General features: G+C 61.6%; 98 protein-coding genes, 3 tRNA genes, 1 pseudogene and 2 riboswitches (1 of these 104 running past the window's edge). Of the genes and pseudogenes, 55 read left to right on the top strand and 47 right to left on the bottom strand.

Going from position 1 to position 114,128, the window contains the following annotated elements:
* Positions 1-27: the 3' end of a helix-turn-helix transcriptional regulator gene (locus tag MM194_RS10680; RefSeq protein ID WP_042654006.1), read on the top strand. 768 nt of this gene lie to the left of the window's left edge; the window shows 27 of its 795 coding nt (coding positions 769-795); the start codon falls outside the window, past its left edge; its stop codon occupies positions 25-27.
* An 82-nt stretch (positions 28-109) separates the two neighbouring features.
* Here the strand turns inward: MM194_RS10680 and MM194_RS10675 are convergent, their stop codons facing one another.
* Positions 110-1,627, bottom strand: coding sequence for an aldehyde dehydrogenase family protein (locus MM194_RS10675; RefSeq protein ID WP_241343560.1), 1,518 nt, complete (start codon positions 1,625-1,627; stop codon positions 110-112).
* Positions 1,628-1,861: 234 nt separating this feature from the next.
* Here MM194_RS10675 and MM194_RS10670 point away from each other — a divergent pair, with 234 nt between their 5' ends.
* The 14 genes from MM194_RS10670 (at position 1,862) to MM194_RS10605 (ending at position 15,520) form a co-directional block, all read left to right on the top strand.
* The gene (locus tag MM194_RS10670) at positions 1,862-3,523 is read left to right on the top strand and encodes a sigma-54-dependent Fis family transcriptional regulator (RefSeq protein ID WP_241343559.1); all 1,662 of its coding nucleotides are present in this window, start codon (positions 1,862-1,864) and stop codon (positions 3,521-3,523) included.
* 327 nt (positions 3,524-3,850) lie between these two features.
* A complete protein-coding gene (locus MM194_RS10665; RefSeq protein WP_241343558.1) occupies positions 3,851-5,131 on the top strand; it encodes a GGDEF domain-containing protein in 1,281 nt (426 codons plus the stop codon).
* An 86-nt stretch (positions 5,132-5,217) separates the two neighbouring features.
* Positions 5,218-5,628 carry a VOC family protein gene (locus MM194_RS10660; RefSeq protein WP_241343557.1) on the top strand — a complete coding sequence of 137 codons (411 nt, stop codon included), beginning with the start codon at positions 5,218-5,220 and terminating at the stop codon, positions 5,626-5,628.
* Between the two features lie 102 nt (positions 5,629-5,730).
* Positions 5,731-6,420: a phosphate regulon transcriptional regulator PhoB gene (gene phoB, locus MM194_RS10655; protein WP_033128688.1), complete on the top strand. Its 690-nt coding sequence runs from the start codon at positions 5,731-5,733 to the stop codon at positions 6,418-6,420.
* An 8-nt stretch (positions 6,421-6,428) separates the two neighbouring features.
* Complete coding sequence (gene phoR, locus MM194_RS10650; protein ID WP_241343556.1) at positions 6,429-7,724, top strand: phosphate regulon sensor histidine kinase PhoR; 1,296 nt, start codon at positions 6,429-6,431, stop codon at positions 7,722-7,724.
* Positions 7,725-8,064: 340 nt separating this feature from the next.
* On the top strand, positions 8,065-9,039 hold the full coding sequence (locus tag MM194_RS10645) for a phosphate ABC transporter substrate-binding protein PstS family protein (protein ID WP_033128686.1): 975 nt from the start codon (positions 8,065-8,067) through the stop codon (positions 9,037-9,039).
* 157 nt (positions 9,040-9,196) lie between these two features.
* Positions 9,197-10,006, top strand: a complete 810-nt coding sequence (locus MM194_RS10640; RefSeq protein ID WP_152598955.1) for a M48 family metallopeptidase — start codon at positions 9,197-9,199, stop codon at positions 10,004-10,006.
* Positions 9,994-10,500: a GNAT family N-acetyltransferase gene (locus tag MM194_RS10635; RefSeq protein WP_033128684.1), complete on the top strand. Its 507-nt coding sequence runs from the start codon at positions 9,994-9,996 to the stop codon at positions 10,498-10,500. Before MM194_RS10640 ends, MM194_RS10635 begins: the two co-directional genes overlap by 13 nt.
* Before the next feature lie 110 nt (positions 10,501-10,610).
* Complete coding sequence (locus MM194_RS10630; RefSeq protein WP_241343555.1) at positions 10,611-11,513, top strand: ROK family protein; 903 nt, start codon at positions 10,611-10,613, stop codon at positions 11,511-11,513.
* Between the two features lie 41 nt (positions 11,514-11,554).
* Positions 11,555-12,280, top strand: coding sequence for a copper homeostasis protein CutC (locus MM194_RS10625; RefSeq protein WP_033128682.1), 726 nt, complete (start codon positions 11,555-11,557; stop codon positions 12,278-12,280).
* A 297-nt stretch (positions 12,281-12,577) separates the two neighbouring features.
* Positions 12,578-13,189 carry an FKBP-type peptidyl-prolyl cis-trans isomerase gene (locus tag MM194_RS10620; RefSeq protein ID WP_033128681.1) on the top strand — a complete coding sequence of 204 codons (612 nt, stop codon included), beginning with the start codon at positions 12,578-12,580 and terminating at the stop codon, positions 13,187-13,189.
* A 122-nt stretch (positions 13,190-13,311) separates the two neighbouring features.
* On the top strand, positions 13,312-14,193 hold the full coding sequence (locus MM194_RS10615) for an ABC transporter ATP-binding protein (protein WP_033128680.1): 882 nt from the start codon (positions 13,312-13,314) through the stop codon (positions 14,191-14,193).
* Complete coding sequence (locus tag MM194_RS10610; protein ID WP_241343554.1) at positions 14,190-15,224, top strand: ABC transporter permease; 1,035 nt, start codon at positions 14,190-14,192, stop codon at positions 15,222-15,224. The genes MM194_RS10615 and MM194_RS10610 overlap by 4 nt, the downstream gene beginning before the upstream one ends.
* The gene (locus MM194_RS10605; RefSeq protein WP_241343553.1) at positions 15,209-15,520 is read left to right on the top strand and encodes a DUF2845 domain-containing protein; all 312 of its coding nucleotides are present in this window, start codon (positions 15,209-15,211) and stop codon (positions 15,518-15,520) included. Before MM194_RS10610 ends, MM194_RS10605 begins: the two co-directional genes overlap by 16 nt.
* Positions 15,521-15,795: 275 nt before the next feature.
* Here MM194_RS10605 and MM194_RS21950 read toward each other — a convergent pair whose 3' ends face one another.
* Positions 15,796-15,921, bottom strand: a complete 126-nt coding sequence (locus MM194_RS21950) for a hypothetical protein (RefSeq protein WP_277605097.1) — start codon at positions 15,919-15,921, stop codon at positions 15,796-15,798.
* Positions 15,922-15,949: 28 nt separating this feature from the next.
* Between MM194_RS21950 and MM194_RS10600 the strand changes: the two genes are divergently transcribed.
* From MM194_RS10600 to MM194_RS10585, 4 genes are all read left to right on the top strand, one after another.
* Positions 15,950-16,969 carry an amino acid ABC transporter substrate-binding protein gene (locus MM194_RS10600; RefSeq protein ID WP_033128677.1) on the top strand — a complete coding sequence of 340 codons (1,020 nt, stop codon included), beginning with the start codon at positions 15,950-15,952 and terminating at the stop codon, positions 16,967-16,969.
* 68 nt (positions 16,970-17,037) lie between these two features.
* A complete protein-coding gene (locus MM194_RS10595; RefSeq protein WP_238566361.1) occupies positions 17,038-18,225 on the top strand; it encodes an amino acid ABC transporter permease in 1,188 nt (395 codons plus the stop codon).
* A gap of 9 nt (positions 18,226-18,234) precedes the next feature.
* A complete protein-coding gene (locus MM194_RS10590; protein WP_033128675.1) occupies positions 18,235-19,329 on the top strand; it encodes an amino acid ABC transporter permease in 1,095 nt (364 codons plus the stop codon).
* A gap of 125 nt (positions 19,330-19,454) precedes the next feature.
* Positions 19,455-20,198, top strand: a complete 744-nt coding sequence (locus tag MM194_RS10585; RefSeq protein WP_033128674.1) for an amino acid ABC transporter ATP-binding protein — start codon at positions 19,455-19,457, stop codon at positions 20,196-20,198.
* 88 nt (positions 20,199-20,286) lie between these two features.
* Here the strand turns inward: MM194_RS10585 and MM194_RS10580 are convergent, their stop codons facing one another.
* On the bottom strand, positions 20,287-20,502 hold the full coding sequence (locus tag MM194_RS10580) for a DUF1107 family protein (protein WP_241343552.1): 216 nt from the start codon (positions 20,500-20,502) through the stop codon (positions 20,287-20,289).
* Positions 20,503-20,732: 230 nt separating this feature from the next.
* Between MM194_RS10580 and yfcD the strand changes: the two genes are divergently transcribed.
* The 3 genes from yfcD (at position 20,733) to MM194_RS10565 (ending at position 22,932) form a co-directional block, all read left to right on the top strand.
* Positions 20,733-21,239 (top strand): NUDIX hydrolase YfcD, encoded by a 507-nt coding sequence (gene yfcD, locus MM194_RS10575; RefSeq protein ID WP_241343551.1) that lies wholly within the window; start codon positions 20,733-20,735, stop codon positions 21,237-21,239.
* Between the two features lie 127 nt (positions 21,240-21,366).
* Entirely contained in the window at positions 21,367-21,840 is a 474-nt protein-coding gene (locus MM194_RS10570) for a peroxiredoxin (RefSeq protein WP_241343550.1), read from the top strand.
* Positions 21,841-21,963: 123 nt separating this feature from the next.
* Positions 21,964-22,932: a calcium/sodium antiporter gene (locus MM194_RS10565; protein ID WP_241343549.1), complete on the top strand. Its 969-nt coding sequence runs from the start codon at positions 21,964-21,966 to the stop codon at positions 22,930-22,932.
* Between the two features lie 150 nt (positions 22,933-23,082).
* On the opposite strand, the gene MM194_RS10560 is transcribed toward MM194_RS10565, so the two are convergent.
* Entirely contained in the window at positions 23,083-24,231 is a 1,149-nt protein-coding gene (locus MM194_RS10560) for a type III PLP-dependent enzyme (protein WP_241343548.1), read from the bottom strand.
* 508 nt (positions 24,232-24,739) lie between these two features.
* Positions 24,740-24,850: riboswitch (glycine riboswitch) on the top strand.
* Positions 24,851-24,956: 106 nt separating this feature from the next.
* On the opposite strand from MM194_RS10560, the gene MM194_RS10555 reads away from it, so the two are divergent.
* Positions 24,957-26,327, top strand: a complete 1,371-nt coding sequence (locus MM194_RS10555) for a sodium:alanine symporter family protein (protein WP_241343547.1) — start codon at positions 24,957-24,959, stop codon at positions 26,325-26,327.
* A gap of 206 nt (positions 26,328-26,533) precedes the next feature.
* On the opposite strand, the gene MM194_RS10550 is transcribed toward MM194_RS10555, so the two are convergent.
* A complete protein-coding gene (locus MM194_RS10550; RefSeq protein ID WP_241343546.1) occupies positions 26,534-27,229 on the bottom strand; it encodes a protein ligase in 696 nt (231 codons plus the stop codon).
* 90 nt (positions 27,230-27,319) lie between these two features.
* Entirely contained in the window at positions 27,320-28,720 is a 1,401-nt protein-coding gene (locus tag MM194_RS10545) for a nucleobase:cation symporter-2 family protein (protein ID WP_241343545.1), read from the bottom strand.
* Positions 28,721-28,964: 244 nt separating this feature from the next.
* Between MM194_RS10545 and MM194_RS10540 the strand changes: the two genes are divergently transcribed.
* The gene (locus MM194_RS10540) at positions 28,965-30,095 is read left to right on the top strand and encodes a GGDEF domain-containing protein (RefSeq protein ID WP_033128665.1); all 1,131 of its coding nucleotides are present in this window, start codon (positions 28,965-28,967) and stop codon (positions 30,093-30,095) included.
* Between the two features lie 94 nt (positions 30,096-30,189).
* Here MM194_RS10540 and MM194_RS10535 read toward each other — a convergent pair whose 3' ends face one another.
* Together MM194_RS10535 and MM194_RS10530 are read right to left on the bottom strand one after the other, a co-directional pair.
* Complete coding sequence (locus MM194_RS10535; RefSeq protein WP_033128664.1) at positions 30,190-30,438, bottom strand: DUF2498 family protein; 249 nt, start codon at positions 30,436-30,438, stop codon at positions 30,190-30,192.
* A gap of 120 nt (positions 30,439-30,558) precedes the next feature.
* Entirely contained in the window at positions 30,559-31,938 is a 1,380-nt protein-coding gene (locus MM194_RS10530) for an MATE family efflux transporter (RefSeq protein WP_241343544.1), read from the bottom strand.
* 120 nt (positions 31,939-32,058) lie between these two features.
* Between MM194_RS10530 and MM194_RS10525 the strand changes: the two genes are divergently transcribed.
* Positions 32,059-32,916, top strand: a complete 858-nt coding sequence (locus tag MM194_RS10525) for an AraC family transcriptional regulator (RefSeq protein ID WP_241343543.1) — start codon at positions 32,059-32,061, stop codon at positions 32,914-32,916.
* 55 nt (positions 32,917-32,971) lie between these two features.
* Entirely contained in the window at positions 32,972-34,669 is a 1,698-nt protein-coding gene (locus MM194_RS10520; RefSeq protein ID WP_042639741.1) for an NAD-dependent malic enzyme, read from the top strand.
* A gap of 82 nt (positions 34,670-34,751) precedes the next feature.
* On the opposite strand, the gene MM194_RS10515 is transcribed toward MM194_RS10520, so the two are convergent.
* From MM194_RS10515 to MM194_RS10500, 4 genes are all read right to left on the bottom strand, one after another.
* Positions 34,752-35,819, bottom strand: a complete 1,068-nt coding sequence (locus MM194_RS10515; protein ID WP_241343542.1) for an OmpA family protein — start codon at positions 35,817-35,819, stop codon at positions 34,752-34,754.
* 230 nt (positions 35,820-36,049) lie between these two features.
* On the bottom strand, positions 36,050-37,048 hold the full coding sequence (locus MM194_RS10510) for an OmpA family protein (RefSeq protein WP_241343541.1): 999 nt from the start codon (positions 37,046-37,048) through the stop codon (positions 36,050-36,052).
* A 433-nt stretch (positions 37,049-37,481) separates the two neighbouring features.
* Entirely contained in the window at positions 37,482-38,504 is a 1,023-nt protein-coding gene (gene ompA / locus MM194_RS10505; RefSeq protein WP_241343540.1) for a porin OmpA, read from the bottom strand.
* 308 nt (positions 38,505-38,812) lie between these two features.
* Positions 38,813-39,406: a hypothetical protein gene (locus MM194_RS10500; protein ID WP_241343539.1), complete on the bottom strand. Its 594-nt coding sequence runs from the start codon at positions 39,404-39,406 to the stop codon at positions 38,813-38,815.
* 258 nt (positions 39,407-39,664) lie between these two features.
* Between MM194_RS10500 and MM194_RS10495 the strand changes: the two genes are divergently transcribed.
* Together MM194_RS10495 and MM194_RS10490 are read left to right on the top strand one after the other, a co-directional pair.
* Positions 39,665-39,931, top strand: a complete 267-nt coding sequence (locus MM194_RS10495) for a helix-turn-helix transcriptional regulator (RefSeq protein WP_005298604.1) — start codon at positions 39,665-39,667, stop codon at positions 39,929-39,931.
* Positions 39,932-40,133: 202 nt separating this feature from the next.
* Positions 40,134-41,495 (top strand): sodium-dependent transporter, encoded by a 1,362-nt coding sequence (locus MM194_RS10490; protein ID WP_033130068.1) that lies wholly within the window; start codon positions 40,134-40,136, stop codon positions 41,493-41,495.
* Positions 41,496-41,551: 56 nt separating this feature from the next.
* Here the strand turns inward: MM194_RS10490 and rssA are convergent, their stop codons facing one another.
* Complete coding sequence (gene rssA, locus MM194_RS10485) at positions 41,552-42,421, bottom strand: patatin-like phospholipase RssA (RefSeq protein ID WP_241343538.1); 870 nt, start codon at positions 42,419-42,421, stop codon at positions 41,552-41,554.
* A gap of 33 nt (positions 42,422-42,454) precedes the next feature.
* Positions 42,455-44,011 carry a diguanylate cyclase gene (locus MM194_RS10480; RefSeq protein ID WP_241343537.1) on the bottom strand — a complete coding sequence of 519 codons (1,557 nt, stop codon included), beginning with the start codon at positions 44,009-44,011 and terminating at the stop codon, positions 42,455-42,457.
* A gap of 207 nt (positions 44,012-44,218) precedes the next feature.
* On the opposite strand from MM194_RS10480, the gene MM194_RS10475 reads away from it, so the two are divergent.
* The 3 genes from MM194_RS10475 (at position 44,219) to MM194_RS10465 (ending at position 51,081) form a co-directional block, all read left to right on the top strand.
* A complete protein-coding gene (locus MM194_RS10475; protein WP_241343536.1) occupies positions 44,219-45,271 on the top strand; it encodes an efflux RND transporter periplasmic adaptor subunit in 1,053 nt (350 codons plus the stop codon).
* Complete coding sequence (locus MM194_RS10470; protein WP_241343535.1) at positions 45,271-48,390, top strand: efflux RND transporter permease subunit; 3,120 nt, start codon at positions 45,271-45,273, stop codon at positions 48,388-48,390. The genes MM194_RS10475 and MM194_RS10470 overlap by 1 nt, the downstream gene beginning before the upstream one ends.
* 213 nt (positions 48,391-48,603) lie before the next feature.
* Positions 48,604-51,081 carry a YgiQ family radical SAM protein gene (locus tag MM194_RS10465; protein WP_241343534.1) on the top strand — a complete coding sequence of 826 codons (2,478 nt, stop codon included), beginning with the start codon at positions 48,604-48,606 and terminating at the stop codon, positions 51,079-51,081.
* A 280-nt stretch (positions 51,082-51,361) separates the two neighbouring features.
* Here MM194_RS10465 and MM194_RS10460 read toward each other — a convergent pair whose 3' ends face one another.
* Together MM194_RS10460 and MM194_RS10455 are read right to left on the bottom strand one after the other, a co-directional pair.
* Positions 51,362-51,976 (bottom strand): hypothetical protein, encoded by a 615-nt coding sequence (locus tag MM194_RS10460; RefSeq protein WP_241343533.1) that lies wholly within the window; start codon positions 51,974-51,976, stop codon positions 51,362-51,364.
* A 4-nt stretch (positions 51,977-51,980) separates the two neighbouring features.
* Positions 51,981-52,895, bottom strand: coding sequence for a hypothetical protein (locus MM194_RS10455; RefSeq protein ID WP_241343532.1), 915 nt, complete (start codon positions 52,893-52,895; stop codon positions 51,981-51,983).
* Between the two features lie 423 nt (positions 52,896-53,318).
* On the opposite strand from MM194_RS10455, the gene MM194_RS10450 reads away from it, so the two are divergent.
* Complete coding sequence (locus MM194_RS10450; protein WP_241343531.1) at positions 53,319-53,546, top strand: hypothetical protein; 228 nt, start codon at positions 53,319-53,321, stop codon at positions 53,544-53,546.
* Between the two features lie 35 nt (positions 53,547-53,581).
* Here MM194_RS10450 and MM194_RS10445 read toward each other — a convergent pair whose 3' ends face one another.
* On the bottom strand, positions 53,582-54,085 hold the full coding sequence (locus MM194_RS10445; protein ID WP_241343530.1) for a DinB family protein: 504 nt from the start codon (positions 54,083-54,085) through the stop codon (positions 53,582-53,584).
* 175 nt (positions 54,086-54,260) lie between these two features.
* On the opposite strand from MM194_RS10445, the gene MM194_RS10440 reads away from it, so the two are divergent.
* From MM194_RS10440 to aqpZ, 3 genes are all read left to right on the top strand, one after another.
* Positions 54,261-55,169: a Gfo/Idh/MocA family oxidoreductase gene (locus MM194_RS10440; protein WP_241343529.1), complete on the top strand. Its 909-nt coding sequence runs from the start codon at positions 54,261-54,263 to the stop codon at positions 55,167-55,169.
* Between the two features lie 199 nt (positions 55,170-55,368).
* Positions 55,369-55,890 carry a crossover junction endodeoxyribonuclease RuvC gene (gene ruvC / locus MM194_RS10435; protein ID WP_241343528.1) on the top strand — a complete coding sequence of 174 codons (522 nt, stop codon included), beginning with the start codon at positions 55,369-55,371 and terminating at the stop codon, positions 55,888-55,890.
* Positions 55,891-56,188: 298 nt separating this feature from the next.
* Positions 56,189-56,878, top strand: coding sequence for an aquaporin Z (gene aqpZ, locus MM194_RS10430; protein ID WP_241343527.1), 690 nt, complete (start codon positions 56,189-56,191; stop codon positions 56,876-56,878).
* 179 nt (positions 56,879-57,057) lie between these two features.
* On the opposite strand, the gene MM194_RS10425 is transcribed toward aqpZ, so the two are convergent.
* The 3 genes from MM194_RS10425 to MM194_RS10415 all read right to left on the bottom strand — a co-directional run bounded on the left by MM194_RS10425 (position 57,058) and on the right by MM194_RS10415 (position 60,709).
* Complete coding sequence (locus MM194_RS10425; protein ID WP_241343573.1) at positions 57,058-57,819, bottom strand: transglycosylase SLT domain-containing protein; 762 nt, start codon at positions 57,817-57,819, stop codon at positions 57,058-57,060.
* A 154-nt stretch (positions 57,820-57,973) separates the two neighbouring features.
* Positions 57,974-59,371: an alpha-amylase family protein gene (locus MM194_RS10420; protein WP_241343526.1), complete on the bottom strand. Its 1,398-nt coding sequence runs from the start codon at positions 59,369-59,371 to the stop codon at positions 57,974-57,976.
* A 180-nt stretch (positions 59,372-59,551) separates the two neighbouring features.
* The gene (locus MM194_RS10415) at positions 59,552-60,709 is read right to left on the bottom strand and encodes a M23 family metallopeptidase (protein WP_241343525.1); all 1,158 of its coding nucleotides are present in this window, start codon (positions 60,707-60,709) and stop codon (positions 59,552-59,554) included.
* Between the two features lie 471 nt (positions 60,710-61,180).
* On the opposite strand from MM194_RS10415, the gene MM194_RS10410 reads away from it, so the two are divergent.
* Positions 61,181-61,621 carry a GNAT family N-acetyltransferase gene (locus tag MM194_RS10410; RefSeq protein WP_241343572.1) on the top strand — a complete coding sequence of 147 codons (441 nt, stop codon included), beginning with the start codon at positions 61,181-61,183 and terminating at the stop codon, positions 61,619-61,621.
* A 1-nt stretch (position 61,622) separates the two neighbouring features.
* Here the strand turns inward: MM194_RS10410 and MM194_RS10405 are convergent, their stop codons facing one another.
* Positions 61,623-62,165 carry a DUF1439 domain-containing protein gene (locus tag MM194_RS10405; RefSeq protein ID WP_033132592.1) on the bottom strand — a complete coding sequence of 181 codons (543 nt, stop codon included), beginning with the start codon at positions 62,163-62,165 and terminating at the stop codon, positions 61,623-61,625.
* Positions 62,166-62,261: 96 nt separating this feature from the next.
* Between MM194_RS10405 and cls the strand changes: the two genes are divergently transcribed.
* The gene (gene cls / locus MM194_RS10400; protein WP_241343524.1) at positions 62,262-63,743 is read left to right on the top strand and encodes a cardiolipin synthase; all 1,482 of its coding nucleotides are present in this window, start codon (positions 62,262-62,264) and stop codon (positions 63,741-63,743) included.
* 109 nt (positions 63,744-63,852) lie between these two features.
* Entirely contained in the window at positions 63,853-65,121 is a 1,269-nt protein-coding gene (locus tag MM194_RS10395; protein WP_241343523.1) for a DUF945 family protein, read from the top strand.
* A 67-nt stretch (positions 65,122-65,188) separates the two neighbouring features.
* On the opposite strand, the gene purU is transcribed toward MM194_RS10395, so the two are convergent.
* Positions 65,189-66,025 (bottom strand): formyltetrahydrofolate deformylase, encoded by an 837-nt coding sequence (gene purU, locus MM194_RS10390; protein ID WP_033132589.1) that lies wholly within the window; start codon positions 66,023-66,025, stop codon positions 65,189-65,191.
* Between the two features lie 246 nt (positions 66,026-66,271).
* A riboswitch (FMN riboswitch) is annotated at positions 66,272-66,418 on the top strand.
* Positions 66,419-66,522: 104 nt separating this feature from the next.
* On the opposite strand from purU, the gene ribB reads away from it, so the two are divergent.
* Positions 66,523-67,176: a 3,4-dihydroxy-2-butanone-4-phosphate synthase gene (ribB, locus tag MM194_RS10385; RefSeq protein WP_033132588.1), complete on the top strand. Its 654-nt coding sequence runs from the start codon at positions 66,523-66,525 to the stop codon at positions 67,174-67,176.
* A gap of 223 nt (positions 67,177-67,399) precedes the next feature.
* On the top strand, positions 67,400-67,642 hold the full coding sequence (locus MM194_RS10380; RefSeq protein WP_010634682.1) for an Lpp/OprI family alanine-zipper lipoprotein: 243 nt from the start codon (positions 67,400-67,402) through the stop codon (positions 67,640-67,642).
* Between the two features lie 140 nt (positions 67,643-67,782).
* On the opposite strand, the gene MM194_RS10375 is transcribed toward MM194_RS10380, so the two are convergent.
* Both MM194_RS10375 and MM194_RS10370 read right to left on the bottom strand, forming a co-directional pair.
* Positions 67,783-68,631 (bottom strand): tetratricopeptide repeat protein, encoded by an 849-nt coding sequence (locus MM194_RS10375; protein ID WP_033132587.1) that lies wholly within the window; start codon positions 68,629-68,631, stop codon positions 67,783-67,785.
* Positions 68,628-69,350 carry a 4'-phosphopantetheinyl transferase superfamily protein gene (locus tag MM194_RS10370; protein ID WP_033132586.1) on the bottom strand — a complete coding sequence of 241 codons (723 nt, stop codon included), beginning with the start codon at positions 69,348-69,350 and terminating at the stop codon, positions 68,628-68,630. The genes MM194_RS10375 and MM194_RS10370 overlap by 4 nt, the downstream gene beginning before the upstream one ends.
* Positions 69,351-69,625: 275 nt before the next feature.
* Between MM194_RS10370 and MM194_RS10365 the strand changes: the two genes are divergently transcribed.
* The 3 genes from MM194_RS10365 to MM194_RS10355 all read left to right on the top strand — a co-directional run bounded on the left by MM194_RS10365 (position 69,626) and on the right by MM194_RS10355 (position 72,181).
* Positions 69,626-70,114, top strand: coding sequence for an NlpC/P60 family protein (locus MM194_RS10365; protein WP_033132585.1), 489 nt, complete (start codon positions 69,626-69,628; stop codon positions 70,112-70,114).
* A 150-nt stretch (positions 70,115-70,264) separates the two neighbouring features.
* Complete coding sequence (gene rlmF / locus MM194_RS10360; protein ID WP_033130481.1) at positions 70,265-71,206, top strand: 23S rRNA (adenine(1618)-N(6))-methyltransferase RlmF; 942 nt, start codon at positions 70,265-70,267, stop codon at positions 71,204-71,206.
* A gap of 252 nt (positions 71,207-71,458) precedes the next feature.
* Positions 71,459-72,181: a MaoC family dehydratase gene (locus MM194_RS10355; RefSeq protein WP_033130480.1), complete on the top strand. Its 723-nt coding sequence runs from the start codon at positions 71,459-71,461 to the stop codon at positions 72,179-72,181.
* Between the two features lie 79 nt (positions 72,182-72,260).
* On the opposite strand, the gene MM194_RS10350 is transcribed toward MM194_RS10355, so the two are convergent.
* Together MM194_RS10350 and MM194_RS10345 are read right to left on the bottom strand one after the other, a co-directional pair.
* Positions 72,261-73,247, bottom strand: coding sequence for a DUF481 domain-containing protein (locus MM194_RS10350; protein ID WP_241343571.1), 987 nt, complete (start codon positions 73,245-73,247; stop codon positions 72,261-72,263).
* 24 nt (positions 73,248-73,271) lie between these two features.
* Positions 73,272-74,189, bottom strand: a complete 918-nt coding sequence (locus tag MM194_RS10345; protein ID WP_033130479.1) for a L,D-transpeptidase family protein — start codon at positions 74,187-74,189, stop codon at positions 73,272-73,274.
* Between the two features lie 392 nt (positions 74,190-74,581).
* Here MM194_RS10345 and MM194_RS10340 point away from each other — a divergent pair.
* A tRNA-Ser gene (locus MM194_RS10340) sits at positions 74,582-74,671 on the top strand.
* A gap of 332 nt (positions 74,672-75,003) precedes the next feature.
* Here MM194_RS10340 and MM194_RS10335 read toward each other — a convergent pair.
* On the bottom strand, positions 75,004-76,872 hold the full coding sequence (locus MM194_RS10335) for a potassium transporter Kup (protein WP_033130490.1): 1,869 nt from the start codon (positions 76,870-76,872) through the stop codon (positions 75,004-75,006).
* 559 nt (positions 76,873-77,431) lie between these two features.
* On the opposite strand from MM194_RS10335, the gene MM194_RS10330 reads away from it, so the two are divergent.
* Positions 77,432-78,298: an SPOR domain-containing protein gene (locus MM194_RS10330; protein ID WP_241343522.1), complete on the top strand. Its 867-nt coding sequence runs from the start codon at positions 77,432-77,434 to the stop codon at positions 78,296-78,298.
* Positions 78,299-78,598: 300 nt separating this feature from the next.
* Here MM194_RS10330 and MM194_RS10325 read toward each other — a convergent pair whose 3' ends face one another.
* Positions 78,599-82,036, bottom strand: a complete 3,438-nt coding sequence (locus tag MM194_RS10325) for an ATP-binding protein (RefSeq protein ID WP_241343521.1) — start codon at positions 82,034-82,036, stop codon at positions 78,599-78,601.
* Between the two features lie 248 nt (positions 82,037-82,284).
* Between MM194_RS10325 and MM194_RS10320 the strand changes: the two genes are divergently transcribed.
* Together MM194_RS10320 and MM194_RS10315 are read left to right on the top strand one after the other, a co-directional pair.
* A tRNA-Gly gene (locus tag MM194_RS10320) sits at positions 82,285-82,360 on the top strand.
* Positions 82,361-82,417: 57 nt separating this feature from the next.
* Positions 82,418-82,491 (top strand) — tRNA-Cys (locus MM194_RS10315).
* Positions 82,492-82,548: 57 nt separating this feature from the next.
* Here MM194_RS10315 and MM194_RS10310 read toward each other — a convergent pair.
* On the bottom strand, positions 82,549-82,836 hold the full coding sequence (locus MM194_RS10310) for a hypothetical protein (protein WP_241343520.1): 288 nt from the start codon (positions 82,834-82,836) through the stop codon (positions 82,549-82,551).
* Positions 82,837-83,053: 217 nt separating this feature from the next.
* On the opposite strand from MM194_RS10310, the gene MM194_RS10305 reads away from it, so the two are divergent.
* On the top strand, positions 83,054-83,254 hold the full coding sequence (locus tag MM194_RS10305) for a YbfA family protein (RefSeq protein WP_033130475.1): 201 nt from the start codon (positions 83,054-83,056) through the stop codon (positions 83,252-83,254).
* A 233-nt stretch (positions 83,255-83,487) separates the two neighbouring features.
* On the opposite strand, the gene MM194_RS10300 is transcribed toward MM194_RS10305, so the two are convergent.
* The 8 genes from MM194_RS10300 to MM194_RS10265 all read right to left on the bottom strand — a co-directional run bounded on the left by MM194_RS10300 (position 83,488) and on the right by MM194_RS10265 (position 92,977).
* The gene (locus MM194_RS10300; protein ID WP_033130474.1) at positions 83,488-84,255 is read right to left on the bottom strand and encodes a class III extradiol ring-cleavage dioxygenase; all 768 of its coding nucleotides are present in this window, start codon (positions 84,253-84,255) and stop codon (positions 83,488-83,490) included.
* Between the two features lie 306 nt (positions 84,256-84,561).
* Complete coding sequence (locus MM194_RS10295) at positions 84,562-85,032, bottom strand: FKBP-type peptidyl-prolyl cis-trans isomerase (protein WP_033130473.1); 471 nt, start codon at positions 85,030-85,032, stop codon at positions 84,562-84,564.
* A gap of 135 nt (positions 85,033-85,167) precedes the next feature.
* A complete protein-coding gene (locus tag MM194_RS10290) occupies positions 85,168-86,322 on the bottom strand; it encodes a Na/Pi cotransporter family protein (protein WP_241343519.1) in 1,155 nt (384 codons plus the stop codon).
* A gap of 214 nt (positions 86,323-86,536) precedes the next feature.
* On the bottom strand, positions 86,537-87,880 hold the full coding sequence (locus tag MM194_RS10285) for an APC family permease (protein WP_033130471.1): 1,344 nt from the start codon (positions 87,878-87,880) through the stop codon (positions 86,537-86,539).
* 480 nt (positions 87,881-88,360) lie between these two features.
* A complete protein-coding gene (locus MM194_RS10280) occupies positions 88,361-89,704 on the bottom strand; it encodes an APC family permease (RefSeq protein ID WP_033130470.1) in 1,344 nt (447 codons plus the stop codon).
* Positions 89,704-89,841 carry a hypothetical protein gene (locus MM194_RS10275; RefSeq protein ID WP_193354261.1) on the bottom strand — a complete coding sequence of 46 codons (138 nt, stop codon included), beginning with the start codon at positions 89,839-89,841 and terminating at the stop codon, positions 89,704-89,706. The genes MM194_RS10280 and MM194_RS10275 overlap by 1 nt, the downstream gene beginning before the upstream one ends.
* Before the next feature lie 233 nt (positions 89,842-90,074).
* Positions 90,075-91,352 carry a 4-aminobutyrate--2-oxoglutarate transaminase gene (gene gabT, locus MM194_RS10270; protein ID WP_241343518.1) on the bottom strand — a complete coding sequence of 426 codons (1,278 nt, stop codon included), beginning with the start codon at positions 91,350-91,352 and terminating at the stop codon, positions 90,075-90,077.
* A gap of 146 nt (positions 91,353-91,498) precedes the next feature.
* Positions 91,499-92,977, bottom strand: coding sequence for an NAD-dependent succinate-semialdehyde dehydrogenase (locus MM194_RS10265; RefSeq protein WP_241343517.1), 1,479 nt, complete (start codon positions 92,975-92,977; stop codon positions 91,499-91,501).
* Positions 92,978-93,282: 305 nt separating this feature from the next.
* Here MM194_RS10265 and puuR point away from each other — a divergent pair, with 305 nt between their 5' ends.
* Positions 93,283-93,894: an HTH-type transcriptional regulator PuuR gene (puuR, locus tag MM194_RS10260; RefSeq protein ID WP_241343516.1), complete on the top strand. Its 612-nt coding sequence runs from the start codon at positions 93,283-93,285 to the stop codon at positions 93,892-93,894.
* A gap of 49 nt (positions 93,895-93,943) precedes the next feature.
* Positions 93,944-95,221 carry an FAD-binding oxidoreductase gene (locus MM194_RS10255; protein WP_033130466.1) on the top strand — a complete coding sequence of 426 codons (1,278 nt, stop codon included), beginning with the start codon at positions 93,944-93,946 and terminating at the stop codon, positions 95,219-95,221.
* 250 nt (positions 95,222-95,471) lie between these two features.
* On the opposite strand, the gene MM194_RS10250 is transcribed toward MM194_RS10255, so the two are convergent.
* The 5 genes from MM194_RS10250 to MM194_RS10230 all read right to left on the bottom strand — a co-directional run bounded on the left by MM194_RS10250 (position 95,472) and on the right by MM194_RS10230 (position 99,895).
* Positions 95,472-96,677, bottom strand: coding sequence for a transporter (locus MM194_RS10250; protein WP_033130465.1), 1,206 nt, complete (start codon positions 96,675-96,677; stop codon positions 95,472-95,474).
* A gap of 62 nt (positions 96,678-96,739) precedes the next feature.
* The gene (locus MM194_RS10245) at positions 96,740-97,399 is read right to left on the bottom strand and encodes a hypothetical protein (protein ID WP_033130464.1); all 660 of its coding nucleotides are present in this window, start codon (positions 97,397-97,399) and stop codon (positions 96,740-96,742) included.
* Between the two features lie 7 nt (positions 97,400-97,406).
* A complete protein-coding gene (locus MM194_RS10240) occupies positions 97,407-98,084 on the bottom strand; it encodes a C39 family peptidase (RefSeq protein ID WP_033130463.1) in 678 nt (225 codons plus the stop codon).
* A 50-nt stretch (positions 98,085-98,134) separates the two neighbouring features.
* The gene (locus tag MM194_RS10235) at positions 98,135-99,229 is read right to left on the bottom strand and encodes a hypothetical protein (protein WP_241343515.1); all 1,095 of its coding nucleotides are present in this window, start codon (positions 99,227-99,229) and stop codon (positions 98,135-98,137) included.
* 87 nt (positions 99,230-99,316) lie between these two features.
* Complete coding sequence (locus tag MM194_RS10230) at positions 99,317-99,895, bottom strand: hypothetical protein (RefSeq protein ID WP_238566410.1); 579 nt, start codon at positions 99,893-99,895, stop codon at positions 99,317-99,319.
* Between the two features lie 368 nt (positions 99,896-100,263).
* On the opposite strand from MM194_RS10230, the gene MM194_RS10225 reads away from it, so the two are divergent.
* Positions 100,264-101,565, top strand: a complete 1,302-nt coding sequence (locus MM194_RS10225) for a sigma-54 dependent transcriptional regulator (protein ID WP_033130461.1) — start codon at positions 100,264-100,266, stop codon at positions 101,563-101,565.
* Between the two features lie 116 nt (positions 101,566-101,681).
* Here the strand turns inward: MM194_RS10225 and ybaL are convergent, their stop codons facing one another.
* Positions 101,682-103,313 carry a YbaL family putative K(+) efflux transporter gene (ybaL, locus tag MM194_RS10220; RefSeq protein ID WP_241343514.1) on the bottom strand — a complete coding sequence of 544 codons (1,632 nt, stop codon included), beginning with the start codon at positions 103,311-103,313 and terminating at the stop codon, positions 101,682-101,684.
* A gap of 393 nt (positions 103,314-103,706) precedes the next feature.
* Entirely contained in the window at positions 103,707-105,488 is a 1,782-nt protein-coding gene (gene ggt / locus MM194_RS10215) for a gamma-glutamyltransferase (RefSeq protein ID WP_241343513.1), read from the bottom strand.
* Positions 105,489-105,622: 134 nt separating this feature from the next.
* On the opposite strand from ggt, the gene MM194_RS10210 reads away from it, so the two are divergent.
* Positions 105,623-106,219 carry a GDSL-type esterase/lipase family protein gene (locus tag MM194_RS10210; protein ID WP_241343512.1) on the top strand — a complete coding sequence of 199 codons (597 nt, stop codon included), beginning with the start codon at positions 105,623-105,625 and terminating at the stop codon, positions 106,217-106,219.
* 109 nt (positions 106,220-106,328) lie between these two features.
* On the opposite strand, the gene rdgC is transcribed toward MM194_RS10210, so the two are convergent.
* Positions 106,329-107,240 carry a recombination-associated protein RdgC gene (rdgC, locus tag MM194_RS10205; protein ID WP_033130457.1) on the bottom strand — a complete coding sequence of 304 codons (912 nt, stop codon included), beginning with the start codon at positions 107,238-107,240 and terminating at the stop codon, positions 106,329-106,331.
* A gap of 180 nt (positions 107,241-107,420) precedes the next feature.
* On the opposite strand from rdgC, the gene MM194_RS10200 reads away from it, so the two are divergent.
* The 3 genes from MM194_RS10200 to MM194_RS10190 all read left to right on the top strand — a co-directional run bounded on the left by MM194_RS10200 (position 107,421) and on the right by MM194_RS10190 (position 112,927).
* Positions 107,421-107,855 carry a GNAT family N-acetyltransferase gene (locus MM194_RS10200; RefSeq protein ID WP_241343511.1) on the top strand — a complete coding sequence of 145 codons (435 nt, stop codon included), beginning with the start codon at positions 107,421-107,423 and terminating at the stop codon, positions 107,853-107,855.
* A gap of 96 nt (positions 107,856-107,951) precedes the next feature.
* Positions 107,952-109,178: an exonuclease SbcCD subunit D C-terminal domain-containing protein gene (locus MM194_RS10195; protein ID WP_241343510.1), complete on the top strand. Its 1,227-nt coding sequence runs from the start codon at positions 107,952-107,954 to the stop codon at positions 109,176-109,178.
* On the top strand, positions 109,175-112,927 hold the full coding sequence (locus MM194_RS10190) for an AAA family ATPase (protein ID WP_241343509.1): 3,753 nt from the start codon (positions 109,175-109,177) through the stop codon (positions 112,925-112,927). The genes MM194_RS10195 and MM194_RS10190 overlap by 4 nt, the downstream gene beginning before the upstream one ends.
* A gap of 68 nt (positions 112,928-112,995) precedes the next feature.
* Here the strand turns inward: MM194_RS10190 and MM194_RS10185 are convergent, their stop codons facing one another.
* The gene (locus MM194_RS10185; protein ID WP_033130454.1) at positions 112,996-113,541 is read right to left on the bottom strand and encodes a cytochrome b; all 546 of its coding nucleotides are present in this window, start codon (positions 113,539-113,541) and stop codon (positions 112,996-112,998) included.
* Between the two features lie 465 nt (positions 113,542-114,006).
* A pseudogene (locus MM194_RS10180) lies at positions 114,007-114,128 on the bottom strand (IS1595 family transposase); the annotation flags it as partial.

Raw genomic sequence — 114,128 nt, 5'->3', positions numbered from 1 at the left:
CAGCAGCTGGCCCAGCCAGGAGGCTGAGCCAGCTGCCGCAAATGATATCGGAGGGTAAAGAGAGGGCGCCCTAAGGCACCCTTGTCGGTTGGGATGAGCGACTGCCTGGCTAGAAGAAGCCGAGCGGGTTGATGTCGTGGCTCACCAGCAGGTTCTTGGTGTTCTGGTAGTGATCCAGCATCATCTTGTGGGTCTCGCGGCCTATCCCCGACTTCTTGTAACCGCCGAAGGCGGCGTGGGCCGGATAGGCGTGGTAGCAGTTGACCCAGACCCGACCGGCCTGGATGCCGCGGCCCATGCGCCAGGCCAGGTTGCTGTCCCGGGTCCACAGACCCGCCCCCAGCCCGTACTGGGTGTCGTTGGCGATGGCCAGGGCGTCTGCCTCGTTCTTGAAGGTGGTGACCCCGAGCGCCGGGCCGAAGATCTCCTCCTGGAACACCCGCATCTTGTTCTGACCGTGGAAGATGGTGGGCTGGATGTAGAAGCCCCCCTCCAGCCCGCTCACCCTGGCGGCGTTGCCGCCGATCAGCATCCTGGCCCCCTCGCCACGGCCTATCGCCATGTAGCTCAGGATCTTGTCGTACTGCTCGCGGGAGACCTGGGCCCCCACCTGGGTCGCGGTGTCGAGCGGGTTGCCCTGCACTATGGCACGGGTGCGGGCCAGCACCCGCTCCATGAAATCGTCGTAGATCTTCTCGTGCACCAGGGCGCGGGAGGGGCAGGTGCACACCTCGCCCTGGTTGAAGAAGGTCATCAGCATGCCCTCCACCGCCTTGTCGATGTACTGGCTCTCGTGCTGCATCACATCGGCAAAATAGATGTTGGGGGACTTGCCGCCGAGCTCGACGGTGGAGGGGATCATCTTGTCGGCGGCGCAGCGCAGTATATGGGCCCCTATCTCGGTGGAGCCGGTGAAGGCGAGCTTCTGGATACGGTCGCTGGTGGCCAGCGCCTGGCCCGCCTCGGCACCGAAGCCGTTGACCACGTTGACCACGCCGGGGGGCAGTATGTCCTTGATGAGATCCATCAGCAGCATGATGGTGACCGGGGTCTGCTCGGCGGGCTTGAGTACGCTGCAGCAACCGGCCGCCAGCACAGGTGCCAGCTTCCAGGTCGCCATCAGCAGCGGGAAGTTCCAGGGGATGATCTGGCCGACCACCCCGATGGGCTCCTTGAAGTGGTAGCTGACGGTGTTCTGATCCAGCTCGGCGGCCGAGCCCTCCTGGGCGCGGATGCAACCGGCGAAGTAGCGGAAGTGATCCACCACCAGCGGCAAGTCGGCGGCCAGGGTCTCGCGCACCGCCTTGCCGTTCTCCCAGGTCTCGGCGACCGCGAGCCGCTCTATGTTCTGCTCGATGCGATCGGCGATGCGCAGCAGCAGGTTGCTGCGTTCGGTGACGCTGGTCTTGCTCCAGCTGGCAAAGGCCTTGTGGGCGGCATCCAGCGCCAGCTCGATGTCGGCGGCGTCGGAGCGGGCCACCTCGCAGAACACCTTGCCATCCACCGGCGAGATGTTCTCAAAGTAGCGGCCGGCGCGGGGGGCGACCCAGTCGCCACCGATGAAGTTGTCGTAACGGGATTTGAAGCTGACCAGGGCGCCTGCCTGGCCGGGAGCGGTGTAGATCATCTCATTATCCTTATGTGTGTGGTCCTGGCCGGCCCCATCGAGAGGGTCGGTTGCGATCCGTTATCGCAAGGGGCGTGCCAGAGGGTCTGATCAGCGTGCAAAGGTTACAAAAACGTTATCAAAAAGGGCGTGGCGGCGTATCTTGATTAACCAATGACCCCGGTCGTGGCGATGAGACTGTGCCGTTTCTGGACAGTGGCCGCGACACTGTGCCCTTTATGAACAGGAGGCCCGATGAGCGAACTTCCCCAATCCAGCCCCATCCAGCGCTCATGGCAGCGCTGCCTGCATCAGGGGCTCAGCCGCCAGCAGAGCGCCGAGCTGGATTTGCTGCCCCAGGGGGAGCTCAGGGCGAGGCAAGAGGAGCACAGGGATCTCCTCGCCTGTTTCCAGCGCTTCGTGCTGCCGCTGTTCGCCCAGTTGCTGGCCGGGCGGCCCTGCCGGCTGCTGCTGTGCGACGCCGAGGGGGCCATCCTGGCGGCCAGTGGCGACGACGGCTTCGCCCGTCACGCCGAGCGCATCTTCCTGCGCAGTGGCGCCCGCTGGGGGGAGGGGAGCAAGGGCACCAACGCCATCGGCACCGCGCTCGCCGAACAGAGCGAGGTGCAGGTGCTCGGGGCCCAACACTTCTTCGCCCAGCACAGCTTCCTCAGTTGCAGCGCCTGCCCGCTGCTCGGCCCCGATGGCCGTCTGCTCGGGGTGCTCGACATCTCCACCGATGCGGCCCATCACGGCGGTGACATGCTGGGCACGGTGCGGCTGCTGGCCATGACCCTCGAGAACGCGCTGCTGGCGCGCCAGCCGGGCTGGCTGGTGGATCTGGAGCCCCAAAGCCTCTGGTCTGCCCGGCTTCTGCTGGGGGAGTCGGGGGAACTGCTCGGCGCCAACCGGGCCGGACGACTCTGGCTCGACCAATACCCCTTCGATGGTCGGCAATTGCTGCGCGAGCGCCGTGGTCTGAAACTGGAGGCCAGTACGACGCCAACACCCGTCTCAGTGCCGCAAGATCAGGGGGCTGTGCCCCTCAAGATGCTGGAGCGGGGTATCTCATTGCTCATCGAGGGGGAGACCGGCAGCGGCAAGGAGCACCTGGTGCGGGCGCTGCATCGCCAGTCGAGTCGACAAGGGCAACCCCTGATGTGCGTCAACTGCGGCGCCCTGCCGGCGGATCTGGTGGAGGCCGAGCTGTTTGGCTACGTGGGCGGCGCCTTCAGCGGTGCCCGTAGCCAAGGCAGTCAGGGCTATCTGCGCGCCGCCCACGGCGGCATCCTGATGCTGGACGAGATCGGCGAGCTGCCGCTGTCGGCCCAGACCCGCTTGCTGCGGGTGTTGCAGGAGCGCGCCGTCACCCCGGTCGGCAGCCACAGACCCGAGTCGGTGGACTTCTGGCTGGTCAGCGCCAGCCACCGGGATCTGGCCGCCATGGTGCAGGCCGGCACCTTCCGCGAGGATCTCTACTACCGCATCTGCGGCTGGCGTCAGTCGCTTGCGCCGCTGCGGGCGCGACCGCTGGCCGAGCGCAGGGCCCTGATCCTGCACCTGCTGCGCGAGATGGATCCCGCGTTGCGGCTCGATGAGGCCGCCGAGCGCCAGCTGCTGGCCCACCCCCTGCCCGGCAACGTACGCCAGCTCAAGCAGGTGCTGGAGGTGGCCTGCGTGCTGGCGGAAGGGCTGGGCAACATCCTGCCCTCGCACCTGCATCTGCACTCAGCACCGCAGTTGCCCGGGGCCGCACCTGTCTCCATGGCGCCGGAGGAGGAGGCGACGCTGCGCGAGCAGAGCAGGCTGCGGGTGCAGCAGACCCTGGCGGCCTGCGATGGCAACGTGAGCGAGGCGGCGCGTCGGCTCGGCATCAGCCGCACTACCCTCTACCGGACGTTGCGAACGGGCGGCTGAGGGCGCTATCGCTTCCTGCCCGCCTTGTGTACTATGTGGCGCAAGACGATTTCTCTTTATTTTTCCGTAGCATGGAGTGCTCTGTGGTAAAGATATCAAGACGTTGGCCCGCGCCCTCCCACCCCGAGCATGGGCCTGATTCCGAACGGAACTCAAGCAGGGTTATCCCTGCATCTGGGAGCGGCGGCCCCGCATGCCCCTAGGCATGTCACCGGCCCGTTAGCCCCATGGCGCCCGCGGTGGCGCGTGTAATAACCTTCGGATCCGGATCAGGTTAGAGCCGGATCGGAAGGTGTAGAGTAAGAGTCCTGTTTAGGCGTGATACATATGCTTCCTTCCTATTCTCGCGTGACCAACCTGCTGTTCTGGGTGTTGCTGGTATTGAGCCTGCTGGCGATCCTGCTGTTTGAATTCGGGCCGGATCGACGGCTGGAGATGGTGGCGAATGCCGAACTGTCCGTCACCGTGCATGATGATCGCCCGCTGGGGGGGCATTCGGTCACCTCCCTGCTCCCATCACGGGAGCAACCCGCCATCGACTGCCAGTTGCGCGCCGGCTACGAATTTCCCTTCTGTGAGCTGGCATTGACCCTGGCCAAGCCCGAGCAGGGAATCGATCTCTCCCACTTCGACGGGGTGCGCATCAAGTTGCGGGTCGAGGGAGAGGGGGAGCAAGTATGGCGACTCTATCTGCGCAACTATCACCCCGCCTACTCCAAGCCCGGGGATGAGACCTCCCACAAGTTCAACGAGGTGATCTTCCGCCCCGACGATTACGGCCGTGTCCAGGACGTGCCGCTCAAGGTGTTTACCCCGGCCACCTGGTGGGTGCAGCAGTACAAGATCCCGCTCTCCCAGCAGGGGCCGGATTTGCACCATGTCTATGCCATCGAGATCGCCTCCGGTGTCGGCATGAAGCCCGGCCACTACCGGCTGGCGCTGGAGCAGATGGAGTTTTATGGCCGCTGGGGACGGGCTGGCTCCTTCTACCGTCCCCTGCTGCTGAGCTGGCTGGCCTACGGGCTCACGCTGTTTCTGGTGCAGCACTTGCTGATGCGGGACCGGCTGCGCAAGGCCAAGGCGGCCAAGCTGGCGGCCGAGGAGCTCAGTCAGAGCCTGAGCGAGCAGAACAGGCGCACCGAGGAGGAGGCCCGCTACGATCCTCTGACCGGGGCCCTCAACCGGTTCGGCGGCGAGAAGCTGCTCAGCGAGCTCGGCGAGATACCGCTCTCCTTCATCTATATCGACATCGATCACTTCAAGCAGGTCAACGACAACCACGGCCACCCCATGGGGGACGAGGTGCTCAAGCACATGGTGAGTGAGGTGTTGCGTCACTGTGACAGCCTGTGCCGGCTGGTGCGCTGGGGGGGAGAGGAGTTTGTGCTGGTCTGCCTGCACTATGAGCAGGCCAAGGCCCTGGCGCTGGCCGAACGGCTGCGGGCCGCGCTGGTCGCCTATCCGCACTGGCCAAGGGGCCTGAAGATCACCGCCTCCTTCGGGGTGGCGGAGCGACATGGCGATCCGCTGGAAAGAGCGCTCAAGCGGGCCGACGAGGCGCTCTATCAGGCCAAGAAACGGGGCCGCAACCGGGTCGAGGTGGAATAACTCCTGCTGCCGCGCGGGTCGGGCTGGTGACAGGGCCGGGTTGCCGTTATGCTGCGCCCGTGACTCATCTGACTAGGAACCTCTGCATGCCACAACACCTTGGCGCTCTGACTCTGCTGGTGGCCGACTACGACGCGGCCATTCGCTTTTTTACCGAGGGTCTCGGATTTGAGCTGCTGGAAGACATGCCCCTCGACGAGCCGGGCAAACCGGGCAAGCGCTGGGTGCGGGTCGCCCCCCGTGGCGCACCAGGTTCGGCCCTGCTGCTGGCCCGCGCCGCCAATCCCGAGCAAGCAGCCGCCATCGGCCAGCAGGGGGGCGGTCGGGTCTTCCTGTTTCTCGAGACCGACGACTTCTGGGGGGATTACCAGCGGATGCAGGCCTATGGCGTGCATTTTTGTGAACAGCCCCGCCTCGAGTCTTACGGCACCGTGGTGGTGTTCGAGGACCTCAGCGGCAATCGCTGGGACCTGCTGCAACGCACCGCTGCCAACTGAAACTGAAAACGTTTATCATCTCGCCTGTCATAAAGTCATAAAAGTGTCACAGAAAGTTCTAATAATTGGCGCACCCATCTTCACAGAGGAGAGAGAAGGGATATGGCTAAGCGAATTCTGGTGGTCGAGGACGAGGCACCCATCCGCGAAATGCTCTGCTTCGTGCTGGAGCAAAAAGGATATGAAACGGTTGAAGCGGAAGACTATGCCGATGGACTGGCGAAGGTGCGCGAGCCCTACCCCGAGCTCATCGTGCTGGACTGGATGATGCCAGGTGGCAGTGGCATCCAGTTCATCAAGCAGCTCAAGCAGGATGAGCTGACCCGCCAGATCCCGGTGGTGATGCTGACCGCCCGTGGTGAAGAGGAGGACAAGGTCCGTGGTCTGGAGGCGGGTGCCGATGACTACATCACCAAGCCGTTCTCTCCCAAGGAACTGACCGCCCGCCTGCACGCCGTGATGCGCCGGGTTTCCCCCACCTCGGTGGACGAGGTGATCGAGGTGCAGGGGCTCAAGCTGGATCCGGTGTCCCACCGCGTCAGCGCCGAGGACAAGGCGCTGGACATGGGGCCGACCGAGTTCAAGCTGCTGCACTTCTTCATGACTCACCCGGAGCGTGTCTACAGTCGTGAGCAACTGCTCAACAACGTCTGGGGCACCAACGTGTATGTGGAAGACAGAACCGTGGATGTGCACATCCGTCGCCTGCGCAAGGCCATCGAAGAGACGGGGCACGACAAGTTGATCCAGACGGTGCGTGGAGCCGGATACCGCTTCTCAATCCGCCTCTAGGGGACGATATGTTGCAACCTTACGCCTGGCGGCGACAGTTGTGGCGAATGGCGTTCTTCTACGCCCCCTTCGTCCTGGTCGGCTGGCTGGTCGATCACCTCGCCCTCTGCCTGCTGGTGGCGACGCTGCTGCACCTGGGCTGGCACTACCGCTTCCAGAAGCGGCTGTCAGACTGGCTGTGGCACGATCGCAGCCTGGTGCCCCCCAATGGCAGCGGCAGCTGGGAATACATCTTCAACGGTATCTACAAGCTGCAGCAGCGTCACCGGGCCCGTCGCCGTGAGCTGGCGGGCCTCATCCGCCGCTTTCGGGAGGGGGCCGAGGCGCTACCCGATGCGGCCGTGGTGTTTCGCACCGATGGCAGCATCCTCTGGTGCAACCGGCTGGCGGAGCAACTGCTCGGCTTTCGCTGGCCGGAGGATGCCGGTCAGCACATCGGCAACCTCATTCGGCATCCCGCCTTCGTTGCCTACCTGAACAAGGGGCTCTATGACGAGCCCTTCGAGATGAGCTCCCCCATCAACGAGGAGAAGTTTCTCGAGTTTCGGATCATGCCTTACGCCGAGGATCAGGCGATGCTGGTGGTGCGGGACGTGACCCGGCTGCGCAGTCTGGAGAAGACCCGCAAGCACTTCGTCTCCAACGTCTCCCACGAGTTGCGCACCCCGCTCACCGTGCTCAAGGGGTATCTGGAGATGACCGAGGAGCCGCCGCCGCCCGCCATGTGGGCCAAGGCGCACAGGGTGATGATGGAGCAGACCATCCGCATGGATAATCTGGTCAATCAGCTGCTCACCCTGTCGCGCATCGAGGCGGCGCCCTCGGTGGATCTCTCCCATCTGGTGGACATGCCCGCCATGCTGGGACTGCTTGAGCAGGAGGCGCGGGCACTGTCGGGAGAGAGCGCGCATCAGTTTGAGTTCAAGGTGCAGTCCAACCTGTTCGTGCGCGGCGATCGGGATCAGCTGCGCAGCGCCGTCTCCAACCTGGTCTACAACGCCATTCATTACACTCCGGCGGGTCGCAAGATCAGCGTGGAGTGGCGCAAGCAGGGGGCCATGGCGCTGTTCCTGGTGCAGGACGAGGGGGAGGGGATCGCCCCCGAACATCTGACGCGGCTCACCGAGCGCTTCTACCGGGTCGACAAGGCGCGCTCTCGCCACACCGGCGGCTCGGGGCTCGGCCTTGCCATCGTCAAGCACGCCCTGAGCCATCACGACGCCCAGCTCGAGATTGAGAGCCGGGTCGGTGTCGGCAGCCGTTTCAGCTTCCTCATCCCCGGCAGCATGGTGGTGGTTAAATAACCATTTGAGTCAATTGGTTAGTCTCAATATCAGGGCCGCTCACGCGGCCCTTTTTGCATTTGTCATAATCCTGCGCCATGTCATTAAAGTGTCACATTAAATCCATAAATTTGTCACTGCCAGGTCAGATACTGGCGCCGTCTTAAGAACGGACCTTCTGGCACTCTGGAGACGAGAGGGTACGGAATGAAACTTAACAATCTGACTGATGCAGTCGGGTTGACCACAGCAAGATAGTGTTAATCGGCGCCATGTATTGGCAATAGCCTTCTGTCACCTTGGAGAGAGGAGACAGAATGAAACTCAAGGTAATCGCCTTTTGTAACTTTGGAGAGATTGGATGAAACTCAACAAACTGGCTGGTGTAATCGGATTTACCGCAGCAACCCTGTTTTCCGTCAGCGCGCTGGCAGCCGGTGTGGATAAAGATCTGCCGGATTACACCCCGACCAGCGGCATCTCGGGCAACCTGTCCTCTGTCGGCTCGGACACCCTGGCCAACATGATGACCCTGTGGGCCGAAGAATTTAAGCGCATGTACCCCAACGTCAACGTGCAGATCCAGGCCGCCGGTTCTTCAACCGCCCCGACCGCGCTGACCGAAGGTGTCGCCCAGTTTGGCCCCATGAGCCGCGCCATGAAGGCCGGTGAAGAAGAGGCATTTGAGAAGCGCTATGGCTACAAGCCGACCGCCATCCGCGTCGCGGTCGATGCTCTGGCGGTGTTCGTCAACAAGGACAACCCCATCAAGGGGCTGACCATGCCGCAGATTGATGCCATCTTCTCCAGCACCCTCAAGTGCGGCGAAGCCAAGGCGGCCACCAAGTGGTCTGATCTGGGTCTGGATGGCAGCTGGTCCGCCAAGGATCTGCAATTGTTCGGGCGCAACTCGGTATCCGGTACCTATGGCTACTTCAAGGAGCACGCCCTGTGTAACGGCGACTTCAAGAGCGGCGTGAACGAGCAGCCGGGTTCGGCTTCCGTGGTGCAGTCCGTCTCCTCCTCCCTGAACGGCATCGGTTATTCCGGTATCGGTTATGTCACCTCCGGGGTGCGTGCCGTACCGCTCTCCAAGGATGGCAAGACCTTCATCGAGGCCACCTCGGACAACGCCATCACCGGCAAGTACCCGCTGTCGCGCTTCCTGTACGTTTACGTGAACAAGCACCCGAACAAGCCGCTCTCCCCGATGGAGCAAGAGTTTGTGAAGATGATCCTGTCCAAGGCCGGTCAGAACATCGTGGCCAAGGACGGTTATGTACCTGTCCCGGCCAAGGTGGTCCAGGCCGACCTGAAGAAGCTGGGCGTGATGTAATACTCCCGTCTTCTCATGACAGACAAACGAGCCCCATGTGGGCTCGTTTTTATTGGTGTTTCGGGACCTTTTTGGTCGCAGGACATGGCAGCCTGCTTGCACCGGACGGCTGCATTTCCGAGAATAGGGCAATCACCTCATGGTAAAGGATCCCTTCATGCGTGCCTCTTCTCTGTCCAAATTCGGCCTGGCTGCCCTGTGCAGCGCCCTGCTGGCCGGTTGTGCCCAGTCTCCGACCGGCCGCAGCCAGATGCTGCTCTTCTCCCCCCAGCAGATGAACCAGCTGGGGGCCGACTCGTTCGAACAGATGAAGAAGCAGGAGAAGGTAAGCACCGATGCCAAGATAAATGCCTATGTCTCTTGCGTGGCCAAGGCGGTCACCGCCCAGGTGCCGGCGAGCTACGGCATCACCAGCTGGGAGGTGGTGGTGTTCGACTCCAAGGAGGTGAACGCCTTCGCCCTGCCCGGCGGCAAGATCGGGGTCTACAGTGGCCTGCTCAAGGTCGCCAAGAATCAGGATCAGCTCGCCACCGTCATCGGCCACGAGCTGACCCACGTGCTGGCCCAGCACTCCAACGAGCGGCTCTCTCGCGAGCAGCTGACCGGCATCGGGCTGGCGGTGGCCGATGCCGCCATCGGCAGCAGCCAGGGGGGCGGTGCCACCATGGCCGCGCTCGGCCTCGGGGTTCAGGTCGGCATTACCCTGCCCTATGGCCGTGAGCAGGAGAGCGAGGCCGATCGGCTTGGGCTGGATCTGATGGCCCGTGCGGGCTTCGACCCGGCCCAGGCCATTCCTCTGTGGCAGAACATGAGTGCCGCCTCCGGTGGCAAGGCGCCGCCGCAGCTGCTCTCCACCCACCCGAGTGATCAGAACCGCATCGCCGAGCTGCAAGCCCAGCAGGCCGAGGCGCAGCCCCTGTATCAGCAGGCCCGTGCAGCCGGTTTGACTCCTCAGTGCAAGGCATAAGCCTGCGGCTGGCCCGTCCCGCCGATGCCGCTGCCATGACGGTGATGCAGCGGGCCAGCTGGCTGGCGGCCTATGGCGAGATGCTGGGGGAAGATTTGCTGGCCCAGCTGGCCGTCACCGATCATCTGCAGATCTGGCATCGCCGGCTGGCAGAATCTGGCCCCACTCCCATGCTGCTCTGCCTGGATGAGGTCATCATCGGCCTGCTCTACTGGCAGCCGGCGCTGGAGGGCACACTGATGACGGCGCGCATCCGTGCCCTCTATCTGCATCCCGGTCATTGGCGCCAGGGCCATGGCAAGCGGTTGTGGCAGGCGGTGGCGATGCAGATGCGTCGGGCCGGCTGTGAATGTGTCAGGTTGTGGCTGCTCGATGGCAACGAGATCGGCGAGGGGTTCTACCTGCGCCGTGGCTTCGTGTTCGATGGGGAGGAGCGTACCTTGCAGAGCCTGGGGCAACCTTGCCTGCAGCGGCAAATGTTCCGTTTGCTTTGAGCTGGCTCCCATTTTTTCCCCATGGTGACTTTATTTTTTTTGCGAATTAATACAATGTGCCCCTTCTGGACAGACTGAGGTGGACAGGTTCACCGGCAAGGGAGTGTGGCATGTATTACGGCTTTGATATTGGTGGTACCAAGATTGCGTTTGCGGTCTATGACGGCTCCCTGAACCTCTGTCACGAGGAGCGGATGAGCACCCCGGGTGATGATTACTCGGGGTTGCAGCAACTCATTCACAGCCGGGTTGTGGAGGCTGACGCCCGTTTTGGCACCCGGGGAGCTGTCGGTATCGGCTTTCCCGGCATTCTCAATCGCCAGGATCGCAGCATAGTGGCGGCGAACCTGCCCGCCATCCACGGCCGTCATCTTGGGGCCGATCTGGCCACATTGCTCGGTCGCCCCGTCAGCGTCGACAACGATGCGAACTGCTTCCTCTGGTCTGAAGTGCATCAGGGGGCGGCGGCCGGCGCCGAGAGCGCGCTGGGGATGACCATAGGCACCGGCATCGGCGGCGCCGTCTATCTGGCGGGCAAGCTCATTCAGGGGCGCAACTGGCTGGCGGGAGAGATAGGCCATTACCCGCTGCCGGCCACCATCCTGATGATGTATCCCGAGCTGCCTCGTCCCCGTTGCGGTTGTGGCCGCTTAGTCTGTTTTGAAACTTATGCTTCCGGCACCGGCCTGGAGCGGCTCTATCTGCATTTCCACGGCGAGCGTGCCAGCGGCCACCAGATCGTCGCCCGCGTTGAGGCCGGTGAGGCGAGTGCCCTGGTCACCCTCGATTGCTGGCTGGAGATCCTGGCCGCCGGGCTTGCCACCGCCATCTCGATGATCGATCCCGAGGTGGTGGTGCTGGGAGGGGGGCTAAGCGGCCTGCCCGTGTTATACGAAGAGCTGCCCCGGCGTCTGCCCGGCCACCTGCTGCCAGGGGTCGCCCTGCCTGCCGTTCGTCAGGCCCGTTTCGGCGGTGCCGGCGGCGTGCGCGGCGCGGCTCTGCTCAATTTATGAGATCAGACACAGGGTCTGATCTCCCCGGATAAGGAGTCATCATGACCCGTCTTGAAATCTGTATCGACAACCTGGAATCCCTGTTTACCGCCCAACAAGCCGGCGCGGATCGCATCGAGCTCTGCTCTGCGCTGGGACTCGGCGGCCTCACCCCTTCCTATGGCTTCATGCAGCAGGTGGCGCGCCATGCGACCATCCCCGTATACGCCATGATCCGCCCCCGTGCCGGGGATTTCTGTTTCAGTGCCGCCGAATTTGAACTCATGCTGCTGGATATCGCCGCCGCCCGCGCCGCCGGCCTGCAAGGGGTGGTGATAGGCCTGCTGGACGAGACCGGCCGGGTGCCCGCCGGGCAGCTCCGGCAGTTGGTGGAGGCGGCCGGCCCCCTCGGCGTCACCTTCCATCGCGCCATCGATCTCAGCTCCAACTGGCGCGCGGATCTGGAGACCATAGTGGCGGCAGGTTGTGAGCGGATCCTGAGCTCCGGTCATGCCCCGACCGCCCTGGCGGGGCTGGAGACCTTGCAAGCCATGCAGCAGACCCTGGCGGGCCGGGCCAGCCTGATGCCGGGGGCCGGCGTCAATGCCGACAACGTGCGCACCATCCTCGAGTTCACCGGCGTGGACGAGGTGCACATGTCCGGCATGGGCTGGCGTGGTGGCATGGTGCCCCACGGAGTGAACATGGGCACCTCGGACGACGGCCGGGTCAATATCACCGACGGCACCAAGGTGGCCGCGGTTAGGGCTTTGCTGGATCGCGCCTGATAAGACATTGGTGCGGTGGCCGGGTGTCTCTCCTTGTCACGGTGTCAACATGGGGACCATAGGACGATGGCCGGGTCAATATCACCGACGGCACCAAGGTGGCCACGGTGCGAGCCTCGCTGAACAGCACGGTAAACAGATCGCCGTCGATGGGCGGCGTTTATCCCTGACTTGTGTGAACTCTCTCCCACGAGCGGGGAAATCAGGGCGGCCACCCGCAGCACCTCGGGAAAAAGTCTGATATCATCCCGTCTCTTTTTTTAATGCCTCATTACTTGGATCTGGAGCTAACTCTCAATGTCCCAATACGACTCTATCGAACAGAAGGCCAGCTATGGCATCGGCCGCAACATGGGTGATCAGCTGGCGCAGCAAGCCTTCGCCGGTCTGGATATCCCGGCCCTGCAACAAGGCCTGGCAGATGCCCTGAATGGTCTGGAGTTCGCGGTTAGCCGTGATGATATCAACGATGCCTTCCAGGTCATCACCGCCCGCATGCAGGAAGAGCAGGAAACGGTTGCCAAGGCCGCTGCCGCCGATGGCGAAGCCTTCCTGGCCGACAACGCCAAGCGTGCCGACGTGAAAGTGACCGACACCGGTCTGCAATACGAAGTCATGGTCGAAGGCGATGGCGCCGTGCCGGTGGCCGGTCAGTCCGTGCGCGTGCACTACCACGGTACCTTCACCCACGGTGGCGTGTTCGACAGCTCGGTTGCCCGTGGCGAGCCGGCCGAATTCCCGGTGACCGGCGTCATCGCCGGTTGGGTGGAAGCGCTGCAGATGATGCCGGTTGGCTCCAAGTGGAAGCTCTACATCCCCCACGATCTGGCCTACGGTGCCCGTGGTGCCGGCTCCATCCCGCCGTACTCCGCGCTGGTCTTCGAAGTGGAGCTGCTGGACATCCTGTGATCCGGCTGGCTTGATGCAAACGGCGGCCCCAGGGTCGCCGTTTGTTTTTGGGCTCTCGGGCCGAGCAATGGGCAGATGTGGGGCTTTTGGATATAGTCAGGTCAGCTCCCGGGAGAGAGATCATGACGCCCATCCTCGAAGTCGTTGACCTTATCAAGCATTTCCCCGATGTGAAGGCGGTGGACGGGCTCAGCTTTGCCATCCCCGCCGGCAGCTGTTTTGGCCTGCTCGGCCCGAACGGGGCGGGCAAGACCACCACCATTGAGCTGCTGGAGGGGATCCACACCCCGGACGGCGGCCAGATCCTGTTTCATGGCGCCCCCCGTGGCCCCGATTACCGCTCGCGCATCGGCATCCAGTTTCAGCACACGGCGCTGCAGGATTTTCTGACGGTACGCGACACCCTGCGCCTGTTCGCCAGCCTCTACCCCAACCCCTTGCCACGGGAGCTGCTGATCGAGCTGTGCGCCCTCGGCGAGTTTATCGACCGGGACAGCCGCAAGCTCTCCGGCGGCCAGCGTCAACGGCTGCTGCTGGCGCTGGCCCTGCTCGGCGATCCCGAGCTGCTGTTTCTGGACGAACCCACCACAGGGCTGGATCCCCAGGCGCGCCACCACTTCTGGCAGCGCATCGAGGCCGTCAAGGCCCAGGGCAAGACGGTGGTGCTCACCACCCACTACATGGACGAGGCGCAGCAACTGTGCGATCGCATCGCCATCGTCGATCACGGCCACCTGCTCAGCCTGGATACGCCGGCGGCTCTGCTGGCCCAGCATTTTGACGGTGTGCTGGTGCGGCTGATGGATCACCCGGCCCTCGCGAGTCTGGGGCATCCGCTGCAGCGCCACGGGGAGCTGGTGGAGTTGAGCTGCCCCGATGTGGCCGCCCTGCTGCCACAGCTGCTCGCTCTGGGGGTGCCGCTCACCGGCATGCAGGTGCGATCTCCCAATCTGGAGGATCTCTTCTTGCATCTGACCGGCCATAGCCTGAGGAGTGGCGCATGAGCGATACCATCCAGCGTGCCAGTGGATCCATCAAGCGCATCGGTGCGCTCTTCTATGCCCGCAACCTCGAATTCGTGCGGGACAGGGCGGCGCTGGTCTGGAACCTGGTGTTTCCGCTGTTGCTGGTAATAGGCTTCTCCCTCATCTTCTCCGGCCCCCCCAAACCCCTGGTGCAGATCGGGGTGTTGGGAGTGCTGCCCGCGGCCTATCAACCCCTGCAGCGCATTCCGCTGCTCAAGCTGATCCCCTATGACGACGAAGGGAGGGGCCAGCTCAAGGTGCGCCTTCATCAGCTGGATCTGCTGCTCGCGCCGGCACTGAGCCGTTACTGGGTCAATCCGGATGCCCCTCAGGGCGCTATGGCGGAATACCTGCTGCGCCAGGCTGTCCCAGTGTCACTGCACAAGGAGACCCTGAGCGGTCAGGCCATCCGCTACGGCGACTGGCTGCTGCCAGGCGTCATCGGCATGAACCTGATGTTCTCCGGTCTGTTCGGGGTGGGCTTCGTCATAGTCCGTTATCGCAAGAACGGGGTGCTCAAGCGGCTGCGGGCCACGCCGCTTTCTGCCGCCGAGTTTCTCTGTGCCCAGTTGCTGTCACGGGTGCTGATCACTCTGGTGGTGAGCCTGCTGGTGTTTCTGGTGGCTTACTGGCTGCTGGGGGTGCCGCAGCTCGGCTCGGGCTGGCTGCTGCTGCTGATCGCCCTGGTCGGTGGCACCGCCATGGCGTCCCTCGGCCTGCTCATCGCCGCCCGCATCCAGAATGAAGAGCTGGCGAGCGGTTTGCTCAATCTCATCAGCCTGCCCATGATGTTATTATCCGGCGTCTGGTTTTCGCTGGAAGGCGCTCCCTCCTGGTTGCAGGGCATCGGGGCCCGCTTGCCGCTGAGCCAGATCATCGAGGCGGCTCGGGCCGTGATGCTGGAGGGGGCGGGTTGGCAGCAGGTGGCGGGGCCCTTGGCCCAGGTGATGCTGTTCGCGCTGGTGTGTGTCACCCTGGGGGCCGCGCTGTTCAAATGGAGTGCAAAATGAAGTCAATGTGGTGGTTGTTGCTGATTGCCGCGCTGCCGGTGAGCGCCGGCACCCTGCGTTGCAAGAGCGCCCTGTTGAGCGAGGGGGATACCACGGCCGAGCTGCTGATCCGCTGCGGTCAGCCGATGCTCAGGGAGGACCTGACCCGCTACGAGGAGAACGGCTTTGGCGCCAGGATGACGGTCAAGTACGCCGAGCGCTGGACCTACAACTTCGGCAAGAGCCAGTTCATGCAGTTCGTCACCGTCGAGAACGGCGTCATCACCGAGATCGAAGACGGCCCGCGCGGCGGTTGAATCCCCTTTCCACCCCACCTCTTTCCCGCCGGTCAGGCGCCTATCGAGCAAGGGCTCATGGCCATGACGCCAGCTCCCGGGGCATCTTGCCCAGGGGCGGGCCATAGAATTAAAACTCAATATTAATGAGTCAGTTAACAATTCATGCCGTGCACCACTGTTGTGCAGATCCATTTTGCCGAAAAAATAATCTCCCTGGTCCGAGGGGGATATTTCAGTATGCTATTTTGTCGATAAGGGTCTATTTTTTATTCATAAGGCGTATATCGGTCCCCTCAAACATTTTGTGCTGCTGCACCAGAGTTGGGCTCGATTGCACCGATTGACAGGTTTTCGACCGGCTGGATAAGCTGCAAAAAAGCAGGGAAAACGCTGGCATCTTGCAGGATTTTGGGTGCCATCTTGAATCAAACCACAGGGAAGAGTGACATGAAGCAGATACACAAGGCGGGTATGGTGATAGTGCTGTCGCTGACGGCAGCCAATGTCTGGGCAGACGGCACCCTGGATGCGGTCAAGAAGAAGGGGTTCGTGCAGTGCGGGGTCGGCGATGGGCTGCCCGGCTTCTCCAATCCGGATGCCAAGGGCACCTGGACCGGTCTGGACGTGGATGTCTGCCGCGCCGTGGCCGCCGCCGTGCTGGGGGATGCCACCAAGGTCAAATACGTCTCTCTCACCGCCAAGGAGAGATTTACCGCCTTGCAGTCGGGTGAAGTGGACCTGCTCTCTCGCAATACCACCTGGACGCTGACACGTGATGGATCCCTGGGCCTGACCTTCGCCGGGGTGAACTACTACGACGGCCAGGGTTTCTTGGTCAAGCAATCCCTCGGGGTCAAGGGCGCCAAGGAGCTGGACGGCGCCGCGGTGTGCATCCAGTCCGGTACCACCACCGAACTCAACCTGGCGGATTACTTCCGTGCCAACGGCGGCATGAAATATACCCCAGTGGTGTTCGATACCTCGGATCAGACCGTCAAGGGGTTCGAGGCGGGGCGCTGCGATGTGCTGACCTCGGATCAGTCCCAGCTCTACTCCCTCAGGATCAAGCTGACCAAGCCGGAAGAGGCGCTGGTATTACCTGAAGTCATCTCCAAGGAGCCGCTGGGCCCGGCGGTGCGTCAGGGGGATGAGCAGTGGTTCAAGGTGGTGCGCTGGAGCCTGTACGCCATGCTCAACGCCGAAGAGGCTGGGGTGACCAGCGCCAACGTGGACGAGATGCTGAAATCCACCAATCCGGACATCCGCCGTCTGCTGGGGCTGGAAGAGCCCAAGGGCAATGTGCTGGGACTGGATGACAAGTGGGCCTACAACATCGTCAAGCAGGTCGGCAACTATGGTGAATCCTTCGATCGCAACGTGGGGGCCGGTTCTCCCCTCAAGATCGATCGCGGTATCAACGCACTCTGGAACAAGGGCGGCCTGATGTACGCACCGCCCATCCGTTGAGTCGATGAGTTGTTGGGGGGCTTGGCCCCCCATGTTCCCCTTGCCTTGGCTTTGTCGGAGTCATCCTGATGGCGTTACATGCATCAAACCATAGGAAGAAACAGGGCCGCTGGTGGTATGACGCTAAGGTGCGGGCCCTGATCTTTCAGTGCTTGGCCGTCGCGGCCGTTATCGCGTTTCTGTTCTACATCATCAACAATGCCCTGACCAATCTGGCGACCCGTGGTATCACCACCGGCTTCGATTTTCTGGGCAATGCGGCCGGGTTCGGCATTCTGCAGAGCCTGATCCCCTACGACGAGACCTATACCTTTGGCCGTACCTTCGTGGTCGGGCTGCTCAACACCCTGCTGGTCTCTGTGCTCGGCATCCTGTTTGCCACCCTGCTGGGCTTCGTGCTCGGGGTTGCTCGCCTGTCGAGCAACTGGCTGGTGGCCAAGATTGCCACCCTCTATATCGAGACCTTTCGCAACATTCCACTGCTGCTGCAGATCTTCTTCTGGTACTTCTCGGTGCTACGCACACTGCCATCGCCCCGCCAGAGCGTGGAGATGGGGGGAATCGCCTTCCTCAACGTGCGGGGCTTCTACCTGCCCAAGCCGTTGTTTGAAGCAGGATTTGGTTATGTGCTCTGGGCCTTGCTGCTGGCGGTGCTGGTCAGCTGGGGGCTGCGACGCTGGGCTCGCCGTCGCCAGGAACTGACCGGCAGGATCTTCCCGGTCTGGAGCTGCAGCATGGGACTTGTCGTCCTGCTGCCCCTCATCACCTTCCTGCTGGCGGGGAGCCCGCTTGCCTGGAGCATCCCGACCCTGCAAGGCTTCAACTTCCGGGGCGGGTTGACGGTGTTGCCCGAGCTCGCGGCGCTGCTGCTGGCGTTGACCATCTATACGGCGGCCTTCATCGCCGAGATAGTGCGATCCGGCATCCTCGCCATCAGCAAGGGCCAGACGGAGGCGGCCTCCGCGCTGGGACTGTCACCCACCAAGACCCTGCGGCTGGTGGTCATTCCCCAGGCGATGCGGGTCATCATACCGCCGCTCACCAGCCAGTATCTGAACCTCACCAAGAACTCGTCCCTGGCCACTGCCATCGGCTACCCGGATCTGGTCTCGGTGTTCATGGGCACCACCCTCAACCAGACGGGGCAGGCGATCGAGGTCATCGCCATGACCATGGGTGTCTATCTCCTCATCAGCATCACCACCTCAGTCCTGATGAACATCTATAACCGCAAGATGACGCTGGTTGAGCGCTAGGGAGCTTCCATGTTCGTGAACGATCTACAAGAGGCGCTGCCACCTCCCGACAACAGGCGCGGTGTACTGGCCTGGTGCAGGCAGAACTTGTTCCCCAACTGGTGGAATGGGCTGCTGACCCTGGTGCTGGCTTACCTGCTGTTGCCCCTCATCTGGTCCGCGCTGGACTGGGCGCTGTTCTCGGCCACCTGGCAGGGGAGCGGCCGCGCCGACTGTGTTGCGGGCGGGGCCTGCTGGATCTTTATCGAGAGCCGGCTGGGGCAATACCTCTACGGTTTCTACCCGGCGGATCAGTATTGGCGCATCAATCTGACCTTCGTCGGGCTGGCGGCGCTGCTGGCGTTGCTCATCTGGCCACGCACACCGCGCAAGGGCTGGCTGGCGTTATTTACCCTGCTGGTATTTCCGGTCATCGCCTTCTTGCTGATCCACGGCGGCGCCGGGCTGGAGGTGATAGATACCAACCGTTGGGGCGGGCTGATGCTGACCCTGGTGCTGGCGGTGGTGGGGATAGCGGTCGCGCTGCCATTCGGGATCTTGCTGGCGTTGGGGCGTCGCTCCCACATGCCGGTGATCTCCAGTCTCTCCACCGTCTATATCGAGTTCTGGCGCGCGGTACCGCTCATCACGGTGCTGTTCATGGCGTCCGTCATGCTGCCGCTGTTCATGACCAGCGAGGTGGAGCTCGACAAGCTGCTGCGGGCGCTGATCGGCATCATCTTGTTCCAGGCGGCCTATGTGGCGGAAGTGGTGCGCGGCGGCTTGCAGGCGATCCCCAGGGGGCAGTACGAGGCGGGGGAGGCGCTGGGGCTCTCCTACTGGAAGCTGATGGGGCTCATCATCATGCCCCAGGCCCTCAAGATCACCATCCCCTCCCTGGTGAACACCTTTATCTCTCTGTTCAAGGACACCAGCCTGGTGCTGATCATCGGCCTGTTCGACTTGCTCGCCATCTCCAAGGTGGCGCTGGCAGATCCGGCCTGGCTGGGTTTTTCCACCGAGGCCTATGTGTTTATCGCCATGATCTTCTGGATGTTCTGTTTTGGCATGTCCCGCTACTCCATCTATCTGGAGCACAAACTCAGCACGGGTCACAAGCATTAGGAGTAGTTCGAGATGAGAAGAGACCCTGTGATGGCACTCAGGTCAGTTAACAAGCGATATGGCGGTTTTTTTGAGTTGCACAACATCAATGTGTGGCTGGACAAGAGAGCAGGAGTTGTTTCGATATGAAAACAGACGCTGTAGTAGAACTTAAATCTGTCAATAAATGGTACGGCGAGTTTCATGTGCTGCGCAACATCAACCTGCAGGTGGGCAAGGGTGAGAAGATCGTCATCTGCGGGCCCTCCGGCTCGGGCAAGTCCACCATGATCCGCTGCATCAACCGGCTGGAGGAGCACCAGAGTGGCGACATCCTGGTCAAGGGCACGGCGCTCACCTCGGATCTCAAGAACATCGAGATGGTGCGCCGCGAGGTGGGCATGGTGTTCCAGCACTTCAACCTCTTCCCCCATCTGACGGTGCTGGAAAACTGCTGCCTGGCCCCCATCTGGGTCAAGCAGTTGCCGCGCAAGGAGGCCGAGGAGATCGCCATGACGTTCCTGCGCCGGGTCAGGATCCCGGAGCAGGCCCTCAAGTACCCGGGCCAGCTCTCCGGCGGCCAGCAACAGCGGGTGGCCATTGCCCGCAGCCTCTGCATGAACCCGCAGGTGATGCTGTTCGACGAGCCGACCTCGGCGCTGGATCCCGAGATGGTGCGGGAGGTGCTGGATGTCATGGTGGAGCTGGCCCATGAGGGGATGACCATGCTCTGCGTCACTCACGAGATGGGCTTCGCCAAGCAGGTGGCGGATCGGGTTATATTTATGGACCGTGGTCAGATCATCGAAGAGAACGTGCCGGATCAGTTCTTCGACCATCCCCAGTCGGAGCGCACCAAGCTGTTCCTCTCCCAGATCCTGCAGCATTGAGCGCAGGCCTCGTGGGATGAAAATAGCCCGCTCGCTCGATGAGCGGCGGGCAAAGACATGCATGGAAGCAGACTACAGACGGAGTATGTCAGCCCGGCAACAGGGCCGTGGTGCGCAGATCGCGCACCGCCAGATTGATCTGCCGGGCCAGGCGTAGCGCCTGATGGCAGCTCAGTGTCCTCAGGTCGATGGCCCCACCCTGAAATTCGAATCGCCCCAGCGCTTCTACCATGAAGCTCCCCTGATGAAAGCTCTTGATATGGCGGGCAATCTGGCGAGGAGACAACTGCTTGAACACCTTCATGGCAAAACACCCTGTTGCTTGGACAGGGCACACTATGCCGCCCTTGCGTGACACCAGTGTGACATTTTATGGAGGGTTGTATGAATCCATTTTTTCCTTGCAGCCTGCCTCGGCGTGGGCTTCCACCTAGGATTGAAAACCTTCTCCCCGTGTGTTGAAAAAGTAGTGCCGCGCCGGGCCCTGGCCTAGATATACTGCTGCTCATCGAGGGTTTCAACGGGGTAGCGTGCGTGGAGTGGGTAGACGTAGTGGATGAGCAGGACCGGGTGATCGGGGTCGCCGAGCGGGCCAGGGTTCGGCGGGAGAATCTGCGTCATCGTGCCAGCTATATCTTGGTGCTCGATGACGCCGAGCGCGTGCTGGTGCAGCGGCGCACCCTCGGCAAGGACTTCTGCCCCGGCATGCTGGATGCCTGCGCCGGCGGCGTGGTGACCCAGGGTGAGGCGATGGAGCCCTCAGCCCGGCGCGAGCTGGCGGAGGAGTTGGGGATCCACGGTGTGCCCCTGCAAAGCTTTGGCACCTTCTACGCCGAAGGAGAGCTGGACGGAAAGGGCTACCGGGTCTGGGGAGGCCTGTTCAGTTGCCGCTATCAGGGTCCCTTGCAACTGCAGGCGGAAGAGGTGAGCGCCGTGCACTGGATGAGCCTCGCCGAGATAGGGTTGCGGGCCCATGAGTTCACCCCGGATTCCCTGCTCGCCATCGCGACCTGGCTGGCTCGGCGATCCGATCGAGCATAATGATTCAGGTCTGTCTCCCGGCTCGCCATCCAAATCGGTCAGGGGCGCAGGTACTCTTGAGCCGGTGTCACCCTTTTCTGACTTGGCGTAGACTGGGCTTCTTTCATCCACTTAAGGACGAGACATCATGATCACAGTCGGCCAATCCCTGCCCGCGGGCGAATTTACCTTCATCACCGCCGAGGGCAAGCAAGTCCAGGACACCCAGGCCCTGTTTGCGGGCAAGAAGGTGGTGCTGTTTGCGGTGCCCGGCGCCTTTACCCCAACCTGCTCCAACGCTCACTTGCCCGGTTATGTGGTGCTGGCGGACGAGTTCAAGGCCAAGGGCGTCGATGCCATTTATTGCCTGTCGGTGAACGATGCCTTCGTGATGAAGGCGTGGCGCGAGGCGCAAAATGCCGAGGCCATCACCATGCTGGCGGACGGGGACGGCAGTTGGACCCAGGCGCTCGGCCTGGCCAAGGAGACCGGGTCTTTTGGCGGCCTGCGCGCCCAGCGCTTCGCTCTGATCGCCCGGGACGGCGTGGTGCAGCAGTTGTTTGTGGAGGCACCGGGCAAGTTCGAGGTGTCCGATGCCCAGAGTTTGCTGGCCGCGCTATAAATTGTTAATCATTGTTTGATTTCATCTTGAAATAGCAAGGCGGCCCGCTACACTGAGCCCGCTTTTGGGTGGAGCCAGGTTTGCAGCTTGGCTCTCGTGTTTGAGTGGATGGGATAGACGATTATGACCCTGGCTTTTGTTGCCCTGATTGCCGGACTGGCGCTGCTGGTCTGGAGTGCGGATAAATTTGTGGATGGCGCCGCCGCGACCGCCCGTTACGCCGGCATGCCGCCCTTGCTCATCGGCATGGTGATTATCGGCTTTGGTACCTCGGCCCCGGAGATGGTGGTCTCCGCGCTGGCAGCCGCCCAGGGCAACCCCGGGCTGGCGCTGGGCAACGCCTATGGCTCCAACATCACCAACATCGCGCTGATCCTGGGGCTGACCGCCCTCATCAGCCCCATCGCCGTCTCCTCCCAGGTGGTGCGCAAGGAGATCCCCATACTGCTCGGCATCACCCTGCTCTCCGGTGCCCTGCTGATCGACGGTCATCTGGGGGGCACGGACGCCCTGATCCTGGGGGCCGTGTTCCTGGGGCTGATGGGCTGGTCCATCTGGGCGGGCATGCGCGGCAAGGGGGATGCGCTCGACGCTGACATCGAGGACGACATCAGCAGCGAAGGCATGTCACGCAAGCGGGCGCTGATCTGGCTGGTGGTCGGTCTGGTGCTGCTGGTCCTGGCCTCCCGCCTGCTGGTGTGGGGCGCCGTCACCATAGCCCAGGCGCTCGGCATCAGCGATCTGGTGATTGGCCTGACGATCGTTGCGGTGGGCACCTCGCTGCCGGAGCTCGCCTCCTCCCTCATCGCCATTCGCAAGAAGGAGCACGATCTGGCCCTCGGCAACGTACTCGGCTCCAACCTGTTCAACACCCTGGCGGTGGTCGGCATCGCCGCCGGCATCGCGCCGCTGGATGTGGACCCGGCGGTGCTTTCTCGTGACTGGAGCCTGATGATGGGGCTGACCCTGTTGCTGCTGATCATGTGTCTTGGCCGCAAGGGGCAGGGGCGGATCAACCGCTGGGAAGGGGGACTGTTGCTCGCCATCTTCGTGGCCTACACCTCCTGGCTGCTGGGTAGTCAATTCATCTAAAAATGTCTTTATCGGTGGTCGTTTATGCTGTGGAGTGGGCAGGTTTTGCCACTATTGAGAGAGGGTCGCCGACCTTATCGATCAGCGGATTGACATGAAGAAGGGGGAAGCATCGGCTTCCCCCTTCTTATTGGCGCGCTCGATGGTGGCTCAGGCCACGGCCACCAGTTTCTGCTTCTGGGCGCTGTCCAGTATGAGGATGCTCGCCTTGGGGAAGAAGTTGAAGGTGGAGGCCGAGGCCCAGGTGTAGGCCCCCATCACCCGACCGATGACCAGCTCGCCGATCGCCAGATCCGGCAGCATGATGCCGTCGCGGATTACGTCCACGCTGTCGCAGGTGGGGCCGGAGAGCACCGCATTGTGCAGCTCGCCGTGGGCATAGGGAGTACTCACCGGGTAGGTGACATGGTCATAGAGCTGACCGTTGTAGCTGCCGTAGAGGCCGTCATCCAGGTAGTACCAGATCTTGTCACCGCGGTGGGCCTTGCCCATCACGCTGGACACCGAGATCATGGCCGGCGCGCTGATGAAGCGGCCCGGCTCGGCGATCTTCTGCACTGTGGCGGGCAGCTTGGCCAGCGCCGCGCGGATCGGGGCGCAGAAGCCGTCGATGTCGAACTCGCCACCCTCATAGTCCACCGGGAAACCGCCGCCGATGTCCAGCACCCAGGGCTTGAGCCCGAGATCCCAGGCCTGCTCCATGATCTCGCGGCAGGCGTCGATGGCCTGCACGTGGCGACGGGAGTGGGGCACCTGGGAGCCGACGTGGAACGACAGCCCCATCACCTTGATCCCCTTGGCCTGAGCCAGTTGCAGCAGCGGCAGCGCCTGCTCCGGGGTGCAGCCAAACTTCTTGGAGAGATCGACCTTGGTCTCCGGGTTCGGGAAGCTGACTCGCAGCAGCAGCTTCACCTCGTCCTTGTAGGGAATGAACTTCTCCAGCTCCAGCGGGTTGTCATAGACAAAGACGGTGCAGCCGAACTCCAGCGCATAGCGGATGTCGCTGTCGCGCTTGATGGGGTGAGTGTGAATGCAACGGCCCGGGCGAACCCCTTGGCTGCGCACCAGATCCACTTCGCCATTGGTGGCCAGATCGAAACAGGCCCCCTCTTCCTTCAATACAGAGACCACCGCCTCGTGGGGCAGGGGCTTGAGTGCATAGTGCAAGCGCACATCGGGCAGGGCGGCTGCCAGGGCCCGATACTGTTTGCGGACGGCTGCCTTGTCGAGCAGCAGCAGGGGAGAGCCAAATTGTTCAACCAGCTGACGGTAATCTTGTGCGACCAGAGTCTCGTTCATTCTCTTTTGAAGATCCTTAGGGGGCGTGATAGGCCCAAGCCATATGCGATTGAACCGGCGACGGCCGGCTCAGGCGAGTGGTCCGGAGGGACCCACCAGGCACAGTGCATAACTTAGGTGCAAAGTGCTTAGTTATGCGCGGAATTATCTTCTTATTGCGTTTCTGTGCAAGCATTTTGATTGGATATGTTGGCAAGTTTTTCTGGTCGAGACGAAAGGTGCTGTCGATATAAAAGCCGCCATCGGGGCCCCGATTGGAGTGCGCCGGGAAAGGTGCTCTAACTCATTGACGCATAACGAACATTTAACATTATGTCAGGAAAGGAGCTGCCTGGAAAAAAGTGCGCGCACCTAGGGGGTGAGTGCGAGACAGCTCACAGTTTTTTGATTAATATGCCCGCTTCCTAATCCAAACTAGTTCGGATGAAGGTAGCAGGAGAGCGATGGGGGACCATCCACCGAAGAAGTGAATCTTTCAGGTACCGGGCAACCGGTGTGGACTGCTACTGGACGATACTCTGGAGAGACCCGTTAGATCGGGCGCCGAAGGAGCAAGGCACTATGACTGCATCGCAGGCAGGTGTCGGAAACTCTCAGGCAAAAGGACAGAGGGGATGGGATGGTTGTACCTGGGCTTGGCCCGCATCCGATCACCTCTGGCGATCGCGACACCTATGGGAAGATCATCCTTCTCCTCCTTAATTGTTGTTTTTTAAGGAGGATGCATGTCATCAATTCAATCGGCGTTAACCGCCATCGATAGCTTTATCTGGGGTCCGCCCCTGCTGATCCTGCTGGTCGGGACCGGTGTCTATCTCACCCTGCGTCTGGGTTTGCTTCAGGTCGTGCGCTTGCCGCTCGCCCTGCGACTGGTATTTGGTCGCGATCAGGGCCAGGGCAAGCAGGGGGATGTCTCCAGCTTCGCCGCGCTCTGCACCGCGCTCTCCGCCACCATAGGCACCGGCAACATAGTCGGGGTTGCCACCGCCATCAAGCTCGGCGGCCCGGGTGCCCTGTTCTGGATGTGGATGGCGGCCCTGTTCGGCATGGCGACCAAGTACGCCGAGTGCCTGCTGGCGGTCAAATATCGCGAGCAGGATGCCAACGGCCAGATGGCGGGCGGCCCCATGTACTATCTGGAGAAGGGGCTCGGCTCCAAGCCGCTGGCCAAGCTGTTCGCCCTGTTCGGCATAGGGGTGGCCTTCTTCGGTATTGGTACCTTCCCCCAGGTCAACGCCATCTCCGACGCCATGAGCCTCTCCTTCTCTGTGCCCCGCGAGGCGACCGCCGTGGTGCTGACGCTGATCGTGGCGCTGGTGACCCTCGGCGGGATCCAGTCCATCTCCAGCGTGTCGAGCAAGGTGGTGCCCTTCATGGCCATCTTCTACATCCTCGCCTGTGCCGGGGTGCTGGTGAACAATGCCGGCGCCTTGCCGGAGGCGGTGATGTTGGTCATCAACAGCGCCTTCACCGGCCACGCCGCCACCGGCGGCTTCGTCGGCGCCGGCATCATGCTGGCGATCCAGTCCGGGGTGGCGCGCGGGGTCTTCTCCAACGAATCCGGCCTCGGCTCTGCCCCCATAGCGGCGGCGGCGGCCAAGACGGATTCCTGCGTGGAGCAGGGGCTGGTCTCCATGACCGGCACCTTCATCGACACCATTATCATCTGCACCATGACCGGCCTGACCCTGGTGGTCACCGGCGTCTGGAGCGGGGACCTGAGCGGTGCCGCCATGACCAGCGCCGCCTTCGCCCAGGGACTGGATGCGCAGATAGGCCAGTATCTGGTGAGCATAGGGCTGCTGTTCTTCGCCTTCACCACCATTCTCGGCTGGAACTACTACGGCGAGCGCTGCACCGAGTACCTGTTCGGGGTCAAGGCCATCAAGCCCTACCGCCTCATCTATCTGGTGCTGGTGGCGAGCGGCGCCTTCCTTCATCTGGACATGATTTGGCTCTTGGCAGACATCGTCAACGGCCTGATGGCGGTGCCGAACCTCATTGGCCTCATCGGCCTGCGCCACGTGGTGATCGCCGAGACCCGCGCCTACTTCAGCCGGGATCTGGATGCGGAATCCGAGCCCCAGACGGCATGAGTCTCTGTTGGTGCACCATGCTGACAGCCGAGACCCTGGTCTATTGCTTCAGCCGGAACCAGGATACCGAGTCGGAGCCCGAGCCGCAGACGGCCTGAGCCTGTCTTTGCTCCGTGCAGGAAATGACAAAGCCACGACCCCGGTCGTGGCTTTTTCGTTGGCGTCCTAGTGGTTAGCTCTCCTGCCCGTTGGAGAAGGGCAGGGGCCTAGCCGCCGATCAGCAGCACCTGCAGCCGCCGCCGGACCTGCGCCACCAGCTCCTCGGGACTGCCCTGCCAACCGATCTGCTGTGCCAGCGTGGTGGAGGTGCCGGGCAGGAAGCGCAGCTCTCCGCCCGCCAGCTCATAGAAGCGGCTCGCCATCCTGGTGCCCTCATCTACATCGCCCGCCACCAGCAGCATGGCCTGGGCCAGCACGGCGCCCTGATGATCCTGGCCCGGCGCCAGCCAGCGCTGGGCGGTACCGGTTACCTTGCGACCCCCGATCACCAGATTGTACTGGCCGTCGCAAAACGAACCGGGCACGAAGTCGTAGCCGCCCTGCAGGCCATAGTCCGCCAGCAGGGTCAGCAGCGGCTCCCCCAGCAATTGGTAGTAGTGGGCGAGATCCGTGGTGGTGCGCGGCAGGATAAGCGACAGATTGAGGATGCCGGCGCCGTGGGGCACGGCGGTGCCGCCGCTGTCGCGCACATGGACGGGCCAGCCCTCGGCGGCGAGTTGCTCGCAGGCGGCCTGATAGCGGGGCAGCCGCATGTCCTTGCGGGTGACGATGAGGCACTGGGGCGCCTGCCAGAGGTGGGCGCGGGCCAGACCGTCACGGGCACAGTCCCGCAGCCACTGCTGCTCCTGGGCCAGTGTCTGATCGGGCGTGTCTGAGGGGGAGGAAAGCAGGCGATAGGGCATGAGGGCATCCTTGGGCAGAGGCTGCCAAGCACAGTACTCGCGGCAGGAGGCGAGGTAAAGCCCCGCACGGCGGGGCTTTGGTTGGGCAGGTTAGTCGTGGGCCTGGCTGCGCCTCGGCAGCAGCAGATTCATGATGATGGCGGTGAGGCCGCCGGTGGCGACGCCGTAGGAGAGCACGCTTCGGGCGAGCTCCGGCAGGTGTTGCAGCACCTCTGGCACCTGCGCCACCCCCAGTCCCATGGCGAGCGACACCGCCAGTATCATCAGGGCGCGGCGGTCGAGCTCCTCGCGGGAGATGATGCGCACCCCGGCGGCGGCTATGGTGCCGAACATGACGATAGTCGCGCCGCCGAGCACGGGCTCGGGTATTTGCTGCACCAGGCTCGCCACCGCCGGGAACAGGCCGAGCAGGGCCAGCATGGCGGCGATGAAGAGGCCGACGTGGCGGCTGGCCACCCCGGTCAGCTGGATGACGCCGTTGTTCTGGGCGAAGGTGGACATGGGGAAGGTGGAGAAGACCGCCGCCAGCATGGAGTTGACGCCGTCGGCCAGCACGCCCCCCTTGATCCGCGCCATGTAGACGGGCCCGTCCAGCGGCTCGCCGGAGATGTCCGAGGTGGCGGTCATGTCGCCGATGGCTTCCAGCGCCGTCACCACGAAGATGATGGCCAGCGGCACGAACAGCTGCCAGTCGAAGCCGAGGCCGTAGTGCAGCGGGATGGGCACCATCACCAGCGGGCCCTCGAAGGTCGGTGCGCTCACCTTGCCCAGCAGCAGGGCGGCGCCATAGCCCACCAGCATGGCGAGCATGATGGCGGAGAGGCGCAGCCAAGGGTTGCGGCTGCGCTGCAGCAACACGATGAGGCCGAGCACCAGCAGGGAGAGGAAGAGGTTGCTGTGGCTCGCGAAGCTGCCGTCGGCCAGCGCCCCGTAGCCGCCTCCCATGCTGATGAGACCGACCTTGATCAGAGTCAGGCCGATCAGCAGCACCACTATGCCGGTCACCAGCGGGGTGATGATCCGTTTGACCAGGTGCAGGAAGCGGCTCATCACGACGATGGTGAGGGCCGCCGCCAGCATGGTGCCGAACAGGGTACCCAGCAGATCCTCGGTGGGCATGGCCGCCTGCTTGAGGGCGAGGCCTGAGGCGATGATGGGACCGAGGAAGTTGAAGCTGGTGCCCTGCACCGACAGCAGGCCGGAACCGAGCGGGCCGAAGCGGCGGGTCTGGATGAAGGAGGCGATGCCGGACATGACCAGGGACATGGAGACGATATAACGGGTGTCGGCGGCGGGGAGGCCGAGGGCATTGGCGATGATGAGGGGCGGGGTGATGATGGCGACAAACATGGCGAGCATATGCTGCAGGGCGGCGAACAGAGTCTGGGGCAGGGGCGGGACCTCTTCTATGCCGTAGACCAGTTCGCTGTGGGGTCGCCTCGGGGGATGTGCCTCTGCGACGGGCGCGCGCGCGACGGCTGCCTGTTCCATAAATACCTCGGATCTTGTGGGGAGGGGGAGAAAATTGGGCGCTATTGTAGTGGCTGAAATGAGGCTGACCAGCGCTAATTGAGCCGGATCGGGTTTATTTCTCGATGGGTTGAAACGTTTGCGTGTGGCGATTATGATCCGCCGGTTTGTGTGAGGCCGTTCTCGTTATTAATGGGGCGAGTGCTGATGCATCCCGCTAGTAGCGGTGTAGAATGAGCCCTCAGTTGTTATGTGGAGACTCTGGATGCTGAAGCTGTCGGAGTTTTGGAGTGCCAGGGCTCACTCCGAAGATTTTACCCTGACCCGAATGGGTTTCATGACGGTACGGCTGCGGCTGCTGACCTGTCTGCTGATGATAGGCCTCCCCGCCTGGGCGCTGGTCGATTGGCTGACCCTGCCCGGCGCCCAATTTGACGTCCTGCTCAAGGCGCGCATTTTCTGTTTGCTGGCTCTCTCCCCGCTTATCCCCTTCTCCTATCTCATCCACTTCAAGCGCGAACGGATGAAGCTGGCGCTCGGCTATCTGATGGCGGTGATGGTGCTGTTCTCCCTCGTCTGCCTGGGCAGTTTCGGGGCGGAGCAGGAGCCGCAGGCGGGTTATCTGGCCTTCCCCTATCTGCTCATCAGCCTGTTTGCCATCTTCCCCATCCCGCTCTCACTTAGTCTGCAACTGGCAGGCGGCATTTTGGTCACCATGCTGGCGGGCAACTGGTGGGTGCAGGATCAGTCACTGTGGAGCCTGCAGACCCTCAACCAGATCTGGCTGCTGGCGTTGTTCACCGTGGCCAGCGCCTGGGTGCAGTGCGGTCAGCTCAACATGCTGTTGCAGCTCTATCGGGAGTCCACCACCGACGAGCTGACAGGCATGATGAACCGCCGCCTGCTGATGAAGCGGCTGGAAAAAGCCAGGGTCACCATGATCCGCAAGCAGGCACCCTTTGCGGTCTTGTTGCTGGATCTGGACCGCTTCAAGCGGATCAACGATAACTTCGGCCATCTGGCGGGGGATGCGGTGCTCAAGGAGGTGGCGGCGACCCTGGCGGAGCAGCTGGAGCCCGGCATGGTGCTCGGGCGCTACGGCGGAGAAGAGTTTGCCGTCCTGCTGCCCAACTGCGGCGAGTTGAACAAGGCGAAACGGGTCGCCGAGCGGCTGCGCATCGCGGTGGAGGCGCGGCTGGTGAAGAGTCCCACCTCTGATGAGCTGCTGGAGGTGACGGTGAGCATAGGCCTGACCCTGGCCCGGCGCGGCGAGAGCATAGAGGATCTGTTCAATCGGGCCGACGAGTGTCTCTACCTGGCCAAGATGGCGGGGCGCAACTGCGTGGCGGGGGACAACGAGCTCCCGCCCAAGCCGGCCAACACCGACGCTGCCTGAGGGGCGGCATCCTGATGGGCGGCTCGCCGCCTGCTCGCAGCCAGAAAGAGAGATGCCACCTCAGGGGTGGCATCTTGGCAAGCAGTGCTGGCGTTTACGCCAGACGATACTTGCCTGACAGCTGCTGGGCCAGCAGCTTGAACATGTTGAACACCGCCATGGTCTTGCCGGTCGGGGTACCGTCTTCGCCGAGGAAGTATTCCCCCTTGAACACCAGGATCTCCCCCTTCTGCTCCACGGCGTCGGCACGCATGCCGTGGATGAAGTCCTCGTGCTCCTTGATGATCTTGTTGGCCATCTCCAGCAGGGCAGTCTCGGTGATCAGCTCTTTTTCTGGTTGCATGCTCGTCTCCTTAAACGACTACTGACAGGGATGCCCCCGTCGCTGATTGAAGAGGGGCCAAGCATACTGCAAAGGGGGATTTTCTGTCATTGATATGACCCCGTTTTTTGCCCCATCCCATCAGCCCATCACCAGATTTTTGAGCCAGCGGCGCTGGCGAATGCGGCGCTGCACCAGCAGCACCTTGCACAGCTCCTCCAGCAACACCACCGCCACCACCCAGGAGAGGGGCCAGCCCAGCAGGCTGACCGCCGCCCAGGCGAGCGGCAGGCCTATGCACCACATAGCGACTATGTCGATGAAGATGCTGTAGTTCACGTCGCCCCCCGAGCGCAGCACCCCGACTATGCCCACCATGTTGAACACCTTGAGCAACATGCCGAGGCACATGATGGCAAGCACCTGGCCCGCTTCCCCCATCAGTTCGCCCGGCAGGTTGCCGACCCACTGCAGCAGGTTGGTCTGCAGCAGCCAGACGGCTATCCCCACCAGCAGGGCGCCTATGGGGGCGAGCAGCAGGAACAGCTGGGAGTGCTGCCAGGCCGCCTCGTACTCCTCGGCCCCGAGCCGGTGGCCGAGCAGGGTGGAGCAGGCCACCGCCAGCCCGAAGAAGAGGGAGATGAGGATGCTCTCGAGCGTGCCCAGGGTGGTCATGATGGCCAGGGAGTCGGTGCCGAGGTGGGCATAGAGGAAGCCGTAGAGCAGCATGCCGAAGGCCCAGAGCCCGTCGTGCAACAGCAGCGGCAGGGCGATCAGGGTGAAGCGCACCACCTCCTTGCGTTTGAAGGCCGCCAGCCAGTCCAGCCTGCGCGGCACCAGCCGGGGCTCCTGGCGCAGCACATAGAGCAACAAGAGCGCGGTCTGCAGCAGGCGGGCCAGGGTGGTACCCCAGGCCGAGCCCGCGACCCCCATGGCCTCGAAGCCCAGGTTGCCGAAGATGAGGGCATAGTTGAGGATGACGTTGGCGATGATGGCAATGATGCCGATCCGGGTCGGCGCCACGGCGTTGCCCACGGAGCGCAGGGCCGCCTCCAGCGGCACCACCACGGCGGTGCAGAGGATGGTAGCGCCGGTGATCATCAAAAATTCGTCGGCAAGCGGGCGCAACACAGGATCCTGGCTGGCAAAGCCCAGCACGCTGCCCGGCGAGAACACATAGATGAGCGCAAAGGGCAGGCTCACCAGCAGGGCGCCCACCAGCGCCAGCGCCAGGGAGCGGCGCACCCCGGCCAGATCCCCCCGGCCGTAAAATTGCGCCGCCAACACCGAGACCCCGCCCGAGAGCCCCGCTATCACCAGCAGGTTGAAGAAGAAGACCCGGTTACCCAAGCCGACCGCCGCCACCTCAGTGGTACCAAGCTGGCTCACCATCATGATGTCGATGAGACCGAGCAGGGAGAACATCATGGATTGCAGCGAGACCGGCAGGGCCAGCCGCCACAACCGGGTCATGAACTCGCGGTCGGTGGTTTGTTTTAAAATCGCTTGCCAATAATTCATATCTGTTAACCGGGTTGGTAAAAGATGACACATTTCGAGGGTATGATAGGCGTGAGCCCGGGCTGACCCACTGTGAGCGACTCTCGGCTTTATTGTGCAAAACTATCCTGTTGAGGTGCCATGAGCTTTACCAGCGAATGTTTGGAAATCGCCCCCGGCTGCGATGAGCGGATGCTGGGGCGCGAGGGGCTGCCCCTGCTCGGCGAGGCGGGCATCTTCCTGACCGGTCTCTCCCAGATCCGGGATCACTACCTGATCCGCCGCAACAGACCCGAGTTTCACATCCTGATGGTGAGCCACGACGAGGGCGGCGTCCTGCTCACCGACGAAGGGGAGCAGCTCATACCGGCGGGGGCCCTGGTGTTCCTGCCCGCCGCCGTGCCGGGCGGGTTGCGCCTCGCCGGGGAGCATTGGCAGACCAGCTGGATCCTGCTGGACGACGTGCCGCGCTGGCGCCATCTGCACCGGCTTGGCCACCGCATCTGGCAGGGGGAGGAGGGGGAGCAGCTCTATCATCTGCTCAGCCTGATGCAGGGGGAGGGCGTACGCTCCCCGCTGCAGCCCCAACTGCTCAGCCTGCTGCTGGCGCTGCTGGACAGAACCCTGCAGGGGGAGGTGCGTGGCACCCCGGAGCTGCGGCTGCAGGCGCTGTTTCGACGGGTGGAGGCGCGCCTGGACGAGCCCTGGAGCGCGGCCCTGCTGGCCGACCAGATGGCCTGCTCGGTGCCGCATCTGCATCGCCTCTGCCGGCAGGCATTCGGCATGGGTCCCATGGCCTGGCTCACCGGGCTTCGGATGAACAAGGCGCGCCAACTCCTGCTCTACACCAACTGGCCCTTGAGCGAGCTCGCCAGCCGGGTCGGTTACAGCGATGGGGCGAACTTTGCGAACCGTTTTCGCCGCCTCACTGGTCAGACCCCCGGCACCTTTCGTCGCCTGGGTCGCAAACCTTTTGCAACGGATGTGCAAACTCTTTGAAATTAATGGCCCAAGCCCATAGGATCGGCGGGCCACACAGTCAAGGTACAGATCCATGTTTGAAGAAGATAATAATCAGAAACGTCCTCTCTACATTCCCTACGCCGGCCCGGCCCTGCTGGAGACGCCCCTGCTCAACAAGGGCAGCGCCTTCACCAGCGAGGAGCGCAGCAGCTTCAATCTGGAAGGCCTGTTGCCCCAGAATATCGAGACCATCGAAGAGCAGGCCGTGCGGGCCTACCGCCAGTTCATGGCGTTTGGCAACGACATGGACAGACACATCTATCTGCGCAACATCCAGGATACCAACGAAACCCTGTTCTACCGTCTGCTGACCAACCACCTGACCGAGATGCTGCCGGTCATCTACACCCCGACCGTCGGCAAGGCGTGCGAGGAGTTCTCCAACATCTACCGCCGTGCCCGCGGCCTGTTCATCTCCTATCCGGACAAGGACAGGATCGATGACATGCTGCAAAACGCCACCAAGCAGAACGTCAAGGTCATCGTCGTGACCGACGGCGAGCGGATTTTGGGCCTGGGCGATCAGGGCATCGGCGGCATGGGTATCCCCATCGGCAAGCTGTCGCTCTACACCGCCTGTGGCGGCATCTCCCCCGCCTACTGCCTGCCGGTGGTGCTGGATGTGGGCACCAACAACCAGCAGTTGCTGAGCGACCCCTTCTACATGGGCTGGCGCAATCCGCGTATCTCGGGGGAGGAGTATGACGACTTCGTCGACGCCTTCATCCAGGCGGTCAAGCGCCGCTGGCCCGATATTCTGTTGCAGTTCGAGGACTTCGCCCAGGGCAACGCCACGCCGCTGCTCAACCGCTACAAGAACGAGCTGTGCTGCTTCAACGACGACATCCAGGGCACGGCCGCGGTCACCCTCGGCAGCCTCATCGCCGCCTGCAAGGCCTCCGGCGCCAAGCTCTCCGAGAAACGGGTCGCCTTCCTCGGCGCCGGTAGCGCCGGTTGTGGCATCGCCGAGCAGATAGTGGCGCAGATGAAGGCCGAAGGGCTGACGGACGCCGAGGCCCGTGGCCGGGTCTTCATGGTGGACAGGTTCGGTCTCATCACCGACAAGATCCCGAACCAGCTCCCGTTCCAGCGCAAGCTCTCCCAACCGGTGGAGCGCATTGCCGACTGGCCGGTAGGGGACAACATCTCCCTGCTGGAGGTGATGGAGCACGGTCGTCCCGATATCCTGATCGGCGTGTCGGGCCAACCGGGTCTGTTCACCGAAGAGGTGGTCAAGACCATGCACAAGCACTGTGCTCGTCCCATCATCTTCCCGCTCTCCAACCCCACCTCCCGGGTGGAGGCCACCCCGGCGGATCTCATTCGCTGGACCGACGGCCAGGTGCTGGTCGCGACCGGCAGCCCCTTCGCACCTGTGGAGCACAAGGGCAAACGCTACGTCATCGCCCAGTGCAACAACTCCTTCATCTTCCCGGGGATCGGGCTCGGCGTCATCGCCTCCGGCGCGACCCGGGTGACCGACGCCATGCTGATGTCGGCCAGCCGGGCGCTCGCCGAGTGCTCGCCGCTGGTGAAGGGAGAGGAGGGGTCCCTGCTGCCGGATCTGGCGGATATCCATCAGGTCTCCCGCTACATCGCCAAGATGGTGGCCAAGACCGCCATGCTGCAGGGCAAGGCAGTTCAGACGCCGGATGAGGTGATCGATCAGGCCATAGAGGCGAACTTCTGGCGGCCGGAATACCGGCGCTATCGTCGCACCTCCTTCTAAGAAGGCAGAGACAAAAAGAAAAAGGGATGCGCAGGCATCCCTTTTTTGTGCACGGCAGAGGTGGGTGAGGCCGGTGTGGCCCTTATTGTGCCGGTTGTTCGGCCGCCGGCTCCGTGGCCGCGGGTTCGGCGGCGGGGGCGTGGACACCCGTGACCCGTACCTCGACCCGGCGATCCGGAGCCAGGCAGTCGATGAGGGCGGCTCTCGCCTTAACGGCGTCACACTGGTTGCCGGTCACAGGGTTGCTCTCGCCATGCCCCTCGATGCTGACCTTGTCGGCGGGCAGCCCCTTGCCAATCAGGAAGTTCGCGACCGTGCTGGCACGGGCCTCGGACAGTGCCTGGTTGTTGGTATCCGAGCCGATGCGGTCGGTGTAACCCATCACCACGGCGTTGCCATCCTTGGGTTTGACGTCGGCGATCTGTTGATACAGATCCTCCAGCGCGGCCATACCCTCCGGCTTGAGCTCCGCCTTGCCGAAGGCAAACAGCACGTCCGAACTCAGGTTGAAGGTCTGATCCACGGGTGCCGGAGCCGGGGGCGGCACCACTATGGGGGCGGCGACCACGGCCGCGGCGACGGTGCGGTTGGGGTGCAGCACCAGCTCTAAGGTGGCGGTGCTGATGTCGCTGACCCAGCGCTGGGTGCCGCTGCCCACCTTGTCGTTGTCCGAGTCATCGCCCACCCGCACCATATAGCGATAGCGGGCCTGGATGTCGATCCAGTCGGTCAGCCTGGCGGTCATGCCAAGCCCGGCCAGCGGCGCCAGGTTGTCCTCGCTGCCGTTGATTGACTTGACGTGGTAGAGATAGCCGCCACCCTCGGCGAACACCGAGAAGATGTCGTTCAAGGGCAGTCGGCCCAGGATCGACAGGGTTGCCCCCTGGTTGCTGAATTTGTCCCCATTGATATCCCATTCGCCGCCGGACAGATAGCCCAGTTCGGCGCCCAGGTTTTCGGTGAAGTTATAGCCAGCGAAGGCGTTGTAGGCGGTGTCATCGTTGCTGGCGTCCTTGCTGAAGTCATCGAGGTCGTGGGCCCATGCCCAGCCCGCCCCTGCCCCGACATACCAGTCGTGAACGGGCGCCGCCTGGGCGGCGGTCGTCGCCAATGCCAATGCAATCCACACGGGTTTCAGTCTTATGTTCATCGCGTTTCCTCGTCGATGTTGGGTGTTATAGGGCTCCCAGCCCTTTGCTATGTATAGCCACCATTATGTATAGGCGATATAAGAGGTTTAACCACTTAAGTGACGAGGGCATATAGGGAATTTGTGAGGAAGCAGGCAAAGATGACATCCTGGCCTGTGCGGATGGCGGGGAAAAAGGGCGATAAAAAAAGGGGCCGAGTGGCCCCTTTGTTGGATGCGAGTTGATCAGCTTATTGCTGGACTTCCTGTACACCGGTGACGCGTACTTCGACGCGACGATCCGGGGCCAGGCAGGAGATCAGCTGAGCCTTGCCCTTGACGCCATCACACTGGGTGCCGGTGACAGGATTGGCTTCGCCACGACCCTCGATGGCGACCTTGCCAGCCGGCAGGCCTTTGCCGACCAGGAAGTCGGCCACGGTGCGGGCACGCGCTTCGGATAGCTTCAGGTTGTAGGCGTCGGAACCGATGCGGTCGGTGTAACCCACCACCACGGCGCTGCCATCTTTCGGCTGAACGTCAACAATCTGCTGATACAGGGTGTTGAGGGCGTCGATCCCTTCCGGCTTCAGGGTAGATTTGCCGAAGGCAAACAGCACGTCCGAGCTCAGGGAGAAGTTCTTGTCGACCACGACGGGAGCCGGTTCGGCGACCACGGGGGCGACGACCGGTGCGACATAGGAGGTGCGGTTCGGGTGCATCACCAGTTCCAGGGTCGCGACGCTCATGTCGGTTTGCCAAGTCTTCTGATCATCACCCAGATCCCACATATAGCGGTAACGGGCCTGTACATCGATGAGGTCGGAGAGCTTGGCGGTCAGACCCAGGCCGGCCAGCGGCGAGGTGCCGTTGTCGCTGTCGCCGTTGCCGTTGACGTGGTTGAAATAGGCGCCACCTTCGGCAAACACGGAGAAGATGTCACCCAGCGGCAGACGGGCGATACCGGACAGGGTCGCACCCTGGGTCTTGAAGTCGACCCCGTCGACGCCGCCTTTGCCGGCGTAGAGGTAACCCAGCTCGGCGGCGAAGTTTTCGGTGAAGTTGTAACCACCGAACAGGGACAGCGCGGTGGCATCCTTGTCGGCATCCAGACCGAAGGAGTCCAGATCATGGCCATATGCCCAACCGGCACCCATACCTGTGTACCAGTCGTCGGCCGCCTGGGCGGTGGAAGTTCCCATGGCTGCAATAGCCAGAGCAATCAGGGTTGGTGCCATTTTCATTTTCATCATTTTATCCTCGTTGAGTTGCCGTGCTAGGGCGTACTGCACTCTCTTGTTATACCGATCGCAGATGACATTTCATGTTGCGAGTCCGTGAGTGAGTCACGGGCGGCTTGAATAAAAAATGGATGGTAACCTGGATTCTCATGAAGCCGTTGCTTCATGGACAACTAACCGGGCAATTAAGCACTTTTAATAGTTCATCCAATGTCTTACAAGCGTGGCTACTGTATTCTTTTGACTCAGCTTGATCAAGTTTCTGCACAGATAAGCAGCGACGGGCCTGGGGCCTGAGGGGGAGAGTGTCGGGGGCGGGAAGATGAAAAGGAGGCGGTGAGACAGAAGATGACGCCAGTGGGGCCAGCAGATCGCAAAGAGCAGACAACAAAAGGGGGATGCCGTGGCATCCCCCTTTTCGCATTATCTGAACCGAGTCAGATTACTGCTGAACTTCCTGTACGCCGGAGATGCGGACTTCTACACGACGGTCCGGGGCCAGGCAGGAGATCAGCTCGTTCTTGGCCTTGACGCCGTTGCACTTGGTGCCGGTGACAGGGTTGGCTTCGCCACGACCTTCGATGGCAACCTTGCTGGCAGCCATACCCTTGCTGACCAGGAAGTTGGCAACGGTACGGGCACGGGCTTCGGACAGCTTCTGGTTGTAAGCGTCAGAACCGATGCGGTCGGTGTAACCAACGACTACGGCGTTGCCGTCTTTCGGTTGGAACTCAACGATCTGCTGGTACAGAGCGTTCAGGGCAGCGGTACCTTCCGGCTTCAGAGTCTCTTTGCCAAAGGCAAACAGCACGTCGGAGTTCAGGGCGAAGTTCTTCTCAACTACTTGCGGAGCAGGAGCCGGAGCTTCTTCTACAACCGGCGCCGGAGCAGGCGCTACGTAGGAAGTACGGAACGGGTGATATACGGCTTCCAGGGTAGCCACGCTCTGGTTGGACTTGTACTGAACACCGGTATCGGTGGTCAGGTCAGCCACGTCCCACATGTAGCGGTAGCGAGCTTGCAGATCCAGGGCGTCGTTAACCTTGTAGGTCACACCGGCACCGGCCAGCGGGGATACCTTGGTATCGCTGATGCCCAGACCGTCGGTGTGGCCCCAGTAGGCGCCAGCTTCACCGAACAGGGAGAAATCGTTGCCCAGCGGCAGACGAGCGATACCGGACAGGGTGGCACCCTGGCTCTCGTAACGGTTGCCGTCGGTGTTACCACGGCCGGTGTACTGGTAGCCCAGCTCGGAACCGAAGTATTCGTTGAAGTTGTAACCGGCAAAGACGTTGACGGCAGTCGCGTCTTCTTCACCAGCGGTCACGCCTTCGATCTTGTTCAGACCGTTGAAGTGAGTAGCACCGACACCGGCACCGAAGTAGATGTCGTCAGCGGCATAAGCAGTAGTGGTACCCAAGGCAGCCATAGCGATGGCGATCAGGGAAGGAGCCATTTTCATCATAAAAAAATCCTCGTTGAGATGGCACGTTGTTCACGTGCTTCGCAGTTTTTAATTTATGTAAGCTGCAGGCTCTGCCGAACAACGATCGTTGCGTCGGGCAGGGATCCTGGATCCCTCCAGGAGGCACCCGATATGGGTGCACAAGCGAACGGGTTGCATTGTCACGATGCGTTCCCCCCTCCACGAACAGCCGATGTCATTCCGATGACGTGGCGCACTCTATGCTCATTTCAAAACATGATCAAGCTCACAGATAATCGCTATGGCAGATTGTGTCGTGTGGATAACTGGCTGTTTATCAGGATCTATTAGTGATCCAAGTAAGCTCGATGCAGCTTTTTTTCAAGTTTCATATAGGCCTCAACCCAGGCATGCTGCGGCGTGGCGCCAGGTACCCTTGCCGAGAACACCGCGAGGTAATCTGCCTCGGTTGCTTCGCACAGCAAGGGTGTGAAGCTGAGTAAAAAATGACGGGCGAGATAGGGGTCGAGTGGCCATATATTGAGGATGGCCCGTGCCACCGGCTGAACCGCGGCTGAACAAATGAAATGTTGATGTCCCGCCTCCAGCCACTGTGCCATCTCGTACAGGCCTTGTTCGGGTACCACTCCCCCATCCCCTTTCACCACAGAAAGCTTCATACGATTACCATTGCCAAGCAGCAGGGTACCGTCTTCCTGCAAGACGCCGTCGTGACGGCGCAGAGCCAGTGTGACGGGCCGTTCGAGATAGAGACTGCACTTGTCTGACAGGGCCGCCAGCACTGGCGCGGCCTCGCCTTGCATGGCCGCGGGCAGCCAGAATGCCTCGGCCCGGGTCTGTTGACCCTGAGCGAGTTGACGGAGCAGTGTATTAGGGTCTGAATCCGGGTGGAGACGGGAGATGATGCCGGGAAATGCCATGCTGATTACTCTTTAAGGGATAACCGGCGAATTATACGAGTTATGTCCGTGGCAACAATAAAGGTTTCTTTTCGAGACTGTTTACCTGAGGCGACTCTACGATTACCATCCCCGATGTTTGTAAGGGTTGTTGTCGAAAGACGCTGATTAAAGATAGAGGCTCGACCATAACGAGTCCATTCAAAACTGATACACTTGACTACGAGTCGTCGCGAAAAAGAAAGGTGGAGTCAATCCGCCGAACGGAGTATGGAACACATGAATTCAAATATCGTAACTGTTGGCAAGAAGATCCGTCAGATCCGCGAAGCGGTTGGCCTGAGCCGTCCTAAATTTGCTGATCTGTTGGGCGTCCCCCCGACTACCCTGAAAAATTATGAGCTGGGTTATCGTGAAGTCGGAGGCGCCTTCCTGGTGGCCCTGGCTCACCACCCGGAACTGCACAAGTTCACCCTCTGGCTGCTGGCCGACAAGAAAGTCGCCGAAATCGGTCAGATCGGTCCGGACGATATTGCCAAGGCTTAATGTCGTTGAGCCCAGATAAAAGTGCCGCCCTCGAGGCGGCATTTTTTATTCACCAATCTTTACCCCTGCTGAATTGAATGCAATGAAATGTGCTCTGCACTGAGATTTCAACCTAAAGCCCTTGGCAAACTGGCGTAATCCCCACAAAATTCCGACCCTTTGATCGGGGGGGCCTCCCCGGATTGTGTACAGCGAGACAAGCATGAGTCACACCACTCCGAAAGTCAGAGACGGCTTTACCAGCACCTTCGGCGTCCTCGCCGCCACCCTGGGCTCGGCCGTTGGCCTTGGCAACATCTGGAAGTTTCCCTACCTGACCGGGGAGAACGGTGGCGCCGGCTTCCTGCTGGTTTATGTCATCGCCACCCTGCTGGTCGGGCTGCCGGTGATGATTTCGGAGATCATGCTGGGCCGTCAGGCGAAGTCCGATGCGGTGACGAGTCTCATCAAGCTGGCGCCCAAGCGGCAGCCCTGGTGGTTGATCGCGGTCATGGGGGTGGCGGCGGCCTTCCTCATCATGTCCTTCTACTCCGAGGTGGCGGCCTGGGTGTTTGCCTACATCTTCAAGGCAATCAGCGGCGAGATCCTGTCGACCGATCCCGCCGTGACTGGCGCGGCCTTCAATGCCCTGATCACCAATCCGCTGCAAAGCCTGCTCTGGCAATGGCTGGTGCTGGCGCTGATGGGGGGCATTCTGCTGTTGGGGGTTGCCAAGGGAATAGAGGCGGTCACCAAGCGGCTGATGCCGGTACTCTTCATCCTGCTGCTGGTGATAGGCCTGCGCAGCCTGACCCTGCCCGGGGCGAGCGAGGGGCTGAACTTCCTGTTCTCGCCGGACTTCTCCAAGATCACCGCCGGCGTGGTGCTGACGGCCATGGGGCTGGCGTTCTTCAAGCTCTCCATCGGCATGGGCTGCATGATGACCTATGGCAGTTACTTCCGGGATGATCAGAACATTCCGTTGACCACCTTCCGGGTGATGTGTGCCGACTTGTTCGTCTCCATGCTGGCGGGGATCGCCATCTTCCCGGCGGTGTTTGCCTTCGGCTTCGAGCCCTCGGCCGGCCCCTCCCTGCTGTTCATCACCATACCGGCGGTGTTTGCCAGCATCCCGTTCGGTCACCTGTTCATGGTGCTGTTCTTCGTGCTCTCCGCCATCGCGGCGACCGGTGCCATGCTCTCCATCCTGGAAGTGCCGGTCTCGGTGCTCTCCGAGCGCTTCCACATGAGCCGTGCCAAGGCGACCCTCATCAACCTGCTGGTGTTGGGCGCCGTCGGTTCGACCTGTGCGCTCTCCAACAGCACGCTGGCGGACGTGCAGATCGCCGGCAAGACCTTCTTCGATCTGTTCGACTTCGTCTCCTCCAACGTGCTGATGCCGCTCGGCGGCATCCTGCTGTGCCTGTTCGTCGGCTGGGTCTGGGGCTATGAGCGCATGGAATCAGCCCTGACCAATGGCGGCAAGCTGGAACTCAAGATCCTCAAGCCGCTGTTCTTCATCATCCGCTACGTGTCGCCGCTGCTGATCCTGGTGGTGATGCTCAAGGGACTGGGGCTGTTCTGAGCCGGGATGGAATAAAAAAGAGCGCCTGATGGCGCTCTTTTTTTGCGTGATGGCGGTCAGATCAGTCTGAGGCGGGACAATTCTTCTTTCAACTGCTCCAGGTTGCGCTCGACGCAGGCCTGACCCTCGTTGATGGCATCGCTCGCCCGGTGGAAATCCATGATGGAGAAGCTGCCAAGACGGGGGCAGAACTGGATCTCGGGCGGATCCCCGGCCATCCGGGCGCGGGTGATACGCTCCTGCATGATGTTGATGGAGCCGGTCATCACGCTCCACATGCCGGGGGTGCTGGGTTCGCGCTCCCCCCGGTTCAGCCACTGGCTGAGCAGGCCGCCCTGGGCCGGCTCGTCCGAGTCATCGGCCCAGGGCTGGTGCATGTCGGCGTTGAGGTTGACGGCGATCACCACCTCGGCACCCATGGCGCGGGCCAGGGAGATAGGCACCGGGTTGACCACGGCACCGTCCACCAGCCACTGCTCATCAACCCGGGTGGGGGTCAGGATGCCGGGCATGCCGCAGGAGGCGCGCACACACTGGCGCAGTGGCCCTTCTTGCAACCAGATCTCGCGCCCGGTGTTGAGCTCGGTGGCGACGCAGGCGAAGGGCATCGGCAGGCTCTCTATGGGGGGATCGCCGAGGTGACTGGCGGCGATACCAAACACCTTGTCACCCCGAAACAGGCCACCGGAGAGCGCGGGATCGAGCAAGCCCATCACCTGCAAGCGACTGAAGCCTCGCACCCAGGATTCCAGTTTGTCCAGCTCACCGGCGGCATAGGCCGCGCCCACGAAGCTGCCGATGGAGCAACCGGCCACCAGATCCGGTTTGACACCGAGTTGTTCCAGTGCCCGTATGATGCCTATGTGCGCCCAGCCCCGGGCAGCACCGCTGCCCAGAGCCAGCCCCAGGCGGGGTTTTCGTGCCACTGTGCGTCTCCTGATGTGAGTTAGGGTTCCAGCTTACTCCTGGTTCCCGCCCGCGTCATCTTGCCAGCCTTCGCTGCGATTGCGGCCGTTGGCCTTGGCTCTATAGAGGGCGGCATCCGCCCGGCGGATGGCCTCCTGCAACCGGATGCCGGGATACTGGCGGCAATAACCCAGGCTGACGGTGACCCGAAGATCGGCCGCTATCCCGGACCAGGGGTGCTGCTCTATGCTCACCCGCATCTGCTCGGCCAGCTGATCGAGGGGGATGGTCTTGCCGACCACTAGCAGCAGGAACTCCTCTCCTCCCCAGCGGATCAGGCTGTTGCCTCGCACCTGCAAGGGTTGGCAGAGCTGCACCAGCTGGATCAGCACCTGATCACCGACCCCGTGGCCGAAGCGATCGTTGACCAACTTGAAGTGATCGCAGTCGAACATGATGGCGCCGATGTGGTGGGAGCCCGCCTTGGCATGCCGGTGTTCGAACGCATCGAAATGGTGGCGATTGAAGGCGCCGGTGAGCGCATCGTGCTGGGACAGATAGTTCAGCCGTCGATTGAGTCGGCGGGATCGCAGGCTGGACAGGGTAGCCACGGCCAGACAGAAGAGGGTGAGCAGGGCGGTGACCGACTGCCAGAACAGCGCCTGCAGCAGGGAGAGCAGCGGCACGCGGTGGATCAGGGTCAGCGGGGTATCGGGGATGGCATGCACGAACTGGAAGGCGCCTTGCTGCCAATGATACTCATCCTGCTGCTCGCCACGGATCAGGGGCGGCGCCGTGCCGGGCTGGCTGCGGGCCAGGATCTGCTGGTGCGCATTGACCAGAAACAGGGTGCCCGTCTGGGGGCCGGGTTTTTGCAGAGCCTGCTCAAGATGGCTGAGCAAGATGTCGATGCTGAGCACCCCCACTACTTTTCGGGCGTGCGTGATGGGTTGGGACAGGGTGATCATTTGACCCTGACCGGCAAAGTCCTGATAGGGACGCGACAAGGTGGCGTGCCGGTTGTCGGATGGCTGGGCCAGGGCATCCAGCCAGTAGGATTTCTGATAAATAGTGGTATCGAAACGAAACTGGCGAGAGGGCACCCAGGGATAGAGGTAGATGAAGTGGTCCACCCCGGTGAAATAGAGCCAGGCCACGTCTTTGGAGAGCAACTGGGCTGCGGTCGAGAGCAGAGGGGAGAGGCTCAGCGCCAGGTGAAATCGGGCCTCCCGCTCGCTGCCCGGTGCCGGTAGCGGCCCCGGGCCGGTCAGATTGCCGACCAGGCCGGGAGGCAGATTGGCGGGCACCCTGTCCAGTGCAATGCCCAGCACAGGATCGGCGTGCAGGGCGCGGTAGAGCTGGTGGGTCAGGGTCGTCTGTGGGTTGCTGCGCAGCCGCTCCTCGGCCTGGCCACGCATGGCCTCGAGCAAGGTATCTATCTGTTGATACTGGGATCTCAGCTCCGCCGCCGTGCCAATGGTGTCGCGCTTGTTCAGCTCGGTGATCTGGCCAAAAGAGTGCTGCAGGGCGAGGAACAACAGCAAGATACTCAGACCCAGCAGCAGCCACTGCAGACGGTACTTGGCAAAGGCATGAAGCAGTCTGGGCATAGGGTTCCGAAGTCCTTGCTGATTTGCGGCTCATCAGTGTAAGGCAGAACGCCATCATCGTCCCAACGGGATGTGATTTTGATGGCCTCTCTCCCCCGGCTGTTACGTTTTGTCACATTTATACATAGTCGCGGCATAGTCAGGAGGTAACATGGTGTCATCATTGATGAAGTCTCCCTCTCTTCTCTCTATTGCATGGATTGTTTGATGAAAATGCGCATATGGCTGTGGCTCTTTCCCGTTCTCCTGCTGCTGGCAGCGGGAGCCTGGACTCTCCGACAGGCCGAGCCGGCCGACAAACCCCAGCCAAAACAAGTGAATATCCGGGCGCAGACAGTCAGGCAGAGCCTGGCCGAGCCCTCGATCAGGCTGGTCAGCAAGCTGGCGGCGAACCGCTCCGTGGTGGTGAGCCCCGAGGTGACGGGCCGTATCGTCAATATCGCGGTGCGCTCCGGCCAGCGGGTCAAGCAGGGGGAGACCCTGATCGCCCTGGACGCGGGCAAGCAGCGGGCGGAGCTCGCCGAACGGAGCGCCAGCGTGCGTGACGAGAACCGCAAGCTGCGGGACATGCGCAAGCTGGTGGCGCGCGGCGCCATCACCAACTCCGAGCTGGAAGGGCAGGAGGCGACTGTGGCCCAGGCTCAGGCCCGGGTCGATGCGGCCCGCTACGAGCTCTCCCTGCGTACCCTGCAGGCGCCTTTCGACGGCACCGTGAGCCTCATCGATCTCAGCGAAGGCGCCCTGGTCAACAGCGGCGACGTGCTGCTGCATCTGGACGAGCTGGCCAAGCTGCGGCTCGATCTGGCGGTGCCCGAGCGCTACCTCTCCCTGCTCAAACCCGGCATGGCGGTGACGGCGACCAGCTCGGCCTGGCCGGATCAATCCTTCTCCGGGGTGCTGGAGACGCTGGACAGCCGGATCTCCAACGAAACCCAGAACATCAAGGCCCGGGTCATCATCCCCAATCCCAGCGGCCAGCTGCGGCCCGGCATGCTGATGAACGTGGAGCTCGAACTGCCGGCTCAGAAGATGACCCTGATCCCCGCCCAATCGGTGGAGTATGCCGGCGAGCAGCGCTTCGTCTATCGCCTGGAGCCGGACGGTCGGGTGAAACGCATCCCGGTGGAGCTCGGCGATACCCATGGCGAGGAGGTGTGGGTCATCAAGGGGTTGAGCGTCGGCGATCGCATCGCGGTCGAGGGGCTTGTCAACCTGCGTGACGGTGCCCTGGTGCACGATCTGGCTGAGGTGAAAGGCTGATGTGGCTCTCCGATATCTCAGTACGCCGCCCGCTGGTGGCGGTGGTGATCAGCGCCCTGCTGACGGTCTTTGGTCTGGTGGCCTTCAGCAAATTGACGGTGCGGGAGATGCCGGACGTGCAGACCCCGTCCGTTTCCATCACCACTACCTATGAGGGGGCCGCCCCCGAGGTCATGGAGAGCCAGGTCACCAAGCCCATCGAGGATCAGCTCTCCGGCATCAGCGGCATCAAGAACATCAACTCGGTGACCCGCAAGGGGCGCTCCTCCATCACGGTGGAGTTCAAGCTCGGCTGGAACATGGTGGAGGGCACCTCGGACGTGCGTGACGCCATATCCCGCGCCCGGCCCAAGCTGCCGGACGAGGTGGACGAGCCCATGGTCACCAAGGACAACGGCAGCGGCGATGTGGCGATCTGGTTGAACTTCAGCAGCACCCAGATGGACCGTACCGCCCTGACCGATTACGCCAACCGGATCCTGGTCGATCCCCTGAGCCTGGTGGACGGGGTGAGCGAGGTCTCCCTGTCCGGCGATCTGACCCGGGTGATGTATGTGCGGCTGCGCCCCGCCGACATGGCGGCCCGCGGCATTACTGTGTCGGACGTGCAGGAGGCCCTCAAGCGGGAGAACATAGAGCTGCCGGGGGGGGAGATCCGCAACAACAGCATGACCATGGCGGTGCAGATTGCCCGTCTCTATCGCAGCGCCGAGGACTTCCGCTCCCTGCCGGTGACGACGGCCGCCAACGGTCAGAGCATCTATCTGGCGGACATTGCCGACGTGGAGGTGGGGGCCAAGAACGAAGACAGCGCCTACCAGCGCAACGGCCGCGAGAGCTTAGGGATCGGCATAGTCGCCCAGTCCACCGCCAACCCCCTGGCGGTGGCGCAAGGGATCGAGCAGAAGATGGCCGAAATGCAGCGTTTTCTGCCAGAAGGGGCGAGTCTGGAAGTGGATTATGACTCCACCATCTTTATCAAGCAGGCGATCCACGAGGTCTACGAGACCCTCGCCATCTGCGCCCTGCTGGTGGTGGCGGTGCTTTACCTGTTCCTGGGACAGGGGCGCACCACGCTGATCCCGGCCATTACCGTGCCGGTGTCCCTGGTGTCGGCCTTCATCGGCGCCTGGTATCTCGGTTTTTCCATCAACCTCATCACATTGCTCGCCCTTATTCTCGCCATCGGCCTGGTGGTGGATGACGCCATCGTCGTGGTGGAGAACATCCACCACCACCTGCAGCGCGGCGAACCTCCGTTGCTGGCGGCCTGGCACGGCACCCGCGAGGTGGGCTTCGCGGTGATAGCGACTACCGCCGTGCTGGTGATGGTGTTCGTCCCCATCGCCTTCATGGAGGGCATGGTGGGGCGGCTCTTCACCGAGTTTGCCATCCTGCTGTCGCTCGCCGTGCTCTTCTCCTCCCTGGTGGCGCTGACCCTGACCCCGGCCATGGGCTCCTGGCTGATGCGCGCCGTCGACAAGCCCAACGCCCTGACCGCCAATCTGGACAAGGGCCTCGGCTGGGTTGAAAAGCACTACCGGCACCTGCTGGGCTGGGTGCTGCGCCGCAGCGTCTGGACGCCGCTGGTGCTGCTGCTCTGCCTCGGCGGCATCGGCGCCCTGTTTAGCCAGCTGCCCGCCAGCCTGACCCCGACCGAGGACAGGGGCGTGCTCTATGTGTTCGTCAAGGGGGCCGAGGGCACCAGCATAGAGCGGATGAAGCGCAACATGCAGCAGGTGGAGGCCGCCATCATGCCGCTGCTCGGCAAGGGGGTGGTGCAGGCCATGAGCTTCAGCACCCCGGCCTTCGGGCGCGGCGGCGATCAGACCGGGATGGCTATCATCCAGCTCACCGACTGGGCCGCCCGGGACGAGACCGCCACCGAATTTGGCCGCAGCCTGAGTGGTCGTCTCGCCGGCATTCCGGACGTGATGATCCGTACCTTCCAGCCGGGGTTCAGGGGCGGCTCCACCGCCGCCGTGCAGTTCGTGCTGCAGGGCTCGGATTACGCAGAGATCTATCAGCAAGGGCTGGCCCTGCAACAGGCCGCGGCCCAGAGCGGCCTGATGCTGGCGCCGGATCTGGACTACGCCGAGAAGACCCCCGAGCTGCAGGTGACCATAGAGCGGGACAGGGCCAGCCAACTCGGCATCCCCGTCTCCACCGTGGCCAGCTCGTTGCAGGCCCTGCTCGGCGGCGTCAGCCAGACCACCTATGTAGACAGGGGCGAGGAGTATGACGTCTATCTGCGCGCCAACCAGCGCGACTTCAACGGGATCTCCGATGTCAGCCGCATCTATCTGAAGGCGGCCAGCGGCGAGATGGTGAGCCTGTCGACCCTGGCCACCGTCAAGCAGGTGGCGAGCCCGCAGCGCCTCAATCACTACCAGCGCCAGAAGGCGATCGCCCTCACCGCGGACGTGGCCCCCGGCCACACCCTGGGGGAGGCGCTCGACTTCCTCGACGGCTGGGCCAGCACCCATCTGCCCGCCGGCATGACGGTGGACTATGCCGGCGACTCCAAGGACTACCGTGACAACCAGGGGGAGATGGCGCTGGTGTTCGGCCTCGCCCTGCTGGTGGTCTATCTGGTGCTGGTGGCGCAGTTCGAGAGCCTGCTGACCCCGACCGTGGTGATGGTGACTGTGCCGCTCGGCATCTTCGGTGGCCTGCTCGGGCTCTGGTTGACGGGGCAGGAGCTGAGCATCTACAGCCAGATCGGCATGATCATGCTGATCGGCATGGTGACCAAAAACGGCATCCTCATCGTCGAGTTCATCAACCAGCTGCGCCAGCGCGGCGAGGGATTCGAGGAGGCGATCATCGCGGCCTCGGTGCGCCGCCTGCGGCCCATACTGATGACCTCGCTGACCGCCATCATAGGCGCCGTGCCGCTGATGATCTCCATGGGGGCCGGCTACGAGAGCCGGATGGCGGTGGGGACTGTGGTGTTCTTCGGCCTCTCCCTGGCGACCCTGGTGACCCTGGTGATGGTGCCGGCCATCTATCACCTGCTGGCCCGGCGGGCCGGCATGACGGGCGCGCGGGATCTGCTGGTGGACGAGGCGCTGACGGCGGACAGCGAGCCCGAGCAGCGGGGCAAGCCGGCGGCCTGAGCGGCCAGGCTGAAGCCGCTGGATTGAGAAGGGCGCCTGCGGGCGCCCTCTTCGTTGGCCGGTTGTCGGCGCAGTCTGCCGCCACGGCGGCGGTGCACCTCGCTTCACGGGCGCCCACGCCTTATCCCTCTGGGTTTATGGGGGCAAAAAGCCATCGCTCCCGCACGGCTCTGCCGGTATAATACGCGACCCGAATTGTTCCAGGTGTTCAAAATGCAGCCGGTTACCCACCTTTTTTCCTATCCCCGCTACTGGGCCGAGTGCTACGGCACTGCGCCCTTCCTGCCCATGTCCAGAGCGGAGATGGACAAGCTCGGCTGGGACAGCTGTGACATAGTCCTGGTGACCGGTGACGCCTACGTGGATCACCCGAGCTTCGGCATGGCGGTTATCGGCCGCATGCTGGAGTCCCAGGGCTTTCGGGTCGGCATCATTGCCCAGCCGGACTGGTCATCCAAGGATGACTTTATGCGCCTGGGCAAGCCGAACCTCTTCTACGGGGTGACCGCGGGCAACATGGACTCCATGATCAACCGCTACACCTCCGACAAGAAGCTGCGCCACGACGACGCCTACACCCCGGGGGATGTGGGCGGCAAGCGGCCGGATCGCGCCACCCTGGTCTACACCCAGCGCTGCAAGGAGGCCTTCAAGGAGGTCCCCGTGGTCATAGGTGGCATAGAGGCGTCCCTGCGCCGCATCGCTCACTACGACTACTGGTCCGAGACCATACGTCGCTCCATCCTGCTGGATGCCAAGGCCGACATCCTCATCTACGGCAACGCCGAGCGCCCGCTGATCGAGGTGGCGCACCGCATCGCCAACGGCGAGACCATGGAGACCATGCAGGATATCCGCGGCACCGCGGTGATCCGCAAGGAGCCGCTGCCCGAGTGGCGCGGGGTGGATTCGAGCAAGCTGGATCAGATCGGCCGCATCGACCCCATCATGAACCCCTATATGGAAGGGGCGCCCTGCTCCGACGACGCCACCGAGGTGGCGCCGGCGGCGCAGGAGGCCAAGCCGGTGCTGGTGCAGCCGCCCAAGCAGAAGCCGTGGGAGAAGACCTACGTCAAGTTGCCGGCGTTTGAGCGGGTCAAAGAGGACAAGGTGCTCTACGCCCACGCGTCCCGCATCCTGCACCACGAGACCAACCCGGGCTGTGCCCGTGCGCTCTCCCAGGCCCACGGCGATCGCATCATCTGGGTCAACCCGCCCGCCTTCCCGCTGGAAACCGACGAGATGGACGGGGTGTTCGGCCTGCCTTATCAGCGGGTGCCGCACCCGGCCTATGGCAAGGAGAAGATCCCGGCCTACGAGATGATCAAGACCTCGGTCAACATCATGCGTGGCTGCTTCGGCGGCTGCTCCTTCTGCTCCATCACCGAGCACGAGGGGCGCATCATCCAGAGCCGCTCGGAAGAGTCGATCATCAAAGAGATCGAAGAGATCCGCGACAAGGTGCCGGGCTTCACCGGCGTCATCTCGGATCTCGGCGGCCCCACCGCCAACATGTACAAGCTGCGCTGCAAGAGCCCGAGGGCCGAGCAGACCTGCCGCCGCGCCTCCTGCGTCTGGCCGACCATATGCCCGCATATGGATACCGACCATACCCCGACCATAGATCTCTATCGCAAGGCGCGGGATGTGAAGGGCATCAAGAAGATACTGATCGCCTCCGGGGTGCGCTACGACATCGCGGTGGAAGATCCGCGCTATATCAAGGAGCTGGCCAAGTACCACGTCGGCGGCTACCTCAAGATTGCCCCCGAGCACACCGAGGAGGGTCCGCTCTCCAAGATGATGAAGCCGGGCATGGGCAGCTACTACCAGTTCAAGGAGCTGTTCGACAAGTACTCGAAAGAGGCGGGCAAGCAGCAGTACCTGATCCCCTACTTCATCTCGGCCCACCCGGGCACCACGGATGAGGACATGGTGAACATGGCGCTCTGGGTCAAGACCAACCGCTTCAAGCTGGATCAGGTGCAGAACTTCTACCCGTCGCCGCTCGCCAACGCCACCACCATGTATTACACCGAGAAAAACCCGCTCAACAAGGTGAGCCGCCAGGGCGGGGACGTGTTCGTGGTCAAGGGCGAGCGCCGTCGCCGCCTGCACAAGGCGCTGCTGCGCTACCACGATCCGGCCGGCTGGCCCATGATCCGCGAGGCCCTGCTCGAGATGGGCAAGGGTCACCTCATCGGTAACGGCCCCGACTGCCTGGTGCCGCCGGAAGGACGTGGCGAAGCCAAGGCCGAGCGCAGCATCAACAAGGGGCTGAAACCGGCCCTGACCCGTCACAGTAATATCGTGCACCAGCGGGGCAATGGGGCTGGCAAGGGCGCCTCTGCCAGTAAGGGCGCTGCCGCACAGGGCGCTGCCGCACAGGGCGCCTCGGCGACCGCACCGCAAGGCAATAAGGGGGCTCGTAGTGAAGGACCTGCTACCAACAAGAACGGCAAGGCGGGCAACGGCAAACCGGTCGGTAGCCAGTTTGGTAAAGGAACAGGCTCTAACGGCAAACCCACAGCCCAAGGCGCTGGTCAGGGCAAAGCGGTCGGGCAGGGCAAACCCGCCCAAAATGGCAAGGCACCCAGCCGTGCTGGCACTGCCAATCCTGGCGCCAAATCGGTAGCTCAGGGTGGCAAGCCTGCCGCCAAAGGGAATGGTGCCAAGCGACCGGCGCGGTGATATTTCCGTTATTGGGAGGTGCCAAAAATAATAAGGGCGACCAGATGGTCGCCCTTATTATTTATAAATCGTAGATTATCTATTTTTATGGGTTAATGGGTAACCCCATAATTTCGTTCAGTTAGAAGTCTATTGAACAATACCCCTGATTTTTTAAAGCCGAAATAAATTTATTTCATTTAGGATGTTTTATCCACACAATCGTTGATCTAAAATTATTACTCTATATAATTGTATAGGGAAATGATGGGCTAAATAATCTCAGTCCAACCTGCTGAAATCAGTATCCTGCCTCAGCGAGCATTGCTACAACGACAGACTCTTGAACAATATCTCGCTCATATATATATTGCTGTTGACCATTTATTGGGCCTAGCACTACAGGCGCCGAAGTAGAGACGTCATTCGTCACCAGTACCGTAAATACGGGTTCAGATCCAAGCCTTACTGTCTCGTGTAGGACTCCTGCGGACATACTGTATGACGAACCGGCTTGATATAATTTACGTTTCTGCTCAGTAAGCTTTAACGTAAAGTCCATCTTGCTGAGTGTAGATTGATTGCCAGAATATTCTGTCTGATACACTGCTAGCTCACGACCTTCCGACGAAATAATATACTCAATATTTTCAATTGCACCAGTGAGAACCCAACTTCTGAATTCGAAGAGGTGATCATGAATCTGGCACTCAGGGGATTGCTGGGTTGCACCGGCTACCGGCCAGTAGTGCAAGCGGAGTTTTCGAGTACCTTCTGTAAGCAGCGTACATGCGAAGAATCCAAGTGGATGTAGCCTGAAAGGTAAATTGAGCTTACTACGAAGCTTAAGGAGGTCAGGCAACGTGATATTTTTTTGCTCAAGTAAATATTCAATTTTTTCAAGTGATTGTATCATGTTTCTAATATGGGTCTTGTGGTTTGTTAATCGATTTAAGCAGCTGCTCTATATTCAAATTATCTAGTTTGGCTTCATCAAATATATCGGCGCATCTGAGCACTTCCCGTAATTTTGTTTCGTCGATTTCCCCTATGAACTCTAGCTTCCCACAGCATGACATTTCTTTGGATTGTCGTTCTGTTAGACGAACGTCATCTTTATAGGAGTCGTAGAAGTAGGTACCTGCATCAGCTCGTAATGCCGATGCCTCCTTGTCTTCCTTGGTCACGACTACGTACAGGTCTGATATGTCCAAGCGAAAAGCAGAAAAGTGATCCACGAAAAATACTCGAATACGTAACAGGGGTTCTGAAAATTGATATTTAAGAGCAATGACTGCTGTTGCCAGCACTTCTTCCTGAACGACTTGCACCGTCCATGGCTTGTTTGACTTGGCAGATTTTAGGCTTCTTCTATAGGTGGCGTAAGTTGCGCAGAGAGCTTCATTTTTGGGATTCAATATACAAATAGTTATGTCTCTCCCTATTCCCTCTGTTCGTGCGACCTCGGCCAATTTTGGTATAGTCGTGGCCCGGGTATATCGTCCACATGCACCCATATATATCCATGACCTTGTTGCACTGGTGGCCTGTTTGAGTAGTGGATTTATCTGTTTGGGGGCGAGAACCTCGATTGCGGAGCGCTTAACTATGTCCGGTGTGAGCCAGAAAATAAACACTCCTAGAAAGACAGTGATAAACAGAGAAACTACGAGGTTATCTAATAGAGATCCGAGTAGTGCTGGAAAAGTAAGTGCCTGCTGCGGATAAAACTGGGGAATCACAAAGAATCTAATGACCAAGGCAAATACTAGAACGAAGAAAACCATGACAAAAAATGTTCGACGGTAGTGTTGTTTCGAAAGTATCTCGTCCATCAAATCTCCAAGGAAGGCATTTTTGCACAAATTATGAATGTACTGATTGTATATATTTAACAAATCAGGGACACCCACCTTTTTGACATCTCGTATGTTTGGCTTCGCAAGCTCAGCGCCAATCTACAAAAAACACGCTACCGCCCGTCGATTACAGCTTCCAATATGCTCCATTGACCAACGAGGGCAGCAACCCATCGCTGTTCAACAGGTTCTGGACGGCTATGGTAAGTCAAACGAAGCTGTGCCAGCGAGCACAAAGCGGAGGTAACCATCAGAAAATCATTGTTTTTTGAACTGCGTCATCAAAGCGCGTAAGCAGGTGCGATAAAGGCGGGCAAGCTGGTACGGCTTTGCTATCTTGTTCGGCCTATGGATAAGGGGAGGGGCTGAATGGCCGGCTCCCTTGTACAGGAGCGATAGATGGCGGTGCAAGCGAGATCCAGAAGAGAGAAGGTGGGTAGCGGCCTGGGACTGCTGCTCGGGATCCTTATTTTCAATCTGATTGCCTACCAGTTTGTTGAGACAAAAGCGCTCTCCGAGACCAACCGAATGATAGGGGCCATTGTCAGCGCCCTATTTTGCTCCGAACTGGGGGCCCGAATCGGCAAGTGGCTCGATGCCAGAGAGCAGGCTACATCCCCAAAATAGAGGGCGACATTAGCCGCCCTCGTTGTTTTTATGGATCAGCCGCCGCGCCGCCTGGGTTCGCTTTGATGCAGGAAGGTGGTCAGGGTATCGCGCGGGGGCGTGATGCCGCATTGCACCAGCATTCGTCCGATCGCGCCCCTGTGATAACCGCCATGGGTCACCAGATGCAGCAGCATCTCTTCGCGGGACATCTGCCCTTTGTCGCCATCCACAAAGTTGAACGCGAGCAGGGCTTCGGCATCCCGTTGGCTCAGATTGGCAACGTACTCCAGATACCAGGCATCCAGCTCGGTGATGGCGCTGCACAATGCCGCCAGCGTCGGTGTCTCCGGGGTATTGGTGGCGCTAAAGCCGTGGGGTAGTCCTTGCAGATTGGCTTGGAAGATGGCGTCGACCACATGGATGTGGTTGAAGACTCGCAGGGCATTGTGGTGTGCCTCCCCGTGGATTTGCGGGTCCAGGGTGGCGATGGCATCCAGCAGCTCGCCGTCGGCCCAGGCCTTGTAGCGAAACAGAGAGTGAAGGGTCGAGTTGCTCATGGTCTTCCTTGATGGGATCAGCACGTGAAGAGAGCATCTTAGCCAGCCGATGGCAGCAAGAACACTCCCCGCTGAGCGGGTATCCCCTCCCATCGTTTGCACAGAGCCGATTTCATGCGTTCGGTGCGGGCGAGATGTTACCCTGCGGCTATCGCACTCATGACAAGGAGTTCCCATGCGCATTGCCCTGATTGGTCTCGGCGATATCGCCCAGAAGGCCTATCTGCCGCTGCTCGCCAGCGATGAGCGGGTCACTCCGCTGCTCTGCACCCGCAATCCCCAAGTGCTGGACAAGCTGGCCCGCCAGTACCGGATCGCCGAGTGCTTTACCGAGGTGGATGCGCTGCTGGCGAGCCGCCCGGATGCGGTGATGATCCATGCCGCCACCGCCGTGCATGGCAGGCTGGCCGAGCAGTGTCTGCGCGCCGGCATCCCCACCTTTGTCGACAAGCCACTCTGTGACAGCGCCGCCGAGGTGGAGACGCTGGGCAACCTCGCTATGGCGAAGGATTGCCCGCTGTTCGTGGGCTTCAACCGCCGTTACCTACCCGCGCTCGCGGCCGCTCGTCAGCAACCGGTGACCGAGCTGCATTGGCAGAAGCACCGCCACGCCCTGCCCGGGTTGCCCCGCCAGTTCCTGTTCGATGACTTTATCCATGTGCTCGACAGCCTCTGCCACTATGGCGGCGCGCCCACCGGCCCTTTGCATGCCGTGCTCAGGCGCAGCAGCCAGCAACCCCAGCTGCTGGCCGGGGTGAGCGTGGCCTGGCAGAGCGGGCAGACGGCGGTGAGCGGCAGCATGAACCGCAGCGCCGGGATCACCGAGGAGCGCATCAGCCTCTATGGCGAGGATCTGTCGCTGCAGGTGGAGAACTGCACCCAGGGCACCCTCGCCCGTGGCAAGCAGCTGAGCAGCATCGCGGTGGATGACTGGCAGCCGGTGCTGGCGCGGCGCGGTTTCAATGCCATGCTGGCGCACTGGTACGCACAGATTGAGACGGGCAAGGCCGATGGCGTCCTCATCGACAGCTATCTGCGTAGCCATCGGTTGGCCGAGCAGCTGGTGACCCTGGCCGGGGAATAACGCTCGGGTGGGGAGGGGGGATTTACGCTGGCATGGGCCACGGCTTGATGGGGCGCACTGGTCAGCGCGTCGCCATACCACTGTATAAGATGGTGCTTAGGTGCTCAGTCAGCGGGCCAGCCTGCGGCTGTGCGAGCCAAGCGGGGGCTTGTTTGCTATCTTGGCGCCCATGATCTGCCTTTAGAGCAACGATGGTTTCATGAGCATTATTTTGGGGATAGATCCGGGTTCGCGGATCACCGGCTACGGCGTGATCCGTATCGTCGCAGGCAAGGCGGAGTATCTGGGGTCAGGCTGCATCCGCACCGACTTGGGCGAGCTGCCGTCGCGCCTCAAGCAGGTGTATGACGGGGTGAGCGAGATCATCACCCAGTTCAAGCCCGACGAGTTCGCCATCGAGCGGGTCTTCATGGCCCGCAACGCCGATTCGGCCTTGAAGCTGGGTCAGGCCAGGGGCAGTGCCATCGTCGCGGCGGTCAACGCCCTGCTGCCGGTCAGCGAATACTCGGCGACCCAGATCAAGCAGGCGGTGGTGGGCACGGGCGGGGCGGCCAAGGAGCAGGTGCAGCACATGGTGACCCATCTGCTCAAGCTGTCGGCCACGCCCCAGGCGGATGCGGCGGATGCCCTCGGGGTGGCGCTCTGCCACTTCCATACCCGCCAGAGCCTGATCAAGATGGCGGGGCGGGTGACCGGCTCGGTGCGCGGTCGCTATCGATGAGTGTCGTCCTGATTTCAAAAAATAGGGTGACCGCTCCCTACCTGCTTAGTCACTGCTGCTAAAAACCACACTCCCGCCGCAGTCTGTCGCAGACGATGGGCGGGCTCAGCATGATTTCTAACGCGCACTAATGATGATTCACTTAATTAATCAATGGCTTGTGATGTAAATCACATTTCATAGACAAAATAGGCTCACTTCATCTTCTTGATTCACACTCCCATAATGTGGCGCCTGTTTAATGACAGTGTCCGCATGAGCCCCGGCTCATATTTCATCATCATGGGAGATTATTAGCGTGAAACCATATGCAGCTGAGTTTATGGGCACCTTCTGGCTGGTGCTGGGGGGTTGTGGCAGTGCGGTGCTGGCGGCGGCATTCCCGAATGTGGGGATAGGTCTGCTCGGGGTTTCCCTGGCGTTTGGTCTGACCGTGCTGACCATGGCCTTCGCCATCGGCCACATCTCAGGTTGCCACCTGAACCCGGCCGTGACCGTGGGCCTGTGGGCCGGTGGTCGTTTCCCTGCCTCCGGTGTACTGCCCTACATAGTGGCTCAGGTGCTGGGCGGGATAGCGGCGGGTGCCGTGCTCTATGTGATCGCCAGTGGCCAGGCCGGCTTCGATCTGACTGCCGGCTTTGCCTCCAACGGCTATGGCGAGCATTCACCGGGTGGTTACAGCCTGCTGGCGGCCCTGGTGTGTGAAGTGGTGATGACGGGCTTCTTCCTGTTCGTGATCATGGGCGCCACCGACAGCCGCGCGCCGGCCGGTTTCGCACCGATCGCCATCGGTCTGTGCCTGACCCTGATCCACCTCATCAGCATTCCGGTGACCAACACCTCGGTCAACCCGGCGCGCAGCACAGGTGTCGCCTTGTTTGTGGGTGACTGGGCCGTCAGCCAGCTGTGGCTGTTCTGGGTTGCCCCCATCGTCGGCGGCATCCTGGGTGCCCTGGCCTATCGCATGGTGGCGACCGAGCAGAAATAAGCTCGCGCGACATGCCGCTCTAGAACACGCCTTCGGGCGTGTTTTTTGTTTTATGGGGTTGTGGGTTTTACAAACTCCGAGCGGCTCGGCAGCGCCTTGTGGTGCCGGTGCGGCAGTGACATCCGAACCATATGGGGGGCGGGTCTCGGTATCGGGGATAGCGGGGGAATGTTGATGCTTTACAGGCCCCGGGCGCTCAGCATATCCCGGTAGCGCTGGTGCAGCAGTTTGACTCGCTCCACGTAGGCGCGAGTCTCCGCATAGGGCGGGATGCCACCGTGCTTCTGCACCGCACCGGCCCCGGCGTTGTAGGCGGCGGTGGCCAAAGAGATGTTGCCGTCATACTGCTTGAGCAAGCCCGCCAGGTACTTCACCCCGCCGAAGATGTTCTGCTCCGCCAGCAGGGCGTTGCCCACCCCGAGCTCGCGGGCGGTGGCTGGCATCAGCTGGGTCAGCCCCATGGCGCCCTTGCGGGAGACGGCCAGCGGGTTGAAGGCGGATTCGGCGTGGATAAGCGCCCGGATGAGGGCGGGATCGACGCTGTAGGTCTTGGCCGCCGCCTTGATGGTGCTGGCATAGTCATAGAGGAAGAGGCCGGTGGTGCGCCAGTTGACCCTGGAGGCGGGATCGCAGGCGTAGCAGTCGTTGAACAGCAGCAGCTCATAGTGGCCCTGCTCCGGCATCATGTCGGAGTAGCGAGTCACGCCGTTTTTCTGCACCGACTTGTAGACCTGGATCTGGCGAGGTGCCGGAGCCGATGCCTTGGCCAGTTCAGGGGCGGGGCTGGGATCAGATACGGTGGCGGGCTGTGGCTTCGCCGTGACCACGGGCTGCACCCTGATGGTGGGAGGGGTCTCTGTCGTCAGGATCACCACCTCGGCCGGTGACGGCATCTGGCCCCAGACAGAGAGGGAAATCAAGGGAATGGCTCCCAGCAAGATCCATGCTTTCAACGGCTTGCTCCTTAAGCCTCGTTAGCCACGTTGAGTAAAGCATTGGGGGCGGGGCAGAACAAGCTCGCCGTGAGACGCGCCAGAAGAAAAGCCAAAAAGAGGAGGCCGCGCTCGGGCGGCCTCGCACATGCAGCTTGCCGACTTATTCCTGCAGCCAGAGTCGGGCACTGCGCGCCGGCATGGCGACCCGCACCCACTGGCTCTGCACATTGATGACGGCGCTTTGATCCAGCACGTCCTTGTAGTTGCGATACCAGTTCAGCTCGAACTTGGCGGTGTCGAGCCAGTACTCCTGCTCGTAATCACACTTGTTGACGCCGACCAGCCCCTGCTTGCCGCGCTTGAACAGCACGAAGCAGTCGCCGCTGCCGACGAGCTGCATGGGCTGACCCTGCACGGCGTTGTGGAAGCGGATCATCCCCTTGAGATCGCTTCGCAGGTAGTAGTCCTGCCAGCGCAGGCCGTCCTTGTCCTGGGTCTCGCCATGATCCGAATAGACCAGGGGCGAGCCGCCATCCCGGCCGAGCAGATAGGCATAGGCCAGCTTCTCGTCGGTCTGGTTCAGGATCTGGTAGCGGAAACCGTCGTTGGTGGGGATGTCGTGGGTGATGGCGAAGGTGACCGCCCGGTTGCCCGGCAGGGCCTGCCCGTAGGCGCCGGGATCCGCCAGCTGGTTCATGCTGCCGCCATAGCCGAGCGCCCCGCGCAGGGAGGCGAACAGCGGGAAGTCATAGGCGCCCTGGCCGCTGTTGTCGAGATAGGGCTTGAGGAAGCGCTCGTAATCGGTGCTGCCGGCGCCCCCTGTGGTGATCACCTCGCCAAACACGTGCATGCCCTGCTTGATCTCGGCGGTGAACACCGCGTTGATCTGGTAATCGCTCATGTGCTTGACCGCATCGACCCGAAAACCCTTGATCCCCATCCCCTTGAGCGCCTTGAGATAGGCCTGCTGCTGGCTCACTACCCAGTTGTTGGGGTCAAGATCCGGCAGCCCCTTGTCGCCGGCGCCGCCACACAGACGCCAGTACTGGACATGGCCGGGATCGCTCCAATCGGTGATACAACCCTCTGGGTGAAAGTCGGATGGCGACAGTAAATTCTGCCACAGGTCGCCAAACAGTCGTTGTCTGCCGTAGTAATCAGGATTAGCAGCGTATTGTCCTAGCAGCTCGGTGCCGGGGTAGTTGAGGTCGCTGCGCTTCCAGCTCTCGTTGGCCATGTGGTTGAGCACCACATCCGCATAGACGGCGATGCCACGGGCCTGCATGGCGGCGATCAGCTGCTCGAGATCCTGCTTGTTGCCGAGGGGGCTGTCGACGAGCCGCAGATCCTGGGGCTGATAACGGGCCCACCACTCGTTGCCGGAGGACTTGAGGGGCGGTGAGATGAGCACCTGCTTGTAGCCCGCCCCCTTGATGAGATCGGCCTTGGCAGTGACCTCGCTGTATTTCCAGTTGAAGGCGTGCAGTATGACGTCGGCTTGCGCCAGTGGGGCGATCAGCATGCCTGCGATCACCCAGATCCCCGCTGTGTTTTTCATTATTGTCTGTCCTTGTTTGGGTGCCCAAATGGGCACCCAAAGCCTCACATCGCGACTCGGTGGCGGCAATCACCGAGTGGCTGTTTTGTGAGCATCCTCAAGGTGGGTTATGCGGACTTGTGACGGCTTGCATAAAACCATCAACTCATTGTTGTTACTGTCTTTTCTGTTACTTGATGACTAGTCGAGGCCATGGTTGTAGACCGGCTGCCAGGCGCAGACTCGCTGGTTGTTGCGACCGTCTTGCAGCCAGAAACGGTTGCAGTTGTCGTCGTAGTTGCTGTTGCCCACGTTGATCCCATAGCTGCTCAGGCGTTGCCCTTGCAGAGATTGATAGACGCCGTTACGCAGCAGGGAGAAGTGCAGGTGCGGGCCGGTGGAGGACCCCCCCTCGCACAGGGCATCGTTGCGGTTGCCGGCATAGGTGCCGATGGGGCTGTCTGCCGTCACATAGTCGCCGCTGCGCACCGAGATGCCGCTCATGTGGTAGTAGTTGGTGGCCCAGCCATTGGTGGCGGTGATCCTGAGCTGGCAGCGGGAGAAGACGGTGACGGTGCCGCTGTTGGCGGCAGTCACGGTGTAGGTGGCGCCGCCCCAGCCCGGCCAGTCGTAGGAGACGTCGATGGAGGTGTAGGGATAGCCGGAGCCGCTGTGGGAGTGGGCGCCGTTGACCTTCCAGCTGTATCCCTGCCGCCAGGGGAGCTGGAACTGGCCGGAGGCCAGCCGAGCCGGGGAGTCTGCGATGCTGGCCTTGGCGCGGGTCAGGGCATCGGTCCCGAACAGGATTTTCCACTGCTCGGTCAGCCGCTGCTGATCCTGCTCGCCCAGCAGGCTGGCGAGGGCGAGTCTATGGGCATCGTCGCGGGGGAGGGTGGGGCCTATCTGCGTGTTTTGCTGCTGACTCCTGGCCTGATAGAAGCGATCCGAGAGCTGGCGGGCCATCTGCTCCAGCTGGTTATCGAAGCCTTTCGCCTTGACCAGGTTGGCGAAGGGGGCCGCCATGGCCTGCTTCGAGGGCGCCGAGATGAGCTGGCTATCGGCCTCCATCAGCGCCAGCAACAGTTGGGGGTTGAGGCTGGTAATACCGCTCCAATGCAGGATCACCTCCTCCTTGGGCAGCAGATGTGGCGCCTGTTGCAGCAGGAAGTCGTGCAGATCGAAGGCCATGGCGGCCTCGCCAAACACGAAGTGAGCCTCCTCCAGCGGTAGCGCCGGACTATGGTCAGCCCTTAGCTGTGCGCTGCTGAAGTGATAAGGGGCGGACGGGGCATGCAGATCACCGGCCCAGGCGAGGGCGGGGAACATCAGCATCAGTAAGGGGGAGGTCGTCTTGAACATGCTCTTCTCCTTGCGACTTGGCATCCTGAGATGCGGACGGGATGGCTCCTGTGTCGGCAACGACAGCGCCTGGCTATGCCAAGGTCTTACCCTAGAAGGAAAAGCATAAATCGCTACTCAAATGAATCTTTATTTTGGGTATGATAACAATAATCATTGTTAATTAATATTTACGTTAATGTTTTACCATTCTAAATCAAAGTCTTGCGATCCCATCTATGGCATAGATCCGTAAAGCGAGTAGGATGATCCAGGCAGTCAATTGAACGGGCAAGTCAGCCTGCTCTTCAGCGGAAGCTGAGATGACAGGGGGATAGTCATCAGGCTATTGGCTTCTTTGTAAGTTAAAGGCGTGTTATTTTGTTGTACCAATCCAACTGGTCCGATCTGCAAGGCAAGGTCGGACGATAAAGGCAAAAAGAGAGGGCCTGGGTGGCCGAAAGTGACATGGGTGTAACAAGCTGCCGGGCGATGGAGCTCAGCTTCGAAGAGTACTGTGATGCGGATCTTTCCCTGATCAGGGACTACTACGAGACGACGTTTTCCCACTATGTGCCGGATCTGGCCGAGCGGATCTTCGTGGTGCGCGACGCCCACTGGCTGGTGGGCGCCGTGCGCCTGCGCGATGAGCAGGATTACTACCATCTGTGCGGCTTTCGACTGTTGCCCCATTACCAGTCCTTGGGGCTGGGCTCTCGTCTGTTGCAGCGCGCCTGCAACGATCTGCTGGACAAGCCCGTGGTCTGTCACGCCCTGCCGTTCGAGAAGCCGTTTTACCTCAAGGCGGGCTTCGCCCATCTCTCATTGCACGAGCTGGATGGGCCCCTCTATACCCTCTATCACCAGCAGCGCGAGCAGGGTTACCAGATCGAGCTGCTGGTGCGTCAAGCCACGCCCACGATTTACAACTGACTCACCGGGGCTTGGTCAGCAGATGGATCTTGCCCGGTGACAGCTCCAGCCCCAGCAGATTGTCCTTGAGCCAGGCCTGGTTCGGATCCTTGTCATCGAGCTTGTAGACGGGCTGAGTCTCCAGCCGCTTCTCCATGCTCTGCAGCAGCATCCTCAGCATGAAACCAAACTTCTGTTCCGCCGCCGCCGGCTCCAGCTTGTAGTCAATCAGCTTCATATTGTCGAGAAACAGGGCGCTCTGGGCCTTGTCGTAGCGCGGCCTGGCCTCATAGGTCATGTTCAGCAGCGCGTCGTACTCGGTCTGATCCGGCAGGGCGATCTTCAGCTTGCCCTTGCCAAACACCCTGGCGGTATCCGGACTCTGGCGGCCGATCTGGACGTCGCTCTGCTCGAGCTGGACATGGGCCTTGATGATGCCGGGCAACTCCAGTTGTTTATCCACTTGCACCTGGGATTGCAGGTACTGATTTATCTGTTGCTCATTGATGTCATATGAGCCTTGACCTAGCATGGCCAGACTCAACAGCATAGATTGCAGGATCATGCTAACGACCTGATAGAATGGGTTTGTTCTTCAGCATACCATTCTGGCTCTGTGGGGTCTGCCCACTCTATTTCACCATGACATCAAGGAGTCGCCTTGCTCGACGGTCTGGAATACGACGTTCAGTTGCTGTTTTCTCGCTTTCTCGGCTGGTTGCTGCTCTTCTTCCACACCGTGATAGTGGCGGGGGTGTCGCTGCGGGTGGTGATGAAGCGGCGTCCCATCGGGGTGTCGCTGGCCTGGCTGGCCCTCATCTATGCCATCCCCTTCGCCGGGGTCGGCTTCTACGTGCTGTTTGGTGAAATCAGGCTGGGCCGCAAGCGGGCCGAGCGGGCCCAGGCCATGTACCGGCCTTACGCCATCTGGATCCGCCAGTTGGCTCGCCTCTTCCCCCAGCACTGCTGCGAGGTGGGCAGCAAGGCGCGGCCGCTGCACGATCTCATCCAGGGGCGGCTGGCCATGCCCATGCTGTCCGGCAACCGGATGACGCTGTTGCACAAGCCGGATGCCATCTTGCAGGAGATAGTGCGCGACATCCGCCACTCTTCCCAATCCTGCTATCTGGAGTTCTACATCTGGCACCCTGGCGGGCACGCGGACGCGGTGGGCGAGGCGCTGATCGAGGTAGCGGCGCGCGGCGTGGATTGTCGTGTGCTGCTCGATTCCATCGGCAGCAAGGCGTTTTTCCGCTCGGCCTGGCCCAAGCGGCTGCGCAAGGCCGGGGTCAAACTGGTGGAAGTGTTGCCGGTCGGAGCCTGGCGTATCCCGTTCCAGCGCCAGGACTTGCGCATGCACCGCAAGCTGGTGGTGATCGATGACAAGGTGGGTTACACCGGCTCCATGAACATGGTGGATCCCCGCTTCTTCAAACAGGATGCGGGGGTCGGCCAGTGGGTCGACATCATGATCCGGGTGCAGGGGCCAGTGGTGCCGCTGATGTGGTCCACCTTCGTCTCCGACTGGGAGATGGAGACCGGCGAGCGGCTGCTCGACAGCCTGCAGCACGAGCCCGAAGCCTGGCCCCAGACCAACTATCGTGCCCAGCTCATTCCCTCAGGCCCCTTCGTCGGCGGCGACTGCATCCAGCAGAGCCTGCTGCTGGCCATCTATCAGGCGCGCCACCACCTGGTGCTGACCACCCCCTATTTCGTGCCGGACGATCCGCTGGCGGCGGCGCTCTCCTCGGCGGCGGCCCGCGGCGTGCTGGTGCAACTGGTGCTGCCGGCACGCAACGACTCCCTGATGGCCAACCACGCCTGCAACTCCTTCATGGAGGAGCTGCTCGAGGCCGGGGTCGAGATCTATCGCTACGATGCCGGATTGCTGCACACCAAGAGCGTGCTGGTGGACGACGACTTCGCCCTGGTGGGCACAGTCAACCTCGACAGGCGCAGTCTCTGGCTCAACTTCGAGGTGACCCTGCTCATCGACAATCCGGTGTTTGTCGCCGAGATGAATCAGCTGGTGCAGGGTTACATGCTGGAGGCGACTCCCATGTCGCTGGCCCAGTGGCGGGCCCGCCCCTGGTACAAGAAGCTGCTGGAGAACATCTTCTACCTGTTCAGCCCCTTGCTATAAAAACGCAGCAGTGACCGCAGATAATGGGTTCTGAGCCGGGAAGGTACTTGCCTGTGTCCCCATCTGCCCCGTAGAGTGCGCCAATACGCCTTTAGAGAGTGAGATCAAGATGAAAAAGAAAGTGGCCCTGGCCGTCGGTGCGGTATTGGTGGCAGGCGGACTGGCCGCCTGCTGGTATACCGGACAAACCTTCGACCGGATCCTCGCCGAGGAGATCGCCAAGGTGAAACAGGGCAGTGGCGTCGAGCTCACCTGGACCCCAAGCAGCGAGAACCTGTTTACCCGTGACGGCGTGCTCAAGGTGGTGGTGACGCCGCAGGCGCTGGCGAGCCTGGATCCCCAGTTGGCGGGGAGCGAGCCCATCGAGATGGATCTCAACAGCAGCAACCGCATCTTGCCGTTCTATATCAAGAGCCAGCTGCTGCTCGATACCGCCAAGGGGACGCTGGCCCCCGTCTTCACCGCCCTGGGCATGCAGCAGTGGCAACTTGGCCTCGAATCGGCAAGCAGCCTCCTGACCCAGAGCCAGAGCGCCCGCTTCTGGCTGAGCGACTTCAAGGTCAAGGAGGGGATGAACGAGATCAGCTTCCTGCCCCTGAACGGCAGTTACAGCGGCGATCTGGATGGCAATGGCCACATCACCTTCCAGTGGCAGGGAATCACCTTGCACGATGCCCAGAGCAAGATGGACATGGTGCTGGCGGATCTCAAGGGCAGCGCCGATGTGGCCGAGATCAGCGGCGTCTGGCTCTCGCCTCGCAGCGATGCAACCCTGTCCGCCTTCTCCCTGACGCTGCCGGAGAGCGCCAAGCTCTCCCTGCAGGGGCTGACCAGTTCGACTCAGTTGGCGGGTGACGATGCCCAGACCCTCTCCAGCCGTTATCAGATGAAGGTGGCGACCCTCAATCTGGAGAACGAGGGCGACAAGCTGGCGCTGACCCTGGGCAATCTGGATCTGTCGTTGAAGGGGCTGGATCTGGAAGGCTATCAGACGCTGCAGGCGGCCAGTGGCCAGCGGGTGGACGAGGCGGCTATCCAGCAGGCGCTGGACAAGATGCTGCAACGGGGCGCCACGCTGGAGCTGGCGGATCTCAGCGCCCAGCTCAATGGCGAGCCCGTCAGCGTGAAAGGGGAGGCCAAGCTGGCACCGACCTCGCTGGAGCAGCTGATGGGGAGCGAGGAGGGGATGCAGGCCCTGTCCGGGCTGCTCCATGCCAGCCTCGGTGACAAGCTGGGCAAGGCCGTTCCACAGCTGGCACCCATGCTGGCGCAGTTCACCGCCCAGGGTTATCTGAAGGCGGAGCAGGAACGGCTCAATGCCGAATTCAAACTCGAGAAGGGCATGGCGACCATCAACGGTCTGGCGCTGCACGAGTGAATTCAGGCAAATAAAAAAGGCTCCCTCGGGAGCCTTTTTTGTTGGTGTCGTGCTGGCTGCTACGGCCTTACTTGAACACCACCGTCTTGTTGCCATAGACGAAGACGCGCTCGTTCAGGATCAGCTCCAGTGCCCGGCTCAGCACGGACTTCTCCACATCCCGGCCCGCCTTGGCCATGTCGTCGGCGCTGAAGGTGTGGCCGACGTGGATCACGTCCTGCTCTATGATGGGACCTTCATCCAGATCGTCGGTGACGAAGTGCGCCGTGGCGCCGATCAACTTGACCCCGCGATCGAATGCCTGACGATAGGGGCGGGCACCGATGAAGGCGGGCAGGAAGGAGTGGTGGATGTTGATGAGCTTGCGCGGATAGGCCTCCACGAAGCTCGGGGTCAGCACCCGCATGTACTTGGCCAGGATCACGTAGTCGGGCTCATAGCCATCGATGAGGGCGCGCACCTGCTCTTCGTGCTCGGTCCGGCTCAGGTTCTCATGGCTCACGCCGTGGAAGGGAATGTCAAACTTGCCGGTCAGCTCGGCGAGGGTGTCGTAGTTGCCGATCACCGCCACTATGTCCATGTCCAGCGCGCCGGCGTAATTCTTCATCAGGATGTCGCCGAGGCAGTGGGTCTCCTTGGTCACCAGGATGACGATCCGCTTCTTGCCCGCCTTGACCAGTCGGCGCTGGGCGCCAGCCGGCAGGGCATCGTCGAGATCCGCCAGCAGGGTCTCGTCGTTGAAGCGCCCCTCCAGCTCGGTGCGCATGAAGAAACGGCCATTCTCGTGGTCGACGAACTCATCGTTCTTGTTGATGTTGAGCTGGTGCTTGTAGCAGATGTTGGTGATCTTGGCGATGAGGCCCTTGGCGTCGGGGCAATCCGTCAGCAGTATTTTCTTTTCCATCTCTGTCATGATTCCGTTTGTGGTGTTGGCGCCTGAGTCTGTGCAGGTCGCGTTTTTTCTGGCCTGTGGTCAGGCGCATTATTTTTCGGGTACTTTTCTCGGCAATATGCCACAAACAAAATCAGAAAAGACAGCGCGCCGTGCGCCCTTGCCGCAGGCTGACCGCAACGAAGGCAGGCTGAACCCGCCCTGTCGCTGATGGTTTTTAGGCTGGTATCCAGCGCTTTTTTTCTTTACGCTGTCTGCGCTTATTCTCAGGGCGGGGTGAAAGTCCCCACCGGCGGTATCCCGATCTGACTCGGGGAGCCCGCGAGCGCCCGACCTTGGTCGGGGTCAGCAGATCCGGTGAGATGCCGGAGCCGACGGTTATAGTCCGGATGAAAGAGGATAAGACAGAGTGTGCCGGTCAGGCCCCTTGGGGCTGGCTGCCGCATGCCCACTTCTGTCTGCCTTCCCATGCCCTGATTCTGGTCCTTGTCTTATTTAGGAGTCTTACCATGAATCAGTCTCTACTCAGTGAATTTGGTGATCCCATTGCTCGCGTCGAAGCTGCGCTGGCCGCATTGCGTGCCGGTCGTGGCGTGCTGGTGGCCGACGATGAAGATCGCGAGAACGAAGGTGACCTCATCTTCGCCGCACAAAGCATGACCAACGAACAGATGGCCATGATGATCCGCGAGTGCTCCGGCATCGTCTGCCTCTGCCTGACCGATGAACGGGTACGCCAGCTGGAGCTGCCCATGATGGTGGAGGCGAACTCCAGCCACTACCAGACCGCCTTCACCGTGACCATAGAAGCGGCGCAGGGGGTGACCACTGGTGTCTCCGCCGCCGATCGCATCACCACCATCCGCGCCGCCATCGCCGACGGTGCCCAACCATCGGATCTGCACCGTCCAGGCCATGTCTTCCCGCTGCGTGCCCGTACCGGTGGTGTGCTGACCCGACGTGGTCACACCGAAGCCACTGTCGATCTGATGCAGTTGGCTGGGTTGAAACCCTTTGGGGTGTTGTGCGAGCTGACCAAGCAAGATGGTTCCATGGCCCGCTTGCCCGATCTGGTGGAATTTGGTCGCCAGCATCAGATGCCGGTGCTGACCATCGAAGATCTGGTGCAATACCGTCAATTGTTGGCAGAACGTTCAGCCTGAGCTTCATACGAAATTGAAATAAGTACATTTTTTGGTTACGCTTTGCACGAACCTCATCCAGGGCACTCATTTTTGACTTAGGTTTGCACAAAAAGTGTACGTTTAAAAAAAAATGAGGGTTTTAATGCGTTTATCTGCGATGGGGCCTATCCAAACTCGGATTTATTTGTGCCATAATCACGCCGCTTGCTAAACGTCTGGCGAGTTAAAGGGAGCTTTAAAAATGAAAAAAATGTTGTTGGTAGGTGTTGTTGGTCTGTCCGCTCTGCTGGGCGGTTGTGCAAACACCAGCGAACTGGAAACTTCCGTTCAGAATCTGTCTAACAAAGTTGACCAACTGGCTCAAGATGTTAGCGCTGTTCGTGCTGATCAATCCAAGATCGCTGCTGATGTTGCAGAAGCCAAGCAAGAAGCTATGCGTGCTAACCAGCGCATCGACAACATGGCTACTTCCTACAAGAAGTAATCCATGCGAAAAAATGGCGCATTTTAATGCGCCATTTTTTTTGCCTGAAATTCGTCACATCCCGCGTTTTGCCATCCTTCGCCTGAACAAGGCAATGCCGATAGCTCGGCATCACCCAGACTTCTTATTTTCTCTCTCGATCAATACAGCAGGCTATAGAGCTTGCGACGGTAATTCTGCGCCACCGGATTGGTGCCCATGGTCGTCAGAATATCGAGATAGATCTTCTTGGCATCGCCAAACGCCATGTCGCGCTTGAGGATGCTGAACAGCAGTGCCAGGGCTTCTTCCTGCCGACCGACCTGGCTATAGAGCACCGCCAGCTCCTGACTGAGTGCATCATCTCCCGGGTTTGCCACATGACGAGTCTCCAGGGCTCGTAGCTCGGGGCTGTCCGCGGCCTGCAGTGCCAGCGCCAGACGAGAGCTCAGCGCCTGATAGTGATCATCCTGCGCCACCATGGGGATGGTCGCGAGCAATGTCTGCGCTTCTTCCAGCAGATTCAGATCCAGCGCGGCTTGCACCAGCCACAGGCTGATGTCGTGACGCTCCGGTGCCAGCTGGTGCGCCTTGGTGAGGTGAGCGTGGGCGAGATCGGCCTGCTCTTCGGCCAGCGCCTGTTTGGCCTGCTCGAGCAACAGCTCTTCTTCCTTGGGGGCGAAGGCGGCGAAGTACTGGCGCAGGGTGGCCTCATCTTGCGGGCCTTCCAGGATGGCCTGCTCGTCCGGCCGGCCCTGATGGAACAGCACCAGTGCGGGCAGGGCGCGCAGACCCAGCTGGCTGGCCAGCGGCTGCAACTGGGGATCATTCATATCGACCCTGGCGAGGGTGACCTCTGCATTGGCCGGGCCGACCAGGGCCTCAACCAGCGGGGTCATGCCCTGGCATTCTGGCATCTGGGGCGCATGGAAATAGATGACGACCGGTTTCTTCATGGACGCATCGATCAGTTCGGCGTGGAAATTCTGGGGATTGATGTCGACGATCATGAGGCTGACTCTCGGAAAATGGTGTGAGTTAACATGGGGCCTAGGGGGGTGGATTTCAAGCGCCCATCCAGCAGGTAGCCATTGACACTGCGGGTTGGGGCCGCGAGGCAGAGCCAGCCGCTGCCCAGTGGCCAGTCCTGCACCTGATAGGACTGGGTGTCGAGTCGGTTCTCCAGCCGCCAGTCCTCCTCGGGCATGAAACACACCTTGTCGAGCCCGGCGGCAATACCGTTGCCCTGGGCCTTCAGCACCGCCTCCTTGCGTGACCAGAGGCGATAAAATGCCGATTCCTGCCCCGCTTCCGGCAATGCCGCCAGCCATTCGTATTCACTCCGTGCATAAAAGCGCTGTGCCAAGGGCAGTATCTGCCGGCGGCGCAGGCCCATCTCTATGTCGATGCCGAGCGGCCCTTGCTGGCAGAGGGCGAGCGCCAGCCAGTCGCCGCTGTGACTGAGATTGAACTGCCAGTGATGGCTGCACAGGGCGGGTTTGCCATGAACGTTGGTGCAAAACTGCAGTTCATCGGCCGGGCAACCGAGCCGCTCGGCCAGCAGGCGGCGCAGCAAGACACGGCCGAGCAGGTACTCCCGTTGGCGATGTGGCTGCCGGATCTCATGCCAATGACGCAGTTCCTCCAAGGAGAGCTCGCCAGGCAGCGATATCAACTGGTCGGCGTCGATCTGAGCTGGTTTTAACAAATAGAGATCCGCAGAGATCATAATTTTTCACTTAAAAAAGAGGCTGAAGTAGCGATAAGGATCAGTTTTGGCTGGCCCTCATGGTCACTTTCGGGATTGTATATTGTTTGGGCATGATCACATTAATTATGAAAAATAATGCATTTCCTTGCAAAAATGTGATGTCGATAGGGATTTTCACTTGCCTCGATAGAATTCTTGGATATAGTCGGGTGCTGTTGCCTTATAAATTGCCCTTCCGGGCCGTATTTTAACAAGTTTTACTATTTTGCGGGGATAAAGGATTGCGCCACCTGATGCTACTGCTGGTCGCGCTCGGAATGGTGGGTTGTGCCTCGGCACCCCAGACCGAGGTCGCGAGCAAGATCGAAGTTTCCATGATGGAACCCGTGGTTGAACCGGAAGCTTCGCAGACACCCGATGTGAACGAAATCCTGACCGTATATAAAGAGTGGCGTGGTGTTCCCTATCGCATGGGAGGCAGCAGTCAGCGTGGTATCGATTGTTCCGCCTTCGCCCGTGAAGTGTTCCGCAATGCGGTCGGTATCGAATTGCCCCGCGATACCCGCTCCCAGGTCCATGAGGGCACGCGTGTTGCCAAGCGGGATCTGGTGGAAGGGGACCTGGTCTTCTTCAAGATCAGCAAGCGCCTGAATCATGTGGGCATCTATGTGGGCAACGGTGAATTCATCCATGCCTCCACCCGAGCCGGGGTGACGCGCTCCAAGCTGGACAGCTCCTACTGGCGTGGCAAGTTCTGGCAGGCACGCCGGATCGAGATCTGAGTCAGGCTGGACAAACGGCTCGTAGTACGGACTGTTTCTCCAACCTCACTTGAACCGGGCTCTGATGGCCCGGTTTTTTATGGCCGCCGTTTAGACTTTCCGTCATCAACTCTCTATAGTGTGGCCCCCTTGAACCTCGGCAGGCCCAGCATGAAGACCCAGCATAAATCCGGATTGCACCCGCGCAATCGCCATCAAGCCCCCTACGATTTTGACGCTCTCTGCCAGCGCACGCCCGAGCTGCGGCCTTTCGTGTTCATCAACGAGCACGGCACCCAGACACTCGACTTTGCCGATCCTGCCGCCGTCAAGACGCTCAACCGGGCCTTGCTGGCGCTGCACTATGGCATCCAGCATTGGGATCTGCCGCCGGGCTATCTGTGCCCGCCCATCCCGGGTCGGGTGGACTACTTGCACCGAGTGGCGGATCTGCTGGCCGAGAGCGCGGGGGAAGTGCCCACCGGCAAGGGAGTGCGGGTGCTGGACATCGGCGTGGGGGCGAACTGCATCTATCCCTTGCTGGGGGCCCGTGAATACGGCTGGCGCTTCGTGGGATCGGACATCGATCCCGTCTCGGTCAAGGCGGCCAACCTGTTGGCGAGCAGCAATGGGCTGGCCAGTCAGATTGCCTGCCGTCATCAGAGCGATCCCAAGCAGATCTTTCGCGGCATTGTTGGCCCCAGGGAGCGCTTTGCCCTGACACTCTGCAATCCGCCGTTTCACGCCTCTCTGGCCGAGGCGAGCAAGGGGTCTGAGCGCAAGTTGCGCAATCTCGGCAAGGCGGTCGCCGGGGCACCTGTGCTCAACTTTGGTGGCCAGAAGGCCGAGCTTTGGTGCGAGGGGGGAGAAGCGGCATTTCTGGCGGCCATGATAGGCCAGAGCAAGGAGGTCGCCAGCCAGTGCCTCTGGTTCAGCTCGCTAGTGTCGAAGAAGGAGAATCTGCCGGCCGCCAGGAAGGCACTGGCACAGGCGGGGGCGAGTGAGGTTCGGGTGATCGACATGGCGCAGGGCAACAAGGTGAGCCGGATCCTGGCCTGGAGCTTCCTGGATGCGGCGAACCGGGCCGACTGGTGGTCAGCCCGGATCGATTGAGTGAAAATGGGGGCCTTGAGGAAAAAATACCCTGAACGGCTCCCTTTTCACGCCCATCATTTCCGGTGACGTTGTCGCCACGTTAATCGTTTTTACTGCACATTCAAGCCTGGTTTCCCCCGCAGGTTAGTGATCACTCTCACCTCTGGTACAGTTGTACGCCGAGATTTTTTTGCACTTACTGGTGAAACTTTCATAAAATAGGACTGGTTAGACCTCTTTACAGGCATTGAATCGAATAGGGATCGGTAAATGAAAGTTGTCGATTTTCTGAAACACAAGCGCGAGATACTGGCGCAGCACCCCTTTGAGCTCAAGGATTGGCTCTCTCCGGCGATCCGCGACTACTGGCGTGAGTTTCAGCAAAAAGCACACCTTCACCCGCTGCTGGGTCGGGTGCTCGACCTGCAGGCCGAGCAGCAACTGCTGCGACGGCAGGGGGCGGCTCAGGCTCAGGCGGTCAACAGCCAGCCGGTTCTGACCGAGGAGAACCCGGTCGAGCTGAGCGGCGAGGCGGCCAGCCTGTACGCCGAGTTGCAGGCCCGGATAGGGGAAGAGACCCATGTCGGCGAGTGGCTGCAGGTCAGCCAGCCGCTGATCGATCGGTTCGCGTCCGTCACCGGGGATCACCAGTGGATCCACACCGATCCTGAGCGCGCGGCGGCCGAGTCACCCTTCAAGACCACCATTGCTCACGGCTTCCTGACCCTGGCCCTGCTGCCCCAGCTGACCGGTTCGGTGGACGAGGCGACTCCGGAGTTTCCCAGTGCTCGCATGGTGGTGAACTTCGGCCTGGAGCAGGTGCGTTTCCCGTACCCCATCAAGGTGGATAGCAATATTCGCGCCCGTACCAAGCTGTCCAGGGTCACCCCCATCAAGGGCGGGCTCGAGTTGCTCAAAGAGATCAAGATAGAGATCGAAGGGATCCGCCGCCCCGGCTGCGTCATCGAGTCTCTCACCCGCATCTATTTCTGATCCCCCTCCTCGTTTGACGCGGATAAACACAGGCCCACTTCGGTGGGCCTGTGTCGTTTCTGACGTTTGGCGGAGGAGATTAGAAGCTGGCCCCCAAGGTGATGGTGTGGCGCCACTCCTTCTCATCCAGGCTATCCCTGAGACCACCATACTCGAGCCAGGTATCGTCCCAGCTCAGCTCGCTCGACCAGGAGAGGCGCAGGTGATCGTTGAAGTAATACCTGAGCCCCAGGCTGCCGTTGATGGACTGGTTGCGGGTCAGGTAAGGGGAGGGCTGGTCGATGAACTTCTCGTAGCTTCCCTTGCTGAACAGCTCGAACCGCTGCTGCCAGACGGAGACAGGCTGGCGATAGTCCCATCCCAGGCTGAGATAGGGGTAGTTGATGATGCGGTCATCGAACAGATCCGAGCCGCTCCAGACGTCAGGGGTGAAGTAGGAGCGCTGTAGACCGATTTGGCTGATCAACTCCAGCCGCCGCCGCTTGTCGTTCCAGAAACGATAACCTGGTCCCGAGGCATAGCTCAGCTCCAGGTAGTTGCTGTCGATCAGGTCGTAGTCGGCATCGAGGGAGGAGCGCAGGAACCAGTGCTCATCGAAGAAGAAGTCCAGCTTGGGGCTGAGTTTGTACTCGTGGCTGTCGGTGATGCTGTTCGATGTCTCGTAGATGTACTCCCCATCCAGGGTGTAACGCCAGTCCAGGTTGGCCAGCTCTGTGGAGGCCTTGAGGTTGACGTTGTTGGTCTTCTTGTCGCTCTCCTTCAACTTGATGTTGAGATCCCCTGTCCCGCTCCAGAACCAGGCGTTGAGCTCATCCGGGGAGTCCAGCAACGGGATCCCCGTCCTGGTCAGCGGCTTGGGTTGCTCCTGTTTGTCCAGCCGCCAGCGCTTGATGGCATCACGTGGGATGGTCAGGGCCTGGCTGTAAGCTGGCTTGATACTGATCTGCTCGTCGGTGATCTCCTCTATGGTGCCGGTGAGGCGATCGCCGTTGTGCATCCACAGTATGTCTGCCCACACTACTGGGCTGGCGAGCAGGGCGATCAGGCTCCAGGGCCCGTATCGCAGTGCGGACATAGCCGATCCCATCAGTTAGCCGCTGACGGGCTGGGGCAGCCCGTTTTTGCTGTCGAGCACGGCCGTCACCCGAGCGCTGTCCACCTCGGGGGCCGCGATGAACTGCTCAACCTCGGCGGACAGCACCAGGGGGGCCCCCTCGGCCAGCTCTTCCTCGGTGCGGGACAGAGGGGAATGGACCTCCAGCCAGCGTCGGCCGTCCGGCTCCACCGCCATCTTGACCGGCTGATTGATCACCCGCACCTGAGTACCGACCGGTACCAGTTTGAACAGGGTCTCGATGTCGTCGGGGCGCAACCGGATGCAGCCCGCGCTGACCCGCAACCCGACGCCGAAATCCTTGTTGGTGCCGTGGATCAGATAGTCCTTGTTGCCATAACCAAGCCGCATGGCGAACTTGCCGAGGGGATTGTCCGGCCCGGGGGGAACCACGGCCGGCAGGTCTATGCCTTTTTGCTCCAGCCAGGACTTGCGCACCATGGGGCCGGGCACCCAGGTCGGATTCGGATTCTTGGCAATGACTGTGGTGGTCATCTCCGGCGTCTCGCGGCCGATGTCACCGATGCCGATGGGCAACACCATCACCTCCTGTTTGCCCTTGGGGAAGTAGTAGAGCCGCAGCTCGGGCAGGTTAATGACGATCCCCTCTCTGGGCACATCGGGCAGCAACATCTGGGTTGGCAGGGTCAGCCGGGTGCCCGGGGTGGGCAAATAAGGGTCAACCCCCGGATTGGCCTCGAGCAGCGCCAAAAAGCCAATCTGGGTATGTTTACCCACCAGCTCCAGGTGGTCGCCCTCTTGTACTATGTAATCTTCCAGCTCGCCGATGAGGCGGCTGCCGTCCGGCGGGAGGGGATAGGTGATGGACCAGACCGGCGCGGCCCAGAGGCTGGCAACCACCAGCAGCAGTGAGGCGATACGTGTATACAACATGGTTTTTCCTATCAGCATGTCTTGAGGGAAGCGCTTCCCTCCCAAAAAAAGAGCTGGGATTGTTAACCAATAGCCCGGTGATTACCAGCGCCGGAGCCAGGTATGCCCGAGCCGGATTTATGCGACTCTTGCGCTCTTTTTAGCCTGCAGGCCTCTATTTTCCTGGTCTCATTGGACAAGGCCGCAGCCCGGAGAAAGGCGGCAGGGGGGATGGAGCATCGACAAGTCCCGACACGGCCGCGTGGTCACGCCGGGATGGGGAGCGGATCTGGATGGGGAATGCCCCTTGGGTGCACTTTGCCGTTAGGTGCTGATTTATTAGGCAGTCATCTGATCTGCAACGATATTTACATTGATTTCCCGACTTGGGTTGGGTCAATATGAGGGCCCGTGGAGAGATGCCGGAGTGGCCGAACGGGATTGACTCGAAATCAATTGTGGCAGCAATGCCACCCAGGGTTCGAATCCCTGTCTCTCCGCCATTTATGTCCTTCAAGCCCGCGCCAGTCGCGGGCTTGGCATTTCTATCCTATGCCAGCCCATACCTCAGTTCAGCTATAGCCAATGCCTCTCTTCCCTTGTTCAGGGGACGCTTCTCTGTTGGGGGCGGAGGGAAGGGCAGGGAACCTGGGTAAATTCCCCCACACTGGGTCCATTTCCCATTCGCGAACGCCACTGATGTACAGATCTTGATGTCACCATACACAGCCATGGCTGTGTATGGTCGGCGTACCTCTCTACCCCGTGAATATGCCGGTCGGGTCTGCCGTTGCCGCGGCTGATTCAGGGGGAGGGGCGTTGCCGAGACGCGCACTCAGAGTTCGAGTTGCACGCCCAGCTCCACCACTCTATTGGTCGGGATCTGGAAGAAGTCGGTTGCCCGAAGAGCGTTGCGGTTCATCCAGATGAATAGCTTCTCACGCCAGCGCGCCATACCCGGTATGTCCGTGCTGATGAGGTACTCGTAGGAGAGGAAGAAGGAGGTGGTATTGAGCCTCACCTTCAATGCCTGTTTGGCGCAGGCCTGGAAGATCTCCTCCATCGATGGCGTCTCCTGATAGCCGAAATGGGCCACCACCTGCCAGAATCCTTCCCCGATCTGCAGCAGTTCCAGCCGCTCCTCCCCCGTCAGCCAGGGCTCATCCTTCACCTTGATGGTCAGGAAGATGACCCGCTCGTGTAACACCTTGTTGTGCTTGAGATTGTGCAGGAGTGCGTGGGGCACGACCTTGATGGACTTGGACAGGAACACTGCCGTTCCAGGTACCCGCAGCGGCGGACGGATCTGGATATTGTCGACGAAGCCCTGCAAGGATAACGCCTGGCTCTCGAGTTTCTCGAGCACCAGCTCGCGGCCACGCTTCCAGGTGGTCATCACCACTATGATCAGCAGGGCAAACAGTACGGGCAGCCAGCCGCCCGCGAGGAACTTGGTGGTATTGGCGCTGAAGAAGGCCAGATCCATCACCAGCAGCGGCGTGCCCACCAGGCCGATCAGCCAGAGCGGCTGTTTCCAGCGATGGAAGGCGACCACCATCAACAGCAGCGTGGTGATCACCATGGTGCCGGTCACGGCGATGCCGTAGGCGGCCGCCAGGTTGCTCGAGCTCTTGAACCAGAAGATCACCAGCACTATGCCGCCGAGCAGCAGCCAGTTGACCAGCGGCAGATAGATCTGCCCCTTCTCGTGCTCGGAGGTGTGGCGGATCTCCTGGCGCGGCAGAAATCCGAGCAAGATGGCCTGGCGCACCACCGAATAGGTGCCGGAGATGACCGCCTGAGACGCAATCACGGTCGCCATGGTGGCCAGCACGATCAGCGGCAGTGTCATCCAGCCGGGGGCCAGCAGGTAGAAAGGGTTCTCGATGGCCTCGGGGTGGCGCAGCAGCAAAGCTCCCTGGCCGAAGTAGTTGAGCAGCAGCGCCGGCATCACCCAGCTATTCCACGCCAGCTGGATCGGACCCCGTCCGAAGTGCCCCATGTCGGCATAGAGGGCCTCGGCTCCGGTCACGCACAACACCACGGCGCCCAGTACCACGAAGGCCGTCCCCGGTCTCGCCAGCAGGAAATCCAGGGCGTAGAGCGGGTTGACGGCTGCCAGGATGGCGGGCGTCTTGGCGATTTCGAGTACGCCGAGCAGCGCCAGTATGGTGAACCAGAGCAGCATGATGGGCCCGAACCAGCGTCCGATCCCGGCGGTGCCGTAGTGCTGGACGCCAAACAGCACCACCAGTACGACCAGGGCGATGGGGAGCACGAAGGGCGCGAGAGCCGGGGCCATGATCTCCAGCCCCTCGACGGCGGAGAGTACGGAGATCGCAGGAGTGATCACCGCATCCCCGACAAACAATCCGACCCCGGCCAGCCCCAGCAGCATCACGATCGCGCGCGTGCGCGGGGAGAGGCGCCGGGCGGCGAGGGAGGCCAGGGTCAGTATGCCCCCTTCCCCCTTGTTGTCGGCCTTCAGCACCAGCAGCACATATTTGAGCGACACGACGAGCATGATGGTCCAGAAGAAGAGGGAGACGATGGCATAGATCTCTTCTTTACCCGGCTGTAGCCCCATATTCCCGGCAAAACTCTGCTTCAGGGCATAAAGCGGACTGGTGCCTATGTCACCGTAGACGACCCCCAAGGCCGCCAATGTGATGGCCATACGGCCTTGCCCCGCTTCGTTGCTCATCATGAAATCCCATTTCAATTCATTATGTTAACCATAGTATGGCTTGCTATCTCGAAAGTGAAATGGCGACTGTTGGCGGGCTGATCGGGTTGGGCTTTTTGCTGTCTGCCCGTTCCACCGGCAGCCATGGGCTCTCGTAACCCCTTTGGAGGGGCAAGACCGTTTCTCCTCGGTGTATGGGCCGCTGCAGAGGGGTCGGCCGCGTATTCAGGCCAATTCTGCCCAAATGATCGGCTGGCGGCGGCCAGATCCCGATGGACAGCCGGTGAATTCAGGCCGAGTTCAGCGCTACCCCGGTATCGTTTTCCGGCGTTTTATGCGGTGTAACGAGTAACAGGCAGAGATGGCTGCTGGTGCCGTTGTCCAGATTGCTCCTTCGTCCTGCATCGATACGCGAAGTGACAGCGTCGGGGCCAGATCACGGATCTGCCTGACCGGGTCGCGTTCATCAAGGATGTTATCTCCTGCCCATGATTCACTGGCTTTGATGCTGGCCGGTGATCTCTTTTCGTGGCCTCGGTGGCCCTCTAACCATGCTCATGACGTCCTGGAGGACATGATGACCGAATCTCATCTGCGCAAGTGCAATACCCCTTCTCTCATTCGCCAGATAGTGCTCGGTCTGGTCGCCGGCATCTTGTGCTTCCTGGTACTGAGTTATTCAGATCTTTCTGCTCGAAAGGACGAGCCCGAGGTGGGGGTGGCCGCTCCTGCGCCGGCGGACGCCAGCTTGCCTGCCGCCGGCTCGGATCAGAGCAGTGGCGCCACAGCAACCCTGATCCCGCCGGCTGAGACCGGGTTCTCCCTGCCTTCTGCTACCGAGTCGATCGAAGGGCAGGCCGATGGTATGGCCGGCACGCTGGCCCCCATGCTGGATATGCCGGTCAGCGGCGCCTTGCCGACCGCGACCGAAGAAGTAATGGCGCCTGAGCCGCCAATGCCAATGCCCGCCGTCCCCTCTGCTCCCTTGGTTGCGGCCGAGCCTGCAGCGTCCCCCGAGCCGGTGTCCAAGTCAGCCTCGGAACCTGTGTCCAAACCTGCCACCGAGCTTGTGTCCAAGCCAGCCTCGGAACCTGTGTCCAAACTGGCCCCCACGCCCGAGTCGCAAGGCAAGGCATCCGGCAAGGTCAGCCTGACGCCCGCCAGCGTCCTGAACCAGAAGAGCATCAACCACCTCAGTATTCAGCTGATGGGAGCAGGCAGACTGGATGCCATCGAGCAGTTTGTGCTCGCCAATCGGCTCGCCGACAAGGTGTGGGTCTATCGAACCAATTTCCATGGCCGCCCCTGGTATGTGGTGCTGCAAGGAGATTATGCCGACCTGAGCCAGGCGCAGGCGGCCATTCGCAAGTTGCCGCCTGCCCTGCAGAAGGCGGAGCCCTGGCCCAAATCCTTTGCCCAGGTGAATAGAGAATTGACGCCATAAGCCGGGTGATAGGGGATTGGCCTGAGTGAACATGCTTCATCCTAGAGGCGTTGGGTTGCCGGCGCCCTTGGGGGATACGTGAGAGTCGGCTGACATGGGATAGGCAGTATGCCCTTGTCTCTGATGTGCCAGGCCGCTTGCTGAATCGCACTGCCCTGGAGGCGTTGCCCCTTCGCTCTTTATGACACCGCCCCTAATGCACCATACCCGCGTCAGTCGCGGGTGTGGTGTTTTTGGCATGCCATCTGCTCAATCCCTCCTGGCAACGGGATACATACCACCCGAGATCGCACCGGATCATCAGCCCTTGCGGTTGGCGAGCTGGCGCAGCAGCTGGGTGCTCTGGTGCAGGCTCTGTTGCTGGGCCTCGTTCAGGGGGCACTGCTTGAGCACGTATTCGGCGCTGGCCACCACCGTCTTCCAGCGCGGCGCCTTGGGCAGGGTGTCCAGGCTCAGGTACTTGTCGAGGGTGCGGGTCTGGGGGCTGGATCTGTCCATGTAGACGCGCCACAGCTTGCTCTTCTCCGCCAGCACTATCTTGCCCTTGCCGGTACTCTGCTGCCAGGCATCTAGGGTGAGGTGCATGGTGTCCACCAAAGCCCGACGCAGTGGTTCGTCATCCTGCTGGCGGATGAGGTTGTCGGCCAAGGAGCGGAACTCGCCTCCCAACCGACTGAGCTCGCCCAGCAGTTGGCCATCCTCGATGATGGCCTGACGGGACAGGCTCTTGAGGGCGTTCTCCAGCGCCATCACCCGGTTGTCATCCTGGCGAGATTCGGTACTGAGGGTGAGGGCGAACGCGCTCTGACCACCGAGCGTGATGGGCAGGGCACGGGCGTTGAGCGCATCCCGCTGACCCGCCACCAGGAAGGTGAGATCTTGCTCGGGATTCGTCACCATGTCCGGCCATTGACTGGCCAGCGGCGCCGCCAGCCACTCGTCCAGCGGCAACCCCTCCATGGCTTCCGGCTCCTGTCCCAGCAGGCGTGCCAGCACCCGGGAGGCAAACAGCACAGTGCCCTGCTCGTCGATGAAGACCATGGGATCGGCCCCTTCCCCGAGCAGGGTCAGCAGCCGCTCCTGATCCTGGTGAAGTTGCCCTTGCAGGCGCAGGCGATGCTCTATCTCCTGCTTGAGCAGCCGGTTCTCCACCAGGGAGGCGCGGCCGGCGCTGGCCTCCAGCAGGGACTTGACCCGGGCGAACAGCTCCTCCTTGCAGAACGGCTTGACCAGATAGTCGTTGGCGCCGGCGTTGAAGCCTTCCTCGATGTCCTTGGGCTGGTTGAGGGCGGTGAGCAGCAGCACCGGCAGTTGATCCTTGGGGTGTTGCTCGCGCAGGCGGCGACAGACATCGAAGCCGGACAGGGTCGGCATCATCACATCCAGCAGGATGAGGGAGACCGGCTCCTGAGCGAGCTTGGCGAGGGCGTCGTGGCCATCGCTGCTCGGCAAGATGCGGTAGCCACAGGGCTGCAGCAGGTGGCGCAGTATGTGCAAGTTGATGGGCTCGTCATCCACCACCAGGATCAGGGGCGCATCGGCCGGCGGCAAGGGCAGATCGTCGCTCTCCCAATCCGGCAGGATCAGCGGCTGCTGGCGTACCAGCTGGTGCTCGATCTGGCGGCTGTCCAGGGTCAGCCCACCCGCCTTGCCACTGGCGAGCGGCAGGGTGAAGGCGAAGGTGGAGCCGACGCTGGGTTCGCTCTCCACATAGAGCTCTCCCCCCATCAGGTGCACCAGCTGACGGGTGATGGAGAGGCCGAGGCCGGCCCCCTGCTTGCTCACCTCGGGGCTCATCTGCACCAGCGGCTCGAAGATGTGCTCAAGGTGCTCTTTGGGAATGCCGATGCCGGTGTCGGTCACCCGGATGCGCAGGAATTGCCCCTCCACCTGGGCACTCAGCACCACCTTGCCCTGGGGGGTGTACTTGATGGCGTTGCCCACCAGGTTGTAGAGCACTTGTTCTAGCCGCTGCTCATCGGCCAGCACCGGCGGCAGCTCGAGCGGGCTGATGTCCACCAGGCTGAGGGGCTTGGCCTGCACCAGGTGCTGACAGAGATCCAGCACCAGGCGGATGACCCCCTTGGAGGCGACAGGCTGGGAATGGATCTCCAGCTGGCCGTAGCGCATCTGGTGGTAATCGAGCAGATCGTCAACCAGCCGCGCCAGGCCGTCGGCACTCTTGATGATGAGGCCGAGCTGCTTCTGTTGGCCCTCGGTCAGGTCCTGTTGGCTGGCGAGCATGGACTCCGCCATCCCCTTGATGCCGTGGATCGGGGTGCGCAGCTCGTGGGAGGTGTTGGCGAGCAGTTCATCCTTGAGTTTGTCCGCCTGCTGCAGACTGAGGTTTTGCTTGTGGGTCAGCTTGACCTGCTGTTGCAGCTCCTGGGTCTGGCACTCGATGAGTTCAATCTTGTCCTTCACCGAGCGCTGCATGTGGCGAAACGCCTGGGCCAGGCGGTCGATGTCGTCGTCGGTACGGGGGATCTCGATCGGGTGATCCAGGGCGCCATCGGCCACCTGTTCTGCGGCGGCGGTGAGGGAGCGCAGCGGCGCCGTGATGGAGTGAGAGAGCCAGCGGGAGAACAGGGTCAGCAGCAGCAAGGAGCCGGCCCCCAGCAGGATCACTAGTGTCTCCAGCTGGCGGATGGGAGCATAGGCCTCGCTGGTGGAGATCTCGGCGATGAAGGCCCACTCGGTATCGAATACCTTGACCTGGGTATAGGCGGCCAGCACCTCGTCGTCGTGATAGGAGAGGAAGGGACCAACCCCTTGCTCGCCAGACAAGGCCTTGATGACGAGCGGGGTCTGCAGCGGCCGGAAGTTGGGGCTGAAGCTGTTCTCCACGCTAAATTCCGGCGCCAGCCAGGCGTCGGCCCGCATCCGCTTGTCCGGGCCGACGAGGATGGTCTCGCCGGTCTCGCCGAGCCCCTCCCGCTCCGCCATGATCTGGTTGAGTTTGTCCGGCAGCAGCTCGAAGATCACCACGCCGCGCACATCGTCATATTGCATGACGGGGGCGGCCAGGTAGGCGACCACCTGACCGGTCAGCTCGTTGCGGCCAAAGTCGGTGAACTCGAAGATCTGTCGCGGTTTCTGGCCCCCGTCGAGGCGGCGTTTGACCTTGGCGAAGGTGTTGCCAAGCCCGCTGGCCTGATAGGGGCCGGAGAGCAGGTTGGTGGCGAAGTTGGGGTGCTTGGTGACCGAATAGACCACATCACCATTGAGATCCACCAGGAAGATGTCGCTGTAGTTGCTCTTGCGCACCATGTCGGCATAGCCGCGGTGGAAGCGCTGGTGGACCCGGCCGTACATCTCGTCCGCCAGGATCAGGGCGCTGATGGAGGGTTCGATGACCAGCTTGCTGTCGGGTTGCTGCAACTTGTCCCAGGAGCCCGGCACGTAGCGGGCCTGGGCACGGGCACGAGCGCCCTGGGGCGTGGTGCCCAGCTTCTCGAAGGCGCCGGTGAAGCCATAGAAGCGGCCTATGCTGTCGCCGGCGAAGTCTTGCTGGGAGAAGTTGGTGATCTGCTCTTTGAGGTTGCCGAAGTAATCCTCCAGCTGGCTCTTCTTGATGTTACGTACCGACACCAGATGATTGGAGGTCTGGGTGGTGAGGTCCTTGCCGTGGCTGTAGAGGAAAAACAGGGTGACGACCAGGAAGGGCACCAGGCCTAACATGAAAAACGCCAGCATCAGCTGTGGTCTGAGCCCACGTGGCCTGAAGATCCATTTCATCGTATGATTTTCAATTGAGAATCCAGTTACTAAACGCGACAAGTCTCTGATTAAAGACTAATCATTTCAATGACTTTATCTTGAATTCGCCTACGGAGTCACAGCGGGCCGAGGGAATTTCGGCCAAGGCGTTTAAAGCCTGAGCAAACGACCGGGAAAAGTGCTGAAAGTCAGAAAAAAGGGTTGTGCCCGTGCTCGGGGTACGTATAATGCGCCTCGTTGTCGGGTAACTGACATCAGGCAATAAGGCGGGAATAGCTCAGTTGGTAGAGCACGACCTTGCCAAGGTCGGGGTCGCGAGTTCGAGTCTCGTTTCCCGCTCCAATATCTCATGACACCAAGCATGAGCATCACTCTCAAGGTTCAATACCTTGTCAGCATGGCGCGTTAGCAAAGCGGTTATGCAGCGGATTGCAAATCCGTTTAGTCCGGTTCGACTCCGGAACGTGCCTCCATCTTCTTGTACTTCCCAGCATTTCTATTCCATATCTTGTTCTCTGCGTACTCAGTGCTCACTGTTGCTCCATCAACTGCTCGCAGCCCTGCAGGCGCCACTCCTTGTGCAGATAGCGATCCATGTCGGCCAGTGCCTGGCCTCGAAACTGATACTGCATCTCCGCCGACTGCTCGGCCAGGGCCGACATCTTCTGTTTCAGCTGGCCACATTGCCACAGGCTGACGGTGGGGGTGCCCCTGTAGGCGAGCTCGATGCTGTCATTTCGATTGAGTTGCCACTCCTGCCACTGTGACCAGGCAAGCAGACCCAGCACGCTCAGGACTGCGACTTCTGCCAGTTTCATTCTCTCATCTCCTTGCCGATGTCAGCCTTCCAATTAACTCTGGCCCAGCCGCCGCGTTTTTTCATGATTGTTGTTTTTTGGTTAATTAATGTAACCCGTTTTCATTTCATGGTCTGCTGGCGGGGATTTTTACCAAAAAGCGGCTTTAATGGTGTAGTAATCCTACAGTTTGTGGCGTAATATTCACCCAGTGGTCTTACCAGTGAGGTGCTAAATCATGTTCCATCCCTTCTCTCTGACTCAGATAATCCTGCGCCGCATCTTCGTGTTGCTGGTGGGTTTACTCGCCTTCCCGGTGATGCTGTTTCGCCGAGATCGCGCCCGTTTCTACAGCTACCTGCACCGTATCTGGAACAAGACCAGCACCAAACCGGTGTGGCTCAAGATGAGCGAAAGGGGCGAGCGGATCTTCTACTGATCCCGCCGCACAATAAAAAAAGAGAGCCGAGGCTCTCTTTTTTTATTTCTGCAACACCATGAAATACAAGTCATCAGGCTTTGATTATCGGTCCCTGGCCAACCGTCCCCATGATGCCAGCCCCGTACAGCCGAGTGCCTGATCGCTGTCCTTTCTCGTTCCCTTTCCAAGGCTATCGCCACATAAAAAATGGCGGGAGTGGCCCGCCATTGTGTTGATTTATCACTCTGAACTTAGCCAAAGCGGTAGGAGCCCATGTAGAGGCTGCCGTAATCCCAGCTGTCGTGCAGCTTCTGGGGTTTGTCGGCCCCAGCCGCCCCCAGTGCCACGAACAGCGGGCGCAGGTGATCGTCGTGGGGGTGGGACTCCACCGCCCCCGGCGCGCGGGCCCGGTAATCTTCCAGTGCTGGGCGATCGCCGGCGGCCATGGTCTGCTCCAGCCAGTGGGCAAAGTCCCTCGCCCAGTTCGGGACAGGGGAGCCGTCCGCTCCGAGTGCCCGCAGGTTGTGAGTGATGGCGCCGGAGGCGAGGATGCCGATCCCCTGTTCACGCAGGGCCTGCAGTGCTTCTCCCAGCTGCCACAGCTGGCTCGGGTCGAAGTTGGCCGGGATGGAGATCTGTACCAGCGGGATCTCGCTGGCCGGATCCATCAGGGAGAGCGGCGACCAGACGCCGTGGTCCAGCTCACGCTTGACCGGGGTGGCATTCAAACCGGCAAGCAGCAGCTGATCGCTCACTGCCTCTTGCAACCAGGCCGGGCTGTTGGCGGGCCAGCGGATGCTGTAGAGCGGGTCGGGGAAGCCGTAGAAGTCATACATCAGCGCCGGCGTTGGCTCGACGTTGAGCTGCAGATCGGTGCGGCTGAACCAGTGGGCCGAGATCACCACCAGCCCCTTGATATCCCCAAGGCGCAATTTCGTTAGAAATTGTGTAGCAGGCTGATCGCGCAAGACCAGATCCGGGGCGCCGTGGGAGATGAACCAGACGGGAGCGATAGCCATGATGAGACTCCTGGTTGGCGGCATCGGCACAGCTGACCGGCACCGCGTTAAACGGGATCAGGGCGAAGGGCCACTGAGATTGAGGTCATTATCCTCCCCGGTTTTGTGGTTAACAATCCAGCGCCATGTATAAGCACTGTTCACCATGGGTTGATAGTCTGGTCGGTTCGAAGCGCCGGCGGATGGACGCGAGCCCGCCAGGATGGCTCGGTCAGAGAGCGCGGTGAAATGGGGGGATGGGCAGAAACGACAAGGCCAGCGTGTGAGCGCTGGCCTTGGCTTTTGATGGCGGTTGAGCCTTGGGGCTTACTGGATGCCCAGCAGCTCCACGTCGAATATCAATACCGATCCCGGCGGGATCTTGCCGGCGGCACGATCGCCGTAAGCCAGGTTGGCGGGGATGTAGAAACGGGTCTTCTCCCCTTCCACCATCAGCTGCACCCCTTCGGTCCAGCCAGGGATCACCTGATTCAGACCAAACTCGATGGGCTCGCCGCGGGCGACCGAGCTGTCGAAGACGGTGCCATCCAGCAGCTTGCCCTCGTAGTGCACCTTCACCTTGCTGGTGGCGGTAGGGTGAACAGTGCCGGTGCCCGGGGTCAGCACCTCGTATTGCAGGCCGGAGGCCGTGGTGGTCACCAGCGGCTTCTCCTTGTTGCTGGCGAGGAACTCGGCACCCTGGCGCACGTTATCCGCCGCCAGCTTTTTGTTGTTGCTGCTCGAGTAGAAGTAGTAGGCGACGCCGGCAACCAGCAACGCGATCAGTATGAATTTCATCGGTTTTCCTTACATGCGGTGAGAGTGGCATCTTATCCCAGCCGGGGAGAGAGGGCGAGCCACAGGGGCAGGGGATGTGACTGGGCAGACAAAGGACGAGGGGCACGTGATGGGTGCCCCTCGTCTTCGCGGGAATTACTTGGCCGCCACCATCATCAGCGCAGGCAGGGCGAAGAAGAGCCCGCCCACGTAGCCGAGCGCCAGCAGCTTGTTCTCGCTGCCGACCCGGGCCAGGGTCTCGGCGGCCTTGATGGGCAACTCGCGCAGGAAGGGCACGCCATAGATGAGCGCCACCGCGAACAGGTTGAACAGCACGTGCACCAGGGCGATGGTCAGCCCCAGCTTGGCACCGGCGCCGCTGATGGCGGTGGCCGCCAGCAGGGCCGTGATGGTGGTGCCAATGTTGGCGCCCAGGGTGAAGGGGTAGAGCTGGCGAGTACTGAACAGACCGCTCCCCGCCAGCGGGATCATCAGGCTGGTGGTGGTGGAGGAGGACTGCACCATGACGGTGACCAGGGTGCCGGAGGCGATGCCGGTCAGGGGGCCACGGCCCAGTGCCTTGTGCAGCAGCTCCTTGGCGCGGCCGACCAGCACCCGTTGCAGCACCTTGCCGAGCCAGGTGACGCAGCCGAGGATCAGCAGGATACCGATGACGATGGTGGCGATGGCGCCGCCCTTGCCCGGCAGGAAGGCGACCAGCTTGTCGATGAGGTTCAACGCCGGCTCGATGAGGGGCTTCATGAAGTCCATCCCCTTCATCGACATGTCGGCGGAGCCCATCAGCATATTGGCCAGCCCCTCTGCGCTCTTCTGCAGCAGGCCGAACATCAGCTCCAGCGGCAGGAAGATGAACACCGCCAGCAGGTTGAAGAAGTCGTGTACGGTGGCGGCGGCAAAGGCGCGGCGGAACTCGTCCCTGTCCCGGATGTGGCCCAGCGAGACGATGGTGTTGGTGATGGTGGTGCCGAGGTTGGCGCCCATCACCATGGGGATGGCCATGCCCATGGGCAGGCCGCCTGCCACCAGGCCGACGATGACCGAGGTGACCGTGCTGGAGGATTGCACCAGGGCGGTGGCCAGGATGCCGAGCAAGAGGGCGACGAAGGGGTTATTGGCGAAGGCGAAGATCTGGGCCGCGCCCTCGGCGCCGCCGGAGAAGCCCTTGAAGCCGTGGGAGACGGCACCGACGGCGACCAGGATCAGGTAGATCAGGGTGATGACAGCGAGCCAGTTGAACAGTGGGCCGGAACTTTGGGTCTGCTGTTGTGGGGAAGAGGGGGTGCTGTGCATGTTGCCTCTGGGCAGTCTGTGAAAATGGACGGGCGCATTACAGCAAGGCTCCATGACAGAAATATGACAAAGTGACATTTTTATGATGGTTTGATGACAGCCGTCAGGGGACATTCAGGATAGGGCAGAGGTGAAGGGATAAGGCTCCCCGGGGCGGATGTCTGAATGAAAGAAGGGGAGCCATGGGCTCCCCTCTTTGCATCACGCGGATGACTTACTGGCCGTCGGCCGCTTCCTCGTACTGACGGAAGGGGATGCGGAACACCGCCAGACGCAGGAACAGATAGGTGACCCCGATCCCCGCCCAGATGAGGCCAAGCTCCAGGGAGCTGCGCTCCAGGTTGATCCACAGTGCCCCTATGGTGGCGGCGCCGAGCAGCGGCAGCACCAGGAACAGCAGGTGATCTTTCAGGGTCTTGTTGCGCTTCTCCCGCACCCAGAACTGGCCGATGACCGACAGGTTGACGAAGGTGAAGGCCACCAGGGCGCCGAAGTTCACCAGGGCCAGCGCCATGTCCAGATCGAACGACACCGCAGAGAGGGCCAGGGCCCCCACCAGCAGCACGTTGATGGCCGGGGTGCGCCAGGTGGGGTGAATGTAGCCAAACACCCGCTCCGGGATCATGCGATCGCGACCCATCACGTAGAGAATGCGCGATACCCCGGCGTGGGCCGCCATGCCGGAGGCCAGCACGGCCACCGTGGTGCACACCAGCACCACGCTCTGGAACAGGGTGCCACCGACGTAGAGGGCGATCTCCGGCAGCACGGCGTCCGGCTCCTTGAAGCGGGCCAGATCCGGGAAGAACAGCTGCAGGCTGTAGGAGACGGTGACGAAGATGATGCCGCCGATGAGCGCCGTCAGCACGATGGCGCGCGGGATCACCTTGCCGGCGTTCGGGGTCTCCTCGGACAGGGAGCTCAGGCCGTCGAAGCCGAGGAAGGAGAAGCACAATATGGTGGCGCCGGTGAACAGCGGCAGCATGCTGGCGGATTCCACATGGAAGGGACGGCTGCTGAGCAGGGTGCCGGTGCCCTCACCGTGGGTCAGGCCCCAGCCGATGAGGCCGAGGAAGGTGAGGATGATGGCGATCTGAATAAAGACGATGACGCCGTTGAAGTTCGCCACCAGGTTGATGCCGCGCAGGTTCAGGAAGGTCATCACGGTCACCAGACCGAAGATGAAGATCCAGGGCTCGACACCGGGGAACATGGCGGTCAGGTAGATCTTGGCCAAGAGGATGTTGATCATCGGCATGAACATGTAGTCGAGCAGGGAGGACCAGCCGACCATGAAGCCGATGTAGGGGTTGAACACCTTCTGGGCATAGGTATAGGCAGAGCCCGCCGAGGGGAAGCGGCGCACCAGATGGCCGTAGCTGAAGGCGGTCAGCAGGATGCCGCCGAGCGCCAGCAGGTAGGCGGTGGCCACGCGGCCTTCGGTGATATCGCCGACGATGGCGAAGGTATCAAACACCGCCATGGGAGTGAGGTAAGCCAGACCCATCACCACCACCTGGAACAGGGTGAGCGTCTTGAGCAGCTTGGCACCGGCCATCACGCGTTCTCCTCTGCACAGGCCCGGGGGGCGAAGGTGAACGGGATCAGGGATGCGGCGGGGCATCGCTGGACACAGGGGGCGCCAAACGGGTGGCGCACGCCGGTGGGGACCGGCAGACAAGCAGTGAAATGCCCCATGTATTTCCTCACAACGTCGGGAGATTGTTGAGCAATCTCGGTATCAATTCCGGCACAAGACCGGCCTCTTGGTGGATGGTGGTTTGCCCCTGAAATGCAAAGAACCGATGTTGTAAAACATCGGCTCTCAAGGGGCGCGACATTGTGCCCTCAGGGGGGGGGGGTGACAAGCAAAAAAAGGGTGCTATTGGGCATTTTGTTGACGGGCGTCAACCCCGGGATGGGTGTCCGCAGGCGCGAGAGCCGTCGGGGTGGCAGCGGACCGCGTGATGGGAGGGCTCCTGCTCAGCGTCGCCCAAAAAAGAGCCCGCGCGGGGCGGGCTCGGGAAGGGCGTAGCGCTCAGGAGAGATCGGTCTCGGGCCGGCGCAGCGGGACCCGGAACAGGGTCAGGCGCAGCAACAGATAGAGGGCGCCGAGAGCGGCCCAGATCAGCCCCAGCTCGAAGGAGGCGGGTTCGAGGTTGAGCCAGAGCACCCCGATGCAGGCGGCGCCGCACAGGGGCAGCAGCAGAAACACCAGATGATCCCGCAGCGTCTTGTTGTGGCCGAGCTTGAGGTAGAAGTGGGCGATCACCGCCAGATTGACGAAGGTGAAGGCCACCAGGGCGCCGAAGTTGATCAGCGCCAGCGCCATCTCCAGATCGAAGGAGACGGCGGAGAGGGCCAGTACCCCCACCAGCAGCACGTTCAGGGCCGGGGTCTGCCACTTGGGATGGACATAGGCGAAGAAGCGGCTCGGCAGGGCGCGATCCCGCCCCATCACGTAGAGCAGGCGGGACACCCCGGCGTGGGAGGCGAGCCCGGAGGCGAGCACCGCCACCGTGGTGCACACCAGCACCACCGCCTGGAACAGCTTGCCGCCGACATAGAGCGCTATCTCCGGCAGCACCGCATCCGGTTGCTGGAAGCGGGAGATGTCCGGGAAGAACAGCTGAAGGAAGTAGGAGACGGAGATGAAGAGCACGCCGCCGATCAGCGCTGTGAGCACGATGGCGCGGGGGATCACCCGCTCGGCGTTCGGAGTCTCCTCACACAGGGTGGTGATGGCATCGAAGCCGAGGAACGACAGGCAGAGGATGGAGGCGCCGGTCAGCAGGGGCGTCACGTTCATGTGCTCGGAGAAGAAGGGACGGCTGCTGGTGATGGTGCCGAGCCCCTCACCCTGGTAGACCCCGGCGACGATGAGACCGATGAAGACGGCGATGATGCTGAACTGCATGATGACGATCAGGCTGTTGAAGTTGGCCACCAGCTTGATGCCGCGCAGGTTCAGGAAGGTCATGATGGCGGCCAGCACCAGGATGTAGGTCCAGGGCTCCACGCCCGGCAGCAACACCTCCAGGTAGATCTTGGCCAGCAGCATGTTGATCATCGGCATGAACATGTAGTCGAGCAGGGAGACCCAACCCACCATGAAGCCCACATAGGGGTGAAACACCTTCTGGGCATAGGTATAGGCGGAGCCTGCCGAGGGGAACTTGCGCACCAGGTGGCCGTAGCTCATGGCGGTGAACAGCATGCCGATGAGGGCGAACAGGTAGGCGGTCGGCACGTGGCCTTCGGTGATCTCGGTGACGATGCCGAAGGTGTCGAACACGGCCATGGGGGTCAGGTACGCCAGCCCCATGATGACCACGTGCCAGAGTTTCAGGCTTTTTTTCAGGCCGACGGGTTGGGCATTCATCATGCTTTCCCCTCTGTGTTGACCGGGGGGATCAGGTTGACGATGGCGTCAGCCTGGGCACTGGGGGCGCCAATGTGTTGCACAGACGGCTGGCGCAGACCGGCGCGGGCCGGCAGGAAAGCGGTGAAATACCCCATGGTGTTCCTCACTAAGAAGCGGGTGTCGTGAGATGGCAGCCCATCTCGCTATCATTTCCGGTCTGTTCCGGCCTCGTTATGGATTTGGTTGCCGCAAAAAAAGACCGGGCTGCGATGAGCGGGCGGTCCTTGAAAGCGGAGGCGCATTGTGCATTCGTGATGCCCCCCTGACAAGCATATCAAGGGGGTAAAAACGCATTTTTTAGCACAAATGCGAGGCGCTGGTGAGCAGCCTAGGGTCTGGCGGCTGCCAGCGCCTGTTCGAGCAGGGTTAATCCCTCGTCGACGATGGCCGGCGAGGCGGTCAGCGGCGCCAGGAAGCGGATCACGTTGGCTCGCACGCCGCAGGCCAGCAGCACCAGGCCGCGTTTGCCGGCCTCGGCCACCAGGCGCTTGGTGAGGTCGGGGTCGGGGCGGCTGGCGTCACCCTCCTTGACCAGCTCCATGGCCACCATGGCGCCGGGGCCACGGATGTCGCCGATGCAGTCGACGTCCTGTGCCAACCGGTGCAGGCGCGCCTTGATCTGCTCCCCCTGAGCCAGGGCCCGTTGGTTGAGCTTCTCCTCCTCAATCACCTCCAGCACCGCCAGGGCGGCGGCGCAGGCGATGGGGGAGCCGGCATAGGTGCCGCCCAGACCACCGGGCTTGGCGGCGTTCATGATCTCAGCTTTGCCCACCACAGCGGAGAGCGGGAAGCCCCCCGCCAAGCTTTTCGCCAGGGTCATGATGTCCGGCTCGACGCCGCTGTATTCGGTGGCGAAGGTCTTGCCGGTGCGACAGAATCCGGTCTGGATCTCGTCGCAGATGAGCAGGATGCCGTGTTGATCGCAGATCTTGCGCAGGCTCTGCAGGAAGCTTGGGCTGGCCACATAGAAGCCCCCTTCGCCCTGCACCGGCTCTATGATGATGGCCGCCACCCGGGCCGGCTCTATGTCAGCGCTGAAGCAGAGATCCAGCGCCGCCAGGGCATCGGCCTCGCTCACTCCCAGATAATCGGCGGGGAAGGGCAGGTGATAGACCTCCCCCGGGAAGGGCCCGAAGCCGGTCTTGTAGGGCACCACCTTGCCGGTGAGCGCCATCCCCATCATGGTGCGGCCGTGGAAGCCGCCCTTGAAGGCGATGGTGCCGCTGCGACCGGTGTGGGCGCGAGCGATCTTGATGGCGTTCTCCACCGCCTCGGCACCGGTGGAGAGGAACAGGGTACGCTTGGGGGTCGGCCCCGGCACTAGGGCGTTCAATTTTTCCGCCAGCTCGATATAGCCGGGGTAGGGGGTGACCTGGAAGCAGGTGTGGCTGAACTTCTCGAGCTGTGTGCGCACCGCGGCGAGCACTTTCGGGTGGTTGTGGCCGGTGTTGAGCACGGCGATACCGGAGGCAAAGTCGATGTAGCGATTGCCCTCCACGTCCCACAGCTCGGCGTTCTGTGCCCGGTCGATAAACACCGGCAGCAGGGTGCCGACGCCCTGTACCACGGCCGCTTCACGGCGGGCCTGCCAGGATTGATTACTCATCTCGATTCTCCCTCTGGGGCTAGCCCCTCAATTCACTGTGACGGGCAGGCAGCTTGGCTGCCGGCCCTCTCCTTGTGGTCATGCCATGGGGACGTTGACGTAAAATAGTCCCACGGCAAGAATTTATAATTACAATAAATGAATTTTTATGCAATGGATCCGAAGCAGAGATATTTGGTCTCCAGATATTCCTCCAGCCCTTCCGCCGCCCCTTCCCGACCCAGCCCCGACTCCTTGATGCCACCAAAGGGGGCAAGCTCGGTCGAGATGATCCCCTCGTTGATGCCCACCATGCCGTATTCCAGCTGTTCGGCCACCCGCCATACCCGGGCGATGTCCCGGCCATAGAAGTAGGCGGCGAGACCATAGGGGGTGTCGTTGGCAATGGCGATGGCCTCGGCCTCGGTCTCGAAGCGCACCAGGGGGGCGACCGGTCCGAAGATCTCCTCCTGCAGTATGGGGTTGTCCCGGGTCACGCCGGTCAGGATGGTGGGGTGGTAGAAGAGCGGGCCGGCGGGGTGGGCTTGCCCCCCCACCATCACGCTGGCCCCGGCGGCCTCTGCCTGGTTGACCAGGGAGGCGACCTTGTCGGCCGCGGCGGCATTGATGAGGGGGCCGATCTGGGTGCCTTCACCCATGCCATCCCCCACCTTGAAGCCACGCACGGCGGCGGCCAGCTTCTCGACGAAGGCGTCATGGACGCTGGCCTGCACCAGGATGCGGTTGGCGCAGACGCAGGTCTGGCCCGCGTTGCGGTACTTGGAGGCGAGGGCGCCGGCCACGGCGGCGTCGAGATCCGCATCGTCAAACACGATGAAGGGGGCGTTGCCACCCAGCTCCAGGGACAACCGCTTCATGGTGTCGGCGCACTGGCGCATCAACAGCTTGCCGATGCGGGTGGATCCGGTGAAGGAGAGTTTTCGCACTGTCTTGTTGTTGCACAGCTCGTTGCCCACGACCGAGGCCTGATGAGAGGTGACTATGTTGATGACCCCGGCGGGGATGCCCGCCTGCTCGGCCAGGGCTGCCAGTGCCAGCGCGCACAGGGGCGTCTCGGCGGCGGGCTTGATGACGATGGTGCAACCGGCCGCCAATGCCGGCCCCGCCTTGCGGGTGATCATGGCGATGGGGAAGTTCCAGGGGGTGATGGCGGCCACCACGCCCACCGGCTGCTTGATGGTCGCGAGGCGCCTATCCCCGGAGAAGCCCGGGATGGTGCGGCCATAGGCGCGCTTGCCCTCTTCCGCGAACCACTGGATGAAGCTGGCCCCGTAGGCCACCTCGCCCTTGGCCTCGGCGAGCGGCTTGCCCTGCTCGCGGGTCATGATGCGGGCGAGCTCGTCCTGATGGGCCATGATGAGCTCGAACCAGGCATGGAGCCTGTTGCTGCGCTCCTTGGCGGTGAGGGCGGCCCAGGCCGGTTGCGCCGCGTGCGCCGCTGCGATGGCGCGTCGGGTGTCCGTCTCATTCATATCGGGGACCCGGGTGATGACCTGGCCATCGGCCGGATTATGCACCTCGAACTGGCGCCCGTCCTCGGCCTCGCACCAGCGACCATCTATATAGGCGAGAGACTTGAGTAAGGCATGAGCCTGAACCGGTTGTGATGTTGACGATGCTGACATGGGAAGCCTCGATTGTGGGTCTGGGTGGCCAACTCATCCGAAGGTGCCACCGTATAGAATAATAAGCACGCAATGACGATAAATTGAGCTGAAATGTTTTTCAAGTGTTAAATATATTTGAGTGAAGGGTGTGCTACATGCTAGAAATGGGGCTATCAGGACGATTCTATCGGTTTTTAGCGGGGGCGGTGTGCAAAATAATGAACGCTTTCGATTGTTCAGCATAACGAACACCCTAGCGAAATTGGCTCACTATTTTAACCAGATGCCACAGAGTACTCGAACAGGCGCAGAAGGAGGCGGACATGCAGCAACCACAGGGAGAGGCCAGGTGGCAGGCCATGACGGATAACCCCTTGGCTGACAAAGGGATGGATAAAAGCATGGGAGAGCGGCTCGCCGCCACCCGCCGCCGGCTGGGGCTTTCCCAGCGGCGAGTCGCCGAGCTGAGCGGGCTGACCCACGGCGCCATCTGCATGATAGAGCAGAACAAGGTGAGCCCGTCGGTGGCCTCGTTGCAGAAGCTGCTGAGCGTCTATGAGTTGCCGCTTTCCCGCTTCTTCGCCGAAGAGGAGGGACGGGCACCGAGCGTGGTGATCAAGGCCGAGCAGCTGATCGAGCTGGGCAGTCAGGGGGTCTCCATGAAGCTGGTGCACAACGGTAACAACCGGCGCCAGCTTGGCTTCATGCTGGAGACTTATGCCCCCGGTACCGACACCGGGGGCCAGGTCAAGCACCTGGGGGAGGAGGTCGGTACCGTGCTGGAAGGCTCGGTGCTGCTGACCCTGGCCGGCCAGACCTACCAGCTTTGTGCCGGGGACAGCTATGTGATCGACACGGGCGAGCCCCACAGCTTCAGCAATCCGTCGGGGCAGGTCTGTCGCATCGTCAGCGCCCATACCCCGGCCAGTTTCTGATGTTGAAAGAAGATAGTTTGGGAACAGAACCGGTAAGGAAACAAGGATCATGACCGAACATGTAAACAGTTACTACGCAGCCAGCGCCAACAAACACGCGCCCTATCCGACCCTGACCGAGCAGCTGGAGTGCGATGTCTGCGTCATTGGGGCGGGTTACACCGGGCTCTCCAGCGCCCTGCACCTGGTGGAGAAAGGCTACAAGGTGGTGGTGCTGGAAGCCGCCCGGGTCGGCTTCGGTGCCAGCGGTCGCAACGGCGGCCAGATAGTGAACTCCTACAGCCGCGATATCGACACCATCGAAGCGAACTGCCCGCCGGATCAGGCCAGGCTGCTCGGCTCCATGTTGTTTGAGGGAGGCCAGATCATCCGCGATCGGATCAAGCGCTACAACATCCAGTGCGACTTGCAGCAGGGCGGGGTCTTCGCGGCCGAGACCGAGAAGCAGCTGCACGAGCTCAAGGCGCAGTATGAGCGCTGGCAGAGGTGGGGCAACGATCAGTTGGAGCTGCTCGATGGGGAGGGGGTGCGTGAGGTGGTGGCGAGCGATCGCTACGTCGGTGCCCTGCTCGACAAGAGCGGTGGCCACATCCATCCCCTCAACCTGGCGCTGGGGGAGGCCGAAGCCATCCGCATGCAGGGAGGCAGGATCTTCGAGCAATCCGCCGTCATCGGTATCACCCCGGGGCAGCCCGCCCTGATCAAGACCGCCAAGGGGGCGGTGAAGGCGCGCTTCGTGGTGGTGGCCGGCAACGCCTATCTCGGCAACCTGGTGCCTGAGCTCGCGGGCAAGAGCATGCCCTGCGGCACTCAGGTGATCGCCACCGAGGTGCTGGGGGAGGAGCGGGCCCGCGCCCTGCTGCCGCAGAACTACTGCCTGGAAGACAGCAACTACCTGCTCGATTATTACCGCACCACCGGGGATCACCGCCTGCTCTACGGCGGTGGCGTGGTCTACGGGGCGCGGGATCCGGCGGATATCGAGCGGCTGATCATCCCCAAGATGCTGAAGACCTTCCCTCAGCTCGCCGGGGTCAAGGTGGAGTACACCTGGACCGGCAACTTCCTGCTGACCCTGTCGCGTCTGCCGCAATTTGGTCGCATCGGCCCCAACATCTACTACATGCAGGGTTACAGCGGCCACGGGGTCACTTGCACTCATCTGGCGGGCAAGTTGCTGTCGGAGGTACTGAGTGGTCAGGCCGAACGGTTCGATGCCTTCGCCAAGCTGCCTCACTACCCCTTCCCGGGTGGCCGTCTGTTGCGCATCCCCTTCACTGCCGCCGGCGCTGCCTGGTACACCTTGCGGGATCGCCTGGGGGTATAGCGACCCATGAAGGTGGCGAGCTACAGGTGATTCGACGGCCATCGACCATGAGGCTTGGGCCACCGCCGTTGGCTCTGGTGCTGGATGGGGAGGGCTGGTGCAGCCTGCGCTTGGCGCTTGCACCACGAGACGTGAAAAGGGAGAGGGAGGCATCATGCCTCCCTCTTTTGTGTATCTTGAAAGGCCGCTAAGGCGGCCAAATTACACAGTGGTATCAGTCGTCAAGCGAGTCAGACACCGCGTACATCCATTAGAAACGATAGGGGAAGCGGAGCCCTATGCTGTAATCCGGCGCATCGGTGGTGAGGCCTGCTGACCAGTTGACCGCCATGGACAGCTGGTCGGTGATGGCCCAGGTTGAGCCCATCCCGAAGCTGGCGGCGTTGGCATCCGAGCCGGTGACCTTCTCCATGTCAAAGCCCTCGGCCCCCTGTTCAGACTCGAGCGTGATGCGCTGGTTGACGTTGAAGGAGAGGCTGAAACGCTCATTGAGTGCAAACGCCACCCCCAGCCCGTATTCATACCAGTCACCCAGCTGAATGCTGCCGGGCTGCTCCCCCGGTTGATAGGAGATGTCGTCAAAGTCCTGCTTGAGGCTGTGGCCATAGTTGAGGTTGGCAAACAGGATGGCGGGATCCAGGGTCTTGACCAGCGAGAAGCCGGTCGACAGCTGCCAGAGCCCATTGCCGGTGGCGAGCTCCTTGGGGGTCATGAGATTGCCGGATTCCGATGACTCGAACTCTGTGCCGTAGGGATCCTTGCCGGTTGGCGCCTTGGCCCGAACGTTCCACACCAGATCCGGCCAATCTTCATCCTCGGCCAGGACCCTGTAGTAGACGGCGAGACTGAGATCCCCGAGCCCGCCATCGCTGACGCTTTGCTCTTCAAAATCACGGCTGGAGTTCTCCTTGCCGGTACTCTGATAGTTGGTGTTGCGATACATATAGGGAATCGCGAGTTCCAACTGCCAGCGGTCATTGAGGGTATAACGGGTCACCAGGTCTGCGGTCCACTGATCGGAGCGGACCCTGTCCAGGTTGATCTCGCCGAGGAAGATGGCGTCCAGCGCCAGGAAGCCGCGCAGGGCCAGATCCTTGCGATTGTAATGCTGGTAGGAGAGGCCAAAGTCGAAGGTCAGGGCGCGGTCGAACACGTTGTGCTGCTCGAGCATCAGATCTTCGGTACTGCGACCGGCCTCGGGTGCACGGCGCGCCGGATCCGACTGGGAGGAGGCTGCGACGGCGGCGGTTCCCGCAGCAGTGCCAGCTGTGGTGGTGGTCGTTCCGGCCGCCTTGACGGCTTCCAGCCGAGCTTGCAATTGGTGGAGCGCCTGATTTTGCTGGATCAATTGCTGACGTAATTGATCCAGCTGTTGTTGTAGCGCTTCTTCCTCTGCGGTTGCGCCCCAGCAGGTGAAAGGGGTCAATGCAATCAACAGCATGGTGGACTGTTTCATCGAAATTCATCCTTGTTGTTTATTATCCTTTTTATAGCGCAGCCAATGGGATTCATCTTTGCCTAGTGAGAAAGCCAGATCCTGGTCTGATTGAGGGTCTGCAAACCATCGCCTCTGACTCTATTGAGTTGCAGCAGACCTCGACTGAAATCGGTTCCTCTCAGACTCTGTTCCAATAGGACGCGTCCATCGGACGAGTTTAGTTGCAGCCCCGCATAGTTGCCTGAAACCCGATAGCTGGCGGTACCCAGGTTTCCCTGATGTTCATAGTTGCCGGCAGGAACAATCTGTCCCGTCATGACGGGGGGAGTCAGTGCAATACCGGCCTGATTCACGGAGCTGTTGCCACTGCCTTCCAATTGCACGACTTGCACCAAGCCTGATCCTTGCACCGAGGCCGTGTCAGGCGTGCTTGTCACTGCCTTGATCTGGTCTTTTATCCGGATATCCAGTTTGGGGGAATTTTGTAGCACGCTCAGGGTCAGATTCATGGCAGCGGTCTGCTGAGCTTGGGCCGTGGTCAGGGTCGAAATGAATTCGATACCGAAATAGTTGATCCCGTGAGAACTGACATAACGACCACGCAAGTGGGCCAGTTCCCCATCAGCCAGCTCGGGTGCAAAGTGATCTGACAGCAATGCCAGAGGATCGGAGGCTGCCAGCAGTGGGCAGGCAACGCCACCTAGGCTGCAAATGAGGCAGATAGCTGGGCGGGTGTTCATGATGACCTCACATTAGTTCTTTGTGCTGAAAACCAAATTCCAGCAAAGATGTTTCATTGACAGGGGCGAACATCCCGTCTTTTCCTCTGGCCGATGGCGGGGGAGAGGGATTGGCTAGAGGGGCATCCGGACGGTAACCTGAGCCAATCACGGCCAGCAGGATCCCGTTCCAGCTTTCCTTGAATTCCTGGAAGGTGATGACGCGGTTCCCCAGCGCCGGGTCTGCCAGATAAACACGGTCATGTCGATCAATGGCGCGCAGCACGGCAAAGTGCTGGTAGCCTCGAATATTGAGTAAAACGATGGTGGGCACTCTCACCTGGCGAAGTTTTTCATCGCCCAGGCGATAGCCCCTGACGCGCATGCCGAGCATTTGCAGATATTGCTTCATGTCGAGCATGGAAAAGCCGTAGCGCTTGACTTGCTCCGGGTCGGCCATGGCCAGCATCCCGTCCATCACCCAGCGCTCATTGGTTACTTGGCCATAGGAGTAGCGCAGTATGGTGGCAACGGCGGCGGCTCCACAGCTGAAATCGGTATGTTGGCGCTCGATATTGGCATAACGGCGCTCCAGAATACTCTGCACCGGCTTGTTGAGATCCCCCAGTGCCGGGAGGTGTTCTCCCAATGGCAGAGTGGCCGACCAGGCCGCAGGGCAACATAACAACAGCAGTAGCCAGCGCATCGAAACCTCCATGTCCTTGAAAAAGGGGGCACAAAGGCCCCCTAAGTGGATTACTTGGCAAAGCCGGCTGCCAGCGAGAGATTGTTCGCTTGCAGATTGTTGGTGCCCGAAGACACGTTCACCCCGATATTGCCGACAGCATTGTTAAAGGATCCGCCATCGATGGTGGCGTGATTGAAGGTCTCACGACTGGTGTAGGTGTTGACCACAGGAATATAGCCGGTGGCATAACCACTGAGCTTGATATCCCCCTCTTCCTTGAACTCGAACTTGCCGTCATTTTTACCTTCATTGTCATAGTCGATATGACCCCACATGTCGCCACCACCCGGGTGATCCCCATCTTTCCAGATTTCCGGATAGACGTTGTTGGACTGCTTGCTGGTCCCCTCGTACTCACCATTGGCCTTGAGCTTGAGGTAGATGGGGTTGTAGTCCACTGTCTTGGTGGCGCTCAGGCTCTTGTTCTCGGTCAGGTTCTTGGAGACACTCTGGCTGTTGGCCACGGTGGCGACGGCCATGTTACCGGTGGATACGGAGGCCGCCATGTTGTTGGCCTGCACGTTACCCGACCCGGAGGTCACATTGGCCCCGATGTTGCCTGCCGCCCCATCGAATGCCCCATCGCCTATCCCGGCTTCGTTCTGATGACCACTGTTGGTGGTCCAGTTTTGGCTGGCACTTTGGTCGGAGAAGATCTCGGCATCCGAGGATCCGCCCGGGGTACCGTGCTGTTGGCCACGACCCATGACAAATTCGGCATCGGCGTCGACTTGGTCATAGGCGGCCAAGGCGGCACTGTTGCCCTGCACGTTGGAATCACCGGCCGCTACGTTGGCGCCGACGTTACCGGATGCATCCTGGAAGGAGCCATCGATCTGGCTCTTGTTCTCGGTTCTTGAATTGGCGGTGCCAATCATGGAGCTGGATTGTTGGTTGTCCACCACCGCCATGCCGAGCTTGTTAACATTGATGAAGCCGCCGACATTGACTCTGCCTTCGTATTCAACATCGACCTCTGCCTTGACCTTCTTGGTCAAGGTTGCCCCTGTCTCATCCCTGTCACCGCGATAATCCGCGAATGCGGTGCCCGACATGGCCATGACGACCGCGGCGGCTAATGAGCTATAAATAAGTCCACGCATAATGAGTCTCTCCATTGAGCTTTCTTTGGAAGATGTGCCTATCGGCTAGTTCTACACCTCAAAGCTTGGCTTCCTATCCCTGCGGTATCATGGTGATACCGTTACTGCGCCTGCCAGAGGCAGGGAAACCATGTTGACTGCCTGGTTTCCTTGCCCCGTGACCTGGTTCACCTGAATAACCCCTTTGCTGCCTGTCAGGGCATTGTCATCCAGATAGATGCTGGTAGTCGTGGTCGCAGGGACCTTGCCGGAAGGGGTCTTTGCGACGCTGGTGCTAAGATTGATATCGGTCACCACACCCATGCCGCTGTCATCCAGTGACAGTGCGAAGGCATTGAGTTGTTGGTTGGCCTCACCCGCACCTTGATTGATACCGACGAGTCCCTGGTTATGGCTGAGAGCCTGTCCAAGAATGGCGACGCTCTGCTTGCCACTGAGATTGGTAGTGGATTGATTCTGCTGGTTAAATTGAATAACAGCCGGCCCCGAGATAGCGATGGCAGAGAGGTTGCCCTGTTGGTTGTTATTACCGGCAACCATATTGACACCCATGCTTCCCCGGATATTGCTAAGGGCCTGCGAACCGAGATCAACACGATTCTCTGCTCGTGGTTGACTCGTTAATATCGAAAGGGAACAAATTGCCAGTGCAATATATATTTTCATGCTCTTTCTCCGTATGCCACTAGAGCAAACTAGATAGAGCAATGAATATGCCAACCTGTAATTGGTTGATTAATATGGGTTTTTATTTTGATTTATTTATCTATATGTCTCATGTCTGAGATGAGGATTTATGACTAACATTAACGCATTGTTTATCAATGATTTTATGCTTTCTCACCGTTAAAGTGACGTTCTCATTATTGTGGTGCCATTAGTCTATATGGGAGATAGGTTATAGTTAGCATCGTCTGGTGGTGTTGGATTGGCGTCATTTGATAATGAAAAAGTCCTCTCTCAATGAAAGTGTGAACCTCAAAGAGTCATGGTCTGGCTCTAATGTCTCGAAGGGATAACAAGGAGGTTTTCATATGACAGGAACGGCATTATTACTCATCAATTCATGTGCCGTGCTGGAAAGTCTGCTGGTAAAAGACGAGTGGCGACTAGAGCTGGCGAGTACCTTGGCAGTGGCAGAAAAGAAATTGCAGGAGCGGGACTATCCGCTGGTACTGGTTGCCATCGGGCCTGACCAGCACGAGGCGTTGCATGCCCTGATTGCGCAGCATGCCAGCAGCCTGTGGATTGGCCTGATCCAGCGCGATTGCCTTGCCAGCGAGGCACTGCGTAATCTGCTTGCTGCCTGCTTCCATGATTTCCACACCTTCCCGCTCGATCCGGACCGACTCTCCCACAGTCTGGGGCATGCTCTTGGCATGGCCCAGCTCATCCGGCGTCACCGCCCCAAGCTGCCGGTCCAGTTGCGTTTTATCCAGGGAGAAAGCACTCCGATCCGCCACCTGCGGGATCAGATCATGCGTCTGCAGCATTGCCGTCTGCCGGTACTGGTGACGGGGCCCAGCGGGACGGGCAAGGAGCTGGTGGCCAGGGAGCTGCACTACAGCACCTTCGGAGAAGAGAGCCCCTTTGTCGCCGTCAACTGCGGTGCCATATCCCATCAGCTGATCCAGTCCGAGCTGTTCGGGCACGTGAAGGGCGCCTTCACCGGGGCGCAGAGCCGCAAGATCGGCAAAATAGAGGCGGCAGATGGCGGCACCCTGTTCCTCGATGAAATCGGCGAGCTACCGCTGGAGGATCAGGCGACCTTGCTGCGCTTCTTGCAGGAGCAAAGCATAGAGGCGGTGGGCAGCCACATGTCCCGTAACGTCGATGTGAGGGTCATTGCGGCCACCAATATCGATGTGGAGCAGGCGGTTGCAAATGGTGGTTTTCGAACGGATCTTTACTATCGGCTCAACGTGGTGCGGCTGCGCACTCCCGCCTTGAGTGAGCGCGTCGAAGATATCCAGTTGCTGGCTGACGATATCCTGGCCGAGGTACGGGGAGCGCGCGTGCTCAGTTTCACCCACAAGGCGCGCCAGGCCATGCAATCCTATGGCTGGCCCGGTAACGTCAGGGAGCTGCGCAACCGAGTACAACGGGCCGCTGTCATGTGCTCGGGCCCTTTTATCGAGGCCCATGATATGGAGCTGACCAACATGGACTCACTGCTGCTGGATGGATCGCTCAAGGCAGTGCGAGAAGCCGCCGAGCGTCAGGCATTACTGCAGACCCTCGCCCGTTTTCCGGATCAGCTGGAGGAGGTGGCGCGCAGGCTCGACATCTCGCGGGCAACTCTCTACCGGTTGCTGGATAAACACGATTTGCTGTGAGTTTGTCGACGCAGGGTGCTCAAAAAAACAGTCCGGGCTAATGGCCCGGACTGTTTTTTATGCCGGTTTCAGGGATGAGTGACCGGGAGGCGCTTTCAATGAGGACCCGCCGAGTCTCAGGCTGGCTGGATTGTCAGCTGGCACAGCCGACGCGCCGTCTCTTCCTCGCTTTTGACCACCTGATGTACCCCGCGGATCAACAGATGATGCACCTCTTCGGCCTGATGGGCACAGGCGGCGATCCGCAGCAGGGCACCCTGTTCGCGCGCGGCTGCCGCGACCTCGCCGGCCAGCAGGCTGTCCTCCAAAGTGATCAGCAACCAGCTGGCATTGGGGAGCGCCGCCGCGAGCAGATCCTGCTGGACGGGATGGCCGGCCAGGCAGGTGATGCCCTGGGCGCGCCAGGGATCGAGCAATCTCTCATCGCTGTCTATCACCACCATTTCCGTCCCTTGCGCATGCAGTTGCCGGATCAGATGAATGCCGATGCCGTCGGCACCGACTACCACCACATGGCCTTGCAAGGGGCAGTGCGGGGGGCTCTCCTCCACCTTCGGCTCGGGGTTGCGCCGCAGCCAGCGTTCGGCCTGGTTGAACACCAGGGGGTTGAGCATGATGGAGAAGCAGGCTCCGACCAGGACCAGGTCGCGCGCCACCTCGGGCACCAGATCCAGCATGATCCCCAGCCCCATCAGGATGAAGGAGAATTCCCCCACCTGTGCCAGGCTGGCGGAGATGGTCAGGGCGGTACGCTGGCTGTGACCAAACAGCCGCACTATGGCGAAGGCCGCGACCGACTTGCCGATGACGATGACGAAGATGGTGGCCAGCACCGCCAGCGGCTCGCGCAGCAAGATGGTGGGATCAAACAGCATGCCCACAGAGACGAAGAAGAGCACGGCGAAGGCATCCTGCAAGGGCAGGGTATCGTTGGCGGCCTTGTGGCTCAGGTGCGAGCTGTTCATCACCACCCCGGCGAAGAAGGCGCCGAGGGCAAAGGAAACCCCGAACAGCTTGACGGCGCCGAAGGCGATGCCGAGCGAACAGGAGAGTACGGCCAGGGTAAACAGCTCTCGGGAGCCGGTGGCGGCGGTGCGGGCCAGCAGCCAGGGAATGAGGCGAGGACCCCCGATGGCCATCAGCGCGATGAAGGCGGCGACCTTGGCCAGGGTGAGGCCCAGGTCCCACAGCACATGGGCGAGGGTCAGGCTCTCATCCCCTTGTTGCAGGTTGGCGAGTATGGGGAGCAGCACCAGCGCCAGTACCATCACCAGGTCTTCGACGATGAGCCAGCCGATGGCGATGCGGCCCTCATTGGTATCGACCTGGCCGCGGTTCTCCAGCGCCCGCAACAGCACCACGGTGCTGGCGGTCGAGAGTGCCAATCCGAACACCACCCCGGCGGTGATACTCCAGTCGAGCAGCTGGGAGAGGCCGAGGCCGAGCAGGGTCGCCAGGGTTATCTGGACGATGGCGCCCGGGATGGCGATGTGTTTGACGGAGAGCAGATCTTTCAGGGAGAAGTGCAGCCCCACCCCGAACATCAGCAGAATGACACCTATCTCCGCCAACTCGGGGGCCAGTTGCAGATCGGCGACATAGCCGGGAGTAAAGGGACCGCACACGACCCCGGCCGCCAGATAACCTACCATGGGGGAGATCCGCAGGCGCTGGGCCAGCATGCCAAAGAGATAGGCCAGCACGAGGCCGCCAACCAGGGTTGTGATAAGGGGGAGTGAGTGGTCCATGTCGTCACCTCGCTAATGGCAGTCAGGGGCTACCAGGTCACCGCGGGGGTGAAGAGGGCAGCTGTCAATGAGCAGGGGGCGAAAGAGACAGATGCTGGCCGTGGCAAGCACAATATCTTGGGGACAACAGTTGCCGTTTCTATTGAAAAATAATGTATTTTTTTAATCCAAGCAACACTTATCCACTTTTAAGTCAGTATTTGAGATTAAACGCGTATAAATCATAGAATTAGGGAGAGGGAATGGCGCTTTGTCACATTTCTTGGCAGTCGCAATCAATCTGTGATGAGTTTTATGCGGCTTTGGCTGAAGAGTGTCGAGGGTGGAAAGGACGGAGGCGGCACCAGGCCGCCTCCGTCGCAATCGGGCACTAAAGACGAGTGTCAGAGACCTTCACTCGCCTCTGGCCACCCCCTCGCGCCTGGGATCGGCCGCGCCAAACCAGCCGCCGGCGTTGCGCTGCACCCCCTGCAACCCCGAGGTCTGTTCATTGAGCAGGATCTCATGTCCTCTGGCCTTGAGCCCCTCGATCACGGCCTGGGGTGTGCGTCCCTGCTCCAGCTCGGTGGGGCCGTTGCGGCTGCCAAAGTTCGGCAGGGCTATGGCCTGCTGCAGGTTCAGCCCCCAGTCCTGGGTTCCCAGCAGGGTCTTGCCCACGTAGTTGATGATGGCGGAGCCGCCCGGCGAGCCGAGGCTCATCTCCAGTGCACCGCTCCGCTTGTCAAACACCAGCAGGGGCGACATGGAGGAGCGAGGGCGCTTGCCCGGCTCGACCCGGTTGGCCACCGGCAGACCGGCGGCATCCACCGAGGTGAAGGAGAAGTCGGTGAGCTGGTTGTTGAGCAGGTAGCCGTTGACCATCAGCCGCGAGCCGAAGCCATCCTCGATGGAGCTGGTCATGGAGACCGCCATCCCCTCCTTGTCGACGATGGAGACGTGGCTGGTGGAGGGGAGCTCAGGGGTGGCGTCCTTGCCGCGGGCCAGCGCCAGTGGCGGCGTGCCGGGCTGGGCGATCCCCATGGAGCGGGCGCCGATCAGCTTGCCGCGCTCGGCGAGGTAGCCTTTGTCGAGCAACCCGGCCACCGGCACGCTGACGAAGTCGCCGTCGGCCACGTACTGGTTGCGATCGGCGAAGGCGAGCCGCGCCGCCTCGCTGTAGAGGTGGATGGCATCGCTCGAGGCAGCCAGCCGACCGTCTGCTCCTGGCACCGGCTTGAGCGCCGCCATGTCGCGGCTCTCCAGCATGCCGAAGATCTGGCCAAGGGCCAGGGTGCCGGAGGAGGGGGTCGGGAAGCCGCACACCTCGCTCTGGCGATAATCAAAGCAGAGACCGTCCCGCAGCTTGGCGCTGTAGCTGGCGAGATCGGCCGCCGCCAGCACCCCGGGGTTGGTGGGATGCCGGTGCACCTTGGCCACCATGGCCTCGGCCAGCGGCCCTCGATAGAAGGCGTCCGCCCCCTCGTGGGCCAGGGTCTTCAGCACCTCGGCCAGCGCAGGGTTGGTGAGCCGGGTGCCCGCCGCCTTGGGGGCGCCGTCCGGTTGATAGAAGTAGGCGCGGGCCTCGGGATCCCTGGCGAGGTAGGGGTCTTTGGCAATCAGGGTGGCCAGCCGCGGGCTGATGATGAAGCCCTGCTCGGCCAGGGTGATGGCGGGGTCGAACAGGCTGGCCCAGGGCAGCTTGCCATAGCGCTGATGGGCCAGCGCCAGGGCGCGCACCGTGCCGGGGGCGCCGACCGAACGACCGCCCACCACGCCGTCATAGAACGCCATCGGCTTGCCGTCCCGCATAAACAGCTGATCCGTCGCCGCGGCGGGGGCGGTCTCCCGGCCATCCACCGCGCTCACCCGCTTGCCATCCCACACCAGCAACAGGGAGCCACCGCCGATGCCGGAGGATTGGGGCTCCACCAGGGTCAGCACCAGCTGGACGGCGATGGCGGCATCCACCGCGCTGCCGCCGGCCTTGATGATCTGATAGCCGGCATCCACCGCCAGCGGGTTGGCGGCGGCCACCATGAAGTCACGGCCCTGCCAGCCCTGTTTGTCGGTCCAGCCGCTGGCCGACTCGGGGGCGAGCAGGGTCTGGGGTGGGGTCACGTAGTGGAAGGTATTTTGAGGGGCGCAGCCGGCGAGCATGCCTAAGGCGGCGAGCAGGCCGAGGGATCGGTGGGACATGACACTCTCCTTGTCTGTTTTTCATTCACCGGTCGGAATGTGGCACAATCGAACCTCGATGAAAAGATTGTCTCTGTACTCATACGGCCACAAAGCCATCAAGGGATGAGAGTGCAACCCACAAGGAGAGGTGGATGAGAGAAATCATGATAGGGCTGCTCTGCCTGCTGCTGGCCGCCTGCGGGGATCCCGGGCTCAAGCCTCTGGCTGCGGGGGCGACCATACTGGCCTTCGGTGACAGCCTGACCGAGGGGCGCGGTGTCGGCCCGGCCCAGAGCTACCCCAGCGTGTTGGCGAATTTGAGCGGCCATACCGTCATCAATGGCGGCGTCTCCGGGGAGATCAGCTTGGTGGGCAGGGCCCGTTTGCCGGCGCTGCTGGCCGAGCACAAGCCCGCGCTGGTCATCTTGCTGGAGGGGGGCAACGACATCTTGCGTGGCAGCGGAGAGGGAGCGCTCAAGGACAACCTCGCCGCCATGATAGAGGCGGCGCAAGGCAGCGGCGCCCAGGTGATGCTGGTGGGGGTGCCCCGCAAGTCCCTGTTTGCCGACGGGGCCCCTCTCTACGGGGAGCTGGCGGAGCGCTACGGGCTGGTGCTGGACAATGACAGCATAGGGGAGTTGCTACGCAGTCCCGAGCTCAAGTCAGACTCGGTGCACTTCAACGAGCAGGGTTATCGCACCCTGGCCGAGCGGCTCCATGGGCTTCTCAAGGAGCATGGGGCACTCTGAGTCGCGTCGCTTATGACTGATGCCGTCGGTTAGCCCGGCAACAGAATGAAAAAAACCGCCGGATGGCGGTTTTTGTACGATGGCTTCTGTCGCCAGCGGGACTGAGCCCTCAGATGGATTGCTCCTCGCCCCCCAGGGCGGCGAACAGTGCCGGGATGAACTGGGCCAGCTCGGCGGTCACCAGGGCGAAGTCGGCGTCCAGGCGAGCGGCCGGATCTTCGCTGGTTACATCGTCGTTCTGCTCGCGCAGCTCTTCGCTGAACTTGAGACGCTTGATGGAGAGATCGTCCCCCAGCACGAAGCTCAGGGTCTCGCCCCAGTTCAGGGCCAGCTTGGTCACCATCTTGTCGTTGGCCAGGTGATTCTTGATCTCCTCGCTCATCAGATCCTGCTGTTTGCAGCGGATGATGCCGCCGTGCTCCATGGCACTGCGCAGCTCGGCCTCGTCTTCCAGGGTGAAGCTGGCCGGCAGGTTACCCTCGTTCAACCACTCGGTCATGGTGATCTCGGGCGGGTTCTTGAGCGCCACCGGCACCACCGGCAGGGAGCCGATGGATTTGCGCAGCAGCGCCAGCAGATCGTCCGCCTTCTTGGCGGAGCCTGCATCCACCACCATCAGGTTGTCGGCCGGGTTGATCCAGGCGAAAGTCTGGCTGGTGCGGCTGAAGGCGCGGGGCAGCAGGGTATGCATGATCTCCTCCTTCAGCGCCTCCTTCTCCTTCTTCTTGAGGGCGCGGCCCTGCTCGAATTCGATCGCTTCGACCTTCTCCGCCAGCATCTCCTTGATCACGGTGCCTGGCAGCATCTTCTCTTCCTTGCGGGCGCAGAGCAGGATGTGGCCGGAGGCGCTGTGGGTCAGGGTAGAGCCGAATTTGCCAAGGGGCTTGACCCAACCGAACCGGGAGATGTCCTGGCTACCACAGGGGGTGAAGGCACAGGCCTCCAACTGGGTTTCCAGCTGCTCCACGGTCAGTTCGAAGGGGCGGGTAAAGCGATAAATCTGCAGGTTTTTAAACCACATGGCGTCCTCGGTCTCATAGATTGTCCGGCGGGCATTGTACTAGAGAGGCGCTTTGTGATCAGCCAATCATTCTCGCTAAATAAAGGGCGATCGAGTTCACAGGGCATCATGTTCGGCACAGGGGCGGCGACCGAACTCCCCTAGACTGCTTGTGTTCAGCTTGTTAATAAGGATAAGGAAATGTTGAGAGCGAGTCGACCGCAAGACATGGAAGAAATAGTCGAAATCTGGTTGCTGGCGTCTTTGCAGGCCCATGACTTCGTCGATGCGTCCTGCTGGTGGCAGGCTCAGGAGGAGCTACGAACCCGTTATCTCGATCACGCCCGCATCTGGGTATTTGAGGAGCGAGGCGAGCTGCTCGGTTTCATGGCGCTGGTGGAGGACTTCCTGGCCGCGCTCTTCGTGCGCCCCGACCGGCAGGGGCGGGGGGTCGGCCATGCCCTGCTGCAGGAGGCCAAGCTACAGGGGGACGAGCTGCACACCCGGGTATTCGTGGAAAACGAGCCCGCGGTGCGCTTCTACCGGCGCCACGGCTTCACCGTCGGGGACGAAGTCACGGATCCCCTGACCGGTCATCCCCAGTATCAGATGCATTTTATACCGAGGCGAAGCTGACCCGTGGCTGGCGGCGCTTGAAAAAAGGGGGCCTTGTCCGCATCCTGTCCGCATTCGGTGCCGTTGGCACCCCCTCTCTATCCGAGCCGCTCTCTCATGAAGATCCTGCACACAGCCGACTGGCACCTTGGCCATCAACTCCATGGCCATGAGCGCCGTTTCGAACACGATGCCTTCCTCGACTGGCTGGCCGACACCATCAAGCAACGGCAGATAGATGCCCTGCTGGTGGCGGGGGATCTGTTCGATACCGCCAATCCCCCCGCCAGCGCCTGGCAACAGCTCTACCGCTTCCTGGCAAGGCTGCGGGCCGAGCACCCGACGCTGGACATGGTGCTTGTCGGCGGCAATCACGACTCCCCCTCCAAGCTGGATGCCCCCCACGAGCTGCTGCGGGCCTTCGATCTGCACCTGGTGGGCAGCATCAGTCGGGACGGAGAGGGGCGGCTCGAAACGGAGCGCCTGCTGGTGCCGCTGCACGACAGGGAGGGCCAGGTCGCCGCCTGGTGCGCCGCCGTGCCTTTCCTGCGCAGCAGCGATCTGCGGGTCGAGGCGCTGGCCGAGGGGCAGGACAGGTTGATCGAAGGGGTACGCCAGATCTATGAAGCCGTGCTCGGCGCCGGCCGTGCGCGCTGTGAGCCGGGTCAGGCGCTGATCGCCATGGGCCACGCCTATCTGGCAGCGGGCCAGCTCTCGGAGCTCTCGGAGCGGCGGGTGCTCGGCGGCAACCAGCACGCCCTGCCCGCCGACATCTTCGCGGGGGCAGATTACACGGCCCTGGGTCACCTGCATCTCGCCCAGAGCCCGGCCCCCGGCGTGCACTACAGCGGCTCGCCGCTGCCGTTGTCGCTGGCCGAAGCGAACTACAACCACCAGGTACTGGAGGTGACCTTCGAGGGCGACAAGCTGACGGCGCTGGAGCGGATCCCGGTTCCCCGTAGCGTCGAGATGATCCGCTTGCCGGAGAGCGCGCTCGATGAGGCCCTTGACGCCATCACTGCGCTCGATTTGCCCGAGCTGCCTGTTGAGGCCCAGCCCTTCCTCGAGGTGCGACTGCTGCTGCCCAAGCCCGAGGCTCGCATCCGTGAGCGCATCCTGGCGGCCATGACCGGCAAACCGGTGCGTCTGGCCCGCATCAGCACCCGTTATCAGGGTTCGGGTCAGGGGTTGGCCGATGGGGCGAACCGGCGCAGGCTCGATGAGATCTCCCCGACCGAGGTGTTCAGGCTCTGTTACCAGCGCCAGTTCGAGGGGGAGCCGACCGCCGAACTGGTGGCCTCGTTCGAAGAAATCCTGGTGCAGGTGAAGGAGTCAGAGGCATGAAAATACTCTCTCTGTCAGGCGAGAACCTGGCCAGCCTGACCGGCAGCTTCGCCATCGATTTCAATGGCGGTGCCCTCGGCGCTGCCGGCCTGTTCGCCATCACCGGCAACACGGGGGCGGGCAAGAGCACCCTGCTCGACGCCATCTGCCTCGCGCTCTATGACGAGATGCCGCGCTTTATCGCCAATCGCAAGAACGTGGCCGAGGTGGGTCGACTGGATGACGAGGAGAAGCTCAAGGCCAACGACGTGCGCGGCATCTTGAGTCGCGGCCACGCCAGCGGCTTTGCCGAGGTGCAGTTTCGCGGCTGTGACGGGCGCCGCTATCTGGCGCGCTGGGCGGTACGCCGGGCCCGCAACCGCTCGGAGGGGCGCTTCCAGGCCCAGGAGCGCAGCCTGACCGATGTCCAGACAGGCCAGCTCTTCTCCGGCAGCAAGCGGGAGTTGCAGGAGCGCATCGATGAGCTGGTGGGCCTCTCCTGGGAGCAGTTCCGCCGGGCCGTGATCCTGCCCCAGGGGGAGTTTGCGGCCTTTCTGAAATCCAGCGCCGACGAGCGCTCGGCGCTGCTGGAGCGGATGACAGGCACCGAGCTCTACTCCGCCATCTCGATACAGACCCATGAGCGGGCCCGCGCCGAGCAGCAAGCGCTGACGGCCATCGCACAACGGCTCGGCGACGTGGCGCTGATGGACGAGGCGACCCGGGAACACTGGGTCACCGAGCAGCTCAACCTCTCCACCAGCCTCAAGCACGAGCAACAGCAGCGCCAGCTGTTGCAGGACTTGCGCGATCTCAACGATCGCATCGCCGCCCTGCGCCAGGCTTGCCAGGAAGGGCAGGGGTTGCTGACCGCCGCCGAGGCGGCCCACGCCGAGGCCGCGCTTGCGCGGGAGGAGTTCGCCCGGCTCGAGCAGGCTCAGGTGGCCCGCGCCGATCACGATGAGCTGGCCCGCCTGACCGCCGATCTGCAGCAGCAAACGCTGCTCATTGGCCAGCTGGGCCCGGAGCTTGCGCAAATTGAGCAGGAGCAGCAGCAGGCCGTGCTGCGCGAGCAACAGTTGCTGGCAGAGAAAACTGCCGCCGAGGGGGAGTGGGGGGCGCTGCAACCGGAGATCAAGCGGGCGCAGGAGCTCGATACCCGTATCCGGGAGAGGGTCAGCCAACTGCAGGAGATCCAGCAACAGGGCAAGCAAGCGCGCGAGCTGCAGCTCAAGTTGCAGCGGGAGTGGCAACAGCAAGCGGAGCGGGTGCAAGGGCTGACGGAGCGCCGTCAGCAATGGGCGAGCTGGCTCGAGGAGCGCAAGACCCTGGCGTCTCTGGCACCCCAGTGGCGCCCCTTGCTGGCCGCCATGCAGGATTGGGTCGAGAGCCGGGCGCTGTTGCAGCGGGTGCAGCAGAGTCGTGAGCAGCGCAGTCAGGCCCTGCGCGAGCTCAATGGGCGCCTGGAGCAGGGGCGGCAGGAGCGCGACTATTGGCAGCATGAGCGCACCCGGCTGCAGCATCAGCACGATGAACAGCAGGCGCAAGAGTGGGACGGCCAGGTGGCTCGCGCGCAAGAGCGGCGGCAATCTGACACCGAGCAACAGGCGCGGGTGCACCAGTTGCTGGAGCTGGCAGAGGCGGGGCGCAACCACAGCGAGCAGCAGGAGCGACTCTGGCAAGAGATCGAAACGCTCGAGCAGCAGTTGGCCCGCCTCGCCGCCTTGCACGCCGAGCGCGAGCCCGCGCTGGCGCGCCTCGCCATCCAGCGTGACGAGGCGCGCCGCGCACTGGATCAGGCCCGCGCCGTGGCCAGTTTCGAGCAGCATCGCCATGAACTGCAAGATGATGAACCCTGCCCGCTCTGCGGTGCCAAGGAGCATCCCTATCGCCAGAGTCAGCCCCAGGTGGCGGGCATCCTGGCCCAGCAGGCCGAGCGTATCCGTCAGCTGGAGCTCGAGTGGGAGCGGCTCAATCATCAACATATTCAAGGGGAAAGCGAGCGGGTCGAACTGGCCCGCCAGCTGACCGCGCGCCAGCAACAGCAGCCCGAGCTGGAGGCGAGATCCGCTCGACTGGCCGAGCGCTGGGGACTGCTGGGTGGCAACGAGCTGTCCGGGGGCGAACTGCCACCGCACCAGAGCCCGGCCGAGTGGGGCGAATGGCAGTCCCGCTTGCTGGCGCAGGGAGAGTCGCTGGCGCAGCGTCTGGCCGAGGGGCAGCGGCAGCTGTCGCAGGCCCAGGCTGGGCAACAGGCGCTGGCGGGACTGCGGGAGCAGTTGGCCCAGCTCAATGTTCGTCAGCAGCAGTTCGAGCAACAGTGGCACGAGAGCGAGCGACAGAAGACGCAGTGTGAGGCCGAGCTGAAGGGCTTGGCCGAGCAAGAGGGCAGCCTGCGCCAGCGGCTGGCACAGGGGGAGGCAAGGCTCGATCTGCAGATGGGGGCCGAACCCTGGCGCGAGTGGGCCGAGGGTGAGCGCTGGACCGAGTGGCAGCAGACCTGTGAGGCCTGCCTGCAGGGACAGGGGGAGTGGGAACAGCTCGGGACGGAGATCGCCAGTCAGACGCCCGTCTTGAGCGCGCAGGCGGTGCGGGTGCAGGGTCAGGACGAGCTGATGCACAAGCTGGAGCTTGACTACAAGGCAGGGGAGCAGCAGCGGCAGGGACTGGTCGCCAGCCGGGAGGTCTGCTTAGGTGGTCGTGCCATCGCCGAGGTCGAGAACGAGTGGCAACAGCGACTGTTACAGCTGAATGCCCAGCTCGACGGGGCTGTGACGACCCTGCGCGCATTGCGGGAGCGACAGACAGAGCTCAAGACCCGGCTGACCCATCTCGAGCAGGACAGACAGCTGAGCAGCCGGCGACAGCGGGAGGTACAGGGGCGCTGGTCGGCCCAGGCCAGCACGCTCGGGATCGCCGAGTATGAGCTGCGCCGGTTGTTGGCAATCACACCGGAGGAGATCAAGGTGCGCCGCGCCACCCTGCAACAGCTGGACGATGCCCTGGCCGAGGCGCGTACCCGGCTCGGCGAGCGCCAGCGAGCGCAGGCGCAGGAAGAAGCCAAGCTGGAGCGCTACCGTGAGCACCACGGCGAGCTGACGGCGCTCAGTGCCGAGGCTCTGAGCCAGCGCCTCGGCGCCTGTGAGGCCCATTGCCGCGAACTGGAGGAGCAGTTGTTCCAGTGCAAGAGCATGCTGGCCCAGGCCGAGACAGCGGCGCTCAAGGCGGGGAGCCTGCAGGCAGAGTTGGCCCGCCAGCAGGAGGTGGTGGATCACTGGCAACAGCTGTCTGAGCTGATAGGGTCGGCCAGCGGCGCCAAATTCCGCACCTTCGCCCAGAGCCTCACCCTGGAGCGTTTGCTGCTGGAGGCCAACGCCCAGCTCGCCGAGCTGTCGCCGCGCTACCGGCTGGAGCGGGTGCCCGGTACCGATCTCGCGTTGCAGGTGGTGGATCTCGACATGGGGGACGAGGTGCGCTCGGTGGACTCGCTCTCCGGTGGCGAGAGCTTCCTGGTGTCGCTGGCGCTGGCGCTGGCGCTCTCCAGCCTCTCGTCGCGCCAGACCCAGGTCGAGTCGCTGTTTATCGACGAGGGGTTCGGCACCCTGGATCCGGACAGCCTGGATCTCGCGCTCTCCAGCCTCGACTCCCTGCAGGCGGCGGGCCGCCAGATCGGGGTCATCTCTCACGTCCAGACCCTGGTTGAGCGGATCGGCGTGCAGATCAGGGTCGAAGCCCTCGGCGGGGGGGAGAGCCGGGTGGTCTTGCCCTGAGGACGATGCATCGACCAACAAACAGGCCCCATGATAGGGGTCTGTTTGTTGGTGTGACCGGTCCTGGATTATCTCTTCTCGGGCAACATATTGGTCAGGGTGTTGTCCTTGAGCACGTGGTGGTGATAGAGGGCCGCGGCGGCGTGCAGGGCGATCAGGGCATAGCCGATGTTGGCCAGCGTCTCGTGCAGCTCCTTGATGGTCCCCTTCAGGCCATCATCCGGCACCATCAGGGCGGGCAACTCGGCTCCGAAGAAGGGGATGGGCTTGCCCCCTGCGCTCAGCAGCAGCCAGCCCAGCAGCGGGGTGAGCAGCAGAAAGCCGTACAGCGCCAGATGGGCGAGGTGGGCCAGCCTGAGCATCAGGGGAGAGAGGGCGGGCTCGATACGTGGTGACGGGCTGCTGAAGCGCACCAGCAGGCGCACCACGACCAGTGCCAGGATCAGTAGACCCAGCATGAAGTGCCACTCCTTCATGGCATCGCGGCCGACGGAGCCCTTGGGGAAGATGTCCCTGAACTCCATCAGGCTGTAGACGGCAATCATCAACAGCAGGGTCAGCCAGTGCAGCCCGATGCTCAGGCTGCCATAACGTCGTTCCGTATTCTTCAACATGCTCATCTCCTGCTCGGGGTGCCCGTTGCATCCGCTCTGGTTCTGCCTCTCCGGCCTCGCTTCCTGTACCCCGATGTGGTCTTGGTCATCTCCATGTTACAAGGCGTGCTTGCCAAAACCTTGATCTCGATAACTTTCTGACATTTTACCCCAGCTCCCAAGCGGTGACCGACAGGCAGCTTCAGGCGCGGGCGATAAGGCTGACTACCCTGCCTGTGAGGGTCGTGAGATGAGGACCCGGTGATGGGTGGGGTCTGTTCGGATTGCATGGCTCAGCCGATGCGGGGGGCCATGCCGCCGGATCATGGGCCCTAGTGGCGGGCAGCCCCGTGACTCCGCATGGTGTGGATCAGGGGTTGGAGGCAGGTTAGGGTTGTGACTCGGTATCGGACCGAGGCGTTGGGCGGCCGGTTGGAAATGGGCGAGGGGGGGCCGTCGTCAACGGATCCTAGCCCATAAAAAAGGCTATGTCCCAATTACGTGTTGCATGGGGCGCCCCAGCGCCTCATGCAAGCAACGCGGGATATCCACTGCCTGCCCATAACGCTCCAACATCCTTCGCCAGCCCAGATAATTCCTCAAATAGC

This window comes from Aeromonas sp. MR16 (genome assembly GCF_022549315.1).
In the GTDB taxonomy this organism is placed as follows: Bacteria; Pseudomonadota; Gammaproteobacteria; order Enterobacterales; family Aeromonadaceae; genus Aeromonas; species Aeromonas aquatica.
This window is presented reverse-complemented; position numbering and strand designations above follow the sequence as displayed.

Excerpts from the sequence above, each read along its gene's own strand:
- MM194_RS10590 (WP_033128675.1), top strand. The coding sequence starts at position 18,235 with ATGTTCGTGAACGATCTACAAGAGGCGCTGCCACCTCCCGACAACAGG.
- MM194_RS10440 (WP_241343529.1), top strand. The coding sequence starts at position 54,261 with ATGCGCATTGCCCTGATTGGTCTCGGCGATATCGCCCAGAAGGCCTAT.
- ggt (WP_241343513.1), bottom strand. The coding sequence starts at position 105,488 with ATGTCCCACCGATCCCTCGGCCTGCTCGCCGCCTTAGGCATGCTCGCC.
- MM194_RS10495 (WP_005298604.1), top strand. The coding sequence starts at position 39,665 with ATGAATTCAAATATCGTAACTGTTGGCAAGAAGATCCGTCAGATCCGC.
- MM194_RS10640 (WP_152598955.1), top strand. The coding sequence starts at position 9,197 with ATGCGTGCCTCTTCTCTGTCCAAATTCGGCCTGGCTGCCCTGTGCAGC.
- MM194_RS10630 (WP_241343555.1), top strand. The coding sequence starts at position 10,611 with ATGTATTACGGCTTTGATATTGGTGGTACCAAGATTGCGTTTGCGGTC.
- MM194_RS10510 (WP_241343541.1), bottom strand. The coding sequence starts at position 37,048 with ATGAAAATGAAAATGGCACCAACCCTGATTGCTCTGGCTATTGCAGCC.
- MM194_RS10195 (WP_241343510.1), top strand. The coding sequence starts at position 107,952 with ATGAAGATCCTGCACACAGCCGACTGGCACCTTGGCCATCAACTCCAT.
- MM194_RS10255 (WP_033130466.1), top strand. The coding sequence starts at position 93,944 with ATGACCGAACATGTAAACAGTTACTACGCAGCCAGCGCCAACAAACAC.
- MM194_RS10245 (WP_033130464.1), bottom strand. The coding sequence starts at position 97,399 with ATGAACACCCGCCCAGCTATCTGCCTCATTTGCAGCCTAGGTGGCGTT.
- MM194_RS10560 (WP_241343548.1), bottom strand. The coding sequence starts at position 24,231 with ATGAACGAGACTCTGGTCGCACAAGATTACCGTCAGCTGGTTGAACAA.
- MM194_RS21950 (WP_277605097.1), bottom strand. The coding sequence starts at position 15,921 with ATGGCACCCAAAATCCTGCAAGATGCCAGCGTTTTCCCTGCTTTTTTG.
- MM194_RS10240 (WP_033130463.1), bottom strand. The coding sequence starts at position 98,084 with ATGCGCTGGCTACTGCTGTTGTTATGTTGCCCTGCGGCCTGGTCGGCC.
- MM194_RS10570 (WP_241343550.1), top strand. The coding sequence starts at position 21,367 with ATGATCACAGTCGGCCAATCCCTGCCCGCGGGCGAATTTACCTTCATC.
- rdgC (WP_033130457.1), bottom strand. The coding sequence starts at position 107,240 with ATGTGGTTTAAAAACCTGCAGATTTATCGCTTTACCCGCCCCTTCGAA.
- MM194_RS10645 (WP_033128686.1), top strand. The coding sequence starts at position 8,065 with ATGAAACTCAACAAACTGGCTGGTGTAATCGGATTTACCGCAGCAACC.
- MM194_RS10625 (WP_033128682.1), top strand. The coding sequence starts at position 11,555 with ATGACCCGTCTTGAAATCTGTATCGACAACCTGGAATCCCTGTTTACC.
- MM194_RS10675 (WP_241343560.1), bottom strand. The coding sequence starts at position 1,627 with ATGATCTACACCGCTCCCGGCCAGGCAGGCGCCCTGGTCAGCTTCAAA.
- MM194_RS10530 (WP_241343544.1), bottom strand. The coding sequence starts at position 31,938 with ATGAATTATTGGCAAGCGATTTTAAAACAAACCACCGACCGCGAGTTC.
- MM194_RS10200 (WP_241343511.1), top strand. The coding sequence starts at position 107,421 with ATGTTGAGAGCGAGTCGACCGCAAGACATGGAAGAAATAGTCGAAATC.
- rlmF (WP_033130481.1), top strand. The coding sequence starts at position 70,265 with ATGAAGACCCAGCATAAATCCGGATTGCACCCGCGCAATCGCCATCAA.
- MM194_RS10275 (WP_193354261.1), bottom strand. The coding sequence starts at position 89,841 with ATGGGGTATTTCACCGCTTTCCTGCCGGCCCGCGCCGGTCTGCGCCAG.
- MM194_RS10525 (WP_241343543.1), top strand. The coding sequence starts at position 32,059 with ATGAGCTTTACCAGCGAATGTTTGGAAATCGCCCCCGGCTGCGATGAG.
- MM194_RS10515 (WP_241343542.1), bottom strand. The coding sequence starts at position 35,819 with ATGAACATAAGACTGAAACCCGTGTGGATTGCATTGGCATTGGCGACG.
- MM194_RS10665 (WP_241343558.1), top strand. The coding sequence starts at position 3,851 with ATGCTTCCTTCCTATTCTCGCGTGACCAACCTGCTGTTCTGGGTGTTG.
- MM194_RS10235 (WP_241343515.1), bottom strand. The coding sequence starts at position 99,229 with ATGCGTGGACTTATTTATAGCTCATTAGCCGCCGCGGTCGTCATGGCC.
- MM194_RS10555 (WP_241343547.1), top strand. The coding sequence starts at position 24,957 with ATGTCATCAATTCAATCGGCGTTAACCGCCATCGATAGCTTTATCTGG.
- MM194_RS10415 (WP_241343525.1), bottom strand. The coding sequence starts at position 60,709 with ATGTTCAAGACGACCTCCCCCTTACTGATGCTGATGTTCCCCGCCCTC.
- MM194_RS10610 (WP_241343554.1), top strand. The coding sequence starts at position 14,190 with ATGAGCGATACCATCCAGCGTGCCAGTGGATCCATCAAGCGCATCGGT.
- MM194_RS10615 (WP_033128680.1), top strand. The coding sequence starts at position 13,312 with ATGACGCCCATCCTCGAAGTCGTTGACCTTATCAAGCATTTCCCCGAT.
- MM194_RS10365 (WP_033132585.1), top strand. The coding sequence starts at position 69,626 with ATGCTACTGCTGGTCGCGCTCGGAATGGTGGGTTGTGCCTCGGCACCC.
- MM194_RS10565 (WP_241343549.1), top strand. The coding sequence starts at position 21,964 with ATGACCCTGGCTTTTGTTGCCCTGATTGCCGGACTGGCGCTGCTGGTC.
- MM194_RS10580 (WP_241343552.1), bottom strand. The coding sequence starts at position 20,502 with ATGAAGGTGTTCAAGCAGTTGTCTCCTCGCCAGATTGCCCGCCATATC.
- MM194_RS10550 (WP_241343546.1), bottom strand. The coding sequence starts at position 27,229 with ATGCCCTATCGCCTGCTTTCCTCCCCCTCAGACACGCCCGATCAGACA.
- MM194_RS10190 (WP_241343509.1), top strand. The coding sequence starts at position 109,175 with ATGAAAATACTCTCTCTGTCAGGCGAGAACCTGGCCAGCCTGACCGGC.
- ruvC (WP_241343528.1), top strand. The coding sequence starts at position 55,369 with ATGAGCATTATTTTGGGGATAGATCCGGGTTCGCGGATCACCGGCTAC.
- MM194_RS10465 (WP_241343534.1), top strand. The coding sequence starts at position 48,604 with ATGCAGCCGGTTACCCACCTTTTTTCCTATCCCCGCTACTGGGCCGAG.
- MM194_RS10280 (WP_033130470.1), bottom strand. The coding sequence starts at position 89,704 with ATGAATGCCCAACCCGTCGGCCTGAAAAAAAGCCTGAAACTCTGGCAC.
- MM194_RS10185 (WP_033130454.1), bottom strand. The coding sequence starts at position 113,541 with ATGTTGAAGAATACGGAACGACGTTATGGCAGCCTGAGCATCGGGCTG.
- phoB (WP_033128688.1), top strand. The coding sequence starts at position 5,731 with ATGGCTAAGCGAATTCTGGTGGTCGAGGACGAGGCACCCATCCGCGAA.
- MM194_RS10285 (WP_033130471.1), bottom strand. The coding sequence starts at position 87,880 with ATGGCCGGTGCCAAGCTGCTCAAGACGCTCACCCTGTTCCAGGTGGTG.
- MM194_RS10475 (WP_241343536.1), top strand. The coding sequence starts at position 44,219 with ATGAAAATGCGCATATGGCTGTGGCTCTTTCCCGTTCTCCTGCTGCTG.
- MM194_RS10355 (WP_033130480.1), top strand. The coding sequence starts at position 71,459 with ATGAAAGTTGTCGATTTTCTGAAACACAAGCGCGAGATACTGGCGCAG.
- MM194_RS10325 (WP_241343521.1), bottom strand. The coding sequence starts at position 82,036 with ATGAAATGGATCTTCAGGCCACGTGGGCTCAGACCACAGCTGATGCTG.
- MM194_RS10620 (WP_033128681.1), top strand. The coding sequence starts at position 12,578 with ATGTCCCAATACGACTCTATCGAACAGAAGGCCAGCTATGGCATCGGC.
- MM194_RS10210 (WP_241343512.1), top strand. The coding sequence starts at position 105,623 with ATGAGAGAAATCATGATAGGGCTGCTCTGCCTGCTGCTGGCCGCCTGC.
- MM194_RS10490 (WP_033130068.1), top strand. The coding sequence starts at position 40,134 with ATGAGTCACACCACTCCGAAAGTCAGAGACGGCTTTACCAGCACCTTC.
- ybaL (WP_241343514.1), bottom strand. The coding sequence starts at position 103,313 with ATGGACCACTCACTCCCCCTTATCACAACCCTGGTTGGCGGCCTCGTG.
- MM194_RS10295 (WP_033130473.1), bottom strand. The coding sequence starts at position 85,032 with ATGAAATTCATACTGATCGCGTTGCTGGTTGCCGGCGTCGCCTACTAC.
- MM194_RS10395 (WP_241343523.1), top strand. The coding sequence starts at position 63,853 with ATGAAAAAGAAAGTGGCCCTGGCCGTCGGTGCGGTATTGGTGGCAGGC.
- purU (WP_033132589.1), bottom strand. The coding sequence starts at position 66,025 with ATGGAAAAGAAAATACTGCTGACGGATTGCCCCGACGCCAAGGGCCTC.
- phoR (WP_241343556.1), top strand. The coding sequence starts at position 6,429 with ATGTTGCAACCTTACGCCTGGCGGCGACAGTTGTGGCGAATGGCGTTC.
- MM194_RS10670 (WP_241343559.1), top strand. The coding sequence starts at position 1,862 with ATGAGCGAACTTCCCCAATCCAGCCCCATCCAGCGCTCATGGCAGCGC.
- MM194_RS10660 (WP_241343557.1), top strand. The coding sequence starts at position 5,218 with ATGCCACAACACCTTGGCGCTCTGACTCTGCTGGTGGCCGACTACGAC.
- MM194_RS10500 (WP_241343539.1), bottom strand. The coding sequence starts at position 39,406 with ATGGCATTTCCCGGCATCATCTCCCGTCTCCACCCGGATTCAGACCCT.
- MM194_RS10470 (WP_241343535.1), top strand. The coding sequence starts at position 45,271 with ATGTGGCTCTCCGATATCTCAGTACGCCGCCCGCTGGTGGCGGTGGTG.
- MM194_RS10290 (WP_241343519.1), bottom strand. The coding sequence starts at position 86,322 with ATGCACAGCACCCCCTCTTCCCCACAACAGCAGACCCAAAGTTCCGGC.
- MM194_RS10600 (WP_033128677.1), top strand. The coding sequence starts at position 15,950 with ATGAAGCAGATACACAAGGCGGGTATGGTGATAGTGCTGTCGCTGACG.
- MM194_RS10330 (WP_241343522.1), top strand. The coding sequence starts at position 77,432 with ATGACCGAATCTCATCTGCGCAAGTGCAATACCCCTTCTCTCATTCGC.
- MM194_RS10455 (WP_241343532.1), bottom strand. The coding sequence starts at position 52,895 with ATGGACGAGATACTTTCGAAACAACACTACCGTCGAACATTTTTTGTC.
- MM194_RS10410 (WP_241343572.1), top strand. The coding sequence starts at position 61,181 with ATGGAGCTCAGCTTCGAAGAGTACTGTGATGCGGATCTTTCCCTGATC.
- MM194_RS10225 (WP_033130461.1), top strand. The coding sequence starts at position 100,264 with ATGACAGGAACGGCATTATTACTCATCAATTCATGTGCCGTGCTGGAA.
- MM194_RS10300 (WP_033130474.1), bottom strand. The coding sequence starts at position 84,255 with ATGGCTATCGCTCCCGTCTGGTTCATCTCCCACGGCGCCCCGGATCTG.
- MM194_RS10370 (WP_033132586.1), bottom strand. The coding sequence starts at position 69,350 with ATGATCTCTGCGGATCTCTATTTGTTAAAACCAGCTCAGATCGACGCC.
- MM194_RS10265 (WP_241343517.1), bottom strand. The coding sequence starts at position 92,977 with ATGTCAGCATCGTCAACATCACAACCGGTTCAGGCTCATGCCTTACTC.
- MM194_RS10605 (WP_241343553.1), top strand. The coding sequence starts at position 15,209 with ATGGAGTGCAAAATGAAGTCAATGTGGTGGTTGTTGCTGATTGCCGCG.
- MM194_RS10445 (WP_241343530.1), bottom strand. The coding sequence starts at position 54,085 with ATGAGCAACTCGACCCTTCACTCTCTGTTTCGCTACAAGGCCTGGGCC.
- MM194_RS10380 (WP_010634682.1), top strand. The coding sequence starts at position 67,400 with ATGAAAAAAATGTTGTTGGTAGGTGTTGTTGGTCTGTCCGCTCTGCTG.
- MM194_RS10335 (WP_033130490.1), bottom strand. The coding sequence starts at position 76,872 with ATGAGCAACGAAGCGGGGCAAGGCCGTATGGCCATCACATTGGCGGCC.
- MM194_RS10420 (WP_241343526.1), bottom strand. The coding sequence starts at position 59,371 with ATGAAAAACACAGCGGGGATCTGGGTGATCGCAGGCATGCTGATCGCC.
- MM194_RS10585 (WP_033128674.1), top strand. The coding sequence starts at position 19,455 with ATGAAAACAGACGCTGTAGTAGAACTTAAATCTGTCAATAAATGGTAC.
- ribB (WP_033132588.1), top strand. The coding sequence starts at position 66,523 with ATGAATCAGTCTCTACTCAGTGAATTTGGTGATCCCATTGCTCGCGTC.
- MM194_RS10405 (WP_033132592.1), bottom strand. The coding sequence starts at position 62,165 with ATGATCCTGCAATCTATGCTGTTGAGTCTGGCCATGCTAGGTCAAGGC.
- MM194_RS10305 (WP_033130475.1), top strand. The coding sequence starts at position 83,054 with ATGTTCCATCCCTTCTCTCTGACTCAGATAATCCTGCGCCGCATCTTC.
- MM194_RS10250 (WP_033130465.1), bottom strand. The coding sequence starts at position 96,677 with ATGAAACAGTCCACCATGCTGTTGATTGCATTGACCCCTTTCACCTGC.
- MM194_RS10230 (WP_238566410.1), bottom strand. The coding sequence starts at position 99,895 with ATGAAAATATATATTGCACTGGCAATTTGTTCCCTTTCGATATTAACG.
- MM194_RS10545 (WP_241343545.1), bottom strand. The coding sequence starts at position 28,720 with ATGGAACAGGCAGCCGTCGCGCGCGCGCCCGTCGCAGAGGCACATCCC.
- MM194_RS10540 (WP_033128665.1), top strand. The coding sequence starts at position 28,965 with ATGCTGAAGCTGTCGGAGTTTTGGAGTGCCAGGGCTCACTCCGAAGAT.
- MM194_RS10595 (WP_238566361.1), top strand. The coding sequence starts at position 17,038 with ATGGCGTTACATGCATCAAACCATAGGAAGAAACAGGGCCGCTGGTGG.
- gabT (WP_241343518.1), bottom strand. The coding sequence starts at position 91,352 with ATGAGTAATCAATCCTGGCAGGCCCGCCGTGAAGCGGCCGTGGTACAG.
- MM194_RS10480 (WP_241343537.1), bottom strand. The coding sequence starts at position 44,011 with ATGCCCAGACTGCTTCATGCCTTTGCCAAGTACCGTCTGCAGTGGCTG.
- MM194_RS10375 (WP_033132587.1), bottom strand. The coding sequence starts at position 68,631 with ATGATCGTCGACATCAATCCCCAGAATTTCCACGCCGAACTGATCGAT.
- MM194_RS10450 (WP_241343531.1), top strand. The coding sequence starts at position 53,319 with ATGGCGGTGCAAGCGAGATCCAGAAGAGAGAAGGTGGGTAGCGGCCTG.
- ompA (WP_241343540.1), bottom strand. The coding sequence starts at position 38,504 with ATGATGAAAATGGCTCCTTCCCTGATCGCCATCGCTATGGCTGCCTTG.
- MM194_RS10520 (WP_042639741.1), top strand. The coding sequence starts at position 32,972 with ATGTTTGAAGAAGATAATAATCAGAAACGTCCTCTCTACATTCCCTAC.
- MM194_RS10535 (WP_033128664.1), bottom strand. The coding sequence starts at position 30,438 with ATGCAACCAGAAAAAGAGCTGATCACCGAGACTGCCCTGCTGGAGATG.
- MM194_RS10310 (WP_241343520.1), bottom strand. The coding sequence starts at position 82,836 with ATGAAACTGGCAGAAGTCGCAGTCCTGAGCGTGCTGGGTCTGCTTGCC.
- MM194_RS10460 (WP_241343533.1), bottom strand. The coding sequence starts at position 51,976 with ATGATACAATCACTTGAAAAAATTGAATATTTACTTGAGCAAAAAAAT.
- puuR (WP_241343516.1), top strand. The coding sequence starts at position 93,283 with ATGCAGCAACCACAGGGAGAGGCCAGGTGGCAGGCCATGACGGATAAC.
- MM194_RS10345 (WP_033130479.1), bottom strand. The coding sequence starts at position 74,189 with ATGTTGTATACACGTATCGCCTCACTGCTGCTGGTGGTTGCCAGCCTC.